At 62.2% G+C, this 112,977-nt stretch carries 108 protein-coding genes and 2 pseudogenes (1 of these 110 only partly in view); 85 read left to right on the top strand and 25 right to left on the bottom strand.

Translation table 11 applies throughout. The annotated features are described in order from the left end of the window. The 3 genes in view from ACNQP3_RS20700 to ACNQP3_RS20690 are tightly spaced (at most 1 nt apart) and all read right to left on the bottom strand, a layout consistent with a single transcriptional unit that may run on beyond the window. Nucleotides 1–951, bottom strand: the 5' portion of a protein-coding gene (locus tag ACNQP3_RS20700; protein WP_264316435.1) for a dihydrolipoamide acetyltransferase family protein. Its footprint begins 336 nt before the window's first position; 951 of the gene's 1,287 nt are visible here — the first part of the coding sequence; the start codon lies at nt 949–951; its stop codon lies off the left edge, out of view. After that, nucleotides 952–2,010 carry an alpha-ketoacid dehydrogenase subunit beta gene (locus ACNQP3_RS20695; protein WP_013973637.1) on the bottom strand — a complete coding sequence of 353 codons (1,059 nt, stop codon included), beginning with the start codon at nt 2,008–2,010 and terminating at the stop codon, nt 952–954. It abuts the gene before it with no gap. 1 nt (nt 2,011) lies between these two features. Then, nucleotides 2,012–3,244: a 3-methyl-2-oxobutanoate dehydrogenase (2-methylpropanoyl-transferring) subunit alpha gene (locus ACNQP3_RS20690; RefSeq protein ID WP_085614551.1), complete on the bottom strand. Its 1,233-nt coding sequence runs from the start codon at nt 3,242–3,244 to the stop codon at nt 2,012–2,014. A 198-nt stretch (nt 3,245–3,442) separates the two neighbouring features. Between ACNQP3_RS20690 and bkdR the strand changes: the two genes are divergently transcribed. After that, nucleotides 3,443–3,928 (top strand): Bkd operon transcriptional regulator BkdR, encoded by a 486-nt coding sequence (bkdR, locus tag ACNQP3_RS20685; RefSeq protein WP_012273540.1) that lies wholly within the window; start codon nt 3,443–3,445, stop codon nt 3,926–3,928. A gap of 94 nt (nt 3,929–4,022) precedes the next feature. On the opposite strand, the gene ACNQP3_RS20680 is transcribed toward bkdR, so the two are convergent. Beyond that, complete coding sequence (locus tag ACNQP3_RS20680; RefSeq protein ID WP_264316434.1) at nt 4,023–4,604, bottom strand: hypothetical protein; 582 nt, start codon at nt 4,602–4,604, stop codon at nt 4,023–4,025. A 247-nt stretch (nt 4,605–4,851) separates the two neighbouring features. Here ACNQP3_RS20680 and ACNQP3_RS20675 point away from each other — a divergent pair, with 247 nt between their 5' ends. After that, nucleotides 4,852–6,192 (top strand): MFS transporter, encoded by a 1,341-nt coding sequence (locus tag ACNQP3_RS20675; RefSeq protein ID WP_003257254.1) that lies wholly within the window; start codon nt 4,852–4,854, stop codon nt 6,190–6,192. 340 nt (nt 6,193–6,532) lie between these two features. On the opposite strand, the gene ACNQP3_RS20670 is transcribed toward ACNQP3_RS20675, so the two are convergent. The 4 genes from ACNQP3_RS20670 to flgA all read right to left on the bottom strand — a co-directional run bounded on the left by ACNQP3_RS20670 (nt 6,533) and on the right by flgA (nt 9,105). Beyond that, complete coding sequence (locus tag ACNQP3_RS20670; protein WP_264316433.1) at nt 6,533–7,276, bottom strand: flagellar brake protein; 744 nt, start codon at nt 7,274–7,276, stop codon at nt 6,533–6,535. Between the two features lie 80 nt (nt 7,277–7,356). After that, nucleotides 7,357–7,824: a flagella synthesis protein FlgN gene (locus ACNQP3_RS20665; RefSeq protein WP_061304389.1), complete on the bottom strand. Its 468-nt coding sequence runs from the start codon at nt 7,822–7,824 to the stop codon at nt 7,357–7,359. 49 nt (nt 7,825–7,873) lie between these two features. Continuing rightward, nucleotides 7,874–8,188, bottom strand: a complete 315-nt coding sequence (gene flgM, locus ACNQP3_RS20660; RefSeq protein ID WP_025340104.1) for a flagellar biosynthesis anti-sigma factor FlgM — start codon at nt 8,186–8,188, stop codon at nt 7,874–7,876. A 164-nt stretch (nt 8,189–8,352) separates the two neighbouring features. Further along, nucleotides 8,353–9,105 (bottom strand): flagellar basal body P-ring formation chaperone FlgA, encoded by a 753-nt coding sequence (gene flgA / locus ACNQP3_RS20655; RefSeq protein WP_264316432.1) that lies wholly within the window; start codon nt 9,103–9,105, stop codon nt 8,353–8,355. A 77-nt stretch (nt 9,106–9,182) separates the two neighbouring features. On the opposite strand from flgA, the gene ACNQP3_RS20650 reads away from it, so the two are divergent. The 15 genes from ACNQP3_RS20650 (at nt 9,183) to ACNQP3_RS20580 (ending at nt 24,131) form a co-directional block, all read left to right on the top strand. After that, nucleotides 9,183–10,112, top strand: a complete 930-nt coding sequence (locus tag ACNQP3_RS20650) for a chemotaxis protein CheV (protein ID WP_013973629.1) — start codon at nt 9,183–9,185, stop codon at nt 10,110–10,112. Between the two features lie 51 nt (nt 10,113–10,163). Further along, complete coding sequence (gene cheR / locus ACNQP3_RS20645; RefSeq protein ID WP_015271244.1) at nt 10,164–10,991, top strand: protein-glutamate O-methyltransferase CheR; 828 nt, start codon at nt 10,164–10,166, stop codon at nt 10,989–10,991. A 368-nt stretch (nt 10,992–11,359) separates the two neighbouring features. After that, nucleotides 11,360–11,770 (top strand): flagellar basal body rod protein FlgB, encoded by a 411-nt coding sequence (gene flgB / locus ACNQP3_RS20640; RefSeq protein WP_025340102.1) that lies wholly within the window; start codon nt 11,360–11,362, stop codon nt 11,768–11,770. A 2-nt stretch (nt 11,771–11,772) separates the two neighbouring features. Beyond that, entirely contained in the window at nt 11,773–12,216 is a 444-nt protein-coding gene (gene flgC, locus ACNQP3_RS20635) for a flagellar basal body rod protein FlgC (protein WP_264316431.1), read from the top strand. Nucleotides 12,217–12,228: 12 nt separating this feature from the next. After that, nucleotides 12,229–12,918 carry a flagellar hook assembly protein FlgD gene (locus ACNQP3_RS20630; protein ID WP_264316430.1) on the top strand — a complete coding sequence of 230 codons (690 nt, stop codon included), beginning with the start codon at nt 12,229–12,231 and terminating at the stop codon, nt 12,916–12,918. 27 nt (nt 12,919–12,945) lie between these two features. Next, a complete protein-coding gene (flgE, locus tag ACNQP3_RS20625; RefSeq protein WP_264316429.1) occupies nt 12,946–14,244 on the top strand; it encodes a flagellar hook protein FlgE in 1,299 nt (432 codons plus the stop codon). Beyond that, nucleotides 14,244–14,429, top strand: a complete 186-nt coding sequence (locus ACNQP3_RS20620) for a hypothetical protein (RefSeq protein WP_264316428.1) — start codon at nt 14,244–14,246, stop codon at nt 14,427–14,429. Before flgE ends, ACNQP3_RS20620 begins: the two co-directional genes overlap by 1 nt. 214 nt (nt 14,430–14,643) lie before the next feature. Then, nucleotides 14,644–15,384 carry a flagellar basal-body rod protein FlgF gene (flgF, locus tag ACNQP3_RS20615; protein ID WP_264316427.1) on the top strand — a complete coding sequence of 247 codons (741 nt, stop codon included), beginning with the start codon at nt 14,644–14,646 and terminating at the stop codon, nt 15,382–15,384. A 62-nt stretch (nt 15,385–15,446) separates the two neighbouring features. Further along, a complete protein-coding gene (flgG, locus tag ACNQP3_RS20610) occupies nt 15,447–16,232 on the top strand; it encodes a flagellar basal-body rod protein FlgG (protein WP_264316426.1) in 786 nt (261 codons plus the stop codon). 60 nt (nt 16,233–16,292) lie between these two features. Next, complete coding sequence (gene flgH / locus ACNQP3_RS20605) at nt 16,293–16,988, top strand: flagellar basal body L-ring protein FlgH (RefSeq protein ID WP_264316425.1); 696 nt, start codon at nt 16,293–16,295, stop codon at nt 16,986–16,988. Nucleotides 16,989–17,000: 12 nt separating this feature from the next. Further along, nucleotides 17,001–18,110 (top strand): flagellar basal body P-ring protein FlgI, encoded by a 1,110-nt coding sequence (locus ACNQP3_RS20600; RefSeq protein ID WP_264316424.1) that lies wholly within the window; start codon nt 17,001–17,003, stop codon nt 18,108–18,110. A gap of 11 nt (nt 18,111–18,121) precedes the next feature. Next, the gene (flgJ, locus tag ACNQP3_RS20595; protein WP_264316423.1) at nt 18,122–19,294 is read left to right on the top strand and encodes a flagellar assembly peptidoglycan hydrolase FlgJ; all 1,173 of its coding nucleotides are present in this window, start codon (nt 18,122–18,124) and stop codon (nt 19,292–19,294) included. A 10-nt stretch (nt 19,295–19,304) separates the two neighbouring features. Further along, on the top strand, nt 19,305–21,353 hold the full coding sequence (flgK, locus tag ACNQP3_RS20590; protein WP_264316422.1) for a flagellar hook-associated protein FlgK: 2,049 nt from the start codon (nt 19,305–19,307) through the stop codon (nt 21,351–21,353). Nucleotides 21,354–21,364: 11 nt separating this feature from the next. Then, nucleotides 21,365–22,933 (top strand): flagellar hook-associated protein 3, encoded by a 1,569-nt coding sequence (locus ACNQP3_RS20585; RefSeq protein ID WP_264316421.1) that lies wholly within the window; start codon nt 21,365–21,367, stop codon nt 22,931–22,933. Between the two features lie 268 nt (nt 22,934–23,201). After that, nucleotides 23,202–24,131 (top strand): ketoacyl-ACP synthase III, encoded by a 930-nt coding sequence (locus ACNQP3_RS20580; RefSeq protein WP_264316420.1) that lies wholly within the window; start codon nt 23,202–23,204, stop codon nt 24,129–24,131. 86 nt (nt 24,132–24,217) lie between these two features. Here ACNQP3_RS20580 and ACNQP3_RS20575 read toward each other — a convergent pair whose 3' ends face one another. Beyond that, nucleotides 24,218–26,077, bottom strand: a complete 1,860-nt coding sequence (locus ACNQP3_RS20575) for an FkbM family methyltransferase (protein WP_264316419.1) — start codon at nt 26,075–26,077, stop codon at nt 24,218–24,220. Next, nucleotides 26,074–27,756 carry a tetratricopeptide repeat-containing glycosyltransferase family protein gene (locus tag ACNQP3_RS20570; RefSeq protein WP_264316418.1) on the bottom strand — a complete coding sequence of 561 codons (1,683 nt, stop codon included), beginning with the start codon at nt 27,754–27,756 and terminating at the stop codon, nt 26,074–26,076. Before ACNQP3_RS20570 ends, ACNQP3_RS20575 begins: the two co-directional genes overlap by 4 nt. Before the next feature lie 257 nt (nt 27,757–28,013). On the opposite strand from ACNQP3_RS20570, the gene ACNQP3_RS20565 reads away from it, so the two are divergent. The 41 genes from ACNQP3_RS20565 (at nt 28,014) to ACNQP3_RS20365 (ending at nt 67,740) form a co-directional block, all read left to right on the top strand. Beyond that, on the top strand, nt 28,014–29,147 hold the full coding sequence (locus ACNQP3_RS20565; protein ID WP_264316417.1) for a flagellin: 1,134 nt from the start codon (nt 28,014–28,016) through the stop codon (nt 29,145–29,147). Between the two features lie 74 nt (nt 29,148–29,221). Then, nucleotides 29,222–29,572 carry a flagellar protein FlaG gene (locus ACNQP3_RS20560; RefSeq protein ID WP_264316416.1) on the top strand — a complete coding sequence of 117 codons (351 nt, stop codon included), beginning with the start codon at nt 29,222–29,224 and terminating at the stop codon, nt 29,570–29,572. 95 nt (nt 29,573–29,667) lie between these two features. Beyond that, the gene (gene fliD / locus ACNQP3_RS20555; protein ID WP_264316415.1) at nt 29,668–31,065 is read left to right on the top strand and encodes a flagellar filament capping protein FliD; all 1,398 of its coding nucleotides are present in this window, start codon (nt 29,668–29,670) and stop codon (nt 31,063–31,065) included. A 98-nt stretch (nt 31,066–31,163) separates the two neighbouring features. Then, complete coding sequence (gene fliS / locus ACNQP3_RS20550) at nt 31,164–31,562, top strand: flagellar export chaperone FliS (RefSeq protein WP_264316414.1); 399 nt, start codon at nt 31,164–31,166, stop codon at nt 31,560–31,562. After that, complete coding sequence (locus ACNQP3_RS20545; protein WP_264316413.1) at nt 31,559–31,915, top strand: flagellar protein FliT; 357 nt, start codon at nt 31,559–31,561, stop codon at nt 31,913–31,915. The genes fliS and ACNQP3_RS20545 overlap by 4 nt, the downstream gene beginning before the upstream one ends. 357 nt (nt 31,916–32,272) lie before the next feature. After that, nucleotides 32,273–33,748: a transcriptional regulator FleQ gene (gene fleQ / locus ACNQP3_RS20540; protein WP_264316412.1), complete on the top strand. Its 1,476-nt coding sequence runs from the start codon at nt 32,273–32,275 to the stop codon at nt 33,746–33,748. A gap of 482 nt (nt 33,749–34,230) precedes the next feature. Next, a complete protein-coding gene (locus tag ACNQP3_RS20535; RefSeq protein WP_264316411.1) occupies nt 34,231–34,686 on the top strand; it encodes an REP-associated tyrosine transposase in 456 nt (151 codons plus the stop codon). 377 nt (nt 34,687–35,063) lie between these two features. Next, nucleotides 35,064–36,281 (top strand): sensor histidine kinase, encoded by a 1,218-nt coding sequence (locus ACNQP3_RS20530; protein ID WP_264316410.1) that lies wholly within the window; start codon nt 35,064–35,066, stop codon nt 36,279–36,281. Further along, a complete protein-coding gene (locus ACNQP3_RS20525; protein ID WP_264316409.1) occupies nt 36,281–37,636 on the top strand; it encodes a sigma-54-dependent transcriptional regulator in 1,356 nt (451 codons plus the stop codon). The genes ACNQP3_RS20530 and ACNQP3_RS20525 overlap by 1 nt, the downstream gene beginning before the upstream one ends. Nucleotides 37,637–37,857: 221 nt before the next feature. Next, nucleotides 37,858–38,190: a flagellar hook-basal body complex protein FliE gene (gene fliE / locus ACNQP3_RS20520; protein ID WP_013973606.1), complete on the top strand. Its 333-nt coding sequence runs from the start codon at nt 37,858–37,860 to the stop codon at nt 38,188–38,190. A 15-nt stretch (nt 38,191–38,205) separates the two neighbouring features. Continuing rightward, nucleotides 38,206–39,984, top strand: coding sequence for a flagellar basal-body MS-ring/collar protein FliF (gene fliF, locus ACNQP3_RS20515; RefSeq protein ID WP_264316408.1), 1,779 nt, complete (start codon nt 38,206–38,208; stop codon nt 39,982–39,984). Continuing rightward, nucleotides 39,977–40,996, top strand: coding sequence for a flagellar motor switch protein FliG (gene fliG, locus ACNQP3_RS20510; protein WP_013973604.1), 1,020 nt, complete (start codon nt 39,977–39,979; stop codon nt 40,994–40,996). The genes fliF and fliG overlap by 8 nt, the downstream gene beginning before the upstream one ends. 153 nt (nt 40,997–41,149) lie before the next feature. Then, nucleotides 41,150–41,932 carry a flagellar assembly protein FliH gene (fliH, locus tag ACNQP3_RS20505; protein ID WP_196184481.1) on the top strand — a complete coding sequence of 261 codons (783 nt, stop codon included), beginning with the start codon at nt 41,150–41,152 and terminating at the stop codon, nt 41,930–41,932. Further along, entirely contained in the window at nt 41,922–43,277 is a 1,356-nt protein-coding gene (fliI, locus tag ACNQP3_RS20500) for a flagellar protein export ATPase FliI (protein WP_013973602.1), read from the top strand. Before fliH ends, fliI begins: the two co-directional genes overlap by 11 nt. 6 nt (nt 43,278–43,283) lie before the next feature. Further along, complete coding sequence (fliJ, locus tag ACNQP3_RS20495; protein ID WP_013973601.1) at nt 43,284–43,736, top strand: flagellar export protein FliJ; 453 nt, start codon at nt 43,284–43,286, stop codon at nt 43,734–43,736. A 191-nt stretch (nt 43,737–43,927) separates the two neighbouring features. Next, the gene (locus ACNQP3_RS20490; protein ID WP_264316407.1) at nt 43,928–44,233 is read left to right on the top strand and encodes an STAS domain-containing protein; all 306 of its coding nucleotides are present in this window, start codon (nt 43,928–43,930) and stop codon (nt 44,231–44,233) included. An 8-nt stretch (nt 44,234–44,241) separates the two neighbouring features. Continuing rightward, nucleotides 44,242–45,933: a fused response regulator/phosphatase gene (locus tag ACNQP3_RS20485; RefSeq protein ID WP_264316406.1), complete on the top strand. Its 1,692-nt coding sequence runs from the start codon at nt 44,242–44,244 to the stop codon at nt 45,931–45,933. Between the two features lie 48 nt (nt 45,934–45,981). After that, complete coding sequence (locus ACNQP3_RS20480) at nt 45,982–46,329, top strand: Hpt domain-containing protein (RefSeq protein ID WP_264316405.1); 348 nt, start codon at nt 45,982–45,984, stop codon at nt 46,327–46,329. A gap of 72 nt (nt 46,330–46,401) precedes the next feature. Then, nucleotides 46,402–47,652 carry a flagellar hook-length control protein FliK gene (locus tag ACNQP3_RS20475; protein WP_264316404.1) on the top strand — a complete coding sequence of 417 codons (1,251 nt, stop codon included), beginning with the start codon at nt 46,402–46,404 and terminating at the stop codon, nt 47,650–47,652. A gap of 218 nt (nt 47,653–47,870) precedes the next feature. Further along, complete coding sequence (gene fliL / locus ACNQP3_RS20470) at nt 47,871–48,368, top strand: flagellar basal body-associated protein FliL (RefSeq protein WP_013973596.1); 498 nt, start codon at nt 47,871–47,873, stop codon at nt 48,366–48,368. Between the two features lie 9 nt (nt 48,369–48,377). After that, complete coding sequence (fliM, locus tag ACNQP3_RS20465; RefSeq protein ID WP_013973595.1) at nt 48,378–49,346, top strand: flagellar motor switch protein FliM; 969 nt, start codon at nt 48,378–48,380, stop codon at nt 49,344–49,346. 47 nt (nt 49,347–49,393) lie between these two features. Further along, nucleotides 49,394–49,864: a flagellar motor switch protein FliN gene (gene fliN / locus ACNQP3_RS20460; RefSeq protein WP_024087456.1), complete on the top strand. Its 471-nt coding sequence runs from the start codon at nt 49,394–49,396 to the stop codon at nt 49,862–49,864. Between the two features lie 12 nt (nt 49,865–49,876). Beyond that, nucleotides 49,877–50,311 (top strand): flagellar biosynthetic protein FliO, encoded by a 435-nt coding sequence (fliO, locus tag ACNQP3_RS20455; RefSeq protein ID WP_013973593.1) that lies wholly within the window; start codon nt 49,877–49,879, stop codon nt 50,309–50,311. Further along, nucleotides 50,311–51,066, top strand: a complete 756-nt coding sequence (gene fliP / locus ACNQP3_RS20450) for a flagellar type III secretion system pore protein FliP (protein WP_038410037.1) — start codon at nt 50,311–50,313, stop codon at nt 51,064–51,066. Before fliO ends, fliP begins: the two co-directional genes overlap by 1 nt. A 21-nt stretch (nt 51,067–51,087) precedes the next feature. Beyond that, the gene (gene fliQ, locus ACNQP3_RS20445; RefSeq protein ID WP_013973591.1) at nt 51,088–51,357 is read left to right on the top strand and encodes a flagellar biosynthesis protein FliQ; all 270 of its coding nucleotides are present in this window, start codon (nt 51,088–51,090) and stop codon (nt 51,355–51,357) included. Nucleotides 51,358–51,364: 7 nt separating this feature from the next. Further along, a complete protein-coding gene (fliR, locus tag ACNQP3_RS20440) occupies nt 51,365–52,141 on the top strand; it encodes a flagellar biosynthetic protein FliR (protein WP_264316403.1) in 777 nt (258 codons plus the stop codon). Nucleotides 52,142–52,143: 2 nt separating this feature from the next. Further along, complete coding sequence (flhB, locus tag ACNQP3_RS20435) at nt 52,144–53,286, top strand: flagellar biosynthesis protein FlhB (protein ID WP_264316402.1); 1,143 nt, start codon at nt 52,144–52,146, stop codon at nt 53,284–53,286. Between the two features lie 203 nt (nt 53,287–53,489). Then, a complete protein-coding gene (flhA, locus tag ACNQP3_RS20430; protein ID WP_013973588.1) occupies nt 53,490–55,619 on the top strand; it encodes a flagellar biosynthesis protein FlhA in 2,130 nt (709 codons plus the stop codon). 11 nt (nt 55,620–55,630) lie between these two features. Further along, nucleotides 55,631–56,941: a flagellar biosynthesis protein FlhF gene (gene flhF, locus ACNQP3_RS20425; RefSeq protein WP_013973587.1), complete on the top strand. Its 1,311-nt coding sequence runs from the start codon at nt 55,631–55,633 to the stop codon at nt 56,939–56,941. A gap of 93 nt (nt 56,942–57,034) precedes the next feature. Beyond that, nucleotides 57,035–57,868 carry a flagellar synthesis regulator FleN gene (gene fleN, locus ACNQP3_RS20420; protein WP_003254408.1) on the top strand — a complete coding sequence of 278 codons (834 nt, stop codon included), beginning with the start codon at nt 57,035–57,037 and terminating at the stop codon, nt 57,866–57,868. Further along, a complete protein-coding gene (gene fliA, locus ACNQP3_RS20415; RefSeq protein ID WP_013973585.1) occupies nt 57,865–58,605 on the top strand; it encodes an RNA polymerase sigma factor FliA in 741 nt (246 codons plus the stop codon). Before fleN ends, fliA begins: the two co-directional genes overlap by 4 nt. Nucleotides 58,606–58,708: 103 nt before the next feature. Next, complete coding sequence (locus tag ACNQP3_RS20410) at nt 58,709–59,083, top strand: chemotaxis response regulator CheY (RefSeq protein WP_023663319.1); 375 nt, start codon at nt 58,709–58,711, stop codon at nt 59,081–59,083. Nucleotides 59,084–59,103: 20 nt separating this feature from the next. After that, nucleotides 59,104–59,892, top strand: coding sequence for a protein phosphatase CheZ (locus ACNQP3_RS20405; RefSeq protein WP_264316401.1), 789 nt, complete (start codon nt 59,104–59,106; stop codon nt 59,890–59,892). Between the two features lie 12 nt (nt 59,893–59,904). Then, a complete protein-coding gene (locus tag ACNQP3_RS20400) occupies nt 59,905–62,139 on the top strand; it encodes a chemotaxis protein CheA (RefSeq protein ID WP_013973582.1) in 2,235 nt (744 codons plus the stop codon). A 46-nt stretch (nt 62,140–62,185) separates the two neighbouring features. Continuing rightward, nucleotides 62,186–63,325, top strand: a complete 1,140-nt coding sequence (locus tag ACNQP3_RS20395; RefSeq protein WP_013973581.1) for a protein-glutamate methylesterase/protein-glutamine glutaminase — start codon at nt 62,186–62,188, stop codon at nt 63,323–63,325. Beyond that, complete coding sequence (locus ACNQP3_RS20390) at nt 63,325–64,065, top strand: flagellar motor protein (protein ID WP_013973580.1); 741 nt, start codon at nt 63,325–63,327, stop codon at nt 64,063–64,065. The genes ACNQP3_RS20395 and ACNQP3_RS20390 overlap by 1 nt, the downstream gene beginning before the upstream one ends. Nucleotides 64,066–64,068: 3 nt before the next feature. Continuing rightward, the gene (gene motD, locus ACNQP3_RS20385) at nt 64,069–64,926 is read left to right on the top strand and encodes a flagellar motor protein MotD (protein ID WP_013973579.1); all 858 of its coding nucleotides are present in this window, start codon (nt 64,069–64,071) and stop codon (nt 64,924–64,926) included. A gap of 214 nt (nt 64,927–65,140) precedes the next feature. After that, nucleotides 65,141–65,929 (top strand): ParA family protein, encoded by a 789-nt coding sequence (locus tag ACNQP3_RS20380; RefSeq protein ID WP_013973578.1) that lies wholly within the window; start codon nt 65,141–65,143, stop codon nt 65,927–65,929. After that, nucleotides 65,929–66,822 carry a CheW domain-containing protein gene (locus ACNQP3_RS20375; RefSeq protein WP_013973577.1) on the top strand — a complete coding sequence of 298 codons (894 nt, stop codon included), beginning with the start codon at nt 65,929–65,931 and terminating at the stop codon, nt 66,820–66,822. The genes ACNQP3_RS20380 and ACNQP3_RS20375 overlap by 1 nt, the downstream gene beginning before the upstream one ends. A gap of 41 nt (nt 66,823–66,863) precedes the next feature. Further along, entirely contained in the window at nt 66,864–67,343 is a 480-nt protein-coding gene (locus ACNQP3_RS20370; protein WP_003254393.1) for a chemotaxis protein CheW, read from the top strand. Nucleotide 67,344: 1 nt separating this feature from the next. Beyond that, nucleotides 67,345–67,740, top strand: coding sequence for a DUF2802 domain-containing protein (locus ACNQP3_RS20365; RefSeq protein WP_015271199.1), 396 nt, complete (start codon nt 67,345–67,347; stop codon nt 67,738–67,740). 56 nt (nt 67,741–67,796) lie between these two features. Here ACNQP3_RS20365 and ACNQP3_RS20360 read toward each other — a convergent pair whose 3' ends face one another. Further along, nucleotides 67,797–70,661 carry a dermonecrotic toxin domain-containing protein gene (locus ACNQP3_RS20360; RefSeq protein WP_264316400.1) on the bottom strand — a complete coding sequence of 955 codons (2,865 nt, stop codon included), beginning with the start codon at nt 70,659–70,661 and terminating at the stop codon, nt 67,797–67,799. Then, nucleotides 70,658–73,411, bottom strand: coding sequence for a dermonecrotic toxin domain-containing protein (locus tag ACNQP3_RS20355; protein WP_023663285.1), 2,754 nt, complete (start codon nt 73,409–73,411; stop codon nt 70,658–70,660). The genes ACNQP3_RS20360 and ACNQP3_RS20355 overlap by 4 nt, the downstream gene beginning before the upstream one ends. 234 nt (nt 73,412–73,645) lie before the next feature. Here ACNQP3_RS20355 and ACNQP3_RS20350 point away from each other — a divergent pair, with 234 nt between their 5' ends. The 6 genes from ACNQP3_RS20350 (at nt 73,646) to ACNQP3_RS20325 (ending at nt 78,806) form a co-directional block, all read left to right on the top strand. After that, the gene (locus tag ACNQP3_RS20350; RefSeq protein ID WP_013973573.1) at nt 73,646–74,221 is read left to right on the top strand and encodes a GNAT family N-acetyltransferase; all 576 of its coding nucleotides are present in this window, start codon (nt 73,646–73,648) and stop codon (nt 74,219–74,221) included. Nucleotides 74,222–74,296: 75 nt separating this feature from the next. Then, nucleotides 74,297–75,019 carry a TenA family transcriptional regulator gene (locus ACNQP3_RS20345; protein ID WP_013973572.1) on the top strand — a complete coding sequence of 241 codons (723 nt, stop codon included), beginning with the start codon at nt 74,297–74,299 and terminating at the stop codon, nt 75,017–75,019. A 23-nt stretch (nt 75,020–75,042) separates the two neighbouring features. After that, the gene (locus ACNQP3_RS20340) at nt 75,043–76,272 is read left to right on the top strand and encodes an MFS transporter (RefSeq protein ID WP_024087451.1); all 1,230 of its coding nucleotides are present in this window, start codon (nt 75,043–75,045) and stop codon (nt 76,270–76,272) included. A gap of 50 nt (nt 76,273–76,322) precedes the next feature. Continuing rightward, complete coding sequence (locus ACNQP3_RS20335) at nt 76,323–77,588, top strand: aminotransferase class I/II-fold pyridoxal phosphate-dependent enzyme (protein ID WP_023663287.1); 1,266 nt, start codon at nt 76,323–76,325, stop codon at nt 77,586–77,588. Then, the gene (locus tag ACNQP3_RS20330) at nt 77,581–77,808 is read left to right on the top strand and encodes a hypothetical protein (protein WP_023663288.1); all 228 of its coding nucleotides are present in this window, start codon (nt 77,581–77,583) and stop codon (nt 77,806–77,808) included. Before ACNQP3_RS20335 ends, ACNQP3_RS20330 begins: the two co-directional genes overlap by 8 nt. 71 nt (nt 77,809–77,879) lie before the next feature. Then, the gene (locus tag ACNQP3_RS20325; protein WP_013973569.1) at nt 77,880–78,806 is read left to right on the top strand and encodes a dienelactone hydrolase family protein; all 927 of its coding nucleotides are present in this window, start codon (nt 77,880–77,882) and stop codon (nt 78,804–78,806) included. Nucleotides 78,807–78,816: 10 nt separating this feature from the next. On the opposite strand, the gene ACNQP3_RS20320 is transcribed toward ACNQP3_RS20325, so the two are convergent. From ACNQP3_RS20320 to ACNQP3_RS20305, 4 genes are all read right to left on the bottom strand, one after another. Beyond that, nucleotides 78,817–79,788, bottom strand: a complete 972-nt coding sequence (locus ACNQP3_RS20320; RefSeq protein ID WP_264316397.1) for a GlxA family transcriptional regulator — start codon at nt 79,786–79,788, stop codon at nt 78,817–78,819. Nucleotides 79,789–79,879: 91 nt separating this feature from the next. Beyond that, entirely contained in the window at nt 79,880–80,221 is a 342-nt protein-coding gene (locus tag ACNQP3_RS20315) for an EscU/YscU/HrcU family type III secretion system export apparatus switch protein (RefSeq protein WP_013973567.1), read from the bottom strand. Continuing rightward, complete coding sequence (locus ACNQP3_RS20310; RefSeq protein WP_264316396.1) at nt 80,218–81,774, bottom strand: flagellar hook-length control protein FliK; 1,557 nt, start codon at nt 81,772–81,774, stop codon at nt 80,218–80,220. Before ACNQP3_RS20310 ends, ACNQP3_RS20315 begins: the two co-directional genes overlap by 4 nt. A 177-nt stretch (nt 81,775–81,951) precedes the next feature. Continuing rightward, nucleotides 81,952–84,819, bottom strand: coding sequence for a dermonecrotic toxin domain-containing protein (locus ACNQP3_RS20305; RefSeq protein WP_024087450.1), 2,868 nt, complete (start codon nt 84,817–84,819; stop codon nt 81,952–81,954). 407 nt (nt 84,820–85,226) lie between these two features. On the opposite strand from ACNQP3_RS20305, the gene ccmA reads away from it, so the two are divergent. The 16 genes from ccmA (at nt 85,227) to ACNQP3_RS20225 (ending at nt 98,354) form a co-directional block, all read left to right on the top strand. After that, nucleotides 85,227–85,859, top strand: a complete 633-nt coding sequence (gene ccmA / locus ACNQP3_RS20300; RefSeq protein WP_013973564.1) for a cytochrome c biogenesis heme-transporting ATPase CcmA — start codon at nt 85,227–85,229, stop codon at nt 85,857–85,859. Continuing rightward, nucleotides 85,847–86,524 (top strand): heme exporter protein CcmB, encoded by a 678-nt coding sequence (gene ccmB, locus ACNQP3_RS20295; protein ID WP_013973563.1) that lies wholly within the window; start codon nt 85,847–85,849, stop codon nt 86,522–86,524. The genes ccmA and ccmB overlap by 13 nt, the downstream gene beginning before the upstream one ends. Nucleotides 86,525–86,570: 46 nt before the next feature. Beyond that, a complete protein-coding gene (locus ACNQP3_RS20290) occupies nt 86,571–87,338 on the top strand; it encodes a heme ABC transporter permease (protein WP_012273476.1) in 768 nt (255 codons plus the stop codon). After that, nucleotides 87,335–87,511: a heme exporter protein CcmD gene (gene ccmD / locus ACNQP3_RS20285; protein ID WP_013973562.1), complete on the top strand. Its 177-nt coding sequence runs from the start codon at nt 87,335–87,337 to the stop codon at nt 87,509–87,511. The genes ACNQP3_RS20290 and ccmD overlap by 4 nt, the downstream gene beginning before the upstream one ends. After that, nucleotides 87,508–87,963, top strand: a complete 456-nt coding sequence (gene ccmE, locus ACNQP3_RS20280) for a cytochrome c maturation protein CcmE (RefSeq protein WP_013973561.1) — start codon at nt 87,508–87,510, stop codon at nt 87,961–87,963. The genes ccmD and ccmE overlap by 4 nt, the downstream gene beginning before the upstream one ends. An 11-nt stretch (nt 87,964–87,974) precedes the next feature. Then, nucleotides 87,975–89,948 (top strand): heme lyase CcmF/NrfE family subunit, encoded by a 1,974-nt coding sequence (locus tag ACNQP3_RS20275; RefSeq protein WP_264317306.1) that lies wholly within the window; start codon nt 87,975–87,977, stop codon nt 89,946–89,948. Beyond that, nucleotides 89,945–90,481, top strand: a complete 537-nt coding sequence (locus tag ACNQP3_RS20270; protein ID WP_014590171.1) for a DsbE family thiol:disulfide interchange protein — start codon at nt 89,945–89,947, stop codon at nt 90,479–90,481. The genes ACNQP3_RS20275 and ACNQP3_RS20270 overlap by 4 nt, the downstream gene beginning before the upstream one ends. Beyond that, a complete protein-coding gene (locus ACNQP3_RS20265) occupies nt 90,478–90,954 on the top strand; it encodes a cytochrome c-type biogenesis protein (RefSeq protein ID WP_003254376.1) in 477 nt (158 codons plus the stop codon). The genes ACNQP3_RS20270 and ACNQP3_RS20265 overlap by 4 nt, the downstream gene beginning before the upstream one ends. After that, nucleotides 90,947–92,143 carry a c-type cytochrome biogenesis protein CcmI gene (ccmI, locus tag ACNQP3_RS20260; RefSeq protein ID WP_264316395.1) on the top strand — a complete coding sequence of 399 codons (1,197 nt, stop codon included), beginning with the start codon at nt 90,947–90,949 and terminating at the stop codon, nt 92,141–92,143. The genes ACNQP3_RS20265 and ccmI overlap by 8 nt, the downstream gene beginning before the upstream one ends. A 12-nt stretch (nt 92,144–92,155) precedes the next feature. Next, the gene (locus ACNQP3_RS20255; protein WP_003254373.1) at nt 92,156–92,572 is read left to right on the top strand and encodes a hypothetical protein; all 417 of its coding nucleotides are present in this window, start codon (nt 92,156–92,158) and stop codon (nt 92,570–92,572) included. A gap of 855 nt (nt 92,573–93,427) precedes the next feature. Next, nucleotides 93,428–94,366: a 2-hydroxyacid dehydrogenase gene (locus ACNQP3_RS20250; protein ID WP_014860681.1), complete on the top strand. Its 939-nt coding sequence runs from the start codon at nt 93,428–93,430 to the stop codon at nt 94,364–94,366. A gap of 51 nt (nt 94,367–94,417) precedes the next feature. Continuing rightward, on the top strand, nt 94,418–95,206 hold the full coding sequence (locus tag ACNQP3_RS20245; RefSeq protein ID WP_108078025.1) for a PhzF family phenazine biosynthesis protein: 789 nt from the start codon (nt 94,418–94,420) through the stop codon (nt 95,204–95,206). A gap of 139 nt (nt 95,207–95,345) precedes the next feature. Next, complete coding sequence (locus tag ACNQP3_RS20240; protein ID WP_003254367.1) at nt 95,346–95,753, top strand: GFA family protein; 408 nt, start codon at nt 95,346–95,348, stop codon at nt 95,751–95,753. A 127-nt stretch (nt 95,754–95,880) separates the two neighbouring features. Beyond that, complete coding sequence (locus tag ACNQP3_RS20235; protein ID WP_003254365.1) at nt 95,881–96,219, top strand: FKBP-type peptidyl-prolyl cis-trans isomerase; 339 nt, start codon at nt 95,881–95,883, stop codon at nt 96,217–96,219. A 234-nt stretch (nt 96,220–96,453) separates the two neighbouring features. Then, complete coding sequence (locus ACNQP3_RS20230) at nt 96,454–97,116, top strand: histidine phosphatase family protein (protein WP_004577112.1); 663 nt, start codon at nt 96,454–96,456, stop codon at nt 97,114–97,116. Nucleotides 97,117–97,160: 44 nt separating this feature from the next. Further along, entirely contained in the window at nt 97,161–98,354 is a 1,194-nt protein-coding gene (locus ACNQP3_RS20225) for a D-amino acid dehydrogenase (protein WP_264316394.1), read from the top strand. A gap of 118 nt (nt 98,355–98,472) precedes the next feature. Here the strand turns inward: ACNQP3_RS20225 and ACNQP3_RS20220 are convergent, their stop codons facing one another. The 3 genes from ACNQP3_RS20220 to ACNQP3_RS20210 all read right to left on the bottom strand — a co-directional run bounded on the left by ACNQP3_RS20220 (nt 98,473) and on the right by ACNQP3_RS20210 (nt 101,684). Then, on the bottom strand, nt 98,473–99,201 hold the full coding sequence (locus ACNQP3_RS20220) for an aspartate/glutamate racemase family protein (RefSeq protein WP_003254359.1): 729 nt from the start codon (nt 99,199–99,201) through the stop codon (nt 98,473–98,475). Between the two features lie 16 nt (nt 99,202–99,217). After that, nucleotides 99,218–100,750: an NCS1 family nucleobase:cation symporter-1 gene (locus tag ACNQP3_RS20215; protein ID WP_060546498.1), complete on the bottom strand. Its 1,533-nt coding sequence runs from the start codon at nt 100,748–100,750 to the stop codon at nt 99,218–99,220. Nucleotides 100,751–101,246: 496 nt separating this feature from the next. Beyond that, a complete protein-coding gene (locus ACNQP3_RS20210) occupies nt 101,247–101,684 on the bottom strand; it encodes an Lrp/AsnC family transcriptional regulator (RefSeq protein ID WP_003254357.1) in 438 nt (145 codons plus the stop codon). 133 nt (nt 101,685–101,817) lie between these two features. On the opposite strand from ACNQP3_RS20210, the gene ACNQP3_RS20205 reads away from it, so the two are divergent. Beyond that, a complete protein-coding gene (locus tag ACNQP3_RS20205) occupies nt 101,818–102,741 on the top strand; it encodes a DMT family transporter (protein WP_264316393.1) in 924 nt (307 codons plus the stop codon). A gap of 31 nt (nt 102,742–102,772) precedes the next feature. After that, on the top strand, nt 102,773–103,699 hold the full coding sequence (locus ACNQP3_RS20200; RefSeq protein WP_413470051.1) for a class I SAM-dependent methyltransferase: 927 nt from the start codon (nt 102,773–102,775) through the stop codon (nt 103,697–103,699). A gap of 58 nt (nt 103,700–103,757) precedes the next feature. Here ACNQP3_RS20200 and ACNQP3_RS20195 read toward each other — a convergent pair. Further along, nucleotides 103,758–104,560: pseudogene (locus tag ACNQP3_RS20195) on the bottom strand (mechanosensitive ion channel family protein); the annotation flags it as partial. Nucleotides 104,561–104,627: 67 nt separating this feature from the next. Here ACNQP3_RS20195 and ACNQP3_RS20190 point away from each other — a divergent pair. From ACNQP3_RS20190 to ACNQP3_RS20180, 3 genes and pseudogenes are all read left to right on the top strand, one after another. After that, nucleotides 104,628–104,795 (top strand): annotated as a pseudogene (locus tag ACNQP3_RS20190) (class I SAM-dependent methyltransferase); the annotation flags it as partial. Nucleotides 104,796–104,990: 195 nt separating this feature from the next. Further along, nucleotides 104,991–106,502 carry an MFS transporter gene (locus ACNQP3_RS20185; RefSeq protein ID WP_012051667.1) on the top strand — a complete coding sequence of 504 codons (1,512 nt, stop codon included), beginning with the start codon at nt 104,991–104,993 and terminating at the stop codon, nt 106,500–106,502. Between the two features lie 86 nt (nt 106,503–106,588). After that, the gene (locus ACNQP3_RS20180; protein WP_180688621.1) at nt 106,589–106,882 is read left to right on the top strand and encodes a hypothetical protein; all 294 of its coding nucleotides are present in this window, start codon (nt 106,589–106,591) and stop codon (nt 106,880–106,882) included. Between the two features lie 202 nt (nt 106,883–107,084). On the opposite strand, the gene ACNQP3_RS20175 is transcribed toward ACNQP3_RS20180, so the two are convergent. The 5 genes from ACNQP3_RS20175 to ACNQP3_RS20155 all read right to left on the bottom strand — a co-directional run bounded on the left by ACNQP3_RS20175 (nt 107,085) and on the right by ACNQP3_RS20155 (nt 112,925). After that, a complete protein-coding gene (locus tag ACNQP3_RS20175; protein WP_014590189.1) occupies nt 107,085–108,083 on the bottom strand; it encodes a sulfate ABC transporter substrate-binding protein in 999 nt (332 codons plus the stop codon). Nucleotides 108,084–108,292: 209 nt separating this feature from the next. Continuing rightward, nucleotides 108,293–109,114 (bottom strand): ion transporter, encoded by an 822-nt coding sequence (locus ACNQP3_RS20170; RefSeq protein ID WP_012051670.1) that lies wholly within the window; start codon nt 109,112–109,114, stop codon nt 108,293–108,295. A gap of 45 nt (nt 109,115–109,159) precedes the next feature. After that, nucleotides 109,160–110,032: an urea transporter gene (locus tag ACNQP3_RS20165; protein WP_264316391.1), complete on the bottom strand. Its 873-nt coding sequence runs from the start codon at nt 110,030–110,032 to the stop codon at nt 109,160–109,162. 206 nt (nt 110,033–110,238) lie between these two features. Further along, nucleotides 110,239–111,654 (bottom strand): pyruvate kinase, encoded by a 1,416-nt coding sequence (gene pyk / locus ACNQP3_RS20160; protein WP_264316390.1) that lies wholly within the window; start codon nt 111,652–111,654, stop codon nt 110,239–110,241. Next, nucleotides 111,651–112,925, bottom strand: a complete 1,275-nt coding sequence (locus ACNQP3_RS20155) for a glycerate kinase type-2 family protein (protein WP_264316389.1) — start codon at nt 112,923–112,925, stop codon at nt 111,651–111,653. The genes pyk and ACNQP3_RS20155 overlap by 4 nt, the downstream gene beginning before the upstream one ends. Nucleotides 112,926–112,977: the final 52 nt, after the last annotated feature.

The raw sequence follows: 112,977 nt of genomic DNA, 5'->3' as shown, positions 1-112,977 counted from the left end.
CCACAGGCTGCCAGCTTCGGCATGGCGCAGCACCGGTACCATCAGGCCGTTGTCACCCTGGGTGGCGATGCCCACATGCACCGCGCCATGGCGGGTGATGACCTGGGCTTCGTCGTCATAGGTGGCGTTGATCTGCGGGAAGTCGCGCAGTGCCACGACCAGGGCGCGCACCAGGAACGGCAGCAGGGTCAGCTTGCCGCGGCTGTCGCCGTGCTTGCTGTTGAGTTGCTGGCGCAGGGCTTCCAGGGCGGTGACGTCGATTTCTTCCACATAGCTGAAGTGCGCGACCCGGCGCTTGGCGTCCTGCATGCGCTGGGCGATCTTGCGGCGCAGTCCGATCACCGGCACCTGCTCGCTGTCGGTGCGCTTGGCATAGCCGCTCGGCGCTTGTCCGCCAGTGCTGTGCGGCTTGCTCATGAAGGCGTCGAGGTCTTCGTGCAGGATGCGCCCGGCCGGGCCGCTGCCATGCACGTAACGCAGTTCGATACCGGCATCCAGGGCACGCTTGCGCACCGCCGGCGAGGCCAGCGGCTTGTCGCCTGGCTGGCGCGGCACGATCGGGGCTGCCTCGTGGTTGACGGGCGCCTGGCACGCGGCCGGTCTTGCTTCCTTCTGCGGCTCTGGCTTGGCGGCTACCGGGGCAGCGGGAGCCTCGATCTGTTCGCGCTTGGGCACATCCTGGGTGGGCACATCCACATGGTTGCCGCTGCCTTCCACTTCGATGCGGATCAGCTCGCTGCCGACCGCCATCACTTCACCTGGCTGCCCACCCAGGGCCAGCACCTTGCCGCTGACCGGCGAAGGGATTTCAACGGTGGCCTTATCGGTCATGACGTCGGCCACTACCTGGTCTTCGGCGATCATGTCGCCGACCTTGACGAACCACTCGACCAACTCGACCTGCGCGATGCCTTCGCCAATGTCCGGCATCTTGATGACGTGCGTGCCCATTCAGACCTCCATGACCTTTTTCAATGCCGCACCTACCCGCGAAGGCCCTGGGAAGTAAGCCCATTCCTGTGCGTGGGGGTAGGGGGTGTCCCAGCCAGTGACGCGCTCGATCGGCGCCTCCAGGTGGTGGAAGCAGTGTTCCTGCACCAGCGACACCAGTTCGGCGCCGAAGCCGCAGGTGCGGGTGGCCTCGTGTACCACCACGCAGCGGCCGGTCTTTTTCACCGACTCGACGATGGTGTCCAGGTCCAGCGGCCACAGGCTGCGCAGGTCAATCACCTCGGCGTCGACGCCGGTTTCTTCGGCAGCCACCTGGGCCACGTACACCGTGGTGCCGTAGGTCAGCACGGTCACGTCGTTGCCGGGGCGGGTAATGGCCGCCTTGTCCAGCGGCACGCTGTAGTAGCCATCGGGCACGGCGCTTTGCGGGTGCTTCGACCACGGTGTGACAGGGCGGTCGTGGTGGCCGTCGAACGGGCCGTTGTACAGGCGCTTGGGTTCCAGGAAGATCACCGGGTCATCGCATTCGATCGAGGCGATCAGCAGGCCCTTGGCGTCATACGGGTTGGACGGCATGACAGTGCGCAGGCCGCACACCTGGGTGAACATCGCTTCCGGGCTCTGGCTGTGGGTCTGGCCGCCATAGATCCCGCCACCGCAGGGCATGCGCAGGGTCAGCGGGGCGATGAACTCGCCGGCCGAACGGTAACGCAGGCGCGCCATCTCGGAAACGATCTGGTCGGAGGCCGGGTAGAAGTAGTCGGCGAACTGGATTTCCACCACCGGGCGCAGGCCGTAGGCACCCATGCCCACGGCGGTGCCGACGATGCCGCTTTCGGAGATCGGCGCGTCGAACACGCGGGACTTGCCGTACTTGTTCTGCAGGCCTTCGGTGCAGCGGAACACGCCGCCGAAGTAACCGACGTCCTGGCCGTAGATCACCACATTGTCGTCGCGCTCGAGCATGACATCCATGGCCGAGCGCAGGGCCTGGATCATGGTCATGGTAGTGGTGGCCATGGCGGTTTCCGGGTTGATGCTGTTGTTGTGGTCGTTCATGTCAAACCCCCAGTTCCTGGCGTTGACGGCGCAGGTGGTCGGGCATTTCCTTGTACACGTCCTCGAACATCGAGGCGGCACTCGGGATGTGACCGTTGGCCAGGGTGCCGTACTGCTCGGCTTCCTTCTGCGCGGCGATCACCGCGGCTTCCAGCTCGGCAGTGGTGGCCTGGTGTTCTTCCTCGGACCAGTGGCCGATCTTGATCAGGTGCTGCTTCAGGCGGGCGATCGGGTCGCCGAGCGGGAAGTGGCTCCAGTCATCGGCCGGGCGGTACTTGGACGGGTCGTCCGAGGTCGAGTGCGGGCCGGCACGGTAGGTGACCCACTCGATCAGGCATGGGCCCAGGCCGCGACGGGCGCGTTCGGCGGCCCAGCGCGAGGCGGCGTACACGGCGACGAAGTCGTTGCCGTCAACCCGCAGCGAGGCAATGCCGCATCCCACGCCACGGCCGGCGAAGGTGGTCGACTCGCCACCGGCGATGGCCTGGAAGGTGGAAATCGCCCACTGGTTGTTGACCACGTTGAGGATCACCGGGGCGCGGTACACGTGGGCGAAGGTGAGGGCGGTGTGGAAGTCCGACTCGGCGGTTGCGCCGTCGCCGATCCACGCCGAGGCGATCTTGGTATCGCCCTTGATCGCCGAGGCCATGGCCCAGCCGACCGCCTGCACGAACTGGGTCGCCAGGTTGCCGCTGATGGTGAAGAAACCGGCGTCGCGTACCGAATACATGATCGGCAGCTGGCGGCCCTTGAGCGGGTCGCGCTCGTTGGACAGCAGCTGGCAGATCATCTCGACCAGCGACACGTCGCGGGCCATCAGGATGCTTTGCTGGCGGTAGGTGGGGAAGCACATGTCGGTGCGGTTCAGCGCCAGGGCCTGGCCGCTGCCGATGGCTTCTTCACCCAGGCTCTGCATGTAGAAGGACATCTTCTTCTGGCGCTGGGCGACCACCATGCGGCTGTCGAAAATCCGTGTCTTGAGCATGGCGCGCATGCCCTGGCGGAGAACTTGCGGGTCGATGTCTTCGGCCCACGGGCCTTGCGCGTCGCCTTGCTCGTCGAGCACGCGGATCAGGCTGTAGGACAGGTCCGCGGTGTCGGCAGCGTCGACATCGACTGGGGGTTTACGGGCTTGACCTGCATCGTTCAGGCGCAGGTAAGAGAAATCGGTCTGGCAGCCTGGCCGGCCGGTAGGCTCGGGCACATGCAAACGCAGGGGGGCGTACTCGTTCATGCTTTTTACGCTCGCTCGGGTATTTGTTTTTGTGAGCTCTGAAGCGGCCGCCGCTGAGTACCGGCTTGTGACTGGTAGGTCAGCGTCCCCTACATCTTAGTGGGCCGGCAGGAGAATTTTTCTCTCAAGTTGATTGCCTTTGCGGAGCAGGGCAGATAAACATTCCGTATAAACACAAAAAACCGGTGATTTTGTCTCATGCGCAAACTCGATCGTACCGATATCGGCATTCTCAACAGCCTGCAGGAAAATGCCCGCATCACCAACGCCGAGCTGGCCCGCTCGGTGAACCTGTCCCCCACACCCTGCTTCAACCGGGTGCGGGCCATGGAAGAACTGGGGGTGATCCGCCAGCAGGTGACCTTGCTGTCGCCCGAGGCGTTGGGGCTGGACGTGAACGTGTTCATCCACGTGAGCCTGGAAAAACAGGTCGAGCAGTCGTTGCACCGTTTCGAGGAAGAAATTGCCGAACGGCCCGAAGTGATGGAGTGCTACCTGATGACGGGCGATCCGGACTACCTGTTGCGCGTACTGCTGCCCAGTATCCAGGCGCTGGAACGGTTCCTGGATTACCTGACGCGGTTGCCAGGGGTGGCCAACATCCGTTCCAGTTTCGCCTTGAAGCAGGTGCGCTACAAGACGGCCTTGCCGCTGCCGGCCAATGGCATGACCTTGCGGGAATAGGTGTGGCCTGACTGATGATTTGGCCTTGGCAACGCCTCATTGATTCCATCAGGCAGGGCACCTCCTGGCAGGGTCTTCGCAGTGATGCTGGGTGTCAGGCTAGCCGGATGTTCTTCAAGTAGAACGTGAGTATCTGTCCCGGCGTTGCGCTTGCATTCAGAAATCTGTCAAAGGTGAGGGACAGGTCTGTGGATGCATCTTCAGGCCTTGTCGATGCCACACGATGGCCGTGTTTGTCGCGCAGGTAGAACGGAACTCTTTCGGCGCTGTTCAGGTCGCCGTTCCAATAATCTTGTGTATCGATTTTCCAGTAGTCGCCAAGGCCTGCCAGTTGCGGCTTGAAGTTTGCCACGGCATCCGTGACTCTGCCGATCACGCCTGTTCCATACAGGCCGAGCCAGCCTCTGGAATTTTGCTCAAGCCTCGCGCCTGCGAATTTCCAGTGGTTGTTGCACGAGATGTAGTAGAGGTCCCGTCCCTTCTCCGATGTGATGTACTTGAAATCGAACGCGATACGTACGATCTCGTTCCGCGCATGCGCCTTTCGGTGATTATCGACACACAACCAGCCGTCCTCATCCAGCCATGTGAATGGGTGTTGCCCGACGGATGATTCTGCAACTACCACTCGGCCTGCATGGGTATGCAGTTCGGCGGTGAAGTCAGCTTTGATCATGTAACCTCCAGTCTCAGTTGCTCCCGGGATGGGAAGAGGCAAGCTAAACCTTCGGCTGGTGAACAATGAGATGGAAACGCTTGGAGCGCAGCTTGGTCCCATGATGCAAGTGCATGATCACGACATGACCGACACTGGACGCGCCCTTGATTCACGATTTGTCAGGCAGGGGACTGCGCCGCAGCAATTTTGCTTTTATGCTTGGCTGCAACCCATCGCCACCTGACCCGGGAGCCGCAAGGGACCTATGCGAAATATCTGGAAGCCGTTTCAGTCGTTGTATTTCGCCGCGCTGATGATGTTGATCGGCTCGGGCCTGCTCAGTACCTACCTGGCCCTGCGCCTGGCAGCCGATCATGTCGACAGCCTGTGGGTGGGTGCCTTGATGGCGGCCAACTACTTTGGCCTGGCGGTAGGCGGCAAGGTCGGCCACCGGTTGATTGGCCGGGTAGGGCACATTCGCGCCTATGCCACTTGCGCCGGCATCGTCGGCGCGGCGGTGCTCGGCCATGGCTTGACCAGTTGGCTGCCGGCCTGGGTCGGGCTGCGGATGATCGTCGGCCTGGGGATGATGTGCCAGTACATGGTCATCGAGAGCTGGCTGAACGAGCAGGCCGACGTGAAGCATCGCGGCGCGGTGTTCAGCGGCTACATGATCGCCTCGTACCTGGGCCTGGTGCTCGGCCAGCTGATCCTGGTGGTGCACCCACAGCTTGGCCTGGAGCTGCTGATGCTGGTGGCCATGTGTTTCACCCTGTGCCTGGTGCCGGTCGCCATGACCCGGCGCATACACCCCGCACCGTTGCGCCCGGCCCCGATGGAGCCGAAGTTCTTCATCAAGCGCGTGCCGCAGTCGCTCAGCACGGTGCTGGGTTCGGGGCTGATCGTCGGCTCGTTCTATGGCCTGGCGCCCTTGTATGCCTCCAGCCAGGGCATGACTACCGAGCAGGTCGGTCTGTTCATGGGTAGCTGCATCTTTGCCGGCCTGCTGGTGCAGTGGCCGCTGGGCTGGTTGTCTGACCGCTACGATCGGGCAGTGCTCATCCGCAGCGTGGCGGTGGGGTTGGCGCTGGCCTCGGCGCCGCTGGCGATGTTGCCCAGCGTGCCGCTGGAGTTGCTGTTCGGCATAGGTTTCGTGATTTCGTTGCTGCAGTTCTGCCTGTACCCGCTGGCGGTGGCGTTTTCCAACGACCATGTGGAAAGCGAACGGCGGGTGTCGCTGACCGCGATGCTGCTGGTGACCTACGGCGTGGGCGCGTGTATCGGGCCGCTGGCGGCAGGCGTGCTGATGAAGGTGCTGGGCCCGCAGATGCTGTATGCCTTCTTCGTGTTCTTTGCCCTGGTGCTGGTGTGGCGCATTCGGCCGAAGGCGGTCACCGGGCTGCACCAGGTGCAGGATGCGCCTTTGGGCCACGTTGCCATGCCGGCTGCCGGTTCGCCACTGTCGGCGGCGCTGGACCCACGGGTGGATGAGCAGACGGTACAGGAGGTGATGCAGGCACCGGTGGCGGCGGAGGATACCGAGGCGGAAGAGAAGGGGGCTGACAAGGAGCCTGAGCCGGAAGGTGAGGTCAGCAAGTCGGTGTAGGCCTGTGCCGGCCTCTTCGCGGGCACGCCCGCTCCCACAGCGACCGCGCCGGGTTCGAAGCATGCGCTGTACCTGTGGGAGAGCTTTCGCGTAGATAACTGGATCTGCAAGCAGTACGCGTACCCTGTGGGAGCGGCTTTAGCCGCGAAGAATCCAACGCGGTGCATGGCACCGGCTGCGCCGGTGTTCGCGGCTAAAGCCGCTCCCACAGAGTCCCTGCTAATTCAATGAGTTATGTGCAGTTCTGTGGGAGCGGGCGTGCCCGCGAAGAGGCCGGCACAGGAGAAGCACAAATGAAAACGCCACCTTGATAGGTGGCGTTTTTGTACTCGACCGACGATCAATAGTCGTCCTTGTCGAACCGCCGCGCTTCACGCTGCAACTGGTACACGAAGCTCTCGACCTTGCGCTGCGCCTGCCCGGTAAAGTTATGGAAGCGCACGCCGGCAAAGGTGGTGTTGATCCGCTCTTCATAGTGCAGGTGGCGCAGCTCGACCATGGTGTCGACCAGGCCCAGCGGGTTGCCCGCCTTGAAACGCTCGTACACCTGGCCCAGTTGCAGGCGATCCTCGACATTGCCTTCGAAGCGCAGTTTGCAGCCGGTGGCGGAGATGTCCAGCAGCTTGCCACGCAGGGCGCCGTTGCCCTTGAGGTGGGCACCATCGAGGATGACATCGACCAGCTGCGACAGCTTCAGCGCGGCGCGGAACGCATTGCGGCGCTGGTGGTAGGTCATCTCCAATGGCATGGCGCCGCGGTAGCAGCGGTTGCCGTCGACTTCGCTGATCTTCAGCTCGTGGTTGCAGTCCCAGGCGATGCGCACGCCATCGTGGAAGCCTTCGACGCGGAAGTGTTCGCCGTTCTCGATGAACTTTTCACCGTCGCGCGGGATCATCTCGTCCAGCGCCAGGGTGTTGCTTTCACGGTCCACGTGCACCACGTAGCTCTGGAAGCGCTGGCTGCGGTCGTGGAAGGTGATGATCAGGGGGTCGTGGCTTTCCTGCAGCTGCCGCAAGTTGGCCGCAATCTCCAAAGGGGTGTTCAGCACCTTTGGCGGCTGCGGGGCATCGGATTCATTGAACACGGCTTATCGTTCTCCAGGCAAAAGCGACACACGCAATTAACGGCATTTTGCCAGTATGTTCCGTGCCTTGATAGAAAAAATCACACTTGGCTGAGCGCCCGTGGCTTGGCCAGTGGCGAGGTGCTGCCGCGGCTGTCGTAGAGCGACGGAGAATCGCCGCCCATGAGGATCCGGATCTGGTTGTTGGTGACGTGTTGCTGCACCTGGATGATCCGGCCATTGGTCTGGTTGACCTGCTGGCAGTTGTCCATCAGCTGCGAGAGCATGTCGAGCCGCTGCAGCATCGCTTCGCCATGGGGCGATTGCGCAGCCACCGCCTGCACACCGGCCCGATCGGCGCTCAGGCCCAGGCTGCCGAGCAACTGGCTGCGGCGCTGGCCGTGCTGCTCGAGCAAGATGATCAACGACTGCTTGCGCGCCAGGATCTGTTCCAGCAGCGGCATGTCGCGGCCATGCAGGGCGATCGCTTCCTTTTGCAGAAGGTCAAGCAGTTCCTGCATGGGGGCAATGTCATCTTCGATCAGTTGCAGCAAGGTGGTGTCGTGCATGGCTAACTCTTGGCTTTTCTAGCGTCCGTGAAGTCAGCGCGCCGAACGGTCAGCGCTGGGCTTCGAAATCGAGCAGTTTGCTGGCGACCCGGCCGGCATCGACCTGGTAGCTGCCGTCGGCGATCGCCTGTTTCAACTGGGCCACACGGGCACTGTTGACCACTGGCTCGTCGCGCAGCTTGTCGCTGATCTTCTGCAACTGCTGGGCCTCTTGGCTGAGGTGTACCGCTTCTCCGCTGGCGCTGGTGGCGGTTGCCGCTTCCTGGCTGGCTGCCGGTTTTTCGGCGCTGCCGTTCGCGGTGTTGCCGCGCACGCCGCCCGTGACGGACGGAGAGTTATTCAAACGACTGAAGTCGATGACCATGATCAGAAACCTCTGGGTATTTGGACGCTTGCCTTGTTTTCGGCCAACCCGAAAGAAACTTTAGGCACAAATGCATAGCCGCCTGTCAGCAAGCTCGCGAACCCGTTTTCTGACACAGTTTAGGAAAAGCGGTTCCTCACCGCCAGCGCAAATCAATGGGCTGGCTACATACTTACTTCGACCTGGCCGGGGCCGGTCACCCTGGCCTTGATCACCCGTTTGGAATTGAGGTTGCGCACCCGGATCTGTTCGCTCAGGCCGCCCTTGCTCAGGGCTTCTCCGGGCATGCGCACACTCAGGCTGCCACTGCGGGCGATGATCACCACGTGGTCGCCCTTGCGCACTACCTCGGCCTGTTCCAGGTGTTGCGGGGTGAGTACCTGGTCGATCACCGTGGGGCGCAGCATCTTCATGCCTATCGCCTGTTCCAGTTCGGTCAAAAAGCCTTGGCCCAGGGTGCCGACATCGCGCTCGCGCAGGGCCACGTCGCCTTCGCCTACCACGTTGTCGCGCTTGAGCGGCCGGGTCACCACCACCACATCGCGGAACAGCCGCACGGTGGCCGGCACGAACACGGTCCAAGGCGCCGTGCCTTCGCAGCGTACCTTTACCGTGACGCGGCCCAACGGCTGGGCCGGGCTTTCCAGCGAGGCGTCCAGCTGCTGGCTGCACAGCGGCATGCGCAGGCGCGGGTCCAGCGGGTTGACCTGGATCTCGTAACGGCCGGCGGTCTGGGTGGTGGCCAGATAATCTTCGACGCTGAATTCAAGAAACCCTTGAGTGACACCGATAAGCTGTTCAGGCAAGGTAAACGCGTCCGCTACCGTGCGAACGCCGGGCACCAGAAGGCACAGCATGGCCAGCGAGCCAGGCAGCAGGCGCGTCAATCGTCGGAAAAATGTCGTTTTCGTGTACATGGCGCTCAAAAAAGCAAAGCCCGTGCCGACTCGCTACCTGAGTTGCAACGAAAGGCTGAAACATAAAGGAGTCTGGCATGGCAGGTGTTATGGATTCGGTCAACCAGCGCACACAGCTGGTGGGGCAGAATCGCCTGGAATTGCTGCTGTTCCGCCTCAATGGCGAGCAGCTTTACGGCATCAACGTATTCAAGGTCAGGGAAGTGCTGCAATGCCCTGCGCTGACCCTGCTGCCCAAGGCGCACCCGGTGGTGCGCGGTGTTGCCAATATTCGCGGGGCGACCATCCCGATCCTCGACCTGTCGATGGCCACCGGGTTGCGGCCGCTGCAGGAAGACACGCGCAACAGTTTCGTGATCATCACCGAGTACAACACCAAGACCCAAGGCTTCCTGGTGCACTCGGTGGAGCGCATCGTCAACATGAACTGGGAAGAAATCCATCCGCCACCCAAGGGCACCGGCCGCGACCACTACCTGACCGCGGTCACCCGGGTGGACAACCGCATGGTCGAGATCATCGATGTGGAGAAGGTGCTGGCCGAAGTGGCGCCGTCGTCCGAGTCGGTGTCGGCCGGGGTGATCGATGCCGAGGTGCAGGACAAGGCCGTGCTGTTGCGGGTGCTCACCGTCGACGATTCGTCGGTGGCGCGCAAGCAGGTCAGCCGCTGCCTGCAGACCGTGGGGGTCGAGGTGGTGGCGCTCAATGACGGCCGTCAGGCCCTGAACTACCTGCGCCAGCTGGTGGATGAGGGCAAGAAGCCGGAGGAAGAGTTCCTGATGATGATCTCGGACATTGAAATGCCGGAAATGGACGGCTATACGCTAACGGCGGAGATCCGCAGCGATCCGCGCATGCAAAAATTGCACATCTGCTTGCATACTTCGCTTTCCGGGGTGTTCAACCAGGCGATGGTCAAGAAGGTCGGTGCCGATGACTTCCTGGCCAAGTTCAAGCCGGACGACCTGGCCCAGCGGGTGGTCGACCGGATCAAGGCAGCGCATTGAAGCAGCCGGGGGCAGGCCCCCGGCACCAGTGATTTAAAAGAGGCGGCAGTAGTGTCTACGGGTAATTTGGATTTCGAACAGTTCCGGGTCTTCCTGGAGAAAGCCTGTGGCATCCTGCTGGGCGAGAATAAGCAGTACCTGGTTTCCAGCCGTCTCAACAAGCTGATGGAGCAACAGGGTATCAAGAGCCTGGGCGAGCTGGTGCAGCGCATCCAGGCCCAGCCGCGCGGCGGCTTGCGCGAGCAGGTGGTCGATGCCATGACCACCAACGAGACCCTGTGGTTTCGCGATACCTACCCGTTCGAGGTGCTGAAGAACAAGGTCATCCCCGAGTTCATCCGCAACAACCCCGGCCAGCGCCTGCGCATGTGGTCGGCGGCCTGTTCGTCGGGGCAGGAGCCGTATTCCATCTCGATGGCCATCGACGAATTCGAGCGCAGCAACCTCGGCCAGTTGAAGATGGGCGCGCAGATCGTTGCCACCGACCTGTCCGGCACCATGCTGACCAACTGCAAGACTGGCGAGTACGACAGCCTGGCGATTGCCCGTGGCTTGTCCCAGGAGCGCCTGCAGCGCTACTTCGACACCAAGGGGCCGGGGCGTTGGGCGGTCAAGCCGGCGATTCGCAGCCGTGTCGAGTTCCGCTCGTTCAACCTGCTCGACAGCTATGCCAGCCTGGGCAAGTTCGATGTGGTGTTCTGCCGTAACGTGCTGATCTATTTCTCGGCGCAGGTGAAGAAGGACATCCTGTTGCGTATCCACAGTACCTTGAAGCCGGGTGGGTATCTGTTCCTCGGGGCTTCCGAGGCGCTGAACGGGCTGCCGGACCATTACCAGATGGTGCAGTGCAGTCCGGGGATCATCTACCAGGCGAAGTAAGCACAAAGGCCGGCAGCGAAAGTTGCCGGCCTTTTTGTTTGCCTGTGCCGGCCTCTTCGCGGGTAAACCCGCTCCCACAGGTACCGCACCGACTTTTAAAGCTGTGCAGAACCCTGTGGGAGGGGGTTTACCCGCGAAGAGGCCGGCGCAGGAAAAATACTGACGTCAATTTTTTGTTTTGCCGCTTTTGCCGCCCGGCAATTGCCGCTTTCGCCGCTCAAGGCGGAAGGCCTTTGCCGCTTTTCTGGCATCACTCTGACAGCACCTTGCCCTGCAAGCCCGTATTTCCGGGCTTTATGTTGGTTGGCACAGCCCTTGCTATACCTTGCCCAACGATATTCCGGCCAACCTCCGAAGGTTTCCCCGACATGAGCATCAGTTTCGACAAGGCGCTTGGTATTCACGAAAAGGCCCTGGGCTTCCGCGCCCAGCGTGCCGAAGTGCTGGCCAACAACATCGCCAACGCCGACACGCCCAACTACAAGGCGCGCGACATGGACTTCGCCTCGGTGCTCGCTGCCGAGAGCGACAAGCAGCAGAGTGGCGGCCGTTTCAGCCTCGATCGTACCAACAGCCGCCATATCGAGGCCGAGGGCCTGGCCATGGCCGACGATACCCTCAAGTACCGCACGCCAACGCAGCCGTCGATCGACCAGAACACCGTGGACGCGCAGATCGAGCAATCGAACTACACCGAAAACGCCATCGGCTTCCAGGCCAGCTTCACCTTGCTCAACAGTAAATTCAAAGGGCTGGTTTCGGCCCTGCGGGGAGAATGACCATGTCCCTTTCCAGTGTCTTCAACATTGCCGGTAGCGGCATGAGTGCGCAGAACACGCGCCTGAACACCGTTGCTTCCAACATCGCCAACGCCGAGACCGTGTCCTCGAGCATCGACCAGACCTACCGCGCCCGTCACCCGGTGTTCGCCACCACCTTCCAGGACGCGCAGGCCGGCGGCAGCCAGTCGCTGTTCGATGACCAGGGCGAGGCAGGGCAGGGCGTGCAGGTAAAAGGCATCGTCGAGGACCAGAGCAACCTGGAGGCGCGCTACGAGCCGAGTAATCCCGCCGCCAACAAGGACGGCTACGTGTACTACCCGAACGTTAACGTGGTCGAGGAGATGGCCGACATGATCTCCGCCAGCCGTGCGTTCCAGACCAACGCCGACATCATGAATACTGCCAAGACCATGATGCAGAAAGTGCTGACCCTGGGTCAGTGAGGGGGATAGCCGATGACCACTACTACCGACGCCACAAGTGCTTCCGCGATCTATTCGCAATATGCGCTGGCCAGTGACACCTCCAGTAGCAGCAGTACCGACACGCTTGGCAAGGACACCTTCCTGCAGTTGTTGGTGACCCAGCTGCAGAACCAAAACCCGCTCGACCCCCAGGACAACTCCGAATTCGTCGCCCAGTTGGCGCAGTTCAGCAGTCTGGAATCGATGCAGACCCTCAACGACACCGTGGACACCCTGCTCGGCAACTATACCTCGACCCAGGCCTTGCAGGCTTCGTCCCTGGTCGGGCGCTCGGTCATCACCGAGGCGGACGCTGCAACGGTCGCTGCCGGTACCGGCTTGACTGGCCAGATCGACGTCACCTCGTCGACCACCGGCCTGACCGTGAACGTGTATGACGCCGACGGCAATGTAGTGAAGAACATCGACCTGGGTTCGCAAAGTGCCGGCACGGTCAGCTTCAGCTGGGATGGCACCGATAACGATGGGCTGGCGGTGGATGCCGGTACCTATACCTTCGAGGCCAAGGCTACCGTCGATGGCAAGGAGGTCGCGCAGACCACCTACCTGCCGTCGGTGGTCAACAGCGTCACCGTGGGCAGCACTGCAGGTTCGTACACGCTCAATCTGGCAAGTGGCGAGAGCATCGCGCTTTCGGACGTCAAAACTATCGGATCGTAAGCCGGGCATCGGCACAGGAGTCAATCAATGTCGTTCAATATCGGTCTCAGTGGCCTTAACGCAGCCGCCACCAGCCTGGATGTCACGGGTAACAACATCGCCAACGTCGGCACCACCGGTTTCAAATCGGCGCGCGCCGAGTTTGGCGACCTTTACGCCAACTCCCTGTTCCTGGGCGGTTCGCGCTACACCGTCGGTAGTGGTGTAACGACCCAGGCGATTTCCCAGCAGTTCACTCAAGGCAACGTCAGTACCACCGGCGCTAGCCTGGACCTGGCCATCAATGGCAACGGCTTCTTCATCACCAGCAACAACGGTTCGACCACCTACACCCGTGCCGGTGCCTTCGGTACCGACAGCTCGGGTAACATCGTCGATGCCAGTGGCAACCGCCTGCAGGGTTATGGCGTGGATGCCGATGGTAACGTTGTTGAAGGCATTCTTGCCGACCTGACCGTCAGCACTGCAGCGGTGGCGCCCAAGGCCAGTACCAGCCTGAGCGAAACGCTGAACCTCAATTCGTCGGACACGGTGCCCACCGAAACCCCGTTCGATGCCTCGGACACCGACACCTACAACTACACCTTCAGCACCGACATCTACGACAGCCAAGGCAACGCCCACAGCCTGAGCCAGTATTTCGTCAAGACCGACCAGAATACCTGGACCATGTACGTGACCGTCGATGGCGTGAACCCGGCCGATCCGACCTCCACCACGCCTTACACCGCCGACCTGACCTTCAACTCGGCGGGTGTCTTGACCGCTTCGACCAGTTCCGACTTCACCGTCGACAGCCTGGGCAATCTGACCCTGACCGACTGGGTTCCCGCAGTCAAGAGCGCTGCTGGCACCATGGCCAGCAACGGCGCCTCGGCAGCTACCAATGGTGTGACCATCGACATGTCGGCGACCAGTCAATACAACGCCACCTCGGCGGTGACCGCCAAGTCCCAGGACGGCTACGCGCCGGGTAACCTGTCGTCGCTGTCGATCGACTCCGATGGCAATCTGTTCGGCACCTACAGCAACGGTCAGTCGAAAGTCATCGGCCAGGTTGCGCTGGCCAACTTCGCCAACGTCCAGGGCCTGACCCCGGTTGGCGGCACTGGCTGGAAAGAATCGTACGCCTCGGGTGTGCCGGTTGTCGGCGCGCCGAACACCGGTGTAATGGGTTCGTTGACTGCAGGGGCCCTGGAAGACTCCAACGTCGACCTGACCTCCGAGTTGGTCAACCTGATCAAGGCCCAGAGCAACTACCAGGCCAACGCCAAGACCATTTCCACTGAAAGCACCATCATGCAAACCATCCTCCAGATGACCTGATGAAAATGCTGTTCAGGTTGGTGCGGGTATTGTTGCTCGGGCTGCCTCTGGCGGCCCTGGCAGCGCCGGCGCCCTGGTACAAGTATCAGAGCATCGAGACCGGCGTGTTCATCTGCACCCAGGTCGATCCCGGCAAGGCGTTCATCCGCTTTGCCGGGCCTTTTCGTAACGCCGCCTGCCGTTGAGCGCCAGGCGGCGTTTTTTCGAGCGTCAACACGTTGCCGCCTACCGGCAAACAATCGCCGATTTGCCGGCGCGCCTGTGCGTCGCCTGCACCGTTGGCGGCGTGTAAGGCCTATGAATACTGGGGTAGCGCCTTTGCCTCGGTTTTGGCCCGAGACTTGCTAGCACCTCATCAGCATGTCAGTGGCGGCGAAAGTCCGTCGAGGGAGAGTTGAAGTGGACAAGATGCTGTACGTGGCCATGACCGGCGCCAGCCAGAATGCGCTGGCGCAAAAAGCCCATGCCAACAACTTGGCTAACGTTTCGACCAATGGTTTCCAGCGTGACCTAGAGCAGGCCCGCTCAATGCCGGTATTCGGCGAAACCTTGCCCTCGCGCGCTTTCGCCATGACTGAACGGCCGGCCACCGACTTCGACCATGGCCCGTTGATTGAAACCGGGCGTGAACTCGATGTTGCGGTAGATGGCGATGGTTGGATCGCAGTCCAGGCCCCTGACGGCAGCGAGGCCTACACCCGCACCGGCAGCCTCAACATCGACGCCCTGGGCGTGCTGCGCACCGGTAACGGCATGGCCGTGCTTGGCAATGGCGGACCGATCGCGATTCCGCCGGAAGAGCACGTCGAAGTCGGCTCGGACGGCACCATCAGCATTCGTTCCCTGGGCGAGAGCCCATCGGTGATGGCTGAGGTCGACCGGATCAAGATGGTCAAGCCCGACCTCTCTACCCTGAGCAAGGGCACCGATGGCCTGATCCACAGCAACACCGGCCAGCCCCTCGTGGCGGATGCCTCGGTAAAGGTTGTTTCTGGCTTCCTCGAGGGCAGCAACGTCAACGCGGTCGACGAGATGACTTCGATCATGGCGCTGTCCCGGCAGTTCGAGCTGCAGATCAAGATGATGACTGCCGCCAAGGAAAACGACGAATCGATGGCGCGGGTGATGCAGCTCAGCTGACACCCGCCTCAACCCCTGTTCGACAATGACGGCAGTCACGCCGTCGCGTAAGGAGAAGACATATGCTCCCCGCTCTCTGGGTCAGCAAGACCGGCCTCGCCGCTCAGGACACCAATCTGACGACCATTTCCAACAACTTGGCCAACGTCTCGACGACCGGTTTCAAGAAAGACCGCGCCGAGTTCCAGGACCTGCTGTACCAGGTCAAGCGCCAGCCTGGTGCCCAGTCGACCCAGGACAGCGAGTTGCCGACAGGTTTGCAAGTCGGTACTGGTGTGCGCATCGTCGGCACCCAGAAGAATTTCACCGCCGGCAGCCTGCAGACCACCGACCAGCCGCTGGACATGGCCATCAACGGTCGTGGTTTCTTCCAGATCATGCAGCCAGACGGCACCATCTCCTACACGCGGGATGGCACTTTCCACCTGGATTCCGATGGCCAACTGGTGACAGCCAATGGCTTGGCGCTGGAGCCTGCCATAGTCGTCCCTGCCGATGCCCAGACCTTCACCGTCGGCACCGATGGTACCGTGTCGATCACCACTTCCGGCAACGCCGCCAACCAGGTGATCGGCAACCTGCAGACCGCCGACTTCATCAACCCGGCCGGCCTGCAATCCATCGGCAACAACCTGTTCCTGGAAACCGCCTCCAGCGGTGCACCGAACGTCGGTACCCCGGGCCTGAACGGTTTCGGCACCACCCTGCAGAACACCCTGGAAAACTCCAACGTCAGCACGGTGGAGGAGCTGGTGAACATGATCACCACCCAGCGCGCCTACGAGATGAACTCCAAGGTGATCTCGACCGCTGACCAGATGCTGCAGTTCGTTACCCAGAATTTGTAATTCTGAATAGCTGAATCAGCCGACACCTTGAAGCACCCGTAGCACCGTGAGGTCATGAGCATGAATCGTTTGTCCGTTGTTTTCGCCGTAGGTGGCGCTTGCCTGCTGGCCGGTTGCATGGCCCCGCCGGCCAAGCCCAACGATCCGTACTATGCGCCTGTGCTACCGCGTACCCCGTTGCCGGCGGCCGCCAACAACGGTTCGATCTACCAGGCCGGCTTCGACCAGAACCTGTACACCGACCGCAAGGCGTTCCGTGTGGGTGACATCATCACTATCACGCTCAACGAGAAGATGGCGGCCAGCAAGAGCGCTAATTCCTCGTTGGCCAAGGACAGTAACACCAGCCTCGGCCTGAGCTCGCTGTTCGGTGGTGGAGTGAAGACCGACAGCCCGTTCGGCGGTGGCTCTCTGAGCCTGGATGCGAGCTACAGTGGTACGCGTGATACCAAGGGTGATGCCAAGGCGGCCCAGGGCAACAGCCTGACCGGCTCGGTCACCGTGACCGTCGCTGAGGTGCTGCCTAACGGCATCCTCGCGGTGCGCGGCGAGAAGTGGATGACACTCAACACCGGGGAGGAACTGGTACGTATCGCTGGTCTGATTCGCGCCGATGACATCGCCACTGACAACACTGTGTCATCCACCCGCGTGGCGGATGCACGAATCACCTATTCGGGAACCGGCTCGTTCGCCGATGCCAGCCAACCTGGCTGGCTCGATCGGTTCTTCATGAGCCCGTACTGGCCTTTCTGAGTGCGCATCGACATGCTCAAGTTCAAACCGCTGCTGGTGCTGACGGCGCTGGTGTTCGCCTGCTTCGGTGCACATGCCGAGCGCCTCAAGGATATCGCCAGCATTTCTGGCGTGCGGACCAACCAGTTGATCGGCTATGGCCTAGTGGTCGGCCTCAACGGCACGGGTGACCAGACCACCCAGACGCCGTTTACCCTGCAGACCTTCAACAACATGCTGGCGCAGTTCGGCATCAAGGTGCCTAGCAGCACTGGCACCGTACAGTTGAAGAACGTTGCTGCGGTGTCGATCCATGCCGATCTGCCGGCGTTCGCCAAACCGGGTCAGGTCATTGACATCACGGTGTCGTCGATCGGTAACTCCAAGAGTTTGCGCGGCGGCAGTCTGTTGATGACTCCACTCAAGGGTATCGATGGCAACGTTTACGCCATCGCCCAGGGTAACCTGGTGGTCGGCGGCTTCGATGCCGAAGGCAAGGATGGCTCGCGAATTACCGTCAACGTGCCGTCGGCCGGCCGTATTCCCGGTGGCGCCACTGTCGAGCGGGCGGTGCCGAGCGGGTTCAACCAGGGTAATAGCCTTACCCTCAACCTCAATCGTCCCGACTTCACCACCGCCAAGCGCATCGTCGACAAGGTCAACGACATGCTCGGCCCTGGCGTCGCCCAGGCTGTGGATGGTGGCTCGGTACGGGTCACCGCGCCGATGGATCCGAGCCAGCGCGTGGACTACCTGTCAATCCTCGAGAACCTGGAGATCGACCCAGGCCAGGCCGTGGCCAAGGTCATCATCAATTCGCGTACCGGCACCATCGTCATCGGCCAGAACGTCAAGGTATCGCCAGCTGCGGTGACCCACGGCAGTCTCACCGTGACCATCACCGAAGACCCGATCGTCAGTCAGCCGGGGCCATTCTCCAATGGCGAGACCGCCGTGGTGCCGCGCTCTCGGGTCAACGCTCAGCAGGAAGCCAAGCCGATGTTCAAGTTCGGTCCGGGTACCACGCTGGATGAGATCGTCCGCGCGGTGAACCAGGTGGGCGCGGCGCCGAGCGACCTGATGGCGATTCTCGAAGCGCTCAAGCAGGCCGGTGCGCTGCAAGCCGACCTGATCGTGATCTGAGGTCGGCTGAGATGAAAACCGTCGACACCGGCGCCTACACCGACCTCAATCGCCTCAATGCGATGAAGGTCGGTGACAAGGACAGCGAGGCGAACCTGCGCAAGGTCGCCCAGGAATTCGAGTCGTTGTTCGTCAGCGAGATGCTCAAGTCCATGCGTGCGGCCAACAATGTGCTGGCCAAGGACAACCCGCTCAACACCGAGACGACCAAGCAGTACCAGGAAATGTACGACCAGCAACTGGCGGTCAGCCTGTCCCGCGAGGGTGGGGGTATTGGCCTACAGGGCGTGCTGATGCGCCAGTTGTCCAAGGCGGCCTCGACCCAGCGCCCTGGCGGCAACCCGTTCAACCGAGAAGCCGGTACCAGCGGTGCCTTGGGGGCCATACACAACGCGGCGGCAGACGGGCAGGTGGCCGGCTCCGCGCACAATGACGTCGCGGCGCTCAATCAGCGCCGTTTGTCTCTGCCGAGCAAGCTGGCCGACCGCATGCTTGCGGGTATTGTGCCCGGTGCTGGCACCGCCGCACCCGCCAACACCCTGCGCCGTGGCGCTGGCAGCACCGCCACAGCGGTGGGCGCGGCAGGCGAATACGGCGACTGGACCCAGTCGCCTGCCTTCGCCGGGCTGTTGGCCGGCGGCCAGCGCAGCGTGGTTCAGGTGCCGTTGGCGCCGGGCAAGAGCGCGTTCACCAGTGCCGACGAGTTCGTCGCCACTATGCTGCCGATGGCCCAGGAAGCGGCCCAGCGTATTGGTGTGGAGCCGAAGATGCTGGTGGCCCAGGCTGCACTGGAAACCGGCTGGGGGCGGTCGATCCTGCGCCAGAGCGATGGCAGCAGCAGCTACAACCTGTTCAACATCAAGGCCACCGGCAGCTGGAAGGGCGAGCAGGCGAAGGCGCTCACCAGCGAGTTCCGTGACGGCCAGATGGTCAAGGAGTCGGCGGCGTTCCGTGCGTATGGCTCGTACTCCGAGAGTTTCCATGATCTTGCCAACCTGCTGTTGAACAACGATCGCTATCAAGAAGTGGTCAAGTCGGCCGATAACCCAGAACAGTTTGCCACCGAGTTGCAGAAGGCCGGTTACGCCACTGACCCGAACTATGCCCGGAAGATCTCGGCAATCGCCCGGCAGCTCGACAAGTACCAGACCTACGCAGCCAACGGCACACAAACGACTCTATAAGGCTTGAAGCATGTCGAATCTGATCTCTATTGGGCTTTCCGGGCTGTCGGCGAGCCAAAGTGCCCTGACGACCACGAGTAACAACATCACCAACGTTGCGACGTCGGGCTACTCGCGCCAGCAGACGGTGAATTCGGCCGGGGCCTTGCAGAGTATTGGAGGGGCAGGTTACGTCGGCAGTGGCACGACCCTATCGGAAGTGCGGCGCATCTACAGCGCCTACCTGCAGAGCCAGGTCAACGCCAGTACCTCGCTGAGTTCGGAAGCCAGTACCTACTCCACGCAGATCTCGTCACTGGACTCGTTGCTGTCGGACAGCACCACCGGGATCACCAGCGTACTGTCGTCTTTCTTCAGTGCCTTGCAAACGGCGTCGTCCACACCCAGCGATACGGCGGCTCGCCAGCTGCTGTTGACTTCTGCGCAAACCCTGAGCAATCGCTTCAACTCGATTGCCTCGCAGCTGAATCAGCAGAACACCAGCATCAATTCCCAGCTCAGCACGCTGACCGGCCAGGTCAACTCCATCACCTCTTCGATCGCCACGCTGAACCAGCAGATCGTCGCGCTCTCGGCCAACGGCACCGAGCCGACCAGCCTGCTGGATGCCCGCGACGAGGCATTGCGCCAGCTCAACGAGTTAGTGGGTGTGACCGTACAGGAGCGCGATGGCAACTACGACGTCTACTTGGGTACAGGCCAGGCGTTGGTCACCGGCACCACCGCCAACAAACTGACTGCGCAGGCGAGCAGCACGGACCCTTCGCAGTACAGCCTGGTCATCAACTACCAGAACTTCAGCACCGACGTGACCTCGGTCGCCACCGGCGGCGAGATCGGCGGCCTGCTGCGTTACCGCAACGATGTGCTCAACCCGGCCTTGAACGAGCTGGGGCGCATGGCCATCGTGGTCAGCGACACCATCAACAGCCAGCTGGGCCAGGGCCTGGACCTCAACGGCGATTTCGGTTCGATGCTGTTCTCCAGCATCAACAGCGCCTCCGCCATCAGCCAGCGCAGCCTGGCTTCGGCCAGCAATAGCGCAGGCTCCGGCAACCTCGATGTCACCATCACCGACTCCAGCGCACTGACCGCGTACAACTACGAAGTCAAGTTCACCAGCGACAAGGACTACACGGTGGTGCGCTCGGACGGCACCAGCATGGGTTCCTACAGCCTGGATGACGATCCTGCGCCAGAGATCGATGGTTTCACCCTGGCGCTCAACGGTGGTGCCCTTTCCGCTGGCGACAGTTTCCAGGTCATTCCTACCCGTACCGGTGCGACCAATATCAGCACCGTGATGACCGACTACAACAAGTTGGCCTTCGCCAGCGCGCTGACTGGCGTGGCCGGTTCGAGCAACAGTGGCACCGGCACCTTCAGCCTGCCGACGCTGACCACCGACTTGGACATCTACGGCGGCACCGAACTCGCGCAGATGCAAAGCGGCATCGAGAATGCCAGCCCGGTCAAGCTGGTGTTCGACGCCGCAAGCTCGGGTACCCAGGGTTACACGGTCTACAACGCCCAGGGCGTGAGCATCGGTACCGGCACCATCGTGCCGAACCAGGACAACACGCTGAGCATCACCGTGCCGATGCTCGATGACAACGGCAATGCCATGACCGATGCCGATGGCAATGCCATGACTTACACCTTCGAGATGACGGTGAGCGGCTCGCCAGCGGCCAGCGACAGCTACAGTGTTTCTTTCAACACGGATGGCACCACCGACAACCGCAACGCGCAGAGCCTGCTGGAGTTGCAGACTGCAAATACCGTGGGCGTCAGTGGCAGCAACGTCGGTATGAGCATCACCAGCGCCTATGCGACGCTGGTCGAGGGCGTGGGCGCGTTGGCAAGCCAGGCGTCGATCGATGCCACCGCTACCGCCGCGGTGCTGACCTCAGCGACCGACAGCCGCGACTCGGTGTCGGGGGTGAACCTGGATGAAGAAGCCGCTGGTCTGGTCAAGTTCCAGCAGTACTACACCGCCTCCTCGCAGATCATCAAGACTGCGCAGGAAATCTTTCAAACACTGATCAGCAGTCTGTAAGGGAGGCGATCATGCGCATTTCCACCAACCAGTACTTCGCCAATAGCATGACCAGCTATTCGAAGTCGTTCGCTTCGGTCACCAAGACCCAGGAGCAGATCTCGTCGGGTAGCCGCATCCAGACCGCGGCGGATGATCCGGTCGGCGCTGCCAAGTTGCTCAAGTTGCAGCAGCAGAGTGCCTTGCTCGATCAGTACAACAGCAATATCACCACGGCGACCAACGCGTTGAATAACGAGGAGTCGATTCTCAGCAGTATCACCGACTCCCTGCAGCGTGCGCGGGAGCTGACGTTGCGCGCGGGCAGTGGTGGCCTTTCGGACGAGGATCGCGCATCGATCGCCAGTGAACTCGGCCAGATCGAAGAAACCGTGTTCAGCCTGCTCAACAGTAAAGACTCCAACGGCAACTATATCTTCGCGGGCTCCAAGAGTACGACTCAGCCATACGTGCGTAACGCCGACGGTACGTATACCTACCAAGGCGACCAGACCCAGCTGAGTCTGCAGGTGTCCGATACCCTGAGTATCGCGACCAACGACACTGGCTACACTCTTTTCGAGCAAGCCACCAATGTCTCGCGTACCCAGACCACGCAGGTCTCGCCGACGACCGATGACGGTATCCTGACCCTGACCGCTGGCACTCTGACTTCTTCGCGTAGCTACAACAGCACTTACACCGCAGGGGAGCCATACACCGTCACGTTCACCAGTAGCACTGAGTTCACCGTGACCGATGCCTTGGGTAACGACGTAACGTCGGAAACCAGCACTGGCGGGCTGATTGATCCGGATGACGAGGCGGGTACCAACTTCACCTTCCGCGGTGTCGAATACGCCGTCAACGTGACGCTGGATGAAGACCAGGCGGCCGACGCCGACACCTTGGTAAGCCAATACAGCTTCACGCTGTCCAGTACCCCGGACACCATTACTACCAACCGTCTGCCTAGCAATACGTCGACGTCTCAGATCACCGGTGGCACCATCACCGACAACGCGGCGTATGCGGCAGGCTTCCCCGAAGGCGGGGCGGTGATCAAGTTCACCAGCGCGACCGACTACGAGGTGTATGCGTCCCCGCTCACCGATTCGAGCAAGGCCATTGGCACAGGTACGGTGAGCGGCTCGACGATTACCGTGGCGGGTGTCACGCTGGATATTTCGGGCACTCCGGCAACGGGCGACAAGTTCACTGTCTCGGCTGACTCCCACGAGACGCAGAATGTTCTCAACACGATCAATACGCTTAAGAACGCGCTGAATCAGTCCACGTCCGAAAGTGGCGTGTCGCTGGCGATCACTAATGCGGTGGCCTCTGCGATCGGCAACCTCGATTCGGCCAGCGCCCAGATCGACATCGTGCGGGGCTCGATCGGCGCCCGCGGCAACGCCTTGGACATTCAGTCGACCGAAAACTCCAGCCTGGGCCTGGTCAATGCGTCGACCCAATCGTCCATCGCAGACACCGACATGGCCGCAGCCAGCGTGCAGCTCACCCTGCAGCAAACCATGCTGCAAGCCGCGCAGCTGGCCTTCTCGCGCATCTCGCAGCTAAGCCTGTTCGACAAGATCTGACCTTTCAAGCCGAAACGAGCCGCTAACTTTTTGATTAAAAAGAGGCGCTCGTTTTGGCTTTTTTGTATCTTGATGTTCTGATGTGACGTCCCATACCGGTTGTGACCTATGGGTCAAAACGCGCATCTTCACTGTATTGTGTAAACGGGCTCATACAGCCAGGTGTTTCGGGGATATCCGCCCACCCTGCGCGGTCCGGCCCGCCGCCCAGGCACCTCTCCGTCATGGTGAGGGGTGATCTTTAGCTATTCAGTATTGGGAAGCCAGAATGATTGGCATTAAAAGCATCGCGAGCTACGTGCCCTCCGCCGGCCTCGACAACTACGCGCAAGGCGCCAAATTCGGCAAGGATGAGACCTTCATCCTCGGCAAGATCGGCTCGACCTTCCTGCCGCGTAAGGATGACGAACAGGAAACCTCCGACCTATGCGTCGAAGCGGTCAACAAACTGTTCGCCAATCATCCCGAATTGGATCCAGCGTCCATCGACGCCTTGATCGTCGTGACCCAGAACGGCGACGAAGAAGGCTTGCCGCACACCTCGGCGATTGTTCAGAGCAAGCTCGGCCTGCCGACCCATATCGCGGCCTTCGACATCTCCCTGGGCTGCTCCGGCTACGTCTACGGCATCTATGCGATGAAGGGCTTCATGGAAGCGGCGGGGCTGAAGAACGGCCTGCTGATCACCGCTGACCCGTACTCGAAGATCGTCGACCCCGAAGACCGCAACACCACCATGCTGTTCGGCGACGCCGCCACAGTTACGTGGATGGGCGAGGATCCGACCTGGGTGCTAGGCAAATCCAAGTTCGGCACCGACGGCACCGGCGCACCGCATCTCAAGGTCAGCGACGGCACCTTCTTCATGAATGGTCGTCAGGTGTTCAACTTCGCCTTGGTCAAAGTTCCGGCGCACCTGCATGAGTTGTTGGCGGACTCCAATCTGGAATCCACGGATATTGATGCATATTGCATTCACCAGGGCAGTGCGGCGATTGTCGATGCCGTGGCGCGGCGGTTCGAGGAGGGGCAGCCGGAGAAGTTCGTGAAGGATATGGTCGAGACCGGGAATACCGTGTCGTCCAGTATTCCGTTGCTGCTTGAGAAGCGCATGTTCGACTCGAGCTGGAAGCGGGTGGCGATCAGTGGGTTTGGTGTCGGCTTGTCGTGGGGTTCGGCGCTTATCGAGCGGGCTTGAATTGATTCAAGTCATGTGCTGATGGTTTGGACCTGAGGTTCTCTCAAGAAAAAGGCCGTGATCTAGGATCACGGCCTTTTTGCATCTCAGCCTTTCTTGAAGTGGAGCAGAGTGATTCGGCTGTCGAGCTGTTCTCCTGCGCCCAAGGCTGCCTTGTGTGGCAGCTTGTGGTAGTTCTGTAGACGATAGCCACGGCGGGACAACTGACAGATGTACCATTCGGCATCGCGGTAGCGATGGTTGAGCTTGAAGGCGTGATCCCAGCGGGCGTCCATAAGGTCGAAAAGGATAATTTCCTGAGTCGATTTTGCCAGTCCGTCCAGGATATTCGACAGCAAACCGTCGGTGATCTGGCCGAGCACTTCGCCCAACAAGGCGATGCTGCCGGCGAAGCGTCGACCGAAGTCCTGCGTCCCATTGGGTAGGGCTTGAGCGGAACCCTTTGCCAAGTCTAGTGCGACAAGGTGGTCGCCGGAGATCAGGAGTTCCAGTGTCCGGCGGCGTTCGAGATACGTGTTGAGGAACTCACCAATCGACCAACCGCATGGTGCTTGGTGAGGAGCGAGTCCGACTTTGGGCTTCCATTCCCGAGTGGCACTCACGCCTTGTTCGTAAAACCCATCCCTAGGGGTGTGCGGCATCAGCAAGTAGTTCGAGGCGTGAACCAACTCAAATGCTCGATGAACCCGATACTGATGCTTGGTGATCCAGGCTAGGAATTGGCCTTTGTTATCGTTCGCCACCTCTACCAGCAGGACAGGTCGGTTGCGTTTGATAAGTTCGGTTGCGCCTCGCAGGACATCTAGTTCCATGCCCTCTACATCTATCTTTAGCAAGTCGACTACTGCCTCGGGGTAGCGATTATCTAGTGTATCGATCTCGAGATGGCCGTTACTGTCAGGCGTCAGGCTAGTGGCCTCTAAGTTGCTGGGGTCTAGTCGGTCGAAGCGTGCTCGACCTGGTTGAGCGCCTATGCCGACGCGTTCAATGCTGTAACGGTCAGTCGGAATTTCGTTAAGGTTGAAATTGGTTTCAAGCAAATCGGCTGTGATTTGCGCAGGTTCGAAGCAGCGCACATGGGCTGCCTCGCCAATCATGCTGAAAAAGAGAGCGTGGTTGCCAATATTGCTTCCGACGTCAAAAACTCTCGCCTGCTTCGGCAGGACCAACAAGGTTTCCGTCATCTCTTTGACCTCAAAGAAGTGCTCCCGAGCCAAAAAGTTTTGTAAGCTATCCAGCGTATTACTCAGGCGAAACCTTACTGTCTTACCGGCGAATGGAACGGCGGCCACGACTTCATTTGCGGCGCAGAATGCGTTAAACACCTGTGGAATTGCGTTGTTCCATTGTTGGCCTGTAGCCGAGCGTGGTCCAGTGGAGTGCTGGCCGCGAACATTGTAAAACAGCGGCTCGGTGAGCTTGATGCAGCGGTAGCGACTCCATACCCTTAGGTAGTAGTCGACGTCTTCGCCGCAGTCCATATCGGTATCGAACGGTTCGTTAGCGGCAACCGCAGTGCGCACGAAATGGCCAAATTGCAGAGTATTGTAAGGGTGATTCAGCAGGATCTGATCAAAGCTGGTGATCGGGCTGATCTCGCTTTCGCGACGAGTCGTTTCGCCGCTGATCGGTTCGGCAACGGTAATCGACCCCCAAATTCCGTCGTGGTCATCGATAACGCCTTCGACTTGTAAGAAAGCATCTGGGGCCATCAAGTCATCGGCGTCCAAGAAGAAAATCCATTCTGCATCACTGTTAGCCACGCTCTGGACGGCGAGATTGCGTGCTCTGGAGCGGCCTTGGCCGAGGGTGTCATCCTGGATGTGCATGACCACTTCTTGGAATGGACCAATGCCTTTGGCAATGGCCTGCTCGACAGAATAGATGGCACGCTTGCAGATTTCTTGATGTCCCGGTCCAACCGGAATGACAACGCAGCACTTCATGCGAGACCTCCTTGCGAATGTGCCTGATTGGGGATAAGGCCATCGGATTCGAGAGCAGTTATGACTCGCGCCACTGGCTCTCGCCAATCACCAAGTGCGCGGTTACGGAAGACCTGCACGCTCGGGTACCAATGGCTTTGTCCTTCCTCTAACCCCCAGCGCCAGTTCGGATTCAACGGCACCAGAACATAGGTGGGTACGCCCAGGGCGCCTGCGAGGTGGATCGTGGTATTGTCGATGCTGATCACGGCGTCGAGTGCGCTGATCTGCGAGGCTTGTGGGTCCATGTCTAAACGAGCGTCCACGTTGTCATCATGGAACATTGGAACCCCCAGTTCGGCAGCTCGAGCCAATTCCTCCGGGGTACTGTCATATTGCAGATCGATAAGTTGCACCCCGGTGCAGGCGGCAAGCTGTTGCAAGGCTTCGAATCCCACCAGGCGGGTTTGCATTTCGGTATTGACCGTTCGACCGCCACGCCAAGAAACGCCGATTAGTCGTTTGCCTGGGAAAAGCGATTGGTATTGGCTGCGTACTGCCTGGGTTTGCTCGGGGTCGGCCTTCAAGAAGCTCGCCTGTTTTGGGAAGCTCTCCAGGCTTGGGCGGAAAATGCCCATCAAACTACCCGCTGGAATCTGGAGATCGCTGCGCGGCCAGCTCTGTTTGAATAATTTCTTGCCGCCGATTTCCAGTTCCCCGTGCTCTTCGCTTCGGATGAAGTTTACGTTCGGGAAACTTCTTTGGAAGAGTGTATCTAGGCGCGCGTAGATTTCATAATGAAGCTGCTCGGGATTGCCAACTCTATGCTGTAGTTCGTTAAGAGTGCTAGCGAACATGATGTGGTCACCGATCCCTTGCTCTCCCCATACGAGCAGCGTTTTGCCCTGCAGTGGCTCTCCTGCCCAGCGTGGGATATTGAACTGATGATACAGATCGGCTCGTGCAGCTTTCCAGCGCCACTCATAGTGTTCCCAACCAGCTTCGAATTGACCCAGCTTCAGCAGGGTAATCGCGATGTTGTTATGTACGCCCGCATGATCAGGCTCCATCGCCAACAGTTGCTTATAGTATTCCAGGGATTCGCTGTAGCGACCGACCTGCTCTAGAGCGACAGCCATGTTCAGCAGTTGACTGCGATGCTTCGGCGTCATTTGCAGCCCGAGTTGATAGCAGGCGATGGTGTCGTGGAAGCGGCCTTGGGCATAGTAGGCCTGACCCAGCAGAGAAAGTACTTGGGACTGCTCATCGGCCTGGGTAAATCGCTCGAGCGCGCCGTGAAGCATCGCCTCCATATCGGCGTGCGAACTGCCTGCGTAAGTGAGGGCCTGGTGGTAAAGCTTGAATCTCAGGAGGTTTGGCTCTTTAAGGTACCACTCTTTGGCTTGGGTCAGGTTGGTTTTATACCGCTCACGCACATAAAAGTGAGGAAACAGCATGCTGTCGACCTTAACCTGCGGAGCTTGCGCAAGCGCGTCAATCGCGTGCTGATGTGCCTCATCATCCACCCCTTGCTGGAAAAGCAAGTGAGCGAGCTGGGCTGCGACTAGGGGTACATTCGGCGTGATCCGCCGCAGCTTTCTGTACAGCCGGATCTGTGCATCGACATTCCGGTTTTTTTCGGCTTGCTGCAGGGCTTGGCCGATTCGCTGGATCTCGGCTTGATCGGAGTGGCTGTGCATGGAGGACCTTAGTACCTTGCAAATGGGTGGCATTGTTTTGACTGCGCAGAGGTGTCAAAGCAAGAAAGGGGCCACGCAGGCGGTTGGTTAACCTGTGGATGAGGTTGGGTTTTTCTAAAAAGGCAAAAAAAAACTAAAGCCATTGGCCATGACGACGATAACCATTACGAAGGTTCTGTGTGGCAACCCGCTGCGGTGAGCAGCCATCCCGCCGGAGAACCCTTAACATCCATTCGGCCTACTGCAAGGAAATTGTCATGGCTCTTACCGTCAACACCAACATTGCCTCCCTGTCGGTTCAAAAGAACCTGACCAAAGCGTCCGACTCGCTGACCACCTCGATGACTCGTCTGTCTACCGGTCTGCGGATCAATAGTGCCAAGGACGACGCAGCGGGTTCGCAGATTTCCAACCGTCTGACCAGTCAGACCAACGGCTTGAACGTTGCAATCAAGAACGCGCAGGACGCTAACTCCATCGCTACCGCTGCTGAAGGCGCGCTGCAGGAGTCAACCTCGATTCTGCAGCGTATGCGTGAACTGTCCCTGCAGTCGGCCAACGGCTCGAACAGCTCCGAAGACCAGACCGCGCTGAACCAAGAGTTCAAATCCCTGACCGCAGAGCTGACCCGCATCTCCAAGACCACTACCTTCGGTGGCGGTAACTCCGGTATCAACCTGCTGGATGGCACTGCCGGTAACTCTGGTACTTTGACCTTCCAAGTAGGCGCCAACGCCAACGAAACCGTTTCGTTCACCCTGAGCGACATGGGCGCCAAAGCGCTCAAGGGCAATGCTTCGTTGGCAACGCTGTCGATGTCTGGTGTTATCGCAAGCACCGGTGCTGTAATGAGCTCTGCGAACATCACTATCGGTGATGTGGAAATCGTCATCGCCTCCGGTTCGAGCATTTCGGATGTTGTTAGCGCGATCAACACCAACGTCAGTGGCGTGACTGCCGTACTGGATGAAGATGGTACTGGGATCGTACTGACCTCGGGTGACAACATTGCAACTGTTAGCGCCATCGGTTCTGCAACAGCCACTACTGCTGTTACTTCAGTAGATACCACTTCCTTCACCGTTCAGGATCTGAATATCTCCAACGCTGCGTCTGCCCAGCAGTCCACCCAGGTCATCGACGCCGCCCTGAAGCAAATCGACACCCAGCGTTCGGCTCTGGGTGCCATCCAGAACCGTCTGGACAGCACTATTTCCAACCTGCAGAACGTCGCCGAAAGCGCCACTGCTGCGCTCTCGACCATCCAGGACGTCGACTTCGCGGCCGAAACTGCCGAGATGACTAAGCAGCAGACTCTGCAGTCCGCCGCTACCGCTGTTCTGGCCCAGGCCAACCAGCTGCCTTCCGCCGTTCTGAAGCTGCTGCAGTAATACCGGCCTAACGGCTAAAGATGAGAAAGGGCGCCTTGCGCCCTTTCTTGCTTCCGGTTTGAGGGATGTGATCCATGGACATGAATCTCAATGTGAATTCAGCCTCAGGCAATCTGGCCGGCGCGGCTTCGGTCGGCTCCGCTCAAGGGCGAGCAGATACTCCCGTCGCGAACGATGCTGAGAAGGGCGCTTCGGAAGCAGTCATCCAGACACTGGCACAGGCTGTCGAAAGCCTGCAGAAGATGTCTGAGTCATCCCATCGCAACCTCGACTTTTCCATCGATGAAGGCTCAGGCCAAACCGTGGTCAAGGTCGTGGCGAGCGACACGGGTGAGGTGATTCGGCAGATTCCGTCGGAGGTCGCGCTGAAGTTGGCGCAGAGTCTGAAAGAAGCCGACGGATTGTTGTTCAACGACATGGCTTAAGGGAGTGGCGCGGATCTTGTATGTCAACGGGCCATACGTCATGAATCCGCCACTGAGCAGCGCTAAGCGCCAAATTTTAATAGGGAGCCTGAGCAATGGGCACTTCCGTTAACGGAGTCGGGTCCGGCATCGACATCGACTCGATCGTCTCTGCCCTGGTCTCGGCGCAAAAGGCGCCGAAGCAAAGCCAGATCGATAAGGCAACGACCAAGGCCACTACGAGTCTGTCGGCTATCGGTACGCTGAAAAGCGCGCTGGAGAAGTTCCAAAAGTCTATGGAAGACTTGGCTGAGAACAGCTCGTTCACCGGCATGACCGCCAAATCGTCCAATGAGGAAGCGCTCACTGCCAAGGTTGGCGCCGGTGCGGCTTCAGGCACTTACGTCATCAAGACAACTTCGATCGCCACCAGCTCCAAGGTCGCGACGCAGTATGTTTCCACCGGTACTACTTTCGGAGCCGGTACGTTCACGATTACCCAGGGCTCCGGTTCGCCAACGACCATCAAGGTCGCAAGCGGTGCCACCCTGTCGGATATCCGGGACAGCATCAATACTCAGCTCAAAGACAGTGGTATCACTGCCAATATCATCTCTGACTCCGAAGGTCAGCGCCTAGTGCTGAGTTCCGCGACCACGGGTGAAGGTACTGATATAAGTCTCAGCACCAGTTCGACCACGCTTGAGTCGCTGAAGATCGATGGTGTGAACACCCAGGCGTCCGATACTGCTGGCGGCTATGTTGTAGCCCCTGCTGCCGATGCGGTCTACACCATCGACGGCCTGTCGATGAAGAGCTCCACCAACGAAATCACCACCGCCATCAGTGGAGTCGAGTTCACCCTGCTGGAAGACGACAGCAAGGCGACCATCACCGTCGATACCAACACTGACGGCCTAAAAGAGTCGATCACCTCGTTCGTTGACTCATACAACTCCTTGATGTCCACCATCAAGACCTTGACCACCGTGACCTCCAGCACCGATGACGACGGCAATGCCACTACCACGGCGGCCGCGCTGACCAGCGACTCGACCGTACGTAACATCGTCAGCGGTCTGCGTAACCAACTGATCAGTAACTCCGGCGACGGCGGCACCATCAAGCTGTTGTCACAGCTGGGCGTCTCCACCCAGAACGATGGCACGCTGTCCATCGATGATGACGAATTGGAAGCGGCGCTGGAAAAAAACGCAGCCTCTGTCGAGGGCTTCTTCACCGGCACCAATGGCCTGCTGACCCGCATGTCCACGTCGTTGGATATCTATGCCGATGACGACGGCCTGCTGGACCAGCGCACCGACTCGCTGAACGACACCCTGTCGAATCTGAGCAAGCAGCAGACCAATCTCGATCGCCGCATTGAAAAATACGAGGCGACCATGTACGCCAAGTACAACGCGATGGATACCCTCGTAGCGCAGCTAACGGCTACGAGCGACAGTGTGATGACCACCCTGAACGCCTTGAACAATGCTAGCTCCGACGACTGAACGCGGGCATTGACTCCGAGGGGGTAAAGAAAGCCCCCTCGATGTCGATACAATGTTCAGTGGCGACCATCGCCAAAAAATTCCACAGGGGCACTACAATGAATCGTATGGCTGCGCTTCGCCAATACCGCAACGTCAACACCCAGTCAGAAATCCACGACGCATCTCCGCACCGCTTGATCCAGTTGCTGATGGAAGGTGGCTTGAGCCGTATCGCCCAGGCGCGCGGCTGCATGGAACGTGGTGAAATGTTCGAAAAGGCTAAACTGATCAGCAAGGCTTTGGACATCATCGCGGGCCTGCGCGAAGCGTTGGACTTCAAACAGGGTGGCGATTTGGCGATCGACTATGCGCGTTTGTACGATTTCATGACCCGCCATCTGGTCGAGGCTAACCGTTCCAACAGCGTCAAAGCCCTCGATGAGGTGACCAAGGTGCTGCTGGAGTTGAAGATGGGCTGGGATGGCATTGCTCAGCAAGCTGCGGAGGCACCATGAAGCCCTCGGCCGACGAGCCAGGTTTCACTACGCCGGCGCTTGCTGAGCTGAGCATGGCCCAGCGAGTCAGCGCCGCTCGCGTAGCTCTGGCTGATGCCTTGGCCCGCGAAGACTGGGAAGCGGTCGCCGAGTTGGACCTCGAATGCCGGGCTTGTGTCGAGGCGGTGCTGAGCGAGTCTGGCATCGACCGTGATCAGGTGCGCGAGGATCTCGAAGGCCTGCTGGAACTCTATCGATCGTTGGTCGCGGACGTAAGTGAGGCGCGTCAGGCCATCGCCCGGGAAATGTCCGAATACCGTAAAGCGACTAGCCAGGCGAAGGTTTACAGCATATTCTCCGGCTCGCGCCGTTGAACCTGGGTATTAAGCAAGGTAAGGAAGGCGTTCATGGGGGGGATGGTGTTGCCATACGTCAACTCTCAGCTGCTCGTCAGCTGATAGAGTCAATGCTCCGGCGCCAAGTGGAGTCAGTTGCGTTTTTTTATGATGAAATGAACCCGTTTGACTAAGCAAAGAGCAGCGCTTCGGTATACCATCTGTTCAGTTAACTCGAAACGCCTCTTTCGGGCGCCATAAAATTGACTTTTACAGATTTTCGACTTAACTAGTGTCTATTTATCCATTTCCGGCATCAGAACATGACCAACCGGTCGGCTTTGAGGTAAATACGCCCTTTTGGCGCCGAGAATTGACTAGGGAAGTTGCTATTGCATGTGGCGTGAAACCAAGATTCTGCTGATCGACGACGACAGCGCGCGTCGCCGCGACTTGGCGGTGGTGCTGAACTTTCTCGGCGAAGAAAACCTCGCTTGCTCCAGTCAGGACTGGCAGCAAATGGTCGAGCCATTGTCTTCGAGTCGCGAAGTGCTGTGCGTGCTCATCGGTGCCGTGAACGCTCCGGGCAACCTCCTTGGGCTCGTTAAGACAGTGGCTGCGTGGGATGAGTTCCTTCCGGTGCTGCTTTTAGGTGAAATTTCTTCTGCGGAGTTCCCGGAAGACCTTCGCCGCCGGGTGCTTTCCAACCTGGAAGTGCCGCCAAGCTATAGCCAGCTGCTGGATTCGCTGCACCGTGCCCAGGTCTACCGCGAGATGTACGACCAGGCGCGCGAGCGCGGCCGCCAGCGCGAGCCCAACCTGTTCCGCAGCCTGGTTGGCACCAGCCGTGCCATCCAGCATGTGCGGCAGATGATGCAGCAGGTGGCTGATACTGACGCCAGTGTGCTGATCCTGGGTGAGTCCGGCACCGGCAAGGAAGTGGTGGCGCGTAACCTGCACTACCATTCCAAGCGCCGCGAAGCGCCGTTCGTGCCGGTGAACTGCGGCGCTATTCCGGCCGAGCTGTTGGAAAGCGAACTGTTCGGCCACGAGAAGGGCGCCTTCACCGGTGCCATCACCAGTCGTGCCGGGCGTTTCGAACTGGCCAACGGCGGCACCCTGTTCCTCGACGAAATCGGCGACATGCCGCTGCCGATGCAGGTCAAGCTGCTGCGTGTGTTGCAGGAGCGTACCTTCGAGCGCGTGGGCAGCAACAAGACCCAGAGCATCGACGTGCGCATCATCGCCGCGACCCACAAGAACCTCGAGACCATGATCGAGGAGGGTACGTTCCGCGAAGACTTGTACTACCGCCTGAACGTGTTCCCCATCGAGATGGCGCCGCTGCGTGAGCGGGTGGAAGACATCCCGCTGCTGATGAATGAGCTGATCTCGCGCATGGAGCACGAGAAGCGCGGGTCCATCCGCTTCAACTCCGCGTCGATCATGTCGCTGTGTCGCCACGGCTGGCCGGGCAACGTTCGCGAGCTGGCCAACCTGGTCGAGCGCATGGCGATCATGCACCCGTACGGGGTGATTGGCGTGTCCGAGCTGCCGAAGAAATTCCGTTACGTCGATGACGAAGATGAGCAGATGGTCGACAGCCTGCGCAGCGACCTGGAAGAGCGCGTCGCAATCAACGGCCATACGCCGAACTTCAGCAACCACGCCATGCTGCCACCTGAAGGCCTGGACCTGAAGGACTACCTGGGTAGCCTGGAGCAGGGCCTGATCCAGCAGGCGCTGGACGATGCCAACGGTATCGTTGCGCGCGCGGCTGAACGTTTGCGCATTCGTCGTACCACCCTGGTCGAGAAGATGCGCAAGTACGGCATGAGCCGCCAAGGTGGGGAGGAACAGGCGGAGGATTGACGGTTGGGGCGGGGTGTTCGGCTTGGCGTTGATGGTGCCTGTTAGATCGAGCGCCGCCCGCGCGGCGCTTCGCGGGGCAAGCCCGCTCCCACATTTGTTGCAACGTGCCGAACCTATCAGGCCATGGTTGTCAGCCTTGTTGCCTTGACGCGGTTTCCCGGCTGGCGCTACCGCCGCCTCGCAGGTCCCAAACACTCCGCCAAAGCGGGCAACGCCTCTCCCACCGGCATGGCCACGTTGCAACAAATGTGGGAGCGGGCTTGTCCCGCGAAGCGCCGCGCGGGCGGCGCTCGGTCTCACAGGCGCAGAAAGTGTCAAGGCGAATACCCGCGAAGCGCCGCGCGGGCGGCGCTCGATCTCACCGGCGCAGAAAGTGTCAAGGCGAATACGCACCCCACCCACCCCACATCCCGCAATACTTTTCAGTGCTCCAATCCGTCGCATGCGCCTATGTTTCCTGAACCTTTGTGCGAGGAAACCACATGGAGCGTGCTCAATCCCATCTCTTGCGCCGTGGCCGCTTCTCCATGCCCGGCGGCATGTATCTGTTAACAACCGTAACGAATAATCGAAAGCGAATCTTCACGGATTTTTGGCTGGCCCGAGCGGTGATTCAGCAACTTCGGCAGGCTGAGCGCGAAGGTGCGTGTCAGTCATTGGCCTGGGTTGTGATGCCGGACCATCTCCATTGGTTGATTCAGCTGAACGACTCGACATTATGTAGCTTGATGCGACGATTTAAGTCGCGCAGCAGTCATGCGTTGTATCACCGAGGAATGAGGCGCGAAAAAGTGTGGCAAGCGGGCTATCAGGACCATGCCATTCGGCGAGAGGAAGACATTCGCAGGGTGGCGAAATATGTAATTTGCAACCCATTGCGGGCGGGGTTGGCAAGCAGGGTCGGTGATTATCCACATTGGGACGCCGTATGGGTCTGAGTCATCTGGACGCGGTGAGCGCCGTCCGCGCGGCGCTTCGCGGGACAAGCCCGCTCCCACATTTGTTGCAACGTGGCCATGCCTGTGGGAGAGGCGTTGCCAGCCTTGGTGCAAGGCTTGAGACAAGTGGAGCGGCAGTAGTGCCAACCCAGAAATACAGCCATCCCACCAAGGCTGACAACCATGGCCTGACAGGTTCGGCACGTTGCAACAAATGTGGGAGCGGGCTTGTCCCGCGAAGCGCCGCGCGGGCGGCGCTCGATTTGCGCCCCACCACAAATCTCAAGCCCTGCATTAAACCCCATCTCCGGCACGGCTATTGCTACACCGCTGGCAACACACCGTTTTTATGACGGTCAGCCACGCGAGAGAGCAAGATGCCCCAGGCCGCCCACGTATCCCTAGCCCCCGATCCGCAGGGGCAAACCCCGGTCGAGCAGGACAGCCGCCAGGGTGTCGAACAAGCCTTCGCCCTGTTCAACCAGGTGTCCAGCCAACTGAGCCAGTCCTACAGCCTGCTCGAAGCCCGGGTCAGCGAACTCAAGGGCGAGCTGGCGGTGGTCAGCGCCCAGCGCATCGATGAACTGAGCGAAAAGGAACGCCTGGCCAACCGCCTGCAGAACCTGTTGGACCTGCTGCCTGGCGGGGTGATCGTGATCGATGGTCAGGGCCTGGTGCGCGAGGCCAACCCGGCCGCCTGCGAGCTGCTCGGCGAGCCGCTGGTCGGCCAGTTGTGGCGCCAGGTGATTGCCCGCAGCTTTGCCCCGCGCAAGGATGACGGCCACGAAGTCTCGCTGCGCGACGGCCGTCGCCTGTCCATCGCCACCCGTTCGCTGGATGCCGAGCCTGGCCAGTTGGTGTTGCTCAACGACCTGACCGAAACCCGTCGCCTGCAAGACCAGCTGGCCCGCCACGAGCGCCTGTCTTCGCTGGGGCGCATGGTCGCCTCGCTGGCGCACCAGATCCGCACGCCACTGTCGGCGGCGATGCTCTACGCCAGTCACCTGGCTGATCCCGAGCAAGAGCTGGGCGCGGAAACCCGCCAGCGCTTTGCCGGCACCCTGAAGGAGCGCCTGCACGAGCTGGAACACCAGGTGCGCGACATGCTGGTATTCGCCCGTGGCGAGCTGCCGCTGAATGATCGAGTCACGCCAAAAGCCTTGTTCCAGGCCCTGCAGCAGGCTGCCCAGGCGCATGTGCAAGGGCACGCCGTGCGCTGGCAGTGCGACAGCCACCTGGGTGAGCTGCTGTGCAACCGCGACACCCTGGTTGGTGCATTGCTCAACCTGATCGAAAATGCGCTGCAAGCCAGCGACGGCCCGGCGCGACTGAAGGTGCACCTGTTCCGCCGCGAGCGCAGCCTGCATCTGTGTGTAAGCGATGCCGGCAGTGGTATCGATGGCGACCTGCTCGGCCGCCTGGGCGAGCCGTTCCTGACCACCAAGGCTACCGGTACCGGCTTGGGCCTGGCCGTGGTCAAGGCCGTGGTGCGCGCGCACCAGGGTACGCTGCGCCTGCGCTCGAAGGTTAGCCGTGGTACCTGTGTGCGGGTGGAGCTGCCGTTGATCGACGGGCAACTGGCGGAGGGCATGTAATGGCGATCAAGGTGCTGCTGGTCGAGGACGACCGCGTATTGCGCCAGGCGCTGGGCGATACCCTGGAAATCGGCGGCTTCGCCTACCAGGCGGTGGGCAGTGCCGAAGAAGCGCTGGAAGCAGTACTGGAGGAGGCCTTCAGCCTGGTAGTCAGCGATGTGAACATGCCTGGCATGGATGGGCACCAACTGCTGGCCCAGCTGCGCCGCCAGCAACCGCAACTGCCCGTGCTGCTGATGACCGCGCATGCCGCGGTGGAGCGTGCCGTCGAGGCGATGCGCCAAGGGGCTGCCGACTATCTGGTCAAGCCATTCGAACCCAAGGCCTTGCTCAGCCTGGTCGAGCGGCATGCCGCCGGGCGCGTGGCTGAAGAGGAAGGCCCGGTGGCCTGCGAGCCGGCCAGTCGACAGTTGCTGGAGCTGGCCACGCGGGTGGCGCGCAGTGACTCGACCGTGCTGATTTCCGGCGAATCCGGTACCGGCAAGGAAGTGCTGGCGCGCTTCATTCACCAGCAGTCGCCGCGGGCGGCGCAGCCCTTCGTGGCGATCAATTGTGCTGCCATCCCCGACAACATGCTCGAGGCCACCCTGTTCGGCCACGAGAAGGGTGCCTTCACCGGCGCCATCGCTGCCCAGGCCGGCAAGTTCGAGCAGGCCGAAGGTGGCACCTTGCTGCTCGATGAAATCTCGGAAATGCCAATGGCCTTGCAGGCCAAGCTGCTGCGCGTGCTGCAGGAGCGCGAGGTGGAGCGGGTGGGCGGGCGCAAGCCTATCAGCCTGGATATACGCGTGCTGGCCACCACCAACCGTGACCTGGCTGGCGAAGTGGCGGCCGGGCGTTTCCGTGAAGACTTGTACTACCGCCTGTCGGTGTTCCCCCTGGCCTGGCGCCCGCTGCGCGAACGCCCGGGTGACATCCTGCAACTGGCCGAGCGCCTGTTGGCACGCCACGTGGCGAAGATGAAGCACGCCCCGGTGCAGCTGTCGCCCCAGGCCCGAGCCTGCCTGCAGGCGTATGCCTGGCCGGGCAACGTACGCGAACTGGACAACGCCCTGCAGCGGGCGCTGATCCTGCAGCAGGGCGGGGTGATCGAGGCGGCGGATTTTTGTCTGGCAGGCGCCATTCCATTGTCGGCTGGCATCGAGCCATCACCTGAGGTGGTAGCCGAGCCTGTTGGGCTGGGCGATGACATGCGTCGTCATGAGTACCAGATGATCATCGACACCCTGCGCGCTGAGCGCGGCCGCCGCAAAGAGGCCGCCGAACGCCTGGGGATAAGCCCGCGTACCCTGCGCTACAAGCTGGCGCAGATGCGCGATGCCGGGTTTGACGTCGAGGCCAGCCTGTTCGGCTGATTGACACCGCATCCTGCTGCGCGTGCGCCCCTTGTGGGAGCGGGTTTACCCGCGAACACCGGCGAAGCCGGTGCCATACACCGTGTCGCATTCTTCGCGGGTGAACCCGCTCCCACAGGGCTATGTTGCCTGAACCCTGTAGGCTGGCACCTTTGTTGCTTTAGGTTGGCTATTCGCCGCATCACTGTCAAAAAAATGCGGCCGCAGGAGAGAGAAGGGTCATGAGCCAAGGTGTTGAATTCAATCGTCTGATGCTGGACATGCGGGCCATGCAGGCCGATGCCATGTCGCTGCCAAAGGTGGCCGCCGCCCCCGAGTTGGCACCCGGGCAAAGTACCTTTGCCGACATGCTCGGCCAGGCTATCGGCAAGGTGCATGAGACGCAGCAGGCTTCGACCCAGCTGGCCAACGCCTTCGAGATCGGCAAGAGTGGCGTCGACCTGACCGACGTGATGATCGCTTCGCAAAAGGCCAGCGTGTCGATGCAGGCCCTGACCCAGGTACGCAACAAGCTGGTCCAGGCGTACCAGGACATCATGCAGATGCCGGTTTGAGGACGGACGTAAACCATGGCTGAAGCAGTCGTCGACAACCCCCCTGCCAAAAGCGGCCCGCCCGCGGCCAAGCCGCCGCTGTTCGGCATGGCGTTTCTGGAAAACATCGCGCAGATGCCCATGCTGCGTCAGATCGGCCTTCTGGTCGGCCTGGCCGCCAGCGTGGCGATCGGCTTTGCCGTGGTGCTGTGGTCGCAACAACCCGATTACCGTCCGCTGTACGGCAGCCTGGCGGGCATGGACACCAAGCAGGTCATGGATACCCTGGCCGCCGCCGACATCCCCTACAACGTCGAGCCCAATTCCGGTGCTCTGCTGGTCAAGGCCGACGACCTCTCCCGTGCGCGCCTGAAACTGGCGGCCGCCGGCGTGGCACCGAGCGATGGCAACGTCGGCTTCGAGTTGCTCGACAAGGAGCAGGGCCTGGGCACCAGCCAGTTCATGGAAGCCACCCGTTACCGTCGCAGCCTGGAAGGCGAGCTGGCGCGTACCGTGTCCAGCCTGAACAACGTCAAGGGCGCGCGCGTGCACCTGGCCATTCCGAAAAGCTCGGTGTTCGTGCGTGACGAACGCAAGCCCAGCGCCTCGGTACTGGTCGAACTGTACCCGGGCCGTGCCCTGGAAGCAGGGCAGGTGATGGCCATCGTCAACCTGGTCGCCACCAGCGTGCCGGAACTGGACAAGTCCCAGGTCACAGTAGTCGACCAGAAGGGCAACCTGCTGTCCGAGCAGATCCAGGACACCGCCCTGACCCAGGCAGGCAAGCAGTTCGACTACAGCCGCCGGGTAGAAAGCATGCTCACCCAGCGGGTACACAACATCCTGCAGCCGGTGCTGGGCAATGACCGCTACAAGGCCGAAGTGTCTGCCGACCTGGACTTCAGCGCGGTCGAGTCCACCTCCGAGCAGTTCAACCCCGACCAGCCGGCGCTGCGCAGCGAGCAATCGGTCGACGAACAACGTGCCAGCAGCCAAGGCCCACAAGGTGTGCCTGGCGCGCTGAGCAACCAGCCGCCAGGCGCTGCATCGGCACCGCAGACAACCGGTGGCGCCGCCACGCCGGCTGCTGCCATCCAGCCAGGCCAGCCGCTGGTGGATGCCAATGGTCAGCAGATCATGGACCCGGCCACCGGCCAGCCTATGCTTGCGCCGTATCCGTCGGATAAACGTCAGCAGAGTACCAAGAACTTCGAGCTCGACCGCTCCATCAGCCATACCCGCCAGCAGCAGGGGCGCATGACCCGCCTGTCGGTGGCGGTAGTGGTGGACGATCAGGTCAAGATCGACCCGGCCACCGGCGACACCACCCGTGCGCCTTGGGGCGCCGAGGACCTGGCACGCTTCACGCGCCTGGTACAGGACGCGGTCGGCTTCGATGCCAGCCGTGGCGACAGCGTGACGGTGATCAACGTGCCGTTCGCCGCCGACCGTGGCGAAGAGATCGCCGATATCGCCTTCTACCAGCAGCCGTGGTTCTGGGACATCGTCAAGCAGGTGCTGGGCGTGGTGTTCATCCTGGTACTGGTATTCGGTGTGTTGCGGCCGGTACTGAACAATATTACAGGGGGCGGCAAGCAGGCTGCCCCGGACAGCGACATGGAGCTGGGCGGCATGATGGGTCTGGATGGCGAACTGGCCAACGACCGCGTCACTCTGGGTGGCCCGACAAGCATTCTGCTGCCTAGCCCCAGCGAGGGTTACGAGGCACAGCTCAACGCAATCAAAGGCCTGGTGGCCGAAGACCCGGGCCGCGTTGCCCAGGTCGTGAAAGAGTGGATCAACGCCGATGAGTGACAACCGAGCCGTTACCGCCAAGCTGAGCCGCGTCGACAAGGCGGCAATCCTCCTGCTTTCTTTGGGCGAGACCGACGCGGCCCAGGTGCTGCGGCACATGGGGCCAAAGGAAGTACAGCGGGTGGGTGTGGCCATGGCCCAGATGGGCAATGTGCACCGTGACCAGGTCGAGCAGGTGATGAGCGAGTTCGTCGAAATCGTCGGCGACCAGACCAGCCTGGGCGTGGGCTCCGATGCCTACATCCGCAAGATGCTCAACCAGGCACTGGGCGAGGACAAGGCCAACGGCCTGGTCGACCGCATCCTGCTCGGTGGCAACACCAGTGGCCTGGACAGCCTCAAGTGGATGGAGCCGCGCGCCGTTGCCGATGTGATCCGCTACGAGCACCCGCAGATCCAGGCCATCGTGGTCGCCTACCTCGACCCCGACCAGGCCGGCGAAGTGCTGAGCAACTTCGACCACAAGGTGCGCCTGGACATCGTCCTGCGCGTGTCGTCGCTGAACACTGTGCAACCGGCGGCGTTGAAGGAGCTGAACCAGATCCTCGAGAAGCAGTTCTCGGGCAATTCCAACGCGGCACGTACCACCTTGGGTGGCATCAAGCGCGCCGCCGACATCATGAACTTCCTCGACAGCTCGGTGGAAGGTGCGCTGATGGACGCGATCCGCGAGATCGACAGCGACCTGTCGGAGCAGATCGAAGACCTGATGTTCGTCTTCAACAACCTGGCCGATGTCGACGACCGTGGCATTCAGGCGCTGCTGCGCGAAGTCTCGTCCGACGTGCTGGTGGTATCGCTCAAGGGCGCCGACGAGCGGGTCAAGGACAAGATCTTCAAGAACATGTCCAAACGTGCCTCGGAGCTGTTGCGCGACGACCTGGAGGCCAAGGGGCCGGTGCGGGTCAGCGACGTGGAAACGGCGCAGAAGGAAATCCTCACCATCGCCCGCCGCATGGCCGAGGCCGGCGAGATCGTGCTCGGCGGCAAGGGTGCCGAGGAAATGATCTGACACTGATGGTGAACCCACCGTTGACCTTGTGGGAGCGGGCGTGCCCGCGAAGCAGGCGCCGCGGTGGATGGCACGGGCGTTGCCCGTGTTCGCGGGCATGCCCGCTCCCACAGAGACCCGCGTTGGTCGAACATGCGTTGAGTACCTGAAAACATGTCCACCAAAGAACATCACCCCAGCGACCTGATCCGCGCCCGCGACCTCGAAGGCGTGGACGTATGGGCGCTGCCCAGCTTCGACCCGGAACCCGAGCCTGAGCCCGAACCGGAGCCGGAGCCCGAGGTAGTCGAGGAAGAAGTCGAGGAAGTGCCGCTGGAAGAAGTCCAGCCACTGACCCTGGAAGAACTCGAGGCCATCCGCCAGGAAGCCTACAACGAAGGCTTTGCCACCGGTGAGCGCGAGGGCTTCCATAGCACCCAGCTCAAGGTCCGCCAGGAAGCCGAAGAGGCCCTGAAGACCAAGCTGGAAAGCCTCGACCGGCTGATGACCAACCTGATGGAGCCGATCGCTGAGCAAGACACGCAGATCGAGAAGGCCCTGGTCCACCTGGTTGCTCACATGACCCGCCAGGTAATCGGTCGCGAACTGCGGAGTGATTCCAGCCAGATCACCCAGGTACTGCGCGAAGCGCTCAAGCTGCTGCCCATGGGCGCGGACAATATCCGCATCCATCTCAACCCGCAGGATTTCGAGCTGGCCAAGGCCCTGCGCGAGCGCCATGAGGAAAGCTGGCGGCTGCTCGAGGACAGCGCGCTGCTACCAGGCGGCTGCCGTATCGAGACCGCGCACAGCCGCATCGACGCGACCATGGAAACCCGCATCGAGAAAGCCGTGGCGCAACTGTTCGATCAGTTGCACGACCATTCGCTGCACCCGGCGGCAGCGGATATGTCCATTGATCTGGACAGCCTGGTGGATACCCCGGATGCACCTTGAACGCACCAGCTTCGGCAAACGCCTGGGCAGTTATGCCGAGGCCATCGAACTGCCGGCCCAGCCCATCGTCGAAGGCCGCCTGCTGCGCATGGTTGGCCTCACCCTGGAAGCCGAAGGCCTGCGCGCTGCAGTCGGCAGCCGCTGCCTGGTAATCAACGACGACAGTTATCACCCGGTGCAGGTCGAAGCCGAAGTCATGGGTTTTGCCGGGCCCAAGGTATTCCTCATGCCGGTCGGCAGCATCGTCGGCATCGCTCCCGGCGCCCGGGTGGTGCCGCTGGATGACGGCGGCCGCCTGCCCATGGGCATGAGCATGCTCGGCCGGGTGCTCGACGGCGCCGGCCGTGCGCTGGATGGCAAGGGCGGGATGAAGGCCGAGGACTGGGTGCCGATGGACGGCCCGGTGATCAACCCGTTGAACCGCGACCCCATCAGCAAGCCGCTGGATGTGGGTATCCGCAGCATCAATGGCCTGCTCACCGTCGGTCGCGGCCAGCGCCTGGGCTTGTTCGCCGGTACCGGCGTGGGCAAGTCGGTGTTGCTGGGCATGATGACCCGCTTCACCGAAGCCGAAATCATCGTCGTCGGCCTGATCGGTGAGCGGGGCCGCGAGGTCAAGGAATTCATCGAGCATATCCTTGGTGAGGAAGGCCTCAAGCGCTCGGTTGTGGTCGCTTCGCCAGCCGACGATGCGCCGCTGATGCGCCTGCGCGCCGCCATGTACTGTACACGTATCGCCGAGTACTTCCGCGACAAGGGCAAGAACGTGCTGTTGCTGATGGACTCGCTGACTCGTTTCGCCCAGGCCCAGCGTGAAATTGCCCTCGCCATCGGCGAACCGCCGGCCACCCGGGGTTACCCGCCGTCGGTGTTCGCCAAGCTGCCCAAGCTGGTGGAGCGGGCCGGCAACGGCGAGCCAGGTGGTGGTTCGATCACCGCGTTCTACACTGTGCTGTCCGAGGGTGACGACCAGCAGGACCCGATTGCCGACTCGGCGCGTGGTGTGCTCGATGGCCACTTCGTGCTGTCGCGGCGGTTAGCCGAGGAAGGCCATTACCCGGCTATCGACATCGAAGCCTCGATCAGTCGGGTCATGCCTCAGGTGGTCGATGCAGACCATTTGCGCCAGGCGCAAAAGTTCAAGCAGCTGTGGTCGCGCCTGTCGCAAAGCCGTGACCTGATCAGTGTGGGTGCCTACGTGGCGGGTGGTGACCCGGAAACCGATCTGGCCATCGCCCTGCAGTCGAAGCTGGTGGAGTTTCTGCGCCAGGGCCTGCGCGAGAACGTGGGCATGGCGCAAAGCCGTGACCAGCTGGGGGCGATCTTCACGCCCCCGGCAGGCTGATAAGCCATGGCGCTGCCTGGACGTGCCGCGCGCCTGGCGCCGGTGGTGGACATGGCCGAAGAGGCCGAGCGCAAGGCGGCGCAGCGCCTTGGGCAGTTCCAGCAGCAGGTGGCCACTGCCCAGGCCAAGCTGGCCGAGCTCGAGCGGTTTCGCGAGGATTACCAGCTGCAGTGGATCAACCGCGGCGGGCAGGGGGTAAACGGTAGCTGGCTGGTCAATTACCAGCGCTTCCTCGGGCAGCTGGAAACGGCCATGACTCAGCAGCGCCAGAGCCTGGTCTGGCACCAGAACAACCTCAACAACGCCCGCGGCACCTGGCAGCAGGCCTATGCCCGGGTGGAAGGCCTGCGCAAGCTGGTACAGCGCTATCTGGAGGAAGCCCGGCGGGCCGAAGACAAGCGCGAGCAGCGCCTGCTCGACGAGCTGTCACAACGCCTGCCGCGGCAGAATCACCTATAGCCTGTACTAGCCTCTTCGCGGGTAAACCCGCTCCTACAGGCACGGCGCAGGATTCGAATTTGTGAAGGTCCTGTGGGAGCGGGTTAACCCGCGAAGAGGCCGGGACAGGCAGCCCACATGCTTGCCACCCCCGCCATCGCCTGCTAAACCTTTATGGAGTTGCATCCGCCATCATCGAAGGAATCGCTAGCATGGCAGTCGAGACTGATTTTTCGCAGGACGGGAAAAAGCTGACGATAAAGATCAAGGGGCGCTTCGATTTCGGCAAGCACCAGGAATTTCGCGACGCCTACGAACGCCAGTCCAGCCGGCCAGATTCGGTGGTCGTCGACCTGAAGGACACTACCTACCTCGACAGTTCCGCGCTCGGCATGCTGCTGTTGCTACGTGACCATGCGGGCGGCGATGATTCGGATGTGCGTGTGGTGCATGCCAGCTCCGACGTGCGCAAGATACTCGCCATCTCCAATTTCGAAAAACTCTTCGATATCAGTTGAGCGCCGACATGCCGGCCGAACAGGCGTTGACCGTGCTGGTGGCCGAAGACGGTGCCGCCGACCGCCTGCTGCTGGCGCAGATCGTGCGCCGTCAGGGTCATCAGGTATTTACCGCGGAAAACGGCGAGCAGGCGGTGGCGTTGTTCGTCGAGCGGCGCCCGCAACTGGTGCTGCTGGATGCGCTGATGCCGGTGATGGATGGCTTCGAGGCGGCGCGACAGATCAAGGCCCTGGCCGGCGAAGCGCTGGTGCCGATCATTTCCCTGACTTCATTGAACGAGGAGGAAGGCCTGGTGCGCTGCCTGGAGGCAGGGGGCGACGACTTCATGGCCAAGCCCTACAGTGCGGTGATCCTTGGTGCCAAGATCCGCGCCATGGACCGACTGCGCCGGCTGCAGGCCACCGTGCTGGAGCAGCGTGACCAGATTGCCCGGCACCACCACCACCTGCTCAACGAGCAGCGGGTGGCCAAGGCGGTGTTCGACAAGGTGGCCCACTCCGGCTGCCTTGCCGCGCCTAACATCCGCTACCTGCAATCGCCCTATGCGCTGTTCAATGGCGACCTGATGCTGGCCGCGTTCACCCCGTCCGGCGACATGCGTGTGCTGCTCGGCGACTTTACCGGTCACGGCCTGCCGGCGGCGGTAGGGGCGATGCCGCTGGCCGAAGTGTTCTACGGCATGACTGCCAAGGGCTACGGCATGGCGCAGGTCCTGCGCGAGATGAACGCCAAGCTCAAGCGCATCTTGCCGGTGGACATGTTCTGTTGTGCGCTGCTGCTCAACCTCAGCATGCAGCGCGGTTCGGTGGAGGTGTGGAACGGCGGTATGCCTGATGGCTATCGCCTGGCAGTGGATGGCCAGGTGCTGTCGGCGCTGGGTTCGCGACACCTGCCGCTGGGCATCCTGGACGCCGAGCGTTTCGATGACAGTACCGAAGTGCTGCCGCTGGCGCCGGGTGAGCGCCTGCTGCTGCTTTCGGACGGCGTGCTCGACACGGCCGACGACCAGGAGCGCCTGTTCGGCGTGCAGCGCCTGCGCAGGGTGCTGGCCGACAACCGTGACCCGGCGCGGCTGTTCGACGAAGTGATGCAGGCCCTGGAGCGCTTTGGCGGGCGCCTGCGCGATGACATCAGCCTGTGCGACATTCGTATGTTCTGTGCCGAGGAGCGGGTGCCGGCGCCGATGATCTACTCTGATAGCGGCCGCTCCAGCCCGCTGGACTGGTCGCTGGGGTTCGAGGTGCGTGGCGAGATCCTCAAACGCTTCAACCCGGTGCCGTACCTGGTGCAGTTGTTGCAGGAGATTCACGGCCTGCGTGCGCGCACCGGCAACCTGCACAGTGTGCTCAGCGAGCTTTATTCAAACGCGCTGGAGCATGGCGTGCTGGGCCTGGATTCGCAGCTCAAGCGCGATGGCCAAGGCTTTGCAGACTATTATCAAGAGCGAGCCCGGCGCCTCGGGGTGTTGACCGACGGTTATGTGCGCATCGATTTCAAGGTTGAACCGCATGCCGACGGCGGGCGTCTGATGATCGAGGTCCGTGACAGTGGTGCCGGGTTCGATGTGCAGGGCGTGCTGTCGCGGCCCACGCTGGAGCAGGGGCTGAGCGGGCGTGGCCTGAATCTGGTTCGGCGGCTGGCCAGCAGCGCGTGCTGGAGTGAAGGCGGGCGTTGCGCGCATGTGGAGTTCGTCTGGTGAGCCACGGGTTGGCTCGGGCATAATCTGGCTTGATCAAGGAGTGAACAAGTGACTGACATGCATATTGACCACAAGGTACTCAGCGACCTGCGTGAGGTCATGGAAGATGGCTACCTGCAGTTGGTGCAAACCTTTCTTGACGACTCCGAGCGGCGCCTGGGCCAGTTGCATGCGGCCAAAAATGCCGAAGAGCTCGGTTCTGCGGCCCACAGTTTCAAGGGTAGTAGCAGCAATATGGGCGCGGTTGCACTGGCCAGCCTGTGCCACCAACTGGAGGAGCGCGCACGGCGGCCCCCGCTGTATGGCATCGAAGACCTGATCACCCGCATCGACCAAGAGTTCGTCGAGGTGCAGCGCTTCTACCGAGGTGAGCAACAACGCATTTCGGCGGGTTGATACACGACTTGGCGCGAGTCTTGCCTGTCTCTGGCTGGATGATTTTTTTGTTTCTGGCGCGGAGACCGCTCGATGCCTGTCGCACCCAACCCATTGCTGCAAGGTAACGCCGTTGCCAATACCTCGCGTTCGGCCTCCGCACAGGCCGACAAGCCGCTGCAGGCGCCGGGCGACAAGGGTGACGGCTTCGGCCAGGTGATGGCCAGGCAGGGCCGCGACAAGGCCGCAGGGCAGGACGACAAGGTCGCCCAGGCCAAGCCAGAGGCGGCGCAGGGCGGCAAGAAAGCCGCTGCCGACAAACTCGCAGTTGCCGATGACGGCAAACAATTGCCAGCCGACGACCAGGCCAAGGCTGACACCGGCTTGCGCGATGCCAGCCTGGTGGCCGGCCAGGTAACCGACGCCCAGCCTGGCGCTCAACTGATCCAGGCGCAGGCCGAGGCGGTGGCGCCGGTGTTGCAGGCCGCCGCGGCGCAGGTCACCGCCGAGCTGCCCGAGGAGCCGGCCGCCGAGGAAGCCTTCGATCCCGACGCCGATCCTCTGGCCAACTTGCCGACCTTGCGTCTGGCGCTGGAGCAAAGCGCCCAGGCCAAAGGGGGGACTTCGGCGCATGCCCTGGACGCTTCGCAGGCTCAGGGCGAGGAGGGGCCGATGGCCGTCAATACCTTGGCGAATCTGGTCGAGAATGCCGGGGGTGAAGCGGGCGAGCCCGGCGACAAGGCCTTTGCTGCCTTGCTCGAAGATGGCCTGAAGGACACCAAGGGCGCTGGCAGCGATACGCGCATCGACGATTTCGCCAACCGCCTGGCCAACCTGACCCAGGCCGCCACGGCCAAGACCGCCAATGCCGTGCCGGCCAACGCCAGCCCATTGCACCAACCGCTGCCGATGAGCCAGAACGCCTGGGCCGAGGGCCTGGTCAACCGGGTCATGTACCTGTCCAGCCAGAACCTGAAGTCGGCGGATATCCAGCTGGAGCCGGCTGAACTGGGCCGCCTGGACATTCGCGTCAATGTTGCGACGGACCAGTCGACCCAGGTCACCTTCATCAGCGGCCACGCCGGCGTGCGTGACGCCCTCGACAGCCAGGTGCACCGCCTGCGCGAGCTGTTCGCCCAGCAGGGGCTGGCACAGCCGGATGTCAACGTGGCCGACCAGTCGCGCGGGCAGCAGCAACAGCAGCAGGGTCAGGCGCAGGGCAGCAACCTGTCCGGGGTGGCGGCGCGCCGGGCCGAGCAGGGCGGGGCCGAGGCAGTCGATAGCGCCCGGCCTGTGGAGCAGCAGATGGTTGTTGGCGACAGTGCGGTCGATTATTACGCGTAGATCCCGATTGCCTGTACTGGCCTCTTCGCGGGTAAACCCGCTCCCACAAGTACAGCGCAGGGTTCGAAGCCTGTGGAGGTCCTGTGGGAGCGGGTTCACCCGCGAAGAAGCCAGCCCGGTTGTCCCTGCTGAAAACTCCCTTCTGCAAAATCTGGCATAACACTTGCTCAAGCCAAGCCATTCTCCCTTGAACCCCCGATGGACGACGGATTATTGGCATGGCGAAGAGCGAAGCAGTCAAAGACCCCGCCACTAAAGGCAAACTCAAGCTGATCCTGCTGGCAGTAGTGGGCCTGTTGCTGGCGATCGGCCTGTCGGTGGGCGCTACCTGGTTCATCATGCACAAGAGCGAGCCGGCCCCGGCCGCCGATCCTGCAGCCAGCAACGTCAAGCCAGCGGCTATCTACGAAGCACTGACCCCGGCCTTCGTGGTCAACTTCAACCAGAACGGTCGCCAGCGCTACATGCAGGTGAGCATCACCCTGCAAGCGCGCAACCAGGCCGACCTGGATGCGCTCAAGGTGCACATGCCGGTGATCCGCAACAACCTGGTGATGATGTTCTCCGGGCAAGGCTTCGACACCCTGGCCGGCAGCCCGGTGGGGCAGGAAATGCTGCGTCAGAAGGCCACTGCAGTGGTCCAGGAAGTGGCGCAGAAGGAAGTCGGCAAGCCGGTCGTCGACCAGTTGCTGTTCACCAATTTCGTATTGCAGTAGGAGTCCGCAATGGCCGTACAGGACCTGCTGTCCCAGGATGAAATCGATGCCCTGTTGCATGGCGTCGACGACGGGCTGGTGCAGACCGAGAGTGCATCCGAGCCTGGCAGCATCAAAAGCTACGACCTGACCAGTCAGGACCGTATCGTGCGGGGTCGCATGCCGACCCTGGAAATGATCAACGAGCGCTTCGCCCGCTACACCCGTATCAGCATGTTCAACCTGCTGCGCCGCTCCGCCGACGTGGCGGTGGGTGGCGTGCAGGTGATGAAGTTTGGCGAATACGTGCACTCGCTGTACGTGCCGACCAGCCTCAACCTGGTCAAGATCAAGCCGCTGCGCGGCACTTCGCTGTTCATCCTCGATGCCAAGCTGGTGTTCAAGCTGGTGGACAACTTCTTCGGCGGCGATGGCCGCCATGCCAAGATCGAAGGCCGCGAGTTCACCCCCACCGAGTTGCGCGTGGTGCGCATGGTGCTGGACCAGTGCTTCGTCGACCTCAAGGAAGCCTGGCAGGCAATCATGCCGGTCACCTTCGAGTACATGAACTCCGAGGTCAACCCGGCCATGGCCAACATTGTCGGCCCCAGCGAGGCGGTGGTGGTGTCCACTTTCCACATCGAACTGGACGGCGGTGGCGGCGACCTGCATGTGACCATGCCGTACTCGATGATCGAGCCGGTGCGGGAAATGCTCGACGCCGGTTTCCAGTCCGACCTGGACGACCAGGACGAGCGCTGGGTCAAGGCCCTGCGCGAAGACGTGCTGGATGTTGCCGTGCCGCTGACCGCCACCGTAGCCCGTCGCCAGTTGAAGCTGCGCGACATCCTGCACATGCAGCCTGGCGACGTGATCCCGGTGGAGCTGCCCGAGCACCTGGTGCTGCGTGCCAACGGCGTGCCGTCGTTCAAGGCGCGCCTGGGTTCGCACAAGGGCAACCTGGCGCTGCAGATCATCGACCCGATCGAACGCCGCTGACGGCGTGCCGATCGCACATAACGAATTGAATGCCTGTCGAGGAAACCATGGCTAACGAAAACGAGATTACCTCCGCAGAGGACCAGGCGCTGGCCGATGAGTGGGCTGCGGCACTGGAAGAAACCGGTGCAGCCGGCCAGGCCGACATTGATGCACTGCTGGGTGGTGACACCGGCAGCAGCACCAGCGGGCCGGGACGCCTGCCGATGGAGGAGTTCGCCAGCTCGCCGAAGCCGAACGAAAACGTCAGCCTCGAAGGCCCGAACCTGGACGTGATCCTGGATATCCCGGTGAACATTTCCATGGAAGTGGGCAGCACCGAGATCAACATCCGCAACCTGCTGCAGCTCAACCAGGGCTCGGTGATCGAGCTCGACCGCCTGGCCGGCGAACCGCTCGACGTGCTGGTCAACGGCACGCTGATCGCCCATGGCGAGGTAGTGGTGGTCAACGAGAAGTTCGGCATCCGCCTGACCGACGTGATCAGCCCCAGCGAACGTATCAAGAAGCTGCGCTGAGTGAAGGGCACGATGCGCGCCATCGCGGCGGCTGCCGCGCTGCTCGCCAGCCAGGCTTGCCTGGCCGCTGCCACACCGGCGGCCACACCGGCAACCGCACCTGGCAGCCTCGGTGGGCAGCTGGCGCAGATGGTTTTCGGCCTGCTGCTGGTGGTCGGCCTGATCTTCTTCCTGGCCTGGTTGCTGCGGCGTCTGCAAAGCACGGCGGTGAAGGGCGGGCAGGTGATCGAGATCGTCGGCAGCCGGGCCATCGGCCCGCGTGACCGCCTGCTGCTGGTGCAAGTGGGCAAGGAGCAGATCCTGATCGGCCATACCCCTGGCAGCATCGAGGCCCTGCATGTGCTGGCCGAGCCCGTGGAAGTGCCGGAAAACGCCCGCCAGGCGACGCCGGAGTTTGCCCAGCGGCTGATGGAGCTGATGGGCAAGGACCCTAAGGACAAGAAGTGATGAGTGGCGCGCTGCGTGTGTTGTTGACTCTGGCGCTGCTGCTGGCTGCGCCGCTGGCCCTGGGTGCCGACCCGCTGTCGATCCCGGCCATTACCCTGTCCAATACCCCGGACGGGCAGCAGGAATATTCGGTCAGCCTGCAGATCCTGCTGATCATGACTGCGCTCAGCTTCATCCCTGCGTTCGTCATCCTGATGACCAGCTTCACCCGCATCATCATCGTGTTCTCGATCCTGCGTCAGGCCTTGGGCCTGCAGCAGACGCCGTCGAACCAGTTGCTGACCGGCATGGCGCTGTTCCTGACCATGTTCATCATGGCGCCGGTGTTCGACCGGGTGAACCAGGACGCCCTGCAGCCGTACCTGAAGGAGCAGATGACCGCCCAGCAGGCCATCGACAAGGCCCAGGGGCCGCTCAAGGACTTCATGCTGGCACAAACCCGGCAAAGCGACCTCGACCTGTTCATGCGCCTGTCCAAGCGTACAGACATCGCCGGCCCGGACCAGGTGCCGCTGACGATCCTGGTGCCGGCGTTCGTCACCTCCGAGCTGAAGACCGCGTTCCAGATCGGTTTCATGATTTTCATCCCGTTCCTGATCATCGACATGGTGGTGGCCAGCGTGCTGATGGCCATGGGCATGATGATGCTGTCGCCACTGATCATCTCGCTGCCGTTCAAGATCATGCTGTTCGTGCTGGTCGATGGCTGGGCGCTGATCATGGGTACCCTGGCCAGTAGTTTCGGCGGCGTCTGACGCCGTCAAGGAGAGCCGCCGATGACACCTGAAGTCGCTGTCGACCTGTTCCGTGATGCGTTATGGCTTACCACGCTGATGGTTGCCGTGCTGGTGGTGCCGAGCCTGCTGGTGGGCCTGGTGGTGGCGATGTTCCAGGCCGCCACGCAGATCAACGAACAGACCCTGAGTTTCCTGCCGCGCCTGTTGGTGATGCTGGTGACGTTGATCATCGCCGGGCCGTGGCTGGTGCAGAAGTTCATGGAGTACATCACCAGTCTCTACACCAACATCCCGCAGCTGATCGGTTGACGCGCCGATGCTGGAGCTGACCGACACGCAGATCGGCACCTGGGTCGCGACCTTCATCCTGCCGTTGTTCCGGGTGACGGCGGTGCTGATGACCATGCCCATCCTCGGCACTCGCATGCTGCCGGCGCGGGTGCGCCTGTACGTGGCGGTGGCTATTACCGTGGTAATCGTCCCGGCACTGCCCCCCCTGCCTGAGTTCGACCCGCTGAGCCTGCGCGGTTTGCTGCTGTGTGCCGAGCAGATCATTGTCGGCGCGCTGTTCGGCCTGGCGTTGCAGTTGCTGTTCCAGGTGTTCGTGATTGCCGGGCAGATCGTCGCGGTGCAGATGGGTATGGCCTTCGCTTCGATGGTCGACCCAGCCAACGGGGTCAACGTCACGGTGATCAGCCAGTTCATGACCATGCTGGTAAGTGTGTTGTTCCTGCTGATGAATGGCCACCTGGTGGTGTTCGAGGTGCTGACCGAAAGCTTCACCACCTTGCCGGTGGGCAACGCACTGGTAGTCAACCATTTCTGGGAGCTGGCCGGGCGCCTGGGCTGGGTATTTGCCGCAGGCCTGCTGCTGATTCTGCCGGTGATCGCCGCGCTGTTGGTCGTGAACATTGCCTTTGGTGTGATGACCCGCGCCGCGCCGCAACTGAACATTTTCTCCATCGGTTTCCCGCTGACCCTGGTCATGGGCATGTTCATTTTCTGGGTCGGCCTGGCCGATGTGCTGTCCCACTACCAGGCATTGGCCAGCGAAGCGCTGCACTGGCTGCGTGAACTGGCGAGGGCGCGCTGAGCATGGCGGAAAGCGAGAGCGGTCAGGACAAGACAGAAGACCCCACCGAAAAGCGCAAGCGCGATGCTCGCGAGAAAGGCGAGATCGCGCGCTCCAAGGAGCTGAACACGGTGGCGGTGACCCTGGCCGGCGCCGGTGGTCTGCTGGCGTTCGGCGGCCACCTGGCCGAGACGCTGCTGGAGATGATGCGCATGAACTTCAGCCTGACCCGCGACATCATCGTCGACGAGCGGGCTATGAGCGCCTTCCTGTTGGCCTCGGGCAAGATGGCGATTTGGGCGACGCAGCCGGTGCTGATCCTGCTCTTCGTGATCTCCTTCGTGGCACCCATCGCGCTGAGCGGTTTCCTGTTCTCCGGCAGCCTGCTGCAGCCCAAGTTCAGCCGCATGAACCCGCTGTCGGGTATCAAGCGCATGTTCTCGATGCACGCCCTGACCGAGCTGCTCAAGGCGCTGGCCAAGTTCTTCGTGATCCTAGTGGTGGCGGTGGTGGTGCTGGTCAGCGATCGCCAGGCCTTGCTGTCGATCGCCAACGAGCCGCTGGAGCAGGCAATCATCCACAGCTTGCAGGTAGTGGGCTGGAGTGCGTTGTGGATGTCGGCCGGGCTGCTGCTGATCGCGGCGGCGGACGTGCCGTTCCAGCTGTGGCAGACCCACAGGAAAATGAAGATGACCAAGCAGGAAGTGCGCGACGAGTACAAGGACAGCGAAGGCAAGCCTGAGGTCAAGCAGCGTATTCGCCAGCTGCAGCGCGAGGTATCGCAGCGGCGCATGATGGCGGCTGTGCCGCAGGCCGACGTGATCATCACCAACCCGACGCATTATGCGGTGGCCTTGCAGTACGACCCGGAGAAAGGCGGGGCAGCGCCGTTGCTGCTTGCCAAGGGGACGGATTTCATTGCCTTGAAGATTCGCGAGATCGGTGTGGAGCACAAGGTCCAGATCCTCGAATCACCGGCATTGGCGCGGGCGATCTACTACTCCACCGAGCTCGAACAGGAAATCCCTGCCGGGCTTTACCTGGCGGTGGCGCAGGTGCTGGCCTACGTGTTCCAGATCCGCCAGTACCGGGCTGGCAAGGGCAAGCGGCCAGAGCCGCTTAAGGACGACCTGCCGATTCCGCCGGACCTGCGCCGCGACAGTTGACCTTGTGTCAGGGCTTCTGGCCCTTTCGCGGGTGAACCCGCTCCCACAGGTCCTCTGCTGCGGTCCCTGTGGGAGCGGGTTCACCCGCGAAGAGGCCGGAACAGGCAACATAAATCCCCCATCGAGCAAAGTTGGAAAGCTTCTTGCAAAGCCAGCGCCAGGCGCCCCCTGTGCGTCAAAGTTTTGCATCAAGAGGACTCGCGGTGGATCGCACTCAGTTAATCAGCAACGCCCGTAACAACCTGGCCGGGCTCGGTCGGGGCAACCTGGGTGTACCGCTGTTGCTGCTGGTGATGTTGGCAATGATGATGTTGCCGATACCGCCGTTCCTGCTCGATGTGTTCTTCACTTTCAACATCGCCCTGTCGATCGTGGTCCTGCTGGTCTGCGTCTACGCCCTGCGCCCGCTCGACTTCGCTGCGTTCCCTACCATCCTGCTGGTGGCCACGCTGTTGCGCCTGGCCCTGAACGTGGCTTCCACCCGGGTGGTGATGCTGCATGGCCAGGAGGGCCATGGCGCCGCCGGCAAGGTGATCCAGGCCTTCGGCGAGGTGGTGATCGGCGGTAACTACGTGGTCGGTGCCGTGGTGTTCGCCATCCTCATGATCATCAACTTCGTGGTGGTGACCAAGGGTGCCGGGCGTATCTCGGAGGTGAGCGCGCGTTTCACCCTCGACGCCATGCCCGGCAAGCAGATGGCCATCGACGCCGATCTCAACGCAGGCCTGATCGACCAGGCCCAGGCCAAGCACCGTCGTGCCGAAGTGGCGCAGGAGGCCGAGTTCTACGGTTCGATGGACGGTGCCAGCAAGTTCGTTCGCGGTGACGCCATCGCCGGTTTGCTGATCCTGTTCATCAACCTGATCGGCGGCATGCTGATCGGCATGCTGCAGCACGGCATGAGCTTTGGCGATGCCGGCAAGGTGTACGCCTTGCTGACCATCGGTGACGGTTTGGTGGCGCAATTGCCATCACTGCTGCTGTCGACCGCTGCCGCGATCATGGTTACCCGCGCCTCGGGCTCCGAGGACATGGGCAAGCTGATCAACCGGCAGATGTTCGATTCGCCCAAGGCCCTGGCGGTGTCCGGCGCGCTGATGATCGTCATGGGCCTGGTGCCGGGCATGCCGCACGTGGCCTTCCTCAGCCTTGGCCTGCTGGCTGGTGGTGGCGCGTACCTGGTGTGGAAGAAGCAGCAGAAGGCCAAGGCGCAGGCGCTGCAGGAAGCGCAGCGCCAGCAGGACCTGCTGCCATCGCCACAACGCGCGCTGGAAACCAAGGAGCTGGGCTGGGATGACGTCACGCCGATCGACATGATTGGCCTGGAGGTCGGCTACCGGCTGATCCCGCTGGTCGATCGCAACCAGGGTGGCCAATTGCTGGCGCGAATCAAGGGCGTGCGCAAGAAGCTGTCGCAGGACCTGGGCTTCCTCATGCCCACCGTGCACATCCGCGACAACCTTGACCTGCAGCCCAGCGCCTATCGCCTGACCCTGATGGGGGTGATCCTGGCCGAAGCCGAGATCTACCCGGATCGCGAACTGGCAATCAACCCGGGGCAGGTGTTCGGTACTCTCAACGGCATTGCCGCACGCGATCCGGCGTTCGGCCTGGAGGCCGTGTGGATTGATGTCGGCCAGCGTTCCCAGGCGCAGTCGCTGGGCTACACCGTGGTCGATGCCAGTACCGTGGTGGCTACGCACCTGAACCAGATTCTGCAGAAGCACTGCCACGAACTGATCGGCCATGAAGAGGTCCAGCAACTGCTGCAGGTGTTGGCCAAGGCATCGCCTAAACTTGCAGAAGAGCTGGTGCCGGGTGTCATTTCGTTGTCGGGCCTGCTCAAGGTGCTGCAGGCGCTGTTGTCGGAACAGGTGCCCGTACGCGATATCCGCAGTATCGCCGAGGCGATCGCTAACAACGCCGGCAAGAGTCAAGATACCGCCGCGCTGGTGGCGGCGGTGCGCGTCGGATTGTGTCGCGCCATCGTGCAAAGCATTGTCGGCGTTGAGTCGGAGCTGCCAGTGATTACCCTGGAGCCAAGGTTGGAACAGATTTTGCTCAATAGTCTGCAAAGGGCCGGGCAAGGTCAGGAAGACGGTGTTCTTCTGGAACCGAGCATGGCCGAGAAGCTGCAGCGTTCGTTGATCGAGGCGGCCCAGCGCCAGGAAATGCAGGGCCAACCGGCCATCCTCCTGGTCGCCGGCCCGATCCGCGCCATGCTGTCGCGTTTCGGTCGTCTGGCTGTACCGAATTTGCATGTTCTGGCGTATCAGGAAATACCGGACAACAAGCAAGTCACCATCGTTGCCACCGTGGGCCCTAACGGCTGAGGTAGGGGATAATGCAAGTTAAGCGATTTTTCGCCGCCGATATGCGTCAGGCCATGAAGCTGGTCCGTGATGAGCTGGGCGCCGATGCCGCCATCATCGGCAACCGTCGCATCGCCGGCGGTGTCGAACTGACGGCCGCGCTGGACTACAAGCTGTCTGCCCTGGCCCCGCGTGTGCCCAACGCCGAACTGGAAGAAGAGCTGCGCAAGACCCATACGCGCATCGCCACTGCCCAGGCCGAACTGGATCATCGTCAGGACAGCAGCGACAACAACCGCCAATTGTTCGCCGGGCAGTCGCTGACCGCCGCCGAGCCGTTGGTCGAACCGCACATCGATGCGCCCGAGGCCGCTGCGCCAGCCCCTGCGTCGGCGCCGGTCGATCCGCGCCTGTTCGATGCCATGCGCTCCGAGCTTTCGGGCCTGCGCGAGCTGCTGGAAGTGCAGCTCGGCTCGCTGGCCTGGAACCAGCTGCAAGGCAGCAAGCCGCAGCAGGCCACCGTCTGGCGCCGGCTGCAGCGCATCGGTCTGTCCGGGCCGATCGCCCGTGAGCTGCTGGACCTGACCGCCGAGATCGACGAGCCACGTCAGGCCTGGCGCATGTTGCTGGCGCATCTGGCGCGGATGATCGAAATCCCCGAGGTCGAGCCGATCGAAGAGGGTGGGGTGATCGCCATGGTCGGCCCGGCCGGCATGGGCAAGACCACCACCCTGGCCAAGCTGGCCGCCCGCTACGTGCTCAAGTACGGCGCGCAGAACCTGGCGCTGGTGAGCATGGACAGCTTCCGCATCGGCGCCCAGGAGCAGCTCAAGACCCTGGGCCGCATCCTTAACGTGCCTGTGACCTACGTCGACCCGGGCCAGTCGCTGGCCGCGGCGCTGGAGCCGCTGCTGCGCAAGCGCGTGGTGCTGATCGATACCGCTGGCCTGCAGGCCAGTGACCCGGCCCTGCGCATGCAACTTGAAACCCTGGCCGGGCGTGGCATTGCCGCGAAGAACTACCTGGTGCTGGCCACCACCAGCCAGAAGCAGGTGCTGACTGCTGCCTACCACAGCTACAAGCGCTGCGGCCTGGCTGGTTGCATCCTGACCAAACTCGATGAAACGGCGAGCCTTGGCGATGTGCTGAGCCTTGCCATCAGTCATGAACTGCCAGTGGCCTACCTGACCGATGGGCCGCGCATTCCTGACGACCTGCACCTGCCTCGGGGGCACCAGTTGGTCACCCGCGCGGTCAATGTGCAGCAGCAGGACGAGCCCAGCGAAGAGGCCATGGCCGACATGTTCGCTGATCTCTATCACAACCCACGGCGAGCGGGTTGATGATGAAGTGTGTGCAAGGTAGCTATGCCAAAGGGTACGCAGAATTGCCCTACGTGTGGCCTGAGTCCCAGCGAGACAAGGTAAAGAACAGACATGGGTAGCATGCATCCCGTACAGGTGATCGCCGTGACCGGTGGCAAAGGTGGCGTCGGCAAGACTAACGTTTCAGTGAACCTGTCCCTGGCGCTGGCCGAGCTTGGCCGCAGGGTCATGCTGCTCGACGCCGACCTGGGCCTGGCCAATGTCGACGTGCTGCTGGGCCTTACCCCCAAGCGGACCCTGGCCGATGTCATCGAAGGGCGCTGCGAATTGCGCGACGTGATGTTGCAGGGCCCCGGTGGTGTGCGCATCGTACCGGCTGCCTCGGGCACGCAGAGCATGGTGCACCTGGCCCCGGCCCAGCATGCCGGGCTGATCCAGGCGTTCAGCGAAATTGGCGACAACCTCGACGTGCTGGTGATCGACACCGCGGCGGGTATCGGTGATTCGGTGGTCAGCTTCGTCCGCGCGGCACAGGAGGTGCTGCTGGTGGTATGCGACGAACCCACCTCGATCACCGACGCCTACGCCCTGATCAAGCTGCTCAACCGCGACTACGGCATGAACCGTTTCCGCGTGCTGGCCAACATGGCGCAGAGCCCGCAGGAAGGCCGTAACCTGTTCGCCAAGCTGACCAAGGTCACCGACCGTTTCCTCGACGTTGCCCTGCAGTATGTGGGTGCTGTGCCGTATGACGAGTGCGTGCGCAAGGCGGTGCAGAAGCAGCGTGCCGTGTACGAAGCTTTCCCACGGTCCAAGTGCGCGCTGGCCTTCAAGGCGATAGCCCAGAAGGTCGACAGCTGGCCGCTGCCGGCCAACCCGCGTGGCCATCTGGAGTTCTTTGTCGAGCGTCTGGTGCAACCCACCAGCGCGGGTCCAGTGCTATGAACGCCAGCGGTTTCAAGATGTACAGCCGAGCGTCGAAAGACGCCCAGTACGAGCTGATCGAACGCTACGCCCCGCTGGTCAAGCGCATTGCCTACCACCTGCTGGCGCGGTTGCCGGCCAACGTGCAGGTCGAGGACCTGATCCAGGCCGGCATGATCGGCCTGCTGGAAGTAGCCAACAAATACGACGCCAGCAAGGGCGCCAGCTTTGAAACCTACGCCGGCATCCGCATTCGCGGGGCCATGCTCGATGAAGTGCGCAAGGGCGACTGGGCACCGCGTTCGGTGCACCGCAACACCCGCATGGTCAGCGACGCGATGCGTGCGGTTGAAGCCAGAACCGGACGTGACGCTAAAGATCATGAAGTTGCTGCCGAACTCCAATTGAGTCTCGATGATTACTACGGGATCTTGAACGATACCTTGGGCAGCCGCCTGTTCAGCTTCGACGACCTGTTGCAGGACGGCGAGCACGAAGGGCTGCATGAGGATGGTGCCAGTGGCCAGGTAGAACCTGCGCGTGGCCTGGAGGACGAGCGCTTCCAGGTCGCCCTGACCGAGGCCATCGCCAACCTGCCGGAGCGTGAGCGCCTGGTGCTGGCGCTGTACTACGACGAAGAGCTGAACCTCAAGGAAATCGGTGAGGTGCTGGGGGTCAGCGAGTCGCGGGTCAGCCAGTTGCACAGCCAGTGTGCCGCGCGCCTGCGCAGCCGCCTGGGGGAATGGCGGGCGCGTTGAGCCCGCTGTCGTTGCAGTCGTTTTCTACGTTGTACCGAATTGTGAATGCGCGCTCGGGGCCGAGCGCGTTTGAGACTGCTTGGAGGTCTACTTGAACAAAGACATGAAAATCCTCATCGTTGACGACTTTTCGACGATGCGGCGGATCATCAAGAACCTGTTGCGTGACCTGGGCTTCACCAACACCGAAGAAGCCGATGACGGCACCACGGCGCTGCCGATGCTGGAGAACGGCCACTACGACTTCCTGGTGACCGACTGGAACATGCCTGGCATGTCCGGCATCGACCTGCTGCGTAAAGTGCGTGCCAGCGACAAGCTGAAGAGCATGCCGGTACTGATGGTGACCGCCGAAGCCAAGCGCGACCAGATCATCGAAGCGGCCCAGGCCGGCGTCAATGGTTACGTGGTCAAGCCGTTCACCGCCCAGGTGCTCAAAGAAAAGATCGAGAAGATCTTCGAACGCGTCAACGGCTGAGTCACGTCAGGGGGCGCGCCATGGATTCATCACAAACGTCTTTGGGCGAGTTCGAATCGACCCTGAAGAAGCATGCCCAGGAGCTGGTCGAAAGCCTGGAGCGGGGCCGTTTCGGCGAGGCGGTGCAGCTGATTCATGAGCTGAACCAGACCCGCGACCGCGGCCTGTACCAGGAAGTCGGCAAGCTGACCCGCGAGCTGCACAGTGCCATCGTCAGTTTCCAGATCGACCCGACCATGCCGCAGGCCGAGGGGGTGTCGCAGATTACCGACGCCACCGAGCGCCTGTCTTACGTGGTCAGGCTTACCGAGGGCGCGGCCAACCGCACCATGGACCTGGTCGAGGAAAGCACCCCGGTGCTCAACGATTTGGCCAGCGAGGCACATGCACTGAGCGCCGACTGGCAGCGTTTCATGCGCCGTGAAGTGGCTGCGCCGGAGTTCCGTGACCTGGTCAAACGCATCGACAGTTTCCTGACGCACAGCGCCGAGGGCAACCGCAAGGTCGCCGGGCACCTCAACGACATTCTGCTGGCCCAGGACTATCAGGACCTGACCGGCCAGGTGATCAAGCGCGTCACCACCCTGGTCACCGAGGTGGAAAGCAACCTGCTCAAACTGGTGCTGATGGCCAGCCAGGTCGACCGCTTCGCGGGCATCCAGCATGACCACGATCAGCTGCGCGCAGAAAAAGATCGAGAAAAACATCCGACTCGGGGTGAAGGTCCGCAGATTCATGCCGATAAGCGTGAAGACGTTGTGTCCGGTCAGGACGATGTCGATGATCTGCTGTCCAGCCTGGGTTTTTAAGGAGCACGTTTGATGAGCTTCGGCGCCGATGAAGAAATCCTCCAGGATTTCCTGGTAGAAGCCGGCGAAATTCTTGAGCAACTGTCCGAGCAACTGGTCGAGCTGGAAAGCCGGCCCGACGATGCCGACCTGCTCAATGCGATCTTTCGCGGTTTCCACACTGTAAAAGGGGGCGCCGGCTTCCTTCAGCTGAACGAGCTGGTGGAGTGCTGCCATATCGCCGAGAACGTGTTCGATGTCCTGCGCAAAGGTGAGCGCCGGGTCGACGCGGAACTGATGGATGTGGTGCTCGAGGCACTGGATACGGTCAACAGCATGTTTGGCCAGGTGCGCGAGCGCACCGAAGTGACCCCGGCTACCCCCGAGCTTTTGGCGGCGCTGTCGCGCCTGGCCGAGCCGGGGGGCGCCGTGGCCGTTGAAGCGCCTGCCGCCGCAGCACCGGCACCGGTTGCCGAAGCGCCTGCCGAGGAGCAGGACATCACCGACAGCGAGTTCGAACAGCTGCTCGATTCGCTCGATGCGGTCAAGGCGCAAGCTGCGGCCGACGAGCAGATGCAGGGCGAGACCGTGAGCGGTGAAGGTGACGAAATCACCGACGCCGAGTTCGAGTCGCTGCTCGACCAGTTGCACGGCAAAGGCCAGTTCAGCGCCGAGGTTGCCGCGCAGCCGGTTGCCAGCGCGCCGGAAGTGGCCAGCGACGAAATTACCGACGCCGAATTCGAATCACTGCTGGACCAGTTGCATGGCAAGGGTACCTTCCAGGCCGATGCCTTGCCCGCTGCCAAGGCGCCGGCGCCTGCTGCAACTGACACCAGTGCAGCCAGCGATGAAATCAGCGAGCACGAGTTCGAGGCGCTGCTGGACCAGTTGCACGGCAAAGGCAAGTTTGGCGGCGACGTGGCCGCCGTCGAAGCCCCGGCTGCAACCAAGGTGCAAGCGCCGGCAGCGGCCAAGGCCGACAGCCAGCCCGTGGCCAAGCCAGCAGCAGCTGCTGCCCCGGCTCCTGCGCCTGCCAGCAAACCTGCTGCAGCACCCCGCGCCCCTGCCCCGGCCGCCGACAAGCATGGCGCCAGCGAAGCGGAAACCACTGTGCGGGTCGATACCGCGCGCCTGGACGAGATCATGAACATGGTCGGCGAACTGGTGCTGGTGCGTAACCGTCTGGTGCGCCTGGGCCTTAACAGCGGTGACGAGGCCATGTCCAAGGCCGTGTCCAACCTCGACGTGGTCACCGCCGACCTGCAGACCGCGGTGATGAAAACCCGCATGCAGCCGATCAAGAAAGTCTTCGGCCGCTTCCCGCGCCTGGTGCGTGACCTGGCCCGCCAGCTCAAGAAAGAAATCAACCTGGAGCTGGTCGGCGAAGAGACCGACCTCGACAAGAACCTGGTCGAGGCCCTGGCCGACCCGTTGGTGCACCTGGTGCGCAATGCCGTCGACCATGGCGTGGAGATGCCCGAGGAGCGTGAAGCCTCCGGCAAGGCGCGTACCGGCCGCGTGGTGCTGTCGGCCGAGCAGGAAGGCGACCACATCCTGCTGTCGATCTCCGACGACGGCAAGGGCATGGACCCTAACATCCTGCGCGCCAAGGCCGTGGAAAAGGGCCTGATGGACAAGGATGCCGCCGAGCGCCTGAGCGAGTCGGACTGCTACAACCTGATCTTCGCCCCGGGCTTCTCGACCAAGACCGAGATTTCCGACGTGTCCGGTCGTGGTGTGGGCATGGACGTGGTGAAGACCAAGATCTCCCAGCTCAACGGCTCGATCAACATCTTCTCGGCCAAGGGCCAAGGCTCGAAGATCGTCATCAAAGTGCCGCTGACCCTGGCGATCATGCCCACCCTGATGGTGATGCTGGGCAACCAGGCGTTTGCCTTCCCGCTGGTCAACGTCAACGAGATTTTCCACCTCGACCTGTCGCGCACCAACGTGGTCGACGGCCAGGAAGTGGTGATCGTACGCGACAAGGCGCTGCCGCTGTTCTACCTCAAGCGCTGGCTGGTCCAGGGCCAGGTGCACGAAGAGCAGCACGAGGGCCACGTGGTGATCCTGTCGGTCGGCACCCAGCGCATCGGCTTTGTCGTCGATCAACTGGTTGGCCAGGAAGAAGTGGTAATCAAGCCGCTGGGCAAGATGCTGCAGGGCACCCCGGGCATGTCCGGGGCCACCATCACCGGCGACGGTCGCATCGCGTTGATTCTCGACGTCCCGAGCATGCTCAAGCGTTACGCCGCGCGGCGTATTTGATTTCGGTGGCGCACCCTGGCGGGTTGCGCCGCCTAATGGAGTGTTTATGGCAGTCAAGGTCCTGGTGGTGGATGATTCCGGTTTCTTCCGCCGCCGCGTCTCGGAAATCCTCTCGGCGGATCCGACGATCCAGGTAGTGGGTACCGCGACCAACGGCAAGGAAGCAATCGACCAGGCGCTGGCGCTGAAGCCCGATGTCATCACCATGGACTACGAAATGCCCATGATGGACGGCATCACCGCGGTGCGGCACATCATGCAGCGCTGCCCGACGCCGGTGTTGATGTTCTCGTCGCTGACCCATGAAGGCGCCCGTGTCACCCTCGATGCGCTGGATGCCGGTGCGGTGGATTACCTGCCGAAGAACTTCGAGGACATCTCGCGCAACCCCGACAAGGTCAAGCAACTGCTGTGCGAGAAGGTGCATACCATTTCCCGCAGCAACCGCCGTTTTGGCAGCTACGCCAGCCATGCGCCGGTTGCCGCACCCGTACCCGCGCCAGCAGGCAGCGGTCACGCAGCTGCCAGCAGTTTCGCCAGCCCGGCAGCGGCGCGCACGCCTGCGCCTGCCCGTGCAGCGGCCCCGGCAGCGGCGCCAGCGCATTCGCCGGCACCCAAGCGCAAGCCATACAAACTGGTGGCCATCGGTACCTCCACGGGCGGCCCGGTCGCCCTGCAGCGGGTGCTGACCCAGCTGCCGGCCAACTTCCCGGCGCCGATCGTACTGATCCAGCACATGCCGGCGGCGTTCACCAAGGCCTTTGCCGAGCGCCTGGACAAGCTGTGCCGCATCAGCGTCAAGGAAGCCGAGGACGGCGACATGCTGCGCCCGGGCCTGGCCCTGCTGGCCCCAGGTGGCAAGCAGATGATGATCGACGGCCGTGGCGCGGTGAAAATCCTGCCCGGTGACGAGCGTCTGAACTACAAACCGTGCGTGGACATCACCTTCGGCTCGGCGGCCAAGTCGTATGGCGACAAGGTGCTGTCGGTGGTGCTTACCGGCATGGGTGCCGATGGTCGTGAAGGGGCGCGCCTGCTCAAGCAGGGCGGCAGCACGGTCTGGGCCCAGGATGAAGCCAGCTGCGTGATCTATGGCATGCCCATGGCCATCGTCAAGGCCAACCTGGCCGACGCGGTGTACAGCCTGGACGAAATCGGCAAGCACCTGGTGGAGGCGTGCGTCTGATGGACGTGCTCAGCCTGATCGGCCTGATCCTCGCGTTTGTCGCCATCGTCGGTGGCAACTTCCTCGAAGGCGGCCATGTCGGCGCCCTGATCAATGGCCCGGCGGCACTGATCGTGCTGGGCGGCACCCTGGCGGCGGCCTTGCTGCAGTCGCCGCTGTCGTCGTTCAAGCGTGCCTTGCAGATTCTGCGCTGGATCCTGTTTCCGCCACGGGTCGACCTGGCGGGCGGGATCGACCGCGTCGTCAACTGGAGCCTGACCGCGCGCAAGGAAGGCCTGCTGGGCCTGGAAGGGGTGGCTGACAGCGAGCCTGACCCTTATGCGCGCAAGGGCCTGCAGCTGCTGGTGGATGGTGCCGAGCCGGAGGCCATCCGCAGCATCCTCGAAGTCGACTTCCTGACCCAGGAAAGCCGTGATATCCAGGCCGCGAAGGTGTTCGAGAGCATGGGCGGCTACGCGCCGACAATCGGCATCATCGGTGCGGTGATGGGCCTGATTCACGTGATGGGCAACCTGGCCGACCCGTCGCAGTTGGGCAACGGCATTGCCGTGGCCTTTGTCGCGACCATCTACGGCGTGGCCAGCGCCAACCTGGTGCTGCTGCCGATCGCCAGCAAGCTCAAGGCCATCGTCATGCGCCAGTCGCGCTACCGCGAGATGCTGCTCGAGGGCCTGCTGTCGATTGCCGAGGGTGAGAACCCGCGCTCGATCGAGCTGAAGCTGCAAGGCTTCATGGAGTAACCCATGCGTCGCCGTCGTCATACCGAGGAGCACGAAAACCACGAACGCTGGCTGGTGTCGTACGCCGACTTCATTACTCTGCTGTTCGCCTTTTTCGTGGTGATGTACTCGATTTCCTCGATCAACGAGGGCAAGTACAAGGTCATTTCCCAGGCCTTGCTCGGGGTGTTCAACGACCCCGAGCGCAGCATGAAGCCGATCCCCATCGGTGAAGAGCGGCCGCTGAGCGTGCGCCCGGCCGAGCCGTTGGTGAAGGACAGCGAGCAGACCGATGCGGGCCTTGGGGCGACCAGTATTGACCCGCTGAAAACCATCAGCGATGACGTGCGCGATGCCTTTGGCGACCTGATCAAGAGCGACCAGATGACTGTGCGCGGCAATGAACTGTGGATCGAGATCGAGCTCAATTCCTCGTTGCTGTTCGGCAGCGGCGATGCCATGCCCAGCGACAAGGCATTTGCGATCATCGAGAAAGTGGCCGGCATTCTCAAGCCGTTCGCCAACCCGGTTCACGTCGAAGGCTTTACCGATAACTTGCCGATCCGCACTGCGCAGTACCCGACCAACTGGGAGTTGTCTTCGGCTCGGGCGGCAAGCATCGTGCGCCTGCTGGCCATGGAAGGGGTCAACCCGGCACGCATGGCCTCGGTCGGCTATGGCGAGTACCAGCCGGTTGCCAGCAACGACACTGCCGAAGGCCGTGCGCGCAATCGCCGCGTGGTGCTGGTGATTTCGCGCAACCTCGAAGTGCGCCGCAGCCTGACTGGCTCGGGCAGTGCCAATGCCACGCCGGATGCTGCATTGCGCCGGGCTGGCACACAAAGTGCACCGGCAACGCCAGCAACGGTGGCGGGGCAGTGATTCGTCAATTCCCCGACGCTGCCAAGTAGTTGAATGTAGCGGTCCTCTGTGGGAGCGGGTTCACCCGCGAAGAAGGTGACACGGTGCATGGCACCGGCTGCGCCGGTGTTCGCGGGTAAACCCGCTCCTACACTGATCGCGCCAGCTTTCCGATGTTGAGCAAGACAGTTGCCCCAGCAGTGTCCCTGCCAAATCAATAGATAGAGTTTGCTTGATGAGAGTCTGGGCAGTAGCCAATCAAAAAGGTGGCGTCGGCAAGACCACCACTACCATCGCCCTGGCCGGCCTGCTGGCCGAGGCCGGCAAGCGCGTGGTCGTCGTCGACCTCGACCCGCACGGCTCGATGACCAGCTATTTCGGGCACAACCCCGATGCCCTGGAGCACAGCTGCTACGACCTGTTCCTGCACAAGGGCGCGGTGCCCGAGGGCCTACCGGGGCAACTGCTGCTGCCCACCAGTGACGAACGCATCTCGCTGTTGCCGTCGAGTACCGCGCTGGCAGTGCTGGAGCGCCAGTCACCGGGGCAGAACGGCCTGGGCCTGGTAATCGCCAAGAGTCTGGCGCAGCTGTGGCAGGATTTCGACTATGCCCTGATCGACAGCCCACCCTTGCTCGGTGTGCTGATGGTCAATGCCCTGGCAGCCAGCCAGCAGCTGGTGATTCCGGTGCAAACCGAATTTCTCGCGGTCAAGGGCCTGGAGCGCATGGTCGGGACCCTGGCCATGGTCAACCGCTCGCGCAAGCAGGCGCTGCCGTACCAGATAGTGCCGACCTTGTTCGACCGCCGCACCCAGGCCTCGCTGGCCACGCTCAAGCTGCTGCGTGACACCTACGGCCAGCATGTGTGGCAGGGCTACATCCCGGTGGATACGCGCCTGCGCGATGCCAGCCGCAAGGGCGTCACGCCCTCGCAATTCGACAGCAAGAGCCGCGGGCTGGTTGCCTACAGGGCGCTGCTCAAGCACCTGCTGACCTACAAGACTGCAGCGCAGGTGGCCTGATGACCCAGACCCGGCAAACCAGTACGCGGCCACAGATGGCCCTACAGTCGTACCTCGACGGCCTGCTGCAGGAAGCCACCGAAGCCGAAGACCTGTTCGAGGCGCCAGCGGCGGCGGACGAGTTCGCCGAAGCGGTGCGCGAAGAGCAGGTGCGTGATGCCTTGCAGCAAGCCAGGCCGGCGTCAGCCGAAGCAACCGTCAGCCCCGCACCACGGCCGTTCGCCGAGCCCAGGCTGGCGGTGCTGCCACAGGTGATGCCGGTGGAGGCACCGGTAGTGACGGTGGTCGAGCGCGAGGTGGTGGCCGAGGCCAGCATCCCGGTGCTGGTCGAGGAGCAGACCGTGGAGGCGGCCGTGCCGCTGGTGGACGTACACCTGCCGGCGCCGCAGGTACCCGTGCCCCCGGCCACGGTCGATGGCCGCCCGGTCTGGGCCGCCGAGCCGTTCGAATGCCTGCTGTTCGACGTGGCGGGCCTGACCCTGGCGGTGCCGCTGGTGTGCCTGGGCTCGATCTACACCCTGGCCGGCCAGGAACTGACACCACTATTCGGCCAGCCGGATTGGTTTCTCGGCATCCTGACCTGCCAGGCCGGCAACCTGAAGGTGCTGGACACCGCGCGCTGGGTGATGCCCGATCGCTACCGCGATGATTTTCGCCAGGGCCTGCAGTACGTGATTTCCGTGCAGGGCTACGAATGGGGGCTGGCCGTACACCAGGTCAGCCGCTCGCTGCGCCTGGACCCGTCCGAGATCAAGTGGCGCAGCCAGCGTGGCCAGCGCCCGTGGCTGGCCGGCACGGTTATTGAACACATGTGTGCGCTGCTCGACGTCGCTGCACTGGCCGAGCTGATCGCCAGTGGTGCGGTCAAGCAGATGCACGCCAAACAGAAATGACACCGAACACACCGCCTATGGCGGATTTTGAGGGTAGGGGAATGAAAAAGTCGTCTGCACAAGGTTCCGAAGATCCGATCCTGCAATGGGTTACCTTCCGTCTGGACAATGAGTCCTACGGCATCAACGTGATGCAGGTGCAGGAAGTGTTGCGCTACACCGAGATCGCCCCGGTGCCGGGTGCACCAAGCTACGTGCTGGGCATCATCAACCTGCGCGGCAACGTGGTGACCGTGATCGACACCCGCCAGCGCTTTGGCCTTATGCCGACTGAAGTCACCGACAACACCCGTATCGTCATCATCGAGGCCGACAAGCAAGTGGTCGGTATCCTGGTCGACAGCGTGGCCGAGGTGGTCTACCTGCGCCAGTCCGAGATCGAGACCGCGCCGAACGTGGGTAACGAAGAGTCGGCCAAGTTCATCCAGGGCGTGTGCAACAAGAACGGCGAACTGCTGATCCTGGTCGAGCTGGACAAGATGATGACCGAGGAAGAGTGGTCCGAGCTGGAGAACATCTGAGTTGATCCTCGAGGTTGCTGTCATCTTCCTGGCGCTGGTCTGGGCGCTGAGCCTGTGGTTTTTCCTCAACTACAGCAAGCGCCAGCGCGAGCTGGCTGCGCAGCAGGCAGCGGGTGACGCGCTGCGTGACCAGCGCATCAAGGACCTGGCCAAGCGCCTGGATGATTACCAGAACGGTACCGTGCGCATGGGCGAGGCGCTGCATGACTTGCGCGTGGCGGTTGCGCCGCTGCCCGACAAGATCCAGCAACTGGAACAGCGCGACCCGCACAACGTCACCTTCACCCAGGCGGCCAAGCTGGTGGGCATGGGCGCCAGCGTGGCCGAGCTGACCGAAAGCTGCGGCCTGACCCAGGCCGAGGCAGAGCTGATGAGCAAGCTGCATCGCGGCAACTGATTGCCATGAGTCTTGTGCGGCCCCAGGCACAGCGGCCGCGCAAGCCCGTCCGGCCGTCAGTAACCCTGAGCGTTTCCGGCCATTGCGACCTCTTCCAGGGGTAGCAACCGCAGCTCTGCACGCCGTTGTGCTGCTTCATCCAGCAGCGCGTCGTAGTTCAGGGTGTGCATGTTTGCCAGGTCCGCCACCTGCCTGAAGGTGTAGAGCTCAGGTAGACGTTGGTCGATCACATGGTTGAGCACCGCGGGCCCGGTTAGTCTGTTGAGTCTTTCGGTATAGGCCTGGAATGCCGCCGCATGCTGTCGCGGAGGTTTGGGGACTTTGTAGAACGCCTGGCCCTCCGGGGTGAGGTAGCGCGCCAGGATCTCGTCGGAAATGGCGTTCAGCACCGGATTACCAGCGCGGCTACCAATCATGCTGGTGTTGTAGCTTGTATACATGCCCAATTGCGCATTGCACACCGGGCTCCTCAACAGCAGCCCGTCGAGGGGCGTGGTGAGCGGTACGCTGTCGATCTTTGCCCGCAGCTGCCCGGTTGCGTCCGGCTCGACCAGCAGATGGTCGTCAATATCCAGGTAGATGCCGCCTTCGCTGTGCAGGACGCGGTAGCGCAAGATGTCCGAGGCCGAGGAGAAGTTGCTCGCCACACCGCCATTCCCTTCCAGCGCAGCCTGGTACTGGTCGAAGTATTCACTTGCCGCGAATTGATGATAGAAAGTCTGCTGCTCCAGTACTGCAACCTTCAATCCCCTGTCGATGCGGGGCTGCAGCAGGGTCATGTTACGTTCGAATGCCTGAGGGTTGGCGTTGGACAGGTAGAGTTTGAGCGTGAAATCGCTGTTGCGCAGTGCCTGCACGTTGTTGTCGAGCGCAGCCAGGTAATCACCGGCGATCATCCTGTCACCCAGCCAGATGTGTAATACCTGTCTGGGGACGGGTATGCCTGGTGCAGTCCCCAGTGCATCGAGGTCGACGGGCAGCTGCAGATCGATACCCAGTGCCCGCAGCGTGCGCGAGCGCGATGTCGGGCTGATTTCCCGCAACGGGTCCGTATCGGGCAGCAGTCGGCTGATCGAGGACTGCAGCGGATCGGCGCTGGCCACATAGTGCTGGGCGCCGCGTGTGCCGTTGGGGTACTTGAGCACGAAACTGTCCTGTCGGGCGTCGTAGTACAGCGGGTGTGGGCCATTCCCCGCATCGCCGATCAGTTCGTCACCTGTGCCGAATGCCTTGCGCCGCGTTACGCAGCGGGCAACGTGTGAGTCCGCGCCGGGCAAGGTGGTGGCCACTTGGTCACCCGCTACTGCCAAGTCCTGGAAATAGGGTGTCATCGCAGGCCCAGGCCAGCGCGGCGGCGAAACCGGGCTCAGCGGGTAGCCTGTGCGGCCGTTGAGCCTCACCGGTTTGATGAAGCCAATAGGGCGTCGGCCGAACAGCGCCTTGGTCGCCTTGACCCCGCGCGCCAGCCCCGGGGCTGCGTTCAGCAGACCGAACACGGCTTGCTCGGCGCCTTCGAGCTGTTGGTCCGGATCCTTGGCGTGCAGCGCCTGGTCCAAGCCCACTGTAAATTGGGCGACCCCCGCCACAGCAGCCAGCGGTAGCAGTCCGGGGACCACCAGCAGAAACGGTGCGGCGAGGTTCATGGTCAGGTAGAAATAGCGGCGCCATGCGGCCTTGGTCACTTCACTGTCCCGCGTGATCAGGAAGTCGGCGTCAGCCTGGCTGCGTTGACGTTGTGCCACCGTAAATGCCTCGAACAGGTTGTATTCGATGCGCGGGCTGAAGGTGTCCGCCTTGTAGTTGATCAGGGTATGCGGGTTCCATACCCTGGCCAGGCGATACACGCTGGTTGCAGGCAGGATGATCTGGCGGGGTGGGAAATCGCCCATGCCCTGAAGTACCCGACGCAACCCCGACCGGCCAATCCTGTCCGGAATATCGCAGGCCCGGAAGTGGGCAAGCAGGGCCGCCCGTTTGTCGGCGTCGCGGCACTGCCTGGCAAGCCACGCACGCATCGCGCCCGGGTTGGCGAACTCATGCAACGGCGCCGCATTGCCCGGTAGGTACAGCAAGGTCAGGCGGCTGCGCATATCGCTCAGGCAAAGGATGTCGCTTGATGGGTAGCCATTGATGTTCAGCAGCCTGGCGTCTACCCCGTTGGCACTGAGGCTGGCGCCGTGGTGCCAGCGTTCCACGCCTGCCGCCCGCCACGCCAGGCTGCGCCCCTGTTCACTGAGGTTGCCCCGCAATGCCTGCCGGTTGCAGGCAGCGAGGAATGCGATGCACGCGCTGACGCTGTACTGGCTGGCGGCATGGGCCCAGAAGTCATCGAGCTGGCGTTTGAATACACCCTGGAAGTCGAGTTGCCAGATGAAGGACTGGAAGGTCGCGGCGTCGAACTGCACATAAGTGCTGGCGTCGTAGCGCATGGGTGCGGTCTGGCGGAAAAGGCCATGGAATTTGGTGTGCACATCGATGTCGTGGTCCAGGCCACTTCCTGGCAATTCATCGACGATCGTCACCTGACCATTGCTGAAGGCCTGGGCCCAGGGCGCTCGACCGTGTGGCAGGGAAAGCTCTGGCAGTACACCAAGCAGGTCGACGGTGGCCGTCCCGCCTCTTAGCAGCAACTGCGCGGTTTGCTCGGCAACCTTGGAGTAGCCGCTTTGCTGCCAGTTGCCAAGTAGCGCTTCGGTCAGGCTCATTTGTTGGACGATCTTGGCCAGCCAGCCCCGCTTGGGAACGAATTTGCAATGCAAGGTCACTGCAAGCGTGTTGTCGGGTTCCACGTCCAGCCGCTGCTGGCTGGCCCATTCGCGGATGGCTGCACTGGCACTGCGGTCAGGGCGAGGCACGGAACCCAGCATTGCCTTGACGTAGTCTTGGCCGGCTGCGCCGACCACAGGTTGGCGCGGGTTCATGTTCGGCTCCAGGAATGGTTGCCACCGACAGTGGCGAAGCGGTTCAGGGGCAGGAGCGTACGCACGGAATCGCGCATGCGTGGCAGATCGACGAACCGGTAGGCATTGATGCGCGGCATCCCATAGAGATTGGTGAGCTGTCGCAGGATGCGCAGGCTCGGCAGTTGCCGATCGACCACGTCGCTGAGCAGGGCAGGGCCGGTGAGGTAGCTCAGGCGCCTGGCATACTCATAGAAATTCCCCGGGTCTTCAGCCAGGCTGGGCTTGCTGTCGTAGAAGTCGCGATTGAGCTGGTAGCGTGCGCACATCTCTTCGGAAATGGCCTCCAGCGTGGGGTTGCCGGGGTGGCTGCCGATAAGGCTGGAATTGTAGAGGCTGTTCATGCTCATCTTTTCATTGGACATGGGCGGTACCAGCAGCAGCCCTGTGGCGTCCGTGCTCAGTTCGACCTGATCGATGGGTTCACCGGCGGGACCTACCGGTTGCCCGTCGATGATCAATGAGTACTCGCCTGGCGCGAGCAAGGTGTCATCGACATCCATGTACAAGCCACCTTCGTGGTGCAGCATCGGGTAGCGCAGCACATCGCATGCCGATGCATAGTTGCTGGCAACGCCGCCGTTGCCATCCAGGGCAGCGTCGTACTGCGCGTAGTATCTGCTTTGTCGAAAAGCCCTGAAGAAGGCCTGCTCCTCCAGCGGCAGAACTTGCAAGCCCGGAGCATGACTGGCCAGCAGCTCCAGGTTTTCGGCATAGGCGTGCCGGGCAGTGCTGGAAAGGAACAACCGTATGCTGTATTCGCTGTCTTGCAACTGCGCTGCGTTCTGGCCCAGATTGGCCAGCAGCTCCGGGCCGATGACCCGGTCACCGACCCAGATGCAGGAGATGCGTTTGGGTATTGGCCAACTGCCCGGCGCTCTGGCAGGTACCTGTAGCGGCAATGGCAGGTCCACGCCCAGCGCCCGCAGGGTGCGGTTGCGCATTGCATGGGTAACCACGCGCCCTTGCGGCGCGGGGCTCAGGTTCCGGCTGTCGGGTACCGCCACGAAGCCTACAGGGTCGACCTGGTTCAGGTCTTCGGCCCGAATGAAAACATCCCGCTCCATGTCGTAGATCATTCTGGCGTTGTAGCCCTTGATGTTCGCTGCCAGGGTGTCTGGCTCACCATCGTACTGGGGCGTACGAATGACTGCGTCGGCAACCGCCTGGTCACAGTCAGGCAGTGGCTCTATCGGGTCGGTGATATGGAAGTAGCTTGCGCCCTCGGGCTCGGGAAAGCGCGGTGGCGAGAGTGGGCTCAGAGGGTAGCCGATCTGTTCATTCAGCCGCGTCGGCGGCGCGAAACCCTCGACCTTGAATTCGAACAGTGCCTTGCCCCTTGCGGCAGCGCCTGCTGCCAGGGGCAAGGCGTTGAACAGGCCCCAGGTGATGTTGCCGATACCTTCTTGCTGTTGCTGCAGTGACTTGCCGTTGATTGCCTGGTCGAGCCCCAGGCCAAGCTGGGCGATGCCACCGATGGCCAGCAGCGGCCCCAGGCCGGGTACCACCAGGCACAGTGGCGCCAGCAGGTTGAGCGTAGTGGCCAGGTAGCCACGCCACCTGGCCTTGATGACTTCGCTGTCAGCCGTGATCAGAAACGCGGCGTCGTCGTAGCTGCGCTGACGCTGGCGCTCGGCCAATGCCTGGAAAAGGTCGCCCTTGATCCTTGGGTTGTACCTGGTAGGTCGATAGTTGACATAGGTCTGCGGCGGCCAGGTGCCGTCGTCGTTGAAATAGCCGTGTTCGGGAGGCAGCAGGTGCCGTTCAGGGTAGGCGCCCAGCCCCTCCATGGCAGTGTCCAGGCCGCTGAAGTCGAGGCCTTGCGGGCAATCTGCCAGGCGAAAATGCTGTTTCAGGGCCTGGCGTTTGTTCGGGTCTTTGCATTGTTCGCCGACCCAGGCCTTCAATTCTCGTTCGCTGCTGAACGTCAGCAACGGTGAGCTGTTGCCAGGTACGTACAGCACCGTCAGGTCGGTGGCGGGGTCGTTCAGGTACAGCAGGTCGGTCGCTGCATAGCCGTAGATGCTCAAGGTACTGCATCGCAGCCTGTTACGCCGTGGCATCAGCCCGGCCGCTTGCCAGACCAGTTGCCGTGCAGGCTCGCTGAGGCTGCCCTCGCTGACCTGTCTGTTGCAGGCTGCGATGAAGTTGAGCTTCAGCGCCAGCCTGTGACTGTGCAGATGGTCACGCCAGTACACATCCAGCGCCGCCTTGAAAGGCTGCTGGAAGTCCAGGTTGCTGATGAACTGCTGGAAGGCTTCGGCGCTTACCGGCAAATGGGTGGAAGCGTCGTAGCGTTGCGGGGTAGTGCGCCGAAATAGGCCGTTGAATACTTCGAAGGGCGCCCCGTAGTGATTGAAGACGGGTTGCGGGAGGGTTCCCACCAATCGTATCGGGCCTGCGGGTAACGCACCGGCCCACGGTGCTTGCAGCAGCTTGCCGAACATGTCACTGGCAGACTCACCCTGCCAGTTGCCCAGCAGTGCCTGAGTCAGGCTGGTGCGCTGGCTGATTGCGGCCAGATGGCCACCTGCGCCGTCCGGGCAATAGTGAAGGGTAACGACGTCGAGCTGGTCCGGGTCCAGGTCATGGCCTTGCTTTGCGAGCCATTGGCGGATGGCGCGGTTGGCTTCACGATCGGGGCGAGGCACATGGCCGAGGTGGTCTATAACGTAATGCGTGCCCATCACGTTGATGCGAGTCGAATGCATGGGGGTACCTTGCGCTGAGATGAAGCCGGCAAGGTTGAAGCAGGGGCACGAAAAGACGGTGGTAGATATGTCGGTACGGCGCCTGGCCGATCTCGTCACCCCCTGGCCCTCGGGTGCTGATGGCATTTTGGTCGTGGATGTCACTATCCTTCCGCTTCCTGTCCGGTTCCCTTCTTACCCGGCATCGCACTTAAACGTTTAAATCCCAGCTTGTACGCACAAGGGATTTACGCAATGAACACCCTCTCTTCAAAGCAGGTGGCCCCTGGCGAGCCACAGTTGCAGTGGTTGCGTCAGGCCGACAGCGATACCGCGCCGGCCATCATGCAACTGATCAACAGCACGGTTGGCGATGGCGGTGTTCTGGGTTACGAGCATGAGATGTCTGCCGGGCAGAGCGTCGAATTCACGGCCTCGTTGCAAGAGCGCATCCATGGCGGCAATACCCATGTCCTGCTCGGCCAGGCAATGGCGGGGCCGGCCTGCCTGGTCATTGTTTCGCGCAGCAGCATGCCGAACTGCCGGCATATTGCCGACCTGAGCAAGGGCGTGGTGCACCCGGCCTATCGCGGGACCGGCCTGGTGGCACGGGCTTTCAGCGAAGTCGTGCGCCTGTGCCAGGCCCAAGGTATCGAGCTGTTGACCCTGGATGTACGCGAGGGCACCCGTGCACACCGGTTATGGCAAACCTTCGGCTTCCAGACCTACGGCGTGCTGGACGACTACGCACGTGTCGATGGCGTGAAGCATCGCGGCCATTACATGGCCCAGCCCGTGGAAAGCCTTGCGCTGCGACTCAACCTGGACTGAGTTGCCCTTCGTCGACTCTGCCTGTGGCCATCGCAGTCAACGGCACCTGTCTCTCTCACCCAAGGAACACCCTGAATGGCCTTATCTACTGCAGCCTTTCGCGATCAGCTGGAGCAGAAACTGCACCACCATCTGACCCTGTCCCACCCGATATTCAAGGAACTGCTTGCGCCTGAGGGCAACAGGCCGCTGCTGCGCAAGGTCGCGTTGCAAGGCTATCAGCTCACCAAGTACTTCCTGACCTATGTCGAGCACTTGTTCTTTCATTGCCCGTTGCCTGCCCACAAGCGGGCACTGATCACCAATTGTTTCGAAGAAGAAACCGGCCGGCTTTCCCGCACCGACAACCATGTCGTGCTCATGCAGAATTTCCTGAGGGCGCTCGGCATCAGCGATGCCGAGCGTGATGCCGAGCAGCCGCTGCCAGCCACCTGGGAACTGATCGATTTCCGCCTGCAGGCGGTACGTGACCCGGCGCGTTATCACATTGGTGCGGCAGCAGTGATGATCGCCAGCGAAGGGCAAAACCTCGAGACCGTCGCTGGAGATGCACGGCATGTGTTGCTGGGGCGTGCCTATGGCCTGGCCGAACAAGACTTGCTGTTCTTCTCGGTGCACCAGAAGGAAGACGTGGGCCACGTCAATGAAGGCTTGGACCTTGTCTCGCAGTTGTGCAGCACGGCGCAGATGCAAGAAGAGGCGTTGCAGGCTGTAGACCACACCTGCCAGCTGTTCTACGCGATGTACGAAAACATGTACCAGGCGTATTGCCGAGCTCCGCAAGCCGAGGCGGTGTAATGCCCACACGATAAGGATTGGCCATGAAACAGAAATTCAGCTCTACCTTGATCGTCTCGGTGCTGGTCGTCGGCTTCGTGGTGATGTTTCTGTCCAGCGCCTTGAAGGGGTTGTACCAAGTCTACTTCGTCGACCTGGCCTCCCACTTTGGCGAGGGGCGCGCAGCCTTGGCTACCGCAGGATCGCTGTTCGTCCTGACCATTGGCCTGGTATCGCCCGTGGTGGGGTGGCTGAGCGACAGGGTTGGGCCCTTGAGCACGGTGGCCCTGGGCAGTGTCAGCGGCGGGGTGGTGCTGCTGGGCGTGACATTCGCAGGCACGCACCTGCTGGTGTTCACCCTGTTGTACGGCCTGCTCGGCGCCTTTGCCCTCGCTGCGATGACCTATGTACCCATGGGTATTCTGGTCGATCGCCTGGTCGCTGAACGGTTCAAGGCCTTCGCTTTCGCATTCGTCACCAACGGCACCTCCATTGGCTTCATCGTGCTGTCGCCGTTGTGGATCATGCTGCAGCAGAGCGTGCCCTGGCAGTCGGTGTTCTCCTGGGTTGGCCTGATCTTTCTGGTGCCTTTGAGCCTGGCGCTGTATTGGGTATCCCGCACCGTGCCGTTGAAGCCCGACCCGCAGGCGGCAAAGGTCAGGCATCCGGTGATGTTTCTGCTGCGTGACCCGCGCTTCTTCGTGCTGGCCCTCAGTTTCGCCAGTTGTGGTGCCACCATGGCGTTCATCGATGTTCATCTGGTGTCGTTCTGGCAGGGTGAGGCGCTGCCCAGTTCGGTGCAGGCCAGCGGCCTGAGCCTGTTAGGTGTGCTGGAGCTGGTCAGCGGCCTGCTCGCGGGTTGGTTGGCTACCCGCTACAACAAGGGCCTGCTGCTGATGATGTTTTACCTGCTGCGAACCGCTGCGGTCATCGTGCTGCTGACCACGCCCGGGCCCCTCGGAACGTACGTGTTCGCTGTGCTGTTTGGCGCCAGTTACCTTGGAACGGTGGTGCTCACATCTGCCTTCTGCTTCGCGCTGTATGGCGCCGAAATCAAAGGCAAGGTGTTCGGGATGCTGTTCCTGGTACATCAACTTGGCGCGTTGGTGGCCACGCAGCTGGGCGCACTGGATTTCGACCGGCATCAAAGCTATCAGCTGACCTTGGCCGGCCTGGCCACGGCCACGGCGGTGGCTGCCCTGGCATCGTTGTGGCTGATAGCGGTTCGCCCATCAAGCGAAACCCTGGCTGCTCAACTCGCTGAACCTGAATAGTCCACCAATCAATTGCGCATTGTTCAATGCAAACAAGGAGGCGCAAAACCATGCAATCGACCGTGATTGGCCTGGATGATTTCAACGCAACTGATTTCAATGCAACTGGGGCACTGCATGCTAACCGGGTCAGCGACCTGACCGATGTGTTCTGCGAGCCGTTGGCCATGACGTCCGCCTACACCTTCGCTTCAGCGAAAGAGGCTTGCGAGCGCTTCAGCGGGCAACAGCAGGGCAATGTATACAGCCGCTTCACCAACCCGACCGTTCAAGCGTTTGAAAGCCGTGTGGCAGCGTTGGAAAACGCTGAAAGCGCAGTGGCGTTCGCTTCCGGCATGGGCGCTTTCACCGCGCTTTGTCACGCCTTTCTCCAGCAAGGCGACAACATCGTCTGCAGCCGTGACGTGTTCGGCACTACCGTCAATGCCTTCAGCTACTACATGGCCCGTTTCGGGATCGAGGCCCGGTTCGTCGATTTGACAGACCTGGCGCAGTGGAAGTCGGCAATCGACGGCAGGACCCGTCTGGTGGTGTTGGAGTCGCCCTCCAATCCGCTGCTGAAAATCGGTGATATCCGCGCGGTAAGCTCGCTGGCACATGAAAAAGGGGCGTTGCTGGTGGTGGACAACACCTTGCTGACCCCGGTTTTTCAGCGGCCACACACACTGGGAGCGGATTTGGTCATCCACTCCGCTGGCAAGTACATGGATGGCCAAGGGCGTGCATTGGCGGGCGTCGTGACGGGGTCGCAAAGCCTGATGCAGGTGTTGCGGGGTGTTCTGCGTACCTTGGGCATTTCTTGCAGCCCGTTCAACGCCTGGCTGCTGCTCAAAAGCCTGGAAACCCTCGAAGTCAGGATGATGCGGGCACAGCAGAGCGCCTTCGAGCTGGCCCGCTGGCTTAGCCATCAGGAGCTGGTGACCGCGGTGCATTACACCGGCCTGGAGCACCACCCCCAGCATGCATTGGCATGCCGCCAGCAGGACGGCCATGGCGGACTGTTGGCTTTCGAGATCGTCGGGGGCCAGGCCGCAGCTTGGCAATGGATTGACCAACTGCGTTGCGTGGCGCGCTGTACCAACATTGGCGACACCCGCAGCATGGTCACGCATCCAGCTACAACTACACACGGGCGGCTGGACGCACAGGCGCGGCATCAGGCGGGTATCTCGGATGGTTTGATCAGGTTGTGCGTCGGACTGGAGCGTGTGGACGATATCAAGGCCGACCTGCAACAGGCTTTCCAGGCCGTGTCCTTGCAAACATCCATGGCAGCGCCGATCGGCCATAACCGGAACGCGGTATTCAATGGCTGAACTGCTCGCTTCAGGATTCGGCATTGGCGTGTTCGCCGTGGGCGTGCAGATCCTTGCATTGATCGCGGTGTATGGCACGGCCTGCGCGAAGGAAGTGCGTTTCTATGCCGTGGCTTTCGCGCTGGCGAGTTGCGTGATGGCGGGCATGGCGATGCTCGACCCGTTGGCATTCCCCCAATGGCATGTCGACGGCCTGGCAGTAATGGCGATGTGTGGCTGATGCCGGGCGCCGCCAATTTTCTATATCGGGTGCCGGTTCAACACCCGCTCATGACGTTCAGGGGTAACCAGATGTTCAAAGTAATGACCATCAGCTTGGTGCTGGGCTGTGCCCTTCAGTTCGCAACGGCTCGGGCTGAGGTCGCTGCCACCAATAGCGGCACCGTTGCCACGGTCAGCAAACGGCTCGTCTCTTTCTATAGTCAGCCACTGCCATCCGCCGGCAAGGCGATACCGATTCGGGTTCCGGCGGTGTTGTCGTTGCCGGCCAAGGCCGCGGGCCCGGTACCGGCTGTGATCATCCTGCATGGCTCGGCGGGTATGGATTCGCGTGGTCCCTTGCATGGCGGTGACCTCAATGCCCGCGGCATCGCAACGCTGGAGTTGGACATGTGGGGCGCGCGCAGGCTCACTGGCGGTGCACAAGGGCGGCCGCCACGCGTGCACGATACCCTGCCGGACCTGGCAGGCGCCCTGGCTTACCTGGCCAAGCAGCCTGGCGTCGACGGCCAGCGCGTGGGAGTGCTCGGGTTTTCCTGGGGGGGCGTACAGGCCATGCTCGCCGCCTCTGCGCCCATCAACGACGAGCTGGAGCAAGCCTCAGGTATTCGCCCCATCTCGATGGCAGCGTTTTACCCCGTGTGCTGGGGTTACAACCATGTGCCAGGTTATACCTTCAAGCATCTGGCCCCGGCTCGCTTGCTGGTGCTGGTAGGCGAAAACGACCAGTATGACGATGACCCGCGTGCCTGCCCGGCGCTGATTTCAAACCTGCCCAGCGAAGATCAGGCGCGTGCGCAGGTGCTGGTTTACCCCGGCGCAGAGCACGGTTTCAACGGGCTGGAGGCCGCCCAGGAGTATCAGGACCCGTTCCTGCACCGTGGTCAGGGCGGCGTGGGGCGTTCGGCACCTGACCCGGCGGCGCGCGACGCTTCGCGCCAGGCCGTGGTGAAGTTTTTCACCGAAAGCTTCGCCCCGACTGCGATAAGCGAGCGGTAGCAGTCGAAATCTAGGCGCGCTCGTGGGCGAGAGCGTGGCGAAACTGCAGGGGCGGTTGCGGCATTTCCTGGCGCCATGCCAAGCGAAAGGCATGGCTGCTGCCGTAGCCGCAACGTTCGGCAATCTGTTCCACGTTGAGGTGGCTGCTGCGCAAAAGCTCACGGGCCAGGTCGAGGCGTTGGGTGCGCAGGTAGCTCTGCAGCGTTTGACCGGTATTGTCGCGGAACAGTCGCGCCAGGTGCCGGTAGCTGACATTGAACTGGCTGGCCAGTTGTTCGAAGCTGAAGTGGGTGCCCAGGTGTGCATCGATGTAGTCCTGGGCCGCATGCACCAACGGGTGGATGTGATTGCGCGCCAGGTCTGCCGCGCGCAGCTGCACATCTTCGCCAGCGCGGCGCCGGTAGATGACCAGCTCCTGCGCCACCTGGTTGGCCACGACCTTGCCAAATTCCAGGCTGACGATGTGCAGTGCCAGGTCAGTTCCGCTGGACACGCCTGCCGAGGTGAACACGCCATCGTCCTCGACGAACAGGCGGTTCTCCAGCACCTTGGCTGCTGGGTAGCGCATTCGAAGCAAATCGACGTAACGATGGTGCGTGGTGCACTGTCGGCCATCCAGCAAGCCAGCTTCGCCCAGCAGGAACGCACCGGTGCATATGGAGCACAGCTTTATATCCGGCGTTTGCCTGACCACCTTCGCCAGCCACAGGGCGGTGGCGGTCAATATCGCTGTTTCGGCGGGTGTCGCAGAGAGCTTGTTGCCCACCACGAACAGCAAGTCCTGCGGTGCGAGCCGCTCAGGCAACTGGTGCAGGCCACTCAGTGTCACGCCCTGAAAACTGCTGACCTGTTGTCTGGCGGCTATGCAACGTACGTTGACCGGTGCCAGCTGGAGTTCTTCGAGGCTCGCCATGATTTGTAGCGGGCCGCCTAGATCAAGGATGTGGGTGCCCGGGAGCAGCAAGAACCAGATGGTACGCATTACAGTATTCCTTACATCGCCAAGCGCCTGACCTTGAACGGCACGTTACCAACATGGCGCAAAAAGGCAATTTGCATGGATACCATGGCGGTCAGGCGCCTTCGCCTCCGGGCAGCCTTCCGAGCAGCGGTGGGGTAGGCCCTGGGGCGGCAGGTTCGTCATCGAAGCCCGCAGGCACTTTGCCCCGCAGGTGCCAGGCAAAGGCGATGATTTCGGCAATGGTCAGGTACAGCGCCTCCGGTATCTGGTCCCCCAGCTCCAGGCGCGCCAGCAGGCGCACCAGCTCGGCATTTTCGTAGATCGGCACCTCGTGCTCGCGGGCCAATGCCAGGATGACCTCGGCCAGCGCATCGTCGCCCTTGGCGGTGAGGGTAGGGGCTTGCTGCCCGTCGTAGAACAGGGCAATCGCCTGCCGTGCAGGTTGGTGCGTCATGCGTTCTCATCCACCCAGCGTTGTTCAACCCGCGTACGCGGGCCTTGTGGCGGGATACCAGGATGGCATTCCAGATCACCCACATCCAGGCCCCGCGCCAACAGGCGTTCGCGCAAGCTGCCGAGCTGGCTGTCGATCAGCCGGGCTGTCGCCTCGCGTTCCGCCCAAAGCTGGCCACCCAGGCGGCCTTGGCTCAGTTGTGCCTGGACCTGCACCGGGCCAAGGGGCGAGAGGTCGAAAGCCAGCTCGATACGCCACAGGGCTTGCAGCGGGTCGGCTGATTCCTGCTGGCGGTCGGCTTGCTGTTGTGGCGTTTCCTCGCGTTGCAGCTTGACCTGCAACGGGATGAACTCCTGGCCGTGACGGATCGGCACTTCGGTTTGCCAGGTGGTCTGCAGGTTGCCGTTTTCCAGGGTACCGGTTTGTTGCAGGCTGCTCATGGCGTGGCTTTGCAGGCGCGACACGGCAGCGGCGGCCAGGCGCAGCAGTTGTTGCAGGTCGCCTTCGTCTTCCATGGCCTTGAGCAGGCGCGACGGCAGCGGGAATGCGCCCGGCTGCGGCTTGGGGCTGACCCGTTCGAGCATGCCCAGCGCGCTGCGGGCCAGGGCCGGCATGGTTACGGCCAGGCTGGCGAGCGCCAGGTTGGGCGCCCCGGGTATGCTGGCCGGCGCGACGGTGATCAGCCGCAGCAAGTGCGCCTTGAGGTCGGTGGCGACGCTGGCCGGGAGACCGCCCAGCAGTTTGGCTTCGAGAAAGGTACCGCTGTTGTTCAGGGCTTGGGCCACTGCCTTGGCATCACCCAGTTGCCGGGCTTCTGGCAGGCCCGCCAGCAGGCGTTCGGCGCTGGCTCGCAGTTCGCCATCGGCGCCCGGGTCGTGGGCCACCTGTTGCAAGGCATTGAGCAGGCCGGGCAGCGAAGCCTGGCGGTTTTGCTGGGTCAGCAGCTGTTGGGCAATGCTGAGCTGGTCCTGGCGGCCGCTGAGCGGTACGAAACGCAGCGACTGGTCGCCCTGCACCAGCGCGCTGAGCAGGCTACCGACGGCCAGCGGTCGCGGGCTTTCCACGCTCAGGGTTGCGCCGGCCTGGGCACTGTTCAGCAGGCTGACCAGCGCCCGGTAGACGGCGGGCTGGCCGGGCGCCTGGGCCAGCGCCTGGTTGGTCAGGACCTTGCCCTGCAGCAGGGTGCCGACCGGCACCTTGCTGGTGTCCAGCTGAGTGAGGGTGGCGACCTGGCTGGCGCTGGCCTGCTGCAGCATGATCGCCAGGCGGTTGCTTTCGGTCTGGCTGACCGTAACCTGGCTACCCTGGGGCAGGGGCTGGCTGGCGCTGGCTTGCAGCTGGGTCTGGGTGCCGTTGGCCTGCATCAGCCGCAGCACCAGCTGAAAGTCCTGGCCCACCTGGCGCAACGACATGACCTCGGCCTGCGCGGTCTCGCCGGGGGCCATCAAGCCGGGCTGCGGTTGCGTCAGGCGCAGCAGTTCGCCGGTCATGCCCGCCTTGATGGCCTGGGGGCTGATCGCGGTTTGTGCGCCGAGACTGTTGATTTCACTCATGTAGGGTCTACAACCTTTCGAGCTCGCCTGGTTCGCAGCGTGGCGCTGCGTGTCGTCATGCAGTCCGCCCGTTGTTGCCAGTATAACGGCAGCGCTGACAGCGACTTGAGGCGGGAGCCCGGAAAGCGTGCCGGCCTGGAGCTATGAGCCCCAGGCCGGCACACGTCCAGCGTTGTCTCAGTGATTCAGGTTCCTCCAGGCGAACCCGTTGTTCACTCGCACAACTCGGTTCACGCGGAACAGTGACTGGAGGCTGGCTTGCAGCTCTTCATCAGACACTGGCCTCAGGTCCGCGCCCAGCAGCGTAGGTGTCTCCAGCAGCGGGCAGCTGAGCAGCTTGTATATCTGTTTCATTTGCCGATAAGCAGGCAAGGCCCGGTCAACGACGTGATTGAACATTTCAATACCGGTCAAGTTACTCAGCGCCTTGGCATAGGTGGCGTACTTGGCGCCCCGGGCTCCTTGGGCCGGCCAGTTCTGTTTCTGGCTGAAGAATCCTGGGCGGGTGTCCAGCCGACGTTCCATTTCGTCTATGACCCTGCGCAAGGACGGGTTGCGGGGATGGCTGCCAATTACGCTGGTATTGTATTGCTGATGCGCGCCTCTGAATGGGTTGGAGCTCGGCTGCTCGAGCAATAGGCCCTCGGGCGATGCCTCCAACGGCACATTGCCGATCCAGTCGCTGGGTGCGTGGGCATTGACGATACCTGCCGCCGCAGGATGATCAGACGGTGCCAGCATGTCATTGTTGATATCCATGTACAAGCCGCCTTCGTGATAGAGCGCATGGTATTTCAATATGTCATTGGCTGCGGTTATGTGTGAGGACCCGCGCTCCGGTCCCTCCATGGCGGCATCGTAATAGCGCTTGGAGTACCCCATTTCGCGGTAGAAACCTTGGTGTTCGAGGGGCAATACCTGCAGGTCGGGAGCGACGCGGGCCAAGGCGCGGCTATTCATGACGAAGGCGTCATAGTTTGCGTTGGACAGGTAAAGAACATGAGCAAAGCCGCTCTCGTTGAGCAGCCTGGAATTGCGGCTGACATGCGCGAGCGACGCCGGCGAGATGGGATCACCGCTGGGCCATAGATGGATCACTCTCTTGGGGATAGGCAGCTGATTTACGTGGGTGACCCTCGGCACTTCGACGGGGAGCGGGAGTTCTATACCGAGACTGCGCAGCGTGCTTTCGCGCATGGCGTTGCTAACGTCGCGAGGGCCGTTGAATGCCGGTTGGTATGTGCGCAACCTAGCGTTCTCGGCGATGAAGCGGGTGGGTGCAGCTTCACCCACATCGCTTGACCTGACAAACGCGTCGGCATTCAGGTCGTAGACAAAGTCCGTTTCCGGATTATGCACATCTATCAGCGTGTCCATGCCCGCATGGGTGGTTTGCCGGCGGATTACTGTTTCGCCTGCATGAGGGGGGAGCGGTTCGACCGGCACCGGCTGCTCGAAGTACGCCTGAAAGTTTCTACCACCCCAGCGGGGTCTTGGTGGCCGGGTTGGGCTGAGCGGGTAGCCGATCTGGCCATTTATCCTGCGAGGGGCAACAAAACCGTCGTATTGTGCCCGGAACAGTTGTTGGCTGCCGGCTCTCAGCTCTCCGAGCAGCGGCGCGGCACACAGTGCACCGAATGCAATGTTGGTGACGCCATCCAGTTTCTCTTGCAGGTTCCTGCCATTGATCACTTCATCAAGCCCAACGCCGAACTGCGCGATGCCACCAACAGCAACCAGCCATCCCAGCCCGGGCACCAGAAGCGACAGGGGCGCGAGCAGAGTCAGCGTAAGGTTGAGATAACCTCGCCATTTGGCCTTGATGAGGTCGCTATTGCTGGTGATCAAAAACTGTGCATCTTCGTAGCTGCGCTGTTTGTGCCGCAAGGCGATATGGTCGAACAGGCTGCCCGCTATCACCGGGCTGTAGGTCTCGACCTTGTAGTTGATGTACTGGGGGGACCAGCCGCGCGCTGGCACGATCAGATTGTCAATGTACAGGTAGCGCGTGCCCTGGTAATTGCCCAACCCTTCGAGCGTGGCTTGCAACCCTGAGTAGCTAAGCCCGCTTTGCAGGTCTTCGAGACGGAAATGCGCCATCAACGCCTTGCACTTTTCGGCATCCTTGCACTGCTCTACCAACCAGATTTTCATTGCGCCCTGGTTGGCAAACTCATGCACTGGCGAAGAGTTGCCAGGTATATAGAGCAGGGTCAGGCCTGAGGCCCGATCAGTGAGGCAAGGAATATCCGTAGCGACATAGCCATAGAAGTTGAGCATGCGTGCCTCAACCTGGCCGTCATGCGCGGTTTGCGAGTCATCGTCGTTGGCGATACCGGCCGAGCGCCAGGCCAGCTCGCACCCCGCTTGGCTCAGGCTACCTTCCTCGACCTGCTTGTTGCAGGCGGCGATGAAGTTTACGCGTGCCAGCATGGCGAAATCGTCAAATTGGTGCAGCCAATAGTCGTTCAATTGGGTGATGAACTCGTCATGAAAGCTCAAATTCCAGATGAATTGTTGAAACGCTTGCGTGTCGGTGATGATCTGCGTCTGGCGGTTGTATTGCATGGGCTCGGTCTTCCGGAAGAGCCCTTGATACACCAAATGGTCTTCGATCTCGCCAAAGAGGCCGCCTGGGGGGAGTCGATCGACGATATGCACGTGACCATCGGAAAAGGCCTGAGACCAGCTTTCCTGCGTAAGGCTCCATTCCTTGAAAAGGCCTATGAGGTCAAGGGCGACTAGGGCCGTGGGGCGGAGAAGGGGGGCAAGTGAAATGTTCTCCACGCTATTGGATTGATCTTGCCATTTGGACAACAGGGCCTGACTGAGCGGAATTTGCTCAACCACTTGGGCTAGCCAGCCCCCCTCGGGGTTGGGCTTGTAGTGCAAGGTAACTGCCAATGTGGTGTCGGGATCGAGATCGGTTTCCTGAGTCTTGTACCACTGCCTTATTTTTTCGGCGGCGACTCGATCTGGACGAGGAATCAGGGTGAGGTATTTGCGCGTGTGTTGGGCCGCTGATGGGTGCAAATGAGTTGTCATGTCTTGGACCTGCCATGTGAAGGAGTTGGCATGGTCGAGCCCGGGGCGACAGATCTGGAGGTATGTATTTATTGGCCGGGAGACAGTACACCGGGCATGCTCGCCGCGAGGGATTGTGCGGCGAGACTATTGATTTCAGTCATGATTGTATACAACCTGTCGAACCCGCCCTCTTGGCAGCGCGGCGGCGCGTGTAATAATGCCGGCCGTCCGTCGTTGCCAGTATAACGGCAGCGAGGGGGCGACTTGAGATACAGGGCTAGAGGTTGGCGTCGCCTGCTTCGCGGGTGAACCCGCTCCTACAAGGGTTTGCGCAGCTTTCAAACCCTGCGTTGAACCTGTGGGAGCGGGTTTACCCGCGAAGCAGGCGACGCCGACCTCTAGCCCTACAAAGATAAGGCGAAACCGTGACCCTTCACCTCCAAGCCGCGGGCCTGGCCTGCGAGCGCGACTGGCGCCTGCTGTTCGAGCACCTCGCTTTCGAGCTGCGGCCCGGCGACATGCTGCAGATCAGCGGCCCCAACGGCAGCGGCAAGACCAGCCTGCTGCGCTTGCTGGCCGGCCTGATGCAGCCGACGGCCGGGCAGATCCTGCTGGGCGGCAAGCCACTGGCCGAACAGCGCCACGCCCTGGCCAGCATCCTGTTGTGGATCGGCCATGCAGCGGGCATCAAGGACCTGCTCACCGCCGAGGAGAACCTCACCTGGCTGTGCGCCCTGCACCAGCCGGCCAGCCGCGAGGCGATCTGGGCGGCACTGGCGGCCGTCGGCCTGCGTGGTTTCGAAGACGTGCCCTGCCACACCCTGTCTGCCGGCCAGCAGCGCCGCGTGGCCCTGGCCCGGCTGTACCTGGCCAGCCCGCCGCTGTGGATCCTCGACGAACCCTTCACCGCCCTCGACAAGCAGGGCGTGGCGCAGCTCGAGGCGCACCTGGCGGCCCACTGCGAGCAGGGCGGCACGGTAGTGCTGACCACCCACCACACGCTGGAACGCAAGCCCTCCGGTTACCGTGAACTGAACCTGGGGCAATGGGCGGCATGAGCGTATTCATCCTGTTGTTGCGCCGCGAAGCGCGCCTGCTGTTCCGCCGCCCGGCCGAGCTGGCCAACCCGTTGGTGTTCTTCGCCATAGTGGTTGCACTGTTCCCGCTGGCAGTCGGCCCGGAAAGCCAATTGTTGCAAACCTTGTCGCCAGGCCTGGTCTGGGTGGCGGCACTGCTGGCGGTGCTGTTGTCGCTGGACGGCCTGTTCCGCAGCGATTTCGAGGACGGCTCGCTGGAACAGTGGGTGCTGTCGCCGCACCCGTTGGCGCTGCTGGTGCTGGCCAAGGTGCTGGCGCACTGGATCTTTTCCGGGCTGGCGCTGGTATTGTTGGCGCCGCTGCTGGCACTGATGCTGGGGCTGCCGAGCCATTGCCTGCCGGTGCTGCTCGGTTCCCTGCTGCTGGGCACGCCGGTGCTGAGCCTGCTGGGGGCGGTGGGCGCGGCGCTGACAGTCGGTCTGAAACGCGGCGGTTTGCTGCTGGCATTGCTGATTCTGCCGTTGTATATCCCTGTATTGATCCTGGGCAGTGGTGCGTTGCAAGCGGCGTTGCAGAATATGCCGGCAACCGGCCACCTGCTCTGGCTCGCCAGCCTGACGGCCCTGGCCGTGACCCTGGCACCCTTTGCGATAGCGGCCGGCCTGAAGATCAGCGTCGGCGAATAACGAGTCCCGGGCTTTCAAGCCCGGCCAATACCCTGGATGTACCCTGATGAAAATAAGCTGGACGTGGTTCCACAAGCTGGGCTCCCCCAAATGGTTCTATGCCATCAGCGGCCGCATGCTGCCGTGGCTTGCCGGCGCTGCCGTGCTCCTGCTGCTGGTCGGCATCACCTGGGGCCTGGCCTTCGCCCCCCAGGACTACCAGCAAGGCAACAGCTTCCGCATCATCTACATCCACGTGCCGGCGGCGATGCTGGCGCAGTCCTGCTACGTGCTGCTGGCAGTGGCCGGGGTGGTGGGGCTGGTATGGAAGATGAAACTGGCCGACGTCGCCTTGCAATGCGCCGCCCCCATCGGCGCCTGGATGACCGCGGTGGCGCTGGTCACCGGGGCCATCTGGGGCAAGCCCACCTGGGGAAGCTGGTGGGTCTGGGATGCCCGACTGACGTCCATGCTCATCCTGTTGTTCCTGTACTTCGGCATTATTGCGCTGGGCCAGGCAATCAGTAATCGTGACAGTGCAGCCAAGGCCTGTGCGGTACTGGCGATCGTCGGCGTGGTGAACATCCCGATCATCAAGTACTCGGTGGAGTGGTGGAACACCCTGCACCAGGGCGCCACTTTCACCCTCACCGAAAAGCCGGCGATGCCCGCAGAAATGTGGTTGCCGCTGCTGTGCACGGCGCTGGGCTTCTACTGCTTCTTTGGCGCGGTGCTGTTGCTGCGCATGCGCCTTGAAGTGCTCAAGCGCGAAGCGCGCGCCAGTTGGGTCAAGGACGAAGTATTGAACAGCCTGGGGCGGAGGGCCGCACAATGAGTTTCGCCACTTTCGGTGACTTTCTCGCCATGGGCCACCATGGCCTGTACGTGTGGACGGCCTATGGCATCTGCCTGGCAGTGCTGGCGCTGAATGTCGCCGCGCCCGTGCTGGCCCGCCGTCGCTACCTGCAAGATGAGGCGCGCCGTTTGCGCCGGGAGAACAACCAGTGAATCCGCAGCGCAAGAAACGCCTGTTGCTCATCGTCGGCCTGCTGGTCGGCGTCGGGGTTGCCGTCGGCTTTGCCTTGAGCGCATTGCAGCAGAACATCAACCTGTTCTACACCCCGACCCAGATCGCCAACGGCGAAGCGCCGCTGGACACCCGCATCCGCGCCGGCGGCATGGTCGAGAAAGGTTCGGTGCAGCGTTCGTCCGATTCGCTGGACGTGCGCTTCGTGGTCACCGACTTCAACAAGTCGGTGCCGATCACCTACCGTGGCATCCTCCCCGACCTGTTCCGCGAAGGGCAGGGCATCGTCGCCCTCGGCAAGCTCAACGCCGATGGCGTGGTGGTGGCCGATGAAGTACTGGCCAAGCACGACGAGAAGTACATGCCGCCCGAGGTTACCAAGGCCCTGAAGGAAAGCGGCCAGGCCGCCAGCGGCGGGGAGGCCAGGCCATGAACGCGGCGCTGGTGATCCCCGAACTCGGCCAGCTGGCGATGATCCTGGCCATCTGCTTTGCTGCCGTGCAGGCCAGCGTGCCGCTGCTCGGCGCCTGGCGTGGCGACAGCCTGTGGATGAGCCTGGCGCGGCCGGCGGCCTGGGGGCAGTTCGCCTTCCTGGCCTTTGCCTTCGCCTGCCTGACCCATGCCTTCATGACCGACAACTTCTCGGTCGCCTATGTGGCCAGCAACTCCAACAGCGCCTTGCCCTGGTACTACAAGTTCAGTGCCGTGTGGGGGGCGCACGAAGGTTCGCTGTTGCTGTGGGCGCTGATCCTCGGCGGCTGGACCTTCGCCGTATCGGTGTTCTCGCGGCAGTTGCCGCAGGTGATGCTGGCCCGCGTGCTGGCGGTAATGGGCATGATCAGCGTGGGCTTCCTGAGCTTCCTGATCATCACCTCCAACCCGTTCCAGCGCCTGCTGCCGCAGGTGCCGACCGATGGCCGCGACCTCAACCCGCTGTTGCAGGACTTTGGCCTGATCGTCCACCCGCCGATGCTGTACATGGGCTACGTCGGGTTCTCGGTGGCCTTCGCCTTCGCCATCGCCGCCTTGCTCGGTGGCCGCCTGGACGCCGCCTGGGCGCGCTGGTCGCGGCCCTGGACCATCGTTGCCTGGGCCTTCCTCGGTGTCGGCATTACCCTGGGTTCGTGGTGGGCCTACTATGAACTGGGCTGGGGTGGCTGGTGGTTCTGGGACCCTGTGGAAAACGCCTCGTTCATGCCTTGGCTGGTGGGTACGGCGCTGATCCACTCGCTGGCGGTGACCGAGAAGCGCGGGGTATTCAAGAGCTGGACCGTGCTGCTGGCGATTGCCGCGTTCTCGCTGAGCCTGCTGGGTACCTTCCTGGTGCGCTCCGGTGTCCTGACCTCGGTGCATGCGTTTGCCGCCGACCCGTCGCGGGGCATTTTCATCCTGATCTTCCTGCTGTTCGTGGTCGGTGGTTCGCTCACTCTGTTCGCCTTGCGCGCACCGGTGGTCAAGAGCCAGGTCGGCTTTGCCCTGTGGTCGCGCGAGACGCTGCTGCTGGCCAACAACCTGGTGCTGGTAGTGGCGGCCTCGATGATTCTGCTCGGCACCCTCTACCCGCTGGTGCTCGATGCGTTGACCGGTGCCAAGCTGTCGGTCGGCCCACCGTATTTCGACGCCTTGTTCCTGCCGCTGATGGCACTGCTGATGGTGGTGCTGGGCGTGGGCGTGGTGGTGCGCTGGAAAGACACCCCCGGCAAATGGCTGGCCAGCATGATGACCCCGGTGCTGCTCGGCAGCGCCATCCTCGCGCCGGTGGCAGGCTTTATCGTCGACGACTTCGACTGGCCGACCCTGACCGCCTTCGCCCTGGCCGCCTGGGTGGTGCTTGGCGGGCTGCGCGACATTCTCGACAAGACCCGTCACAAAGGCCTGCTCAAGGGCCTGCCTGGCCTGGGTCGCAGCTACTGGGGCATGCAGCTGGCGCACCTGGGCCTGGCGGTGTGCGCGCTGGGCGTGGTGCTGTCGAGCAACAACAGCGCCGAACGCGACCTGCGCATGGCACCGGGCGAGAGCGTGGAGCTGGGCGGTTACCACTTCCTGTTCCAGGGGGCCCGGCACTTCGAAGGGCCGAACTTCATCTCCGACAAGGGCACCGTGGTGGTCAGCCGCGATGGCCGTGAAGTGACCACCCTGCACCCGGAGAAGCGCCTGTACACCGTGCAGCAGTCGATGATGACCGAAGCCGGCATCGACGCCGGCTTTACCCGCGACCTGTACGTCGCCCTCGGCGAGCCGCTGGAGAACGGCGCCTGGGCAGTACGTGTGCATATCAAGCCTTACGTCCGCTGGATCTGGCTGGGCGGTCTGCTGACCGGCCTGGGCGGGTTGCTGGCGGCCCTCGACCGGCGCTACCGCGTCAAGGTCAAGACCCGGGTGCGTGATGTCCTGGGCGTGTCTGGAGCAGCTGCATGAAGCGTTGGATCATGGTTGTGCCCCTTGCAGTATTCCTGCTGGTGGCGGTGTTCCTCTACAAGGGGCTTTTCCTCAAGCCCGACGAGCTGCCTTCGGCAATGATCGGCAAACCGTTCCCGGCGTTTTCCCTGGCGTCGACACAGGGGGACCGCACCCTGACTCAGGCCGACTTGCAGGGGCGCCCGGCACTGGTCAACGTGTGGGCCACCTGGTGCCCGTCGTGCAAGGTCGAGCACCCGTACCTGAACCAGCTGGCACAGCAGGGGGTGGTGATCCATGGGGTCAACTACAAGGATGACAACGCCGCCGCGCAGAAGTGGTTGGCCGAGTTCCACAACCCCTATCAGCTGGATATTCGTGACGAACAGGGCAGCCTGGGCCTGGACCTTGGGGTGTATGGGGCGCCGGAAACCTTCCTGATCGATGCCAAGGGCATCATCCGCTACAAGCACGTCGGCATCGTCGATGCCACGGTCTGGCGTGAACAGCTGGCGCCGTTGTACCAGGGCCTGATTGACGAGGCCAAGCCATGAGGCGTTGGCTGGCAGCTGCGGTGCTGGGCATGAGCCTGGCCGGTGTGGCCAAGGCGGCTATCGACACCTACCAGTTTCGCGACGAGGCAGAGCGCGAGCGTTACCAACAGTTGACCAAGGAACTGCGCTGCCCCAAGTGCCAGAACCAGGATATTGCCGACTCCAACGCGCCGATTGCTGCCGACCTGCGCCGAGAAATCTTCCGCATGCTTGGCGAAGGCCAGAGCAACCAGCAGATCATCGACTTCATGGTCGACCGCTATGGCGACTTCGTGCGCTACAAGCCGGCGCTCAGCGGGCGTACCTGGCTGCTGTGGTTTGGCCCGGGGATCTTGCTGGCCGGTGGCTTCGTGGTGCTGGCGGTGATCGTACGCCGGCGCCGTGCTACGGCCGTGCAGGGCGCCGATGAGTTGTCTGCCGAAGAACGCGAGCGTCTCGCCAAACTGCTGGAAAAAGAACAGACCCATGATTGAATTCTGGCTTAGCGCGGGCCTTCTGCTGCTCGCTGCCCTCAGCTTTTTGCTGCTCCCGATCTTGCGTGGCCGCCGTCGCCAGCAGGAAGAAGACCGCACGGCCTTGAACGTGGCCCTTTACCAGGAACGTGTCGCCGAGCTGGCGGCCCAACAAGCCGCCGGTGTGCTCGATGAGGCGCAGATGGCCAAGGGCCGGGACGAGGCTGCCCGCGAGCTGCTGGCCGATACCGAAGGCGCCGAGGCCCCGCGCCAGGGGCATTTGGGCAAGGCCCTGCCGCTGCTGGCTGCGGTACTGGTACCGCTGATGGCGCTGGGGCTGTACCTGCATTTCGGGGCGGCCGACAAGGTGGCGCTGACCCAGGAGTTTGCCGAGGCTCCCAAGTCGATGGAAGAAATGACCACGCGCCTTGAACGCGTGGTGCAGGCCCAGCCGGATTCGGCCGAGGCCATGTATTTCCTTGGCCGGGCCTACATGGCCGAGCAGCGCCCGGCCGACGCCGCGCGTACGTTCGAACGGGCCGTGACCCTGGCTGGCCGCCAGCCCGAGCTGCTGGGGCAGTGGGCCCAGGCCCAGTACTTTGCCGCCAACAAGCAGTGGAGCCCGCAATTGCAGGCGCTGACTGACGAAGCGCTGAAGGCGGACCCCAACGAGGTGACCAGCCTGGGCCTGCGCGGTATTGCCGCGTTTGAAGGCGAGCGCTATCAGGAAGCCATCGACTACTGGAAGCGCTTGCTGGCGCAGTTGCCAGAAGGTGATGCATCGCGAGCGGCGTTGCAGGGGGGGATCGACCGTGCCGCCGAGCGCGTGGGTGGCGCGCCAGTGCAGGCTACTGAGCCTGCACCTGTGGCGGCTCGCCTGAAAGTGCGGGTGGAACTGGCGGCTGCCTTGAAGGACAAGGTTCAGCCGGACGACACGGTGTTTATCTTCGCTCGCGCCAGCAATGGCCCGCCGATGCCGCTGGCGGCCAAGCGGGTGACCGTGGCGCAGTTGCCGATCGAGGTGGAGTTGTCTGATGCTGATGCGATGATGCCGCAGATGAAACTGTCGCAGTATGCCGAAGTCCAACTGGTTGCACGTGTTTCACGCGCGGGTCAGCCTACCCAGGGTGAGTGGATTGGCCAGGGGGCGCCGTTGTCTAGCGCCACCCAGGCTACCCAGCGCCTGACCATCGACACTCCAGACCAGTAAGAGAGCAATGCCATGCACAGCACCGTCCGCCTGACCCTGATTACCTTGGCCCTGGGTTTGTCTGCGTGTACGGTGCATGAGCCGTACGAGCAGCCCGCGCCACCGATCGAGCGTGTGCCGCCTTCGGGGCCGGTGGTCAAGCCCTTGCCGGGCAGGCAGCCTGCCACTTCGCCGAGCAAGCCGGCGGCGATACCCAAGCCCATGCCGCGCACCTCGGCCAGCTTTGCGCCACCGCCTGGCGGGGCAAGTCACTGGGATCCCAAGCTGGGTGTATATGTGTTGGAGAAGCAGCCCAATACCTTCTACCGGCAGCGTACGTACTATCGGTTTGATAACGGCTGGAGCTGGTCGTTGAGCCCGAATGGGCCTTGGCAGGAAACTGACAGCAGTGGTGTACCCGGTGGGTTAGGGCGCGCGTTCGCGCAGTAACGCTGTTTCTGTATCTGCTTATTCTGCTTCTGCTTCTGCTTCTGCTTCTGCTTTTGCTTGTAAGCGCGCGGTAGTTCAGGCGACGCAGATTGCGACTTCAGGAGGCCGAGCGCAGGGCTTGCGAAGGGAGGTGACGGGCATGGATGCCCGTCAAGCGCTGAGGCCCCATGGATGGGGCCTGCAGCGCGTACTCCCGGGAGCAAGACCGTAGCGAGGGAACCCCGGAGCGTAGCGCAGGGGCCGGATGATAGGAGCCAGCGTTTTTTGGTTACTTTTTGTCGCGTTTGACAAAAAGTGACCCGCCGTAAGGGCGGAAAGGTGACTATGCGCCACGTGCGTGAATGAATACCTACTCGATGTGAATGCCCACATCCAAGAAGCAAGAAGCAAGAAGCAAGAAGCAAGAAGCAAGAAGCAAGAAGCAAGAAGCAAATTCGTCTGTTTTGACTCAGCGAACAGTCCATTCGCGATGGCGACGCTGACTCACCTTTTCGCCCTTACGGCGAGTCACTTTTTGTCAAACGCGACAAAAAGTAACCAAAAAACGCTGCGCTCCCATCATCCGGCCCCTGCGCTGCGCTCCGGGGTCCCCTCTCTCCGGCCTCGCTCCCGGGAGGACCGCGCTGCAGGCCCCATCCTGGGGCCCAGCGCTTGACGGGCATCCATGCCCGTCACCTCCCTCCGCAAGGCCTACGTTCGGCCTCCTGAAGTCGCGAAGATCAAGATCAAGATCAAGATCAACAGCAACAGCAACAGCAACAGCAACAGCACAGTACAGTTTTGCCTTGTTATTTCCATTGACTGTACCGGCCGGTGACTCCGCATAATGACGCCTCGAATTCACCCGGAGGTGGCATGAGCAAGACAGTCCTGGTACTGGTGGAAACCGTCGACGATTACCTGCCCATGCTGGAGCAGGCCGGTTACCACCTGATCCGTGCCCCTTCGCCGCAACTGCGCGCCGATGCCATTCATCGCCACGCCGAAGAAATCGATGCGGTACTCACCCGTGGGCCGCTGGGGCTATCCGCCACCGAAATTGATGCATTACCCAGATTGCAGATCATCTGCGTGATCGGCGCCGGCTACGAGCAGGTCGACCTGGCCGCCGCCGCCGCACGCGGCATAACCGTCACCAATGGCGCCGGGGCCAATGCCGCAGCCGTCGCCGACCACACCCTGGCCCTGCTGCTGGCGCTGCTGCGCGACATTCCTCGTGCCGATGCCAGCACGCGGCGCGGTGAATGGAACCGGGTGATCAGCCCCTCGGTGAGTGGCAAACGCCTGGGCATTCTCGGCCTCGGCGCAGTGGGGCTGGCGATCGCCAAGCGGGCCCACTTGGGCTTCGACATGCCCGTCAGCTACCACAGCCGCACACCACGCCAGGATGTGCCCTATGCCTGGTACGACAGCCCTCGGCACTTGGCTGAAGCCGTCGACATCCTGGTGGTGGCCACCCCCGGTGGCGCCAACACCCGGCATCTGGTCGATGCCCACGTCCTTCAGGCCCTGGGCGCTGAAGGCTATCTGGTGAACATCGCCCGTGCCAGCGTGGTCGACACGCAGGCCCTGATTGCCGTATTGCAGCGTGGCCAGCTGGCTGGCGCCGCGCTGGATGTTTTCGATGACGAGCCAGCAGTGCCCGATGCACTCAAGGCCTTGCCCAACACTGTGCTCACACCCCACGTGGCTGGCCAATCGCCAGAAGCTGCGCGCGACACGGTGGCCTTGGTGCTGCGCAACCTGCAGGCGTTCTTTGCCGGTGAGCCAGTTTTGACCCCGGTACGCCCGTAGCCCTTTTCCAGATATCTGCCTGGCAGCGCCCAGGTAACAAGGAGTGTGTGCATGCAACTCGAAATCTTCCAGGTCGATGCCTTTTCCACTGAACCGTTCGGTGGCAACCCGGCCGCAGTGATCCCGCTGGAAAGCTGGCTGCCGGACGATGTGCTGCAGCGCATCGCTGAAGAAAACAACCTGTCAGAAACAGCCTACTTCGTGCGCAAAGGCGAAACGTTCGACCTGCGTTGGTTCACCCCCACCGTGGAAGTCGACCTGTGCGGCCATGCTACCTTGGCCTCGGCTTACGTGCTGTTCGAGCAACTGGGTGAGCAGGCGCAAGTACTGCGCTTCAACACCCGCAGTGGCGAGCTGCGCGTCAGCCGCGGCACTGATGGCCTGCTGGCCATGGACTTCCCGGCCAAACAACCCGTAGCGGTGGACACGCCGGCGGGCCTACTGCAGGCGCTGGGCTTGAGCCAGGCGAAGGCGGTGTACCGTAGCGACGATTATGTGGTGGTGATCGATGACGCCATGCTGCTCGAAACGTTGAAACCCGACTTTGTTGCGCTGTCGGCCTTCGACGTCCGTGGCATTGCCGTGACCGCGGCAGGGCGTGGCTTTGACTTCGTCACCCGCTGGTTCGGCCCGCGGGTTGGGGTGAATGAAGACCCGGTAACCGGCTCGGCGCACACTTCGCTGGCACCGGTATGGGCCCAGAGGCTGGGCAAGAACGTGCTGAGCTGCGAGCAGGGCGGGGCACGCAAAGGGCAGTTGCAGTGCGAAGTGCCGGGCAATGGCCGCGTAATCATCAGTGGGCGGGCGGCGTTGTACCTGCGTGGTACGGCGTACATCTAGCCGTGAGTGCGATGCCCTGTAGCAGACAGCCAGCCCTTTTGGGCTGCGCTGTCTTGCAGAGTACAAAAGCAGCAAGCAAGCGGCTTTCGCGGCGGGCTTCTATAATTGCAGGCCCATCTTTGCATTCGAGGAGCCACCCATGGCCCTGGAAAAACAAGGCACCTGCCTGTGCGGCGACACGCGGCTGACGGTCACCGTCGACAATACCCATATCAGCGCTTGTCATTGCAGCATGTGCCGCAAGTGGACCGGCGGCCCGCTGCTGGTGGTGCACTGCAGCAAGCCTCCGCTGATCGAAGGGCGTGCGCCCAGCGTCTATGATTCGTCCGACTGGGCCCAGCGTGCTTTCTGTGGCCGCTGTGGTACGCACCTGTACTACCGGCTCAAGGCCAACGACTTCCATGCCGTGCCGGTCGGCCTGCTCGATGGCGACCAAGCCTGGGATTTCGACCTGCAGATCTTCGTCGAACAGAAGCCCGCGTGGTACTGCTTCGCCAATCAGACCAAGGAGCTGTCCGGCCAAGAGGTGTTCGAGCAGAACAGCTGATTCAACGTCATGTTTGTCCGGAGGCATTCCGTGGGTGAATGCCTCCGGACATTTCTGCCTGAACTTGCCAAACCGGTGCATTCCTGAGAAAAGGGCGGTTTTGTTTTTCAGCGTTTGGAGTGTACCCGTGAGCCAAGAACTGCAGATCATCGACCTGGTCGAGGGTGATGGCAAAGCCGCCGTCAAAGGTGCCCTGATCACCACCCAGTACACCGGCTGGCTGGCCGATGGCAGCGAGTTCGACTCGTCCTGGTCGCGCGGTAAGCCGTTCCAGTGCGTGATCGGTACCGGCAGGGTAATCAAAGGCTGGGATCAAGGCCTGATGGGCATGCGCGTAGGTGGCAAGCGCAAGCTGCTGGTACCGGCGCACCTGGGGTATGGCGAACGCAGCGTGGGGGCGATCCCGCCGAATTCGGACCTGACCTTCGAGATTGAACTGCTGGAAGTGCTCACGCGGGATGATTGAGTGGGCACGTTGCAACCCGAGGTTCTTGCACCTTACACAATTGCGCAACACCCAGCCCCTAATCTAGGCCTTGCCTAGGGAACGGCATCCACCTCCAGGGAGGAACCAAACGGGTTCGGGGCACTCTGACCCTGACGCGTTGCCAGGGATGGCATTCACTACACGGGCGCCCTGCAACTGGCCGGGCGATGTGGCGGGTAAACCCGATTTTCTCTGCCACACGAGCCTGCCTTGATGAAGTTGCCAACATTCTTCCGTCGTCGCCGCCACTTGCTGCTGAGCCTGGTGCTCACAGCCGTCGCCGTACCATTGGCGCTGGAGGCTGTCGAAAGCCGGGCACGACCGGTGGATGGCACCCAGACCCTGGTGTTTCTGCGTCATGGCGAGAAGCCGGGCGAGGGGCTCGGGCAGTTGAATTGCCAGGGCCTCAACCGTGCGCTGGACCTGGCCACTGTACTGCCCGAGCGCTTCGGCAAGGCCGACTATGTGTTTGCCGCCAACCCCACGCGGCATGTCGAGGAAGGCAGCCGGGATGAAAGCTACAGCTACATCCGCCCATTGATGACCATCACCCCCAGTGCCATCCGCCTCGGCTTACCGGTGAATATCGACTACGGCGCCAACGACACCGCTGAACTGGCCGATGAGTTGCTGAGCGACAAATACCGCAATGCGACCATCTATACCGCCTGGTCCCACGGCTACCTGCCGGAACTGATCAACACGGTGGCCGGCAAGGCCTTGGGGGAGGAGCGGGTGATCACCGAGGACTGGAGCGGCGAAGACTTCGACACCCTCTACGTACTGACCCTGACCTGGCACGATGGCAAGGCCAGCCTGCTGAGCCGCAATGTGCGTCAGGGCCTGAATGACGGTGCGCATAGCTGCCCGACCTGATCCGCTGGTACTGTTTGGCAAGGAAGCCGGAACAGGGATGAGCGATGAAGCAGCAGGTAACGGTGGTCGGTGGCGGAGTGGTGGGCCTGGCGACGGCTTACGCGCTGGTTCGGGAAGGGCGGTCGGTTGACCTGATCGAGGCCCGCGACAGCCTGGCGTCGGCCACCAGCTTTGCCAATGGCGGGCAATTGTCCTATCGCTATGTGGCGCCGCTGGCTGATGCCGGGGTGCCGTGGCAGGCGCTGGGCTGGCTGTTGCAGGGCGAGTCGCCATTGCGCTTGCGCTTGCGCATGGACCCGGCCCAGTGGCGCTGGCTGCTGGCATTCACCCTGGCTTGCAGGCGTAGCGTCAATCGCCGTAATGCCGGGCACTTGCTTGAGCTGGCGCTGTACAGCCAGGCCGTTTTGGCGCAGTGGCGCGAACACCAGAACCTGGGGGATTTCGCCTGGCGGCGCAATGGCAAGCTGGTGGCTTTTCGCAGTGAACGGGCCTATGCCAAAGGCCGGGAACAGTTGACGGACCCAGCCAGTCAGCAGGTGCTGGCGGCTGCCGAGCTGCGCGGGCTGGAGCCTGCCCTGGATGGCGCACCGTTTGTGGGGGGCGTGTTCACGGCGGGCGAAGAGGTTGGCGATTGCCACGTGTTTTGCTTGCGGCTGGAGGCGCTGTTGCGTGCGTCGGGCCAGTGCCGTTTCCTGCTTGGCCGGCCAGTGACGCAATTGGTTCAGCGCCAGGGCCAGGTCGTGGCACTGCAACTGGGCGATCAGCAGCTGGACGTGGAGCAGTTGGTGCTGTGTGCTGGGCATCGCGGCCCAGGCTTGGCATTACCGGGGGTGCAGATACCGGTTTACCCGCTGAAGGGCTACAGCCTGACCGCACCGATCAGCGCCGGGCACCTGCCCCCGGAGGTGAGCCTTACCGACTATGAGCGCAAAATCGTCTATGCACGCCTGGGGCAGCAGCTGCGGGTAGCGGCGATGGTGGACATTGTCGGCTTCGACGAGTCGGTGGACATGCGCCGTTTGCAGAGCATGCGGCGGCTGGCGCTGGAGACGCTGCCGAGGGCGGCGGATTATGGCCAGGCGGTGGAGTGGGCGGGGATGCGACCAGCGACACCTACCGGCGTGCCGATCATAGGTGGGACGGTGTACCGCAACCTGTGGCTGAACCTGGGGCATGGGGCGTTGGGGTTCACCTTGGCCTGTGGCAGTGCGCAGCGTTTGGCCGGGATGATGCGTTAAGCGGGCCGGCCTCTTCGCGGCTAAAGCCGCTCCTACGAGGACCCCACGGTATTCAGGCTTGCGCTGGTCCGGTAGGAGCGGCTTTAGCCGCGAAGAGGCCGGTACAGGCGAAGGATGTCTAGCGGCCGAAGCGCATCGGCCAGCCCACCACTTTCTTCGCCCGTGGCGTCGCATAGGTGCGCACTTTGGACGTGCTCAAACCCATGCGCACCAGCGATTCGGCAATGGTCACCGCTGCACTCACACCATCCACCACCGGCACGCCGGTGCGTTGGCGAATCTGCTCGTCCAGCCCGGCCATGCCGCCACAACCCAGGCAAATCACCTCGGCCTTGTCGTCACGCACGGCGCGTTCGGCCTGCTCGACAATCGCCTCCACGGCCCGCAGCGGGTCGGCTTCCAGTTCCAGCACCGCCAGCCCGCTGGCTCGCACCGAGGCGCAGCGGTCATACAGGCCCGAGAGCTTCAGGCGGTCCTCGATCAATGGCACGGTGCGGTCAAGCGTGGTTACTACGGAATAGGCGTGGCCCAGGTACATTGCCGTGCTGGCGGCGGCGTCAGTAATGTCCACCACAGGCACGTTGAGCAGTTCCTGCAGGCCTTCGCGGCCATGTTCGCCATAACCGGCCTGGATCACGGCATCGTAGGGCCCTTCAAAGGCCAGGACCCGGTCCATCACCGCGATGGCCGCCAGGTAGCTCTCGAAGTTGCCCTCCACCGATTCGGCGCCGAACCAGGGCGTGAGGCCGACGATTTCGGTACCGGGTGCGGCCACCGCACGGGCCTGCTCGGCAATGGCCTGGGTAATGGCTTCGGTGGTGTTGACGTTGGCGATCAGAATACGCATGGGCAGTCCTCCTTGATTAATGGCCGCTGTGGTCGACGGCGATGCACTCGCCGCTGACGTCGTGGTAGTGGCGGTTACGTGGCGCGATCAGCAGGTACAGGGCGGCGGCGATGCCGGCACCGATCAGCCAGGAGAACGGCGCGATACCCTGGAAGTTGGGCACCAGGGCCAGCACGATGGCCAGCAGTGCGGCCGGCACGAAGGCGGCCACGGCGCGCAGGTTGATGCCCTTGCTGTAGTGATAGGCACCGGCCGGGTGCTCGGTATACAGCTCTGGCACGTTGATGCAGCCTTTGCGCAGCAACCAGTAGTCGGACATGATCACGCCGTACAGCGGGCCGAGCAGGGCGCCCAGGCCCGACAGGAAGTACACGATCACCAGCGGGCTGTTGTACAGGTTCCAGGGCAGGATCAGCACCGCCAGGGTGGCACTGATCAGCCCGGCACGGCGGAAGTTCAGGTGGCGCGGTGCCAGGTTGCTGAGTACGAAGGCCGGGGCGACGAAGTTGGCCATGATGTTCACCGCCACGGTGACGATCAGGAAGGCCAGGCAGCCGAGCACCAGGAATGGCGTGCTGGGTATGGCGGCGACGATCTGCGTAGGGCTGTCGATGATGTGGCCGTTGATCTGGAATTGCGCGCCGCACAGCACCACGGTGATCACGGCGAACACCAGGATGTTCACCGGCAGGCCCCAGAAGTTGCCGACGCGGATGGTCTTGCGGCAAGGCGAGGAGCGGGCGAAGTCACAGAAGTTCAGCACCAGGGTGCCGTAGATCGCCAGCCACAGTGCGCCGCCGGCAAAGATGTTGCGCCACATCTCGTAGCCGGTCAGCGGGGTAGCCACCGACCAGGCAATGCGCGCGTCGGCCTTGAAGTACATGAACACCGCCAGGGCGGCGACGGTCAGCAGGATCACAGGCCCGGCAAAGGCCTCGTAACGGCGCACCATCTCCATGCCGTAGGCCAGGATCACCAGCTGCACCAGCCAGATCGACACGAAACACACCCAGCCCAGGCTCGACAGGCCGAGGATGCTGTCGTGGTCGTAGGCTGCCAGTTGCGGCCACACGGCGGTGAGCAGCACCCGCAGCACCACCGATGCCAGGTAGGTCTGGATGCCGAACCAGGCGATGGCGATGATGGCACGTATCAGCGCCGGGATCTGCGCGCCGTGGATGCCGAAGGCAATGCGGCTGATGACCGGGAACGGTACCCCGGTTTTCTGCCCCATGTAACCCGACAGGTTCATGAAGAAGTACACCAGTGCCGCGCCGATGGCCAGCGACAGCAGAATTTGCCAGCCGCCCAGGCCGAGGGCGAACAAGCCCATGGCGAACGAATAGTTGGCGATATTGTGCACATCGTTGGTCCACAGCGCGAAGATGCTGTAGCCGCCCCAGCGACGGCCTTCCATACGCGTGGGCGCCAGGTCGCGGTTATGCAGGCGCGGGCTGAGAACAAGGTCCGGCTGGTGGCCGGCAAGCGTGGACGCGGGGTGTGTGCTGGCGACGGATTGTTCAGGGGCAAGGTCGAGGCTGCTACTCATTCCGGCGGGCTCCTGATGCACATGGACTGCGATGAGCGGGCATGCGCACGGGCTCGCCATCTCGTCGGTGCAGCGTTGGCATCACAGGGTTGTGGGCGCGGCGGCTGACATTGGGTCGGCGTCGCGGATTCTTGTGTATCTATGTTTTGTTTAAGTTGTATACAAAACACGAACACACAAAAGCGAGTTCCATGCCAAGGGAAGAGCAGGTTTCAATAGGTGATCATTTCGAACTTATCTTTTTCAAAGGTAAGTTAATGAAATACAGAGAATATAAGTTGACCAAATGAACAAGTTATATTTTTTGAAAGATTGATTAGTTGATCATTTGGTCAAAATAGAGGGTGGAAAGTGTGTAACGAATTGGGGCGCTACTGAAGAAAGTGCACACAAAAATGGCACCTATGGTTACGTTTTTGTGTACAAAAAATAGTCAGCTTTTCCTGTGCTGGCCTCTTCGCGGGCACGCCTGCGAAGAGGCCAGCACAGGAGACAATCAATCCATTGGCGGCAACCGCCGCTTGACCGGGGTCTTCTTGATGATCGCGGTATTGGTCTCAGCCAGCACATTCATGAGGTCGAGCAGGGTGTCCAGCTGCTCCATCGAGCGCACATGCAGTCGGGCGACGAAGCAGTCTTCGCCAATGACCTTGTCGCATTCGGTGAACTCAGGGATGGCAATGATCTGGCGCTCCACCTCCTGCAGCTTCCCCGGTAGCGGACGGATGCGCACGATCGCCTGCAACTGGTAGCCAAAGGCGCGCGGGTCGACCTCCACGGTATAGCCGCGCAGCACGCCACGCTCTTCCAGCCGGCGCAGGCGCTCGCTGACGCTGGGTGCGGACAGCCCGCTGACCTGCGCCAGCGCCTTGAGCGAGCGGCGCGAGTCCTCCATCAGTGCATTGATCAATAATTGGTCGATGGCATCGGTCATACCCACCTCATCAGGTGATTCGTGTTGTTTGCCTTGATAGTAAAGGCAGGTTGGCGAAATTGCCTTGGTTATCCGCTGGATGGCCAGGCTGCCGCCTTTGCATACTGTGGCCATCATCAACGGGAGGTTTGAGATGGACAGTTCATTGCGCCGTGGCTCGCTGGAAATGGTCGCTGCCATGCTGATTTCCGGGACCATTGGCTGGTTCGTGCTGGTGTCCGGCCAGCCGGTGCTGGATGTGGTGTTCTGGCGCTGCGTGTTCGGTGCCGTGACCTTGCTGGCGATTTGCGCCGCGTTTGGCTTTCTGCACCCGGGCGTGATCAGCCGCACGGCATTTTTGCTGGCGATAGCCAGCGGGGTGGCCATTGTCGGCAACTGGCTGCTGTTGTTCGCTTCATACGCCCGGGCGTCGATTGCCATCGGCACGGCGGTGTACAACGTGCAGCCGTTCATGCTGGTGGGGCTGGCGGCGCTGTTTCTGGGCGAAAAGATCACCTTGGCCAAGGTGACCTGGCTGAGTGTGGCGTTCCTCGGCATGCTGGCCATCGTCAGTGCCCATGGCGCTGGGCAAAGTAATGGCGAGGACTATCTGCTGGGGATTGCCCTGGCGCTTGGGGCGGCGTTTCTGTATGCAATCGCGGCCTTGATCATCAAGCGCCTGAGTGGCACGCCCCCGCACCTGATTGCGTTGATTCAGGTAACCACGGGTGTGTTGCTGCTGGCGCCATGGGTCACGCTTGGTGGGTTGCCGGTTGAAGTGCCGGCGTTGGCCAGCTTGTTGACACTGGGCATGGTGCACACCGGCCTGATGTATGTGCTGTTGTACAGCGCCATCCAGCGTTTGCCCACGGCCTTGACCGGTGCGCTGTCGTTCATTTACCCGATTGCGGCAATTCTGGTGGACTGGGTGGCGTTCGGGCACCGCCTGGCGCCGCTGCAGTGGCTGGGGGTGGGGTTGATCCTGCTGGCGGCGGCGGGGATGCAGCAGGGGTGGTGGTTCCGCTCGGCGCGGCATCCTGTAGGCGCGGGTTTACCCGCGAAGAGGCCCGCAAGGTAGAATGCCGCTTTTTGCCAGCCTGCGATCCGCCATGACCTCGCCCATCGACACCCTTGAGCAACACCTGCTTGCCGCCCTCGACCCTGCCCCACAGGAAACCCGCCGCCTGTTTCACGGCCGCGGCCGCTGCTGGCAGGGCCTGGAGCAGGTCACCGTCGACTGGCTGCAGGGCGTGTTGTCGGTCGCCTTGTTCCGTGAGCCGCCCGAAGGCCAGCTCGCCGAACTGGAAGCCATGCTGCGCAGCTTGGCCGCGCGTCCGCAGTGGACGGGGCAGGCGGTCATCATCCAGCACCGCTACCTGCCCGACAGCCCGGGCCAGTGGCTGCTGGGCGAGCCGTGCCAGCAACGCGAAATGATCGAGGACGGCCTGACCTACCTGCTGGACTTGGGCGTGCGGCAAAACAATGGCCTGTTCCTCGACATGCGCTATGGCCGCCGTTGGGTGCGCGAGCAGGCGGCGGGCAAGCGCGTGCTGAACCTGTTCGCTTATACCTGCGGCTTTTCCGTGGCAGCGATTGCCGGTGGCGCTGAGCAGGTGGTGAACCTGGACATGGCCAAGTCGGCCCTGTCGCGGGGCCGGGACAACCATCGCCTCAATGGCCACGATGCATCACGGGTGGCGTACCTGGGGCATGAACTGTTCAAGTCGTGGGGCAAGGTGCGCAAGTACGGGCCTTATGACCTGATCATCATCGACCCGCCAACCTTCCAGCGTGGCAGCTTTGTGCTGACCCAGGATTACGCAAAGATCCTGCGGCGTTTGCCGGAGTTGTTGAATGCGGGGGGAACGGTGCTGGCGTGTGTCAACGATCCGGGCATCGGGCCGGAATTCCTGATTGAAGGCATGGCAGAGCAGGCGCCTTCGCTGGCTTATGTCGAACGCCTGGAAAACCCGCCGGAGTTTCCGGACGTTGACCCGGCTGGCGGGCTGAAGGCCTTGGTATTCCGTCAGGTTTGATGCTGCCCTTGCTGGAAGCTTCGCGGGCGAGCCCGCGAAAGGGCCGGTGCAGGCGAATTCAAGCCCCCAGGGCCTGCAGCGGCAGCGGGTACACCTGGGCAAAGCGGTCCACCCCGGATACCTGTAACGGCCCTTGCAGGTTGATGCGCAGCAGCGGGTCTTCGCTGATCGACTTGCCCACCTCATGGATCAGCGCGAGTGACGCATCCACATCACTGTCGTAAGTGAACTGCACCGAGAAGAACGCATAGGCGAACTGCCGCGACTGGTTGGTAACCGCCTTGATCTGGCCAAACGGCACCGAGTGCACGAAGCCTTTGCCATCGCGCAGCCGCTACGGATCGTCAGGCTTTCGACTGTACCGGTATGGCCGGAATCGAGCACTACCCAGTCGCCGATGGAAATGGAATCCTCGATGAGGATGAACAACCCGGTAATCACATCGTGCACCAGCTGCTGCGAGCCGAAGCCGATGGCCAGGCTGATCACCCCGGCACCGGCCAGGAACGGCGTGACGTTGGTGCCCAGGTTGGCCATGGTGGTGATGGTGTAGATGACGATCAGGACCACTTTGATCGCATTGTGCAGCATCGGCAGGATGGTCCGCACCCGGGTGCTCGGCTGACGCGCGCTGCGGCGGCCGACGGGGGGCTTGAGTGCTTCCTGGATGGCCGTATCGAGTACCACCCACAGCAGCCAGGTGACCAGCAGGATCAAGCCAATGCTCGACAGCGAGTTGCTGATCGCCTGGCCCAGGCTGTTGCTCAGGGCGAAATCGACCACCGAGAAGCCCCAGATGCGCCCCAGCAGCTCGATGAAGGTGACGGCCATGTCGATGCGCAGTAGCGCGTGGGCGAGGCTGCGCATCCCTTGTAGGAGCCGAGGTGAACGGCACGCTGTTGTCCGGCAGGCGGGTTACCAGTTGTTCGGCACCTTACTGGCCTGTGCCAACGACCCAGGCATCGGGCTGCAGTTCCTTATCGAAGAGTTGTCCTTGCATGCCCCGGCGCTGGTGTTCGCCGAGCGGCTGGCGAGTCCGCCAATTTTTCGGATGCGGGCGTGGAGGAGCACTCAAGGTGATGAAGTTCTATTTTAAATACGTCATTATTCATCCGTTAATGTAGGATTTATCTTACGGATATGATTTATTTATACTCATTGTGTGGGGATTAATTGTTTTGACAATTTTTAATATTTGCAATGAAGTTGGCCGTCTACTAGGGTCCGAGTTCCTATTTGGATGCGGCGCCGACAATCAGTGATCGGCTTGATCAAGGCAGGGAGAATGCCAATGTTCAACACTTACCAGCGATGGCTCGTATTGGCCGTCCTGTCCTTCGCCTTGCTATTGGTTGCGATCGACATGACGGTCCTTTACATCGCCTTGCCCACACTTACCCATGCGCTCGGGGCATCTACCTCCGAAAAGCTGTGGATCATCAACATGTATCCTCTGGTCGTCGCCGGCCTGTTGCTGGGTGCTGGCACCTTCGGTGATCGCATCGGCCACCAGCGATTGTTCGTGATCGGCCTTGTGCTGTTCGGTGCGGCGTCGCTTCTGGCTGCATTCGCGCCATCTTCCGTGCTGCTAATCCTGGCTAGGGGCGCGCTGGGCGTCGGTGCGGCGGCCATGATGCCGGCCACGCTGGCGATCATCAGCCTGACCTTCGAGGATGAGCGTGAGCGTGGTTTTGCCATCGGCGTCTGGACGGCCGTGGCTTCAGGTGGTGCAGCGATTGGTCCGCTGATAGGGGGGGCGCTGCTCGAGCATTTCTGGTGGGGTTCCGTGTTTCTGATCAACGTGCCCATCGTGCTGGTGGCCCTGGTGTTGTCCTTGCTGCTGATCAGGAACACGCAACAGGCCAACGCCGGGCCATGGGACTTGCTTGGCTCCCTTCAGGCGATGGTAGGGCTCATCAGCCTGGCGTACCTGATCAAGGAATTCGCCAAGCCCGAGCCCTCGCTGGTGGCGGCGCTGGGGGCGTTGGCCATCTGCGCGGGCTTCGGCTGGATGTTCGTGCGCGGGCAGCGCAAGCGTGGTTTTCCGTTGATCGACCTGCAGATTTTCCGCAGCCCCGCGTTCTCCTCTGCGGTCATCGCCAGCCTGGCCGCGGCCGGCTGCCTGATGGGCATCAACCTGGTACTGAGCCAGCGCCTGCAACTGGTTGTCGGGCTATCCCCGCTCGAGACCGGCCTTTATTTCCTGCCCCTTTCCGTGGGAGCGATCGTGGCCGGTCCGTTAAGCGGCTGGTTGCTGCCCAAGGTTCGTTGTGATCGGTTCCTGGTGCTCGCACTGTTGATCTACGCCGGTGCCATTGGCCTGTTCATGTACAGTTTCAGCCAGTCGGTCGCCCTGCAACTGCTGCTGCTGTTCGTCATGGGTGCTTGCGTAGGGGCGAGTATGACCGGGGCGTCCACCACCATCATGGCCAGCGCGCCGCCGGAGCGAGCGGGGATGGCCGCTTCGGCCGAGGAAATTTCCTACGAGCTGGGAGGAGGGTTGGGCATCGCCTTCATGGGTAGCCTGATGTCGGTGGTGTACAGCCGCTCGCTGGTCGTGCCCGAGCAGGCCGCCGACGCGGCGCGCCTGCAGGACGGGATCGACAGCGCGCTGGCCGCTGCCGCGCAAATGCCCGCCCCGCTGGGGCAGGAAATCGCTGTGAATGCGCGATTGGCGTTCGACCAAGCGGTGTCCTCGGTAATGATGGCCACCGTGGGGGTACTCGTGGTCATCGCACTGTTGGTGTTTGTGAACTTTCGAAGGTATTCGACAGTTTCTGCCGAACAGCAAGTTTCTTCTTGATTTAGTCAAATAATGCTCGGCCCGGAACTGTTCAGTTGAATAGTTCCGGGTCTGGATTTGTGCTGCTTTAAATTTGGAGAGGTGGCTTGCGCCTACTATTGGGGCAATTGTATGATCAGCGTGCGGCCTTGCATCTGGAACAGCGTTATGTCGGCGAAGTCCTGATACCGCAGGAGCATCTTTGTGCTCATCATCTGCGTGAGGCCGTGCGGTTTGTCGTGAGGAAGTATCCGGCACTTCGTGGCTGTTTCACGCGCAGCGAAGGCGAATGGCGCATGGACTTTGTTGCCGTTGACGCGTTTCCCGTGGACCAGGCATTGCATGTAGTTGCCGCCGCCCCCGGGGTGTTGCCTGGTGCACAGGTTCAGGCCAGCGTCTAAGCACTGCTCACGACCTTTCCTTTGACGGTTTTGCTCAATAGCCGCGCTTTAATCTCTAATGTGGTGTTTCAGAGAGAGGGCTTTTGACAGGCGCATAAAAAATCCGATGCTCGTTTCCAAGCGTCGGATTTTGCGGCCTACAGGCTAAAGGTCAATGAGTCTGTCTTAACTGACTGGCATTAGGCCAGATGCCCCCTTACGGCTATTGGTTGGTATAGATCTGGTCAAACACCCCACCATCATTGAAGTGGGTCTTCTGCACGGTACGCCAGTCACCGAAGGTTTTCTCCACCGACAGGAAGTCCACTTTCGGGAAGCGGTCGGTGTACTTGGCCAGTACCGTCGCATCACGCGGGCGCAGGTAGTTGTTGGCGGCGATCTCCTGGGCTGCGGGTGACCACAGGTACTTCAGGTATTCCTCGGCCACGGCCTGGGTGCCTTTTCTGGCCACCACCTTGTCGACCACCGTCACCGGTGGCTCGGCTTCGGCCGATACGCTTGGGTAGACCACTTCGAACTGGTCGCGGCCGAACTCGCGGGCGATCATCTCGGCTTCGTTCTCGAAGGTGACCAGCACGTCACCGATCTGGTTGGTCATGAACGTGGTGGTGGCGGCACGGCCACCGGTGTCCAGCACGGGTGCCTGTTTGAACAGCTTGCCGACGAAGTCGCGGGCTTTGCTTTCATCGCCGCCTTGCTTGAGTACGTAGCCCCAGGCCGACAGGTAGGTATAGCGGCCATTACCCGAGGTTTTCGGGTTGGGCACGATCACCTGGACACCGTCCTTGAGCAGGTCGGGCCAGTCTTTGAGGGCTTTCGGGTTGCCCTTGCGCACGATGAACACAGTGGCCGAGGTGAACGGCGCGCTGTTGTTCGGCAGGCGGGTTACCCAGTTGTCGGGCACCAGCTTGCCATTGTCGGCCAGGGCGTTGATGTCGGTGGCCATGTTCATGGTGATGACATCGGCCGGCAGGCCATCGATCACTGCACGGGCCTGCTTGCTCGAGCCGCCGAAGGACATCTGCACGTTGACCTTCTCGTTGTGCTCGGCTTCCCAGTGCTTCTGGAAGGCCGGGTTGTAGTCCTTGTAGAAGTCGCGCATCACGTCGTAGGAAACGTTGAGCAGGGTGGGGGCGGCCTGGGCGAGGTTGCCCAGGGCCAGGCCTGCGGCGAGCAGCGAGGCGGTGAAGAGTTTTTTCACGTTGCTTCCTTGTTCTTGAAGGGTGTTGGGGCAGATTGCCAGCGACTATAGCGGGTGGGTTTATACGGGTTAAAGAACAAAAAATGCTTTGGTTATGCTTCTGCCTGTGCCGGCCTCTTCGCGGGTGAACCCGCTCCTACAGGGACCGCGCACGGTCCGGGCCTGTTGTAGGGGCGGGCTCACCCGCGAAGAGGCCGGCGCAGGCGCTGTCACGCTTTGGGAAACAACCCATTCCCACAGCGAGAACAGAACGCCGCCCCATGCTCGTGGGTCTTCTTGTGGCAGGTCGGGCAATCATGCTGCAGCTGCTCCCCTCGCATGGCATTGGCCAGCTCGGCGGTGAAGATGCCGGTCGGCACGGCAATGATCGAGTAACCGGTAATCATCACCAGCGACGACAGCACCTGCCCCAGCGGGGTCTTCGGCACGATGTCGCCAAAGCCCACGGTGGTCAGGGTAACGATGGCCCAGTAGATGCCTTTGGGGATGCTGGTAAAACCATGCTCAGGCCCTTCGATCACGTACATCAGCGTGCCGAACACTGTCACCAGCGTCGATACCGTCACCAGGAACACGATGATCTTCTGCTTGCTGCCGCGTAGCGCCTCCATCAGGTAATGGGCCTGCTTGAGGTACGGGCTGAGCTTGAGTACACGGAAGATCCGCAGCATCCGGATGACCCGGATGATGAGCAGGTACTGGGCGTCGCTGTAGTACAGCGCGAGGATCCCCGGCACGATCGCCAGTAAATCGACCAGGCCGTAGAAACTGAAGGCATAGCGCAGCGGCTTGGGCGAGCAGTACAGGCGGGTGATGTATTCGGCCAGGAAGATCGCGGTAAAGCCCCACTCGATGCCGGCCAGCAGGCCGGCGTAGCCTTGGTGCACCTCGTCGATGCTGTCGAGGATCACCGTGACCAGGCTGGCCAGGATGATCAGCAACAGGATCTTGTCGAAGCGGCGACCGGCTACGGTGTCGGTCTGGAAGACGATGACGAAGAGCCGCTCGCGCAGGCTCGCTGGGTTGTTCATTGGCTCGTTCCACAAAAGCGATGGGCTGAGCCTAGGGGTTGCGTATCAGCCGTGCAAGCGGCTGGCGTTGCGCTGCCTGGGTTGCGCCAGGTGACTGCCCAAGTGCATCAGCCAGCAGGCGGCAACGAAGGGGGCGGTCAGGCCAGGCACTGGCAGCAGCTTGAACAGCGGTTGCAACAGCAGGGCCAACGCTATCGCCAGCAGCGTTACCCAAGGTTTTTCACCTTGCCTGCTGAAGGCCAGTGCCGCCAGTGCGCCATTGAAGCCATACAAACCCAGCCACGCTCCCTGTGCCTGGTCGGCGAGCAACGCCACCCCGCCGCCAATGGCCGAGCCGATCACCGCCCACAGCGCCGCATAGGGATTGGCGATGAACATGCCGACGATGATCAGCAACCCGGCCAAGGGCTGGTCGAGCAGGAAGATCTGGCCCACGCCGCGGGCCAACGCGTACAGCGGGTCAGCTTCGACGAAGCCGCTGGGCGAGGGGCTGACGACTAGCAGTGTGCCCCAGCCCAGCAGCACGAATGGCGCGGTATAGGCGACCAGCAACTTGCCGCCTCGCTTGCGCCACTGGTGGGTGATGATGCTGGACAGGCCGCCGGCGGCGATGATCAGTGGTGGAAGGATGGCCGACCAGGGCAGTACGGCGCTGATCAGAATGCCGATCAGTACGCCGTTGTAGCAGTAAAGCCCGGCCTGGCGATCGGCACGGTCATAGCCGCGTGCCTGGGCGGTGAGCAGGCCGGCCAGGGCGCCAAGCAGCGCGCCGCCGACCAGGTTGGGTGCGGTCAGCAAGATGGCCAGCAGGCAGCACAGGCCGCACAGGGGGTTGCGCAGCAGCAGCACCTGGCTGAAGCCGTTGAGTAACGCCGTGGCCCAGTCGGGGCACGGGTTGACGAAATTTTTGGTGTACATGGGGCAGTCAGTGAGGTTGATGGGGGAGCGGTGGGCCTCTTTGGGCCTCGGTTTTCCGCGGTCGGGTAGAGCGGTATTCGGGGAGGGCTTTGCCCTCCAATCGCGACACAAGGCCGCTCCCACAGGGATTGCATTCCCTTGTGCCAGCGTGGCCCTGTGGGAGCGGCCTTGTGTCGCGAAAGGGGCGCAACGCGCCCCCGGCAATCTCAGATCAAAGTCTCGATCCGCAGCGTGTTAGTCGTACCCGGCTTGCCGAAAGGCACGCCAGCGGTGATCAGCAGCGTGTCGCCACGGTTGGCCATGCCTTGCGCCTGGGCAATCTCCAGGGCAGTGGAAACCACCTCGTCCACCTGACGCAGGCGGTCGTTGACCACCGAATGCACACCCCAAGCCACGCTGAGGCGGCGTGCGGTGTTCAGGTTCGGCGTCAGGTTGAGGATCGGTGCCCGTGGCCGCTCGCGTGCCGCGCGCAGGGTCGAGGCACCCGACTCGCTGTAGTTGACCAGCACCGCCACTGGCAGGATGCCGCTGATGCGGCGGATCGCGCAGCTGATGGCGTCCGACACGGTGGCCTCGGCCTTTGGCCGGCCGACGTCGAGCTGGGCCTGGTAGTCCGGGCCGTTCTCAACCTGGCGGATGATCTTGCTCATCATCTGCACGGCTTCCAGCGGGTAATCACCCGAGGCGGTTTCGGCCGACAGCATCACTGCATCGGCACCTTCGGCCACCGCGTTGGCCACGTCGGTGACTTCGGCACGGGTTGGCGCTGGCGAGAAACGCATCGACTCGAGCATCTGCGTGGCCACCACCACGGGTTTGCCCAGCTGGCGGCAGGTGCCGATGATGCGCTTCTGGATCTGCGGCACGCTCTCGGCCGGTACTTCCACGCCCAGGTCACCACGGGCCACCATGATCGCGTCTGCCAGCTCGGCGATGGCTTGCAGTTGCTCGACGGCCGATGGTTTCTCGATCTTGGCCATCAGGTAGGCGCGGTCGCCAATCAGCTGGCGCGCTTCGACGATGTCCTCAGGGCGCTGCACGAACGACAGGGCGACCCAGTCCACACCCAGCTCCAGGCCAAAGGCCAGGTCGCGGCGGTCTTTTTCGGTGAGCGGGGAGAGGTCGAGCACCGCTTGCGGTACGTTGACGCCCTTACGGTCGGAAAGCTCGCCACCGTTCAGCACCTCGGTGTCAATCGCGTCGCTGTGCTTGGCGGTCACGCGCAGGCGCAGTTTGCCGTCGTCCAGCAGCAGGTCCATGCCGGGCTCGAGGGCGGCGATGATTTCGGGGTGCGGCAGGTTGACCCGGCGGCTGTCGCCCGGGGTTTTGTCCAGGTCCAGGCGCAGGGCCTGCCCGCGTTGCAACTGCACTTTGCCTTCGGCGAAGCGGCCAACGCGCAGCTTCGGCCCTTGCAGGTCCATGAGGATGCCCAGCGGGTAGTTCAGTTGCTGCTCGACTTCGCGGATCCACTGGTAGCGCAGGGCGTGGTCGGCATGCTCGCCATGGCTGAAGTTGAGGCGAAAGATGTTCACCCCGGCTTCGACCAGCTGGCGGATATCGTCGATGCCGTTTATCGCAGGGCCAAGGGTGGCGAGGATCTTAACTTTTTTATCAGGCGTCATGATTGGGCAGTCTCGAGGATCAGGATGGCGCGGAAGTCGTTGACGTTGGTGCGGGTCGGTTCGGTGACGATCAGCGCCTCCAGCGCGGCGAAGTAGCCGTAGCCGTTGTTGTTGTCCAGCTCGTCGCTGGCCGACAGGCCCAAGGCTTCGGCGCTGGCGTAGCTGGCCGGGGTCATGAAGGCGCCGGCGTTTTCTTCCGAGCCATCGATGCCGTCGGTGTCACCGGCCAGGGCGTACACGCCCGGCAGGCCTTTCAGGCTTTCGGTGAGGCTGAGCAGGAACTCGGCGTTGCGCCCGCCACGGCCATTGCCGCGCACGGTCACGGTGGTTTCGCCACCCGACAGGATCACGCAGGGCGCTTTGAGCGGCTGGCCGTGCTGAACGATTTGCCGGGCGATACCGGCATGCACCTTGGCCACTTCGCGCGATTCACCTTCCAGGTCGCCGAGGATCAGCGGGCTGAAACCGGCCTGACGGGCTTTGACCGCGGCGGCCTCGAGCGACTGCTGGGGTTTGGCGATCAACTGGAAGTGGCTGCGGGCCAGGGCCGGATCATCGGCCTTGACGGTTTCCGAGGCCGGGTTGTTCAGCCAGTCGATGACCGCTTTGGGCGCTTCGATGTTGTAGCGTTTGAGGATGGCCAGGGCGTCGGCCGAGGTGCTCGGGTCGGCCACGGTGGGGCCGGAAGCGATGACCGTGGCGAGGTCGCCCGGTACATCGGAAATGGCATAGGTGTAGACCGTGGCCGGCCAGCAGGCCTTGGCCAGGCGCCCGCCCTTGATCGCCGAGAGGTGCTTGCGCACACAGTTCATCTCGCCGATGGTGGCGCCGGATTTCAGCAGTGCCTTGTTGATCTGCTGCTTGTCGGCCAGGGTCAGGCCTTCGGCAGGCAGGGCCAGCAGCGCCGAGCCACCGCCAGACAGCAGGAAGATGACGCGGTCTTCTTCGTTGAGGTTGCTGACCAGTTCCAGCACGCGCTTGGCCACAGCCAGGCCGGCAGCGTCCGGGACCGGGTGGGCGGCTTCGACCACCTCGATCTTCTGGCAGTTGGCGCCGTGGCCGTAACGGGTCACGACCAGGCCGGAGACTTCGCCCTGCCAGCTTTTCTCGACCACTTCGGCCATGGCAGCTGCGGCCTTGCCGGCGCCGATGACGATAACCCGGCCGCTGCGATCGGCGGGCAGGTAGGGTTCGAGGACTTGACGGGGGTGGGCGGCGGCGATGGCTGTGTCGAACAGTTCGCGGAGAAGTTTTTGCGGATCGACCGACATGGCAGGCTCCCAATTATTGTTGTTCTGCAGAATCAAAAACGCCCCTGGAACT

This window comes from Pseudomonas sp. LFS074 (genome assembly GCF_047978165.1).
GTDB lineage: Bacteria > Pseudomonadota > Gammaproteobacteria > Pseudomonadales > Pseudomonadaceae > Aquipseudomonas > Aquipseudomonas putida_P.
Note: the sequence above shows the minus strand (reverse complement) of the source record. Positions and strands in the feature narration are given on the sequence as shown.

Bases quoted from the DNA above. Each gene is read 5' to 3' on its own strand.
- pyk (WP_264316390.1), bottom strand. From the start codon at position 111,654: ATGACGCCTGATAAAAAAGTTAAGATCCTCGCCACCCTTGGCCCTGCG.
- ACNQP3_RS20560 (WP_264316416.1), top strand. From the start codon at position 29,222: ATGGACATGAATCTCAATGTGAATTCAGCCTCAGGCAATCTGGCCGGC.
- ACNQP3_RS20250 (WP_014860681.1), top strand. From the start codon at position 93,428: ATGAGCAAGACAGTCCTGGTACTGGTGGAAACCGTCGACGATTACCTG.
- ACNQP3_RS20320 (WP_264316397.1), bottom strand. From the start codon at position 79,788: ATGCGTACCATCTGGTTCTTGCTGCTCCCGGGCACCCACATCCTTGAT.
- ACNQP3_RS20630 (WP_264316430.1), top strand. From the start codon at position 12,229: ATGACCACTACTACCGACGCCACAAGTGCTTCCGCGATCTATTCGCAA.
- ACNQP3_RS20310 (WP_264316396.1), bottom strand. From the start codon at position 81,774: ATGAGTGAAATCAACAGTCTCGGCGCACAAACCGCGATCAGCCCCCAG.
- motD (WP_013973579.1), top strand. From the start codon at position 64,069: ATGCGTCGCCGTCGTCATACCGAGGAGCACGAAAACCACGAACGCTGG.
- flgM (WP_025340104.1), bottom strand. From the start codon at position 8,188: ATGGTCATCGACTTCAGTCGTTTGAATAACTCTCCGTCCGTCACGGGC.
- flgE (WP_264316429.1), top strand. From the start codon at position 12,946: ATGTCGTTCAATATCGGTCTCAGTGGCCTTAACGCAGCCGCCACCAGC.
- ACNQP3_RS20225 (WP_264316394.1), top strand. From the start codon at position 97,161: ATGAAGCAGCAGGTAACGGTGGTCGGTGGCGGAGTGGTGGGCCTGGCG.
- flgB (WP_025340102.1), top strand. From the start codon at position 11,360: ATGAGCATCAGTTTCGACAAGGCGCTTGGTATTCACGAAAAGGCCCTG.
- ACNQP3_RS20200 (WP_413470051.1), top strand. From the start codon at position 102,773: ATGACCTCGCCCATCGACACCCTTGAGCAACACCTGCTTGCCGCCCTC.
- ACNQP3_RS20525 (WP_264316409.1), top strand. From the start codon at position 36,281: ATGGCGATCAAGGTGCTGCTGGTCGAGGACGACCGCGTATTGCGCCAG.
- fliS (WP_264316414.1), top strand. From the start codon at position 31,164: ATGAATCGTATGGCTGCGCTTCGCCAATACCGCAACGTCAACACCCAG.
- fliD (WP_264316415.1), top strand. From the start codon at position 29,668: ATGGGCACTTCCGTTAACGGAGTCGGGTCCGGCATCGACATCGACTCG.
- fliI (WP_013973602.1), top strand. From the start codon at position 41,922: ATGCACCTTGAACGCACCAGCTTCGGCAAACGCCTGGGCAGTTATGCC.
- ACNQP3_RS20210 (WP_003254357.1), bottom strand. From the start codon at position 101,684: ATGACCGATGCCATCGACCAATTATTGATCAATGCACTGATGGAGGAC.
- flgK (WP_264316422.1), top strand. From the start codon at position 19,305: ATGTCGAATCTGATCTCTATTGGGCTTTCCGGGCTGTCGGCGAGCCAA.
- fliM (WP_013973595.1), top strand. From the start codon at position 48,378: ATGGCCGTACAGGACCTGCTGTCCCAGGATGAAATCGATGCCCTGTTG.
- ACNQP3_RS20475 (WP_264316404.1), top strand. From the start codon at position 46,402: ATGCCTGTCGCACCCAACCCATTGCTGCAAGGTAACGCCGTTGCCAAT.
- ccmD (WP_013973562.1), top strand. From the start codon at position 87,335: ATGAGTTTCGCCACTTTCGGTGACTTTCTCGCCATGGGCCACCATGGC.
- fliF (WP_264316408.1), top strand. From the start codon at position 38,206: ATGGCTGAAGCAGTCGTCGACAACCCCCCTGCCAAAAGCGGCCCGCCC.
- ACNQP3_RS20325 (WP_013973569.1), top strand. From the start codon at position 77,880: ATGTTCAAAGTAATGACCATCAGCTTGGTGCTGGGCTGTGCCCTTCAG.
- ACNQP3_RS20330 (WP_023663288.1), top strand. From the start codon at position 77,581: ATGGCTGAACTGCTCGCTTCAGGATTCGGCATTGGCGTGTTCGCCGTG.
- fleQ (WP_264316412.1), top strand. From the start codon at position 32,273: ATGTGGCGTGAAACCAAGATTCTGCTGATCGACGACGACAGCGCGCGT.
- ACNQP3_RS20410 (WP_023663319.1), top strand. From the start codon at position 58,709: ATGAAAATCCTCATCGTTGACGACTTTTCGACGATGCGGCGGATCATC.
- ccmB (WP_013973563.1), top strand. From the start codon at position 85,847: ATGGGCGGCATGAGCGTATTCATCCTGTTGTTGCGCCGCGAAGCGCGC.
- fliA (WP_013973585.1), top strand. From the start codon at position 57,865: ATGAACGCCAGCGGTTTCAAGATGTACAGCCGAGCGTCGAAAGACGCC.
- ACNQP3_RS20485 (WP_264316406.1), top strand. From the start codon at position 44,242: ATGCCGGCCGAACAGGCGTTGACCGTGCTGGTGGCCGAAGACGGTGCC.
- fliH (WP_196184481.1), top strand. From the start codon at position 41,150: ATGTCCACCAAAGAACATCACCCCAGCGACCTGATCCGCGCCCGCGAC.
- ACNQP3_RS20565 (WP_264316417.1), top strand. From the start codon at position 28,014: ATGGCTCTTACCGTCAACACCAACATTGCCTCCCTGTCGGTTCAAAAG.
- fliP (WP_038410037.1), top strand. From the start codon at position 50,311: ATGAGTGGCGCGCTGCGTGTGTTGTTGACTCTGGCGCTGCTGCTGGCT.
- fliG (WP_013973604.1), top strand. From the start codon at position 39,977: ATGAGTGACAACCGAGCCGTTACCGCCAAGCTGAGCCGCGTCGACAAG.
- ACNQP3_RS20170 (WP_012051670.1), bottom strand. From the start codon at position 109,114: ATGAACAACCCAGCGAGCCTGCGCGAGCGGCTCTTCGTCATCGTCTTC.
- fliJ (WP_013973601.1), top strand. From the start codon at position 43,284: ATGGCGCTGCCTGGACGTGCCGCGCGCCTGGCGCCGGTGGTGGACATG.
- fliO (WP_013973593.1), top strand. From the start codon at position 49,877: ATGCGCGCCATCGCGGCGGCTGCCGCGCTGCTCGCCAGCCAGGCTTGC.
- ACNQP3_RS20535 (WP_264316411.1), top strand. From the start codon at position 34,231: ATGGAGCGTGCTCAATCCCATCTCTTGCGCCGTGGCCGCTTCTCCATG.
- ACNQP3_RS20375 (WP_013973577.1), top strand. From the start codon at position 65,929: ATGACCCAGACCCGGCAAACCAGTACGCGGCCACAGATGGCCCTACAG.
- ACNQP3_RS20165 (WP_264316391.1), bottom strand. From the start codon at position 110,032: ATGTACACCAAAAATTTCGTCAACCCGTGCCCCGACTGGGCCACGGCG.
- ACNQP3_RS20575 (WP_264316419.1), bottom strand. From the start codon at position 26,077: ATGAAGTGCTGCGTTGTCATTCCGGTTGGACCGGGACATCAAGAAATC.
- ACNQP3_RS20245 (WP_108078025.1), top strand. From the start codon at position 94,418: ATGCAACTCGAAATCTTCCAGGTCGATGCCTTTTCCACTGAACCGTTC.
- ACNQP3_RS20490 (WP_264316407.1), top strand. From the start codon at position 43,928: ATGGCAGTCGAGACTGATTTTTCGCAGGACGGGAAAAAGCTGACGATA.
- ACNQP3_RS20265 (WP_003254376.1), top strand. From the start codon at position 90,478: ATGAGGCGTTGGCTGGCAGCTGCGGTGCTGGGCATGAGCCTGGCCGGT.
- ACNQP3_RS20315 (WP_013973567.1), bottom strand. From the start codon at position 80,221: ATGACGCACCAACCTGCACGGCAGGCGATTGCCCTGTTCTACGACGGG.
- ACNQP3_RS20340 (WP_024087451.1), top strand. From the start codon at position 75,043: ATGAAACAGAAATTCAGCTCTACCTTGATCGTCTCGGTGCTGGTCGTC.
- ACNQP3_RS20355 (WP_023663285.1), bottom strand. From the start codon at position 73,411: ATGCATTCGACTCGCATCAACGTGATGGGCACGCATTACGTTATAGAC.
- ACNQP3_RS20255 (WP_003254373.1), top strand. From the start codon at position 92,156: ATGCACAGCACCGTCCGCCTGACCCTGATTACCTTGGCCCTGGGTTTG.
- fliL (WP_013973596.1), top strand. From the start codon at position 47,871: ATGGCGAAGAGCGAAGCAGTCAAAGACCCCGCCACTAAAGGCAAACTC.
- ACNQP3_RS20345 (WP_013973572.1), top strand. From the start codon at position 74,297: ATGGCCTTATCTACTGCAGCCTTTCGCGATCAGCTGGAGCAGAAACTG.
- ACNQP3_RS20530 (WP_264316410.1), top strand. From the start codon at position 35,064: ATGCCCCAGGCCGCCCACGTATCCCTAGCCCCCGATCCGCAGGGGCAA.
- flhF (WP_013973587.1), top strand. From the start codon at position 55,631: ATGCAAGTTAAGCGATTTTTCGCCGCCGATATGCGTCAGGCCATGAAG.
- ACNQP3_RS20335 (WP_023663287.1), top strand. From the start codon at position 76,323: ATGCAATCGACCGTGATTGGCCTGGATGATTTCAACGCAACTGATTTC.
- ACNQP3_RS20395 (WP_013973581.1), top strand. From the start codon at position 62,186: ATGGCAGTCAAGGTCCTGGTGGTGGATGATTCCGGTTTCTTCCGCCGC.
- flgC (WP_264316431.1), top strand. From the start codon at position 11,773: ATGTCCCTTTCCAGTGTCTTCAACATTGCCGGTAGCGGCATGAGTGCG.
- fliN (WP_024087456.1), top strand. From the start codon at position 49,394: ATGGCTAACGAAAACGAGATTACCTCCGCAGAGGACCAGGCGCTGGCC.
- fliE (WP_013973606.1), top strand. From the start codon at position 37,858: ATGAGCCAAGGTGTTGAATTCAATCGTCTGATGCTGGACATGCGGGCC.
- ACNQP3_RS20240 (WP_003254367.1), top strand. From the start codon at position 95,346: ATGGCCCTGGAAAAACAAGGCACCTGCCTGTGCGGCGACACGCGGCTG.
- ACNQP3_RS20270 (WP_014590171.1), top strand. From the start codon at position 89,945: ATGAAGCGTTGGATCATGGTTGTGCCCCTTGCAGTATTCCTGCTGGTG.
- ACNQP3_RS20695 (WP_013973637.1), bottom strand. From the start codon at position 2,010: ATGAACGACCACAACAACAGCATCAACCCGGAAACCGCCATGGCCACC.
- ACNQP3_RS20580 (WP_264316420.1), top strand. From the start codon at position 23,202: ATGATTGGCATTAAAAGCATCGCGAGCTACGTGCCCTCCGCCGGCCTC.
- ACNQP3_RS20600 (WP_264316424.1), top strand. From the start codon at position 17,001: ATGCTCAAGTTCAAACCGCTGCTGGTGCTGACGGCGCTGGTGTTCGCC.
- ACNQP3_RS20360 (WP_264316400.1), bottom strand. From the start codon at position 70,661: ATGAACCCGCGCCAACCTGTGGTCGGCGCAGCCGGCCAAGACTACGTC.
- flgG (WP_264316426.1), top strand. From the start codon at position 15,447: ATGCTCCCCGCTCTCTGGGTCAGCAAGACCGGCCTCGCCGCTCAGGAC.
- ACNQP3_RS20545 (WP_264316413.1), top strand. From the start codon at position 31,559: ATGAAGCCCTCGGCCGACGAGCCAGGTTTCACTACGCCGGCGCTTGCT.
- ACNQP3_RS20585 (WP_264316421.1), top strand. From the start codon at position 21,365: ATGCGCATTTCCACCAACCAGTACTTCGCCAATAGCATGACCAGCTAT.
- ACNQP3_RS20290 (WP_012273476.1), top strand. From the start codon at position 86,571: ATGAAAATAAGCTGGACGTGGTTCCACAAGCTGGGCTCCCCCAAATGG.
- bkdR (WP_012273540.1), top strand. From the start codon at position 3,443: ATGCGCAAACTCGATCGTACCGATATCGGCATTCTCAACAGCCTGCAG.
- ACNQP3_RS20690 (WP_085614551.1), bottom strand. From the start codon at position 3,244: ATGAACGAGTACGCCCCCCTGCGTTTGCATGTGCCCGAGCCTACCGGC.
- flgH (WP_264316425.1), top strand. From the start codon at position 16,293: ATGAATCGTTTGTCCGTTGTTTTCGCCGTAGGTGGCGCTTGCCTGCTG.
- ACNQP3_RS20230 (WP_004577112.1), top strand. From the start codon at position 96,454: ATGAAGTTGCCAACATTCTTCCGTCGTCGCCGCCACTTGCTGCTGAGC.
- ACNQP3_RS20390 (WP_013973580.1), top strand. From the start codon at position 63,325: ATGGACGTGCTCAGCCTGATCGGCCTGATCCTCGCGTTTGTCGCCATC.
- ACNQP3_RS20305 (WP_024087450.1), bottom strand. From the start codon at position 84,819: ATGACAACTCATTTGCACCCATCAGCGGCCCAACACACGCGCAAATAC.
- ACNQP3_RS20350 (WP_013973573.1), top strand. From the start codon at position 73,646: ATGAACACCCTCTCTTCAAAGCAGGTGGCCCCTGGCGAGCCACAGTTG.
- flgJ (WP_264316423.1), top strand. From the start codon at position 18,122: ATGAAAACCGTCGACACCGGCGCCTACACCGACCTCAATCGCCTCAAT.
- ACNQP3_RS20155 (WP_264316389.1), bottom strand. From the start codon at position 112,925: ATGTCGGTCGATCCGCAAAAACTTCTCCGCGAACTGTTCGACACAGCC.
- flgA (WP_264316432.1), bottom strand. From the start codon at position 9,105: ATGTACACGAAAACGACATTTTTCCGACGATTGACGCGCCTGCTGCCT.
- ACNQP3_RS20220 (WP_003254359.1), bottom strand. From the start codon at position 99,201: ATGCGTATTCTGATCGCCAACGTCAACACCACCGAAGCCATTACCCAG.
- ACNQP3_RS20650 (WP_013973629.1), top strand. From the start codon at position 9,183: ATGGCAGGTGTTATGGATTCGGTCAACCAGCGCACACAGCTGGTGGGG.
- ccmI (WP_264316395.1), top strand. From the start codon at position 90,947: ATGATTGAATTCTGGCTTAGCGCGGGCCTTCTGCTGCTCGCTGCCCTC.
- ACNQP3_RS20665 (WP_061304389.1), bottom strand. From the start codon at position 7,824: ATGCACGACACCACCTTGCTGCAACTGATCGAAGATGACATTGCCCCC.
- ACNQP3_RS20185 (WP_012051667.1), top strand. From the start codon at position 104,991: ATGTTCAACACTTACCAGCGATGGCTCGTATTGGCCGTCCTGTCCTTC.
- ACNQP3_RS20675 (WP_003257254.1), top strand. From the start codon at position 4,852: ATGCGAAATATCTGGAAGCCGTTTCAGTCGTTGTATTTCGCCGCGCTG.
- flhB (WP_264316402.1), top strand. From the start codon at position 52,144: ATGGCGGAAAGCGAGAGCGGTCAGGACAAGACAGAAGACCCCACCGAA.
- ACNQP3_RS20215 (WP_060546498.1), bottom strand. From the start codon at position 100,750: ATGAGTAGCAGCCTCGACCTTGCCCCTGAACAATCCGTCGCCAGCACA.
- ACNQP3_RS20680 (WP_264316434.1), bottom strand. From the start codon at position 4,604: ATGATCAAAGCTGACTTCACCGCCGAACTGCATACCCATGCAGGCCGA.
- ACNQP3_RS20620 (WP_264316428.1), top strand. From the start codon at position 14,244: ATGAAAATGCTGTTCAGGTTGGTGCGGGTATTGTTGCTCGGGCTGCCT.
- ACNQP3_RS20400 (WP_013973582.1), top strand. From the start codon at position 59,905: ATGAGCTTCGGCGCCGATGAAGAAATCCTCCAGGATTTCCTGGTAGAA.
- ACNQP3_RS20370 (WP_003254393.1), top strand. From the start codon at position 66,864: ATGAAAAAGTCGTCTGCACAAGGTTCCGAAGATCCGATCCTGCAATGG.
- ACNQP3_RS20380 (WP_013973578.1), top strand. From the start codon at position 65,141: ATGAGAGTCTGGGCAGTAGCCAATCAAAAAGGTGGCGTCGGCAAGACC.
- fliQ (WP_013973591.1), top strand. From the start codon at position 51,088: ATGACACCTGAAGTCGCTGTCGACCTGTTCCGTGATGCGTTATGGCTT.
- ACNQP3_RS20570 (WP_264316418.1), bottom strand. From the start codon at position 27,756: ATGCACAGCCACTCCGATCAAGCCGAGATCCAGCGAATCGGCCAAGCC.
- fleN (WP_003254408.1), top strand. From the start codon at position 57,035: ATGGGTAGCATGCATCCCGTACAGGTGATCGCCGTGACCGGTGGCAAA.
- ACNQP3_RS20405 (WP_264316401.1), top strand. From the start codon at position 59,104: ATGGATTCATCACAAACGTCTTTGGGCGAGTTCGAATCGACCCTGAAG.
- ACNQP3_RS20205 (WP_264316393.1), top strand. From the start codon at position 101,818: ATGGACAGTTCATTGCGCCGTGGCTCGCTGGAAATGGTCGCTGCCATG.
- fliR (WP_264316403.1), top strand. From the start codon at position 51,365: ATGCTGGAGCTGACCGACACGCAGATCGGCACCTGGGTCGCGACCTTC.